The organism is Arthrobacter oryzae (assembly GCF_030718995.1).
In the GTDB taxonomy this organism is placed as follows: domain Bacteria; phylum Actinomycetota; class Actinomycetes; order Actinomycetales; family Micrococcaceae; genus Arthrobacter; species Arthrobacter oryzae_C.
Window position 1 is genome coordinate 3,291,911 of the sequence record NZ_CP132204.1, and the last position, 115,343, is coordinate 3,407,253.

A 115,343-nucleotide genomic window follows, 5' to 3' on the forward strand; every position below is an offset into this window, starting at 1 on the left:
ACGTGCTGGTGAAGCCCGATGACCTTGCGGCAGTCCTCGCCGCCATGAAGGGCCAGGAGGCCCCGGCAGCGCCGGATTCCCAGACCGCGGCGCTGAGCGACAACGCCAACGCAAACATCGCCCAGGGCGGTTACGCCGAGGACCTCGTGGCAGCGGACCTGGACAACCGGACCCAGAACGTCGAGTACTACGACGGCGCCGACGGCAACTCCGGCGACGACGAAGACGGCTCCGAGGACGCCTGGTCGCTCACTGGACGGTAGCCTAGGAGAGTGACTAGCACTGAAGCCAACAGCTCAGGCTCCGCCTCCGGGATCTGGAACCTTCCGAACATCCTGACGATGCTGCGGATTGTCCTGGTGCCGTTCTTCGTCTGGTTCCTGATCGCGGACGCGCCGGGGCTGGATGCCCGGAACGGTCTCTGGCGGTGGGCCGCGGCCCTCACGTTCGCGGTGGCCATCTACACGGACAAACTCGACGGCGACATCGCCCGCAGCAGGGGACTGATCACCGACTTCGGGAAGATCGCCGATCCGATCGCGGACAAACTGCTTACGGGCTCCGCGCTCGTGATGCTGTCCCTCCTGAACGAACTGCCGTGGTGGATCACTATCCTGATCCTGGCCCGCGAATGGGGTATTACGGCACTGCGGTTCTTCGTGATCCGATACGGAGTCATCCCTGCGTCCCGGGGCGGCAAGCTGAAGACTGTGGTTCAGACGGTCGCGATCCTGCTGTACGTGGTCCCGCTCGCCTCCCTGGCCCCGTGGCTGGGTGTGGTGTCCTTCCTGGTGATGCTGGCCGCCGTCGCAATCACCGTGTGGACCGGTGGACAATATGTCGTAGAAGCGCTGAAGCTGCGGGCCAATGGCAGGCGCGCAGCCAGCCGGCCCGTCCAGGGAGAGCTGCCATGAGCAATCTGCACCGCATCGCTGAACAGGCCGTCACCGTCGCCATCTCGCGGAGCCTGACGGTGGCCACCGCCGAATCGCTGACTGCCGGCATGGTGGCCGCGGTACTCGCAGACACCCCCGGCGCCTCGGGCATGCTCCAAGGCGGGGTGGTTTCCTACCAGAATTCCGTCAAGGCAGGCGTCCTGGGCGTCCCGCAGGAGCTGCTCGACGCCGTCGGATCCGTTGAGGGAGCCGTTGCGGAAGCGATGGCAGAGGGCGCCCGGCGGGTCTGCGGGGCGGACGTCGGGGTGTCCACCACCGGCGTTGCCGGTCCGGAACCGCACGGCGGGAAAGCCGTGGGAACGGTCTTCGTCGGTGTCGCCACCGCGGAGGGCACGACGTCGTTCGGTTATGTTTTCGAGGGGAATCGCGCCGACATCCGCGGCCAGGCATGCGCGGCTGCTTTGGAGCGGCTGCTTGAGGCCCTATCTTCCGGGGCTTACCCGGCGTAAAGTTGCCGGGAACAAAATTTGATTCCTAATAGTTGTTACATTGTGTCGCTTCCGAATGATGGTGGCGCCTAGGATGAATAAACAATTATGGTTCGCCGGATGAAGGCGGACCTTAACGTACGAGGGAGCAAGGCGATACAGATGGTAAAGCAGCCCGTATCCGTGAACGGCGTTGTCCGCTGGAAGGATGTGGGCCTCGCCGATCAGGCAAAGAGCGAACAGAAGGAGCGCAAGATGGTAGTACTTCGTCACGAAATCGGTGATGTTCTGCGCGACGTTCGCCAGCGTCAGGGCCGAACCCTCCGCGAAGTCTCACACAGTGCCCGGGTTTCCCTGGGGTATCTCAGTGAAGTGGAGCGCGGCCAGAAGGAAGCCTCTTCGGAGCTTCTGTCTTCGATCTGCTCGGCCCTGGACGTCCCGCTGTCCAGCATGCTCCGCGAAGTCAGCGACCGCGTTGCCGTCGCTGAAGGTGTTGCTGTTCCGGACACCGTTCCGCAGGAATTCTCGCAGCGTTACGGCCGCGACCTTGACCGCGAACTCAATACTGAACTGTCTGACGAACTGGCCAAGGGACTGCTCTCGGGCGCCCGCTGACCCGCATACTGCTCAGAACCTGGACCTTAGTCCCTGACACGAAGGCTGCCGGCTGTGCCGGCGGCCTTCGTTGTTTATATCCGCGGCGGCTATTTCGGCTCGTCCTTCGGGAAGCCGTCCCGTTCATAGGTTGCGTTGAGCTTGGCCATGTAAGCGGCGAGCGTCTGCAGTTCCTCCACCGGCCATTCCCCCAGCCGCTCGCGGAATACCTCGCGCCGGGCATCCTGCACCTGGTGCATCTTCTCTTCGCCCTTGGGCGTCAGTCGGATGGTCTGGGCGCGGCCGTCCAGGGGGTCAGCTTCCTTGGAAACCAGGCCGATGCTCTCCAGGAACGCGATCTGGCGGCTGACCGAGGGCTTGCCGACACCGATGCACGAAGCGAGTTCGGTGAGCCTGATGGGACCCTCGCGGCGGATAACAGTGAGAAGGCCGTAGGCCGCCGGCTCCATATCCGGGTGGACCTGCCGGGACAGCTGCTGGGAGATGGAGCGGCCCCGGCGCCAGAACAGGCTGATCTGGTGCTCCACGGTTCGCAGGGCATCATCGACGCTGTTTTCGGTGGACCCGGAAGCATCGGGTTCCACGGCTGGGTTGCTCATGGCAACCATTCTATTGGCCGCAGGCGTGAGAGACTTTATCCGTGCGAATCAGCGACTTCTGGCGGCTCATGGACGATGAGTTCGGGGCGGGATACTCCCGTGTCCTCAGCAGTTCCCTGGTACTGGCGGGTGTCGGAGGCCGGACTGCCGACCAGGCGCTGGCGGCCGGGATCCCCCCGCGCCAGGTCTGGCTGGCGATGTGCGACGTCCAGGACGTCCCGGCTGACCGCCGGCTCGGCAGGGACATCAAGCCGTCCCGGAACTGAGGTCACCGGCCTGACACGCCGCAGGATTGTTCGAATATCTGTTCGGGTCGGGCTATGCTTTTTTCAGACCGTTGTCCACATACGCAATGTCATCCGGCAATAATGTCGGTCGGTGCCGTTAGCGTCGGTGATGACAGATAAAGGGCCGCTCAGGCCACTCCACAGCGAGAAAACTAGAGGTGTGAACCATGGCGGCAGCCCCGGATCGTCAGAAGGCGCTCGACGCAGCGCTGGCCCAGATCGACAAGCAGTTCGGCAAAGGCTCCGTCATGCGGCTGGGCGATGAAGTACGAGCTCCCATCGAAGTGATCCCCACCGGCTCCATTGCCTTGGACGTTGCCCTTGGAATTGGCGGCCTGCCGCGCGGCCGTGTGGTGGAGATCTACGGCCCGGAATCGTCAGGTAAGACCACCGTCGCCCTGCATGCCGTGGCGAATGCCCAGCGCCAGGGCGGCATTGCCGCCTTCATCGACGCCGAGCACGCCCTCGATCCGGAATACGCCGCGAAGCTGGGTGTCGATACCGACGCGCTGCTGGTATCCCAGCCGGACACCGGTGAGCAGGCCCTGGAGATCATGGACATGCTGATCGGCTCGGGCTCCCTCGATGTCATCGTCATCGACTCCGTGGCAGCCCTGGTGCCCCGCGCGGAAATCGAAGGTGACATGGGCGACAGCCACGTCGGCCTGCAGGCACGCCTGATGAGCCAGGCGCTCCGTAAAATCACCGGACGCTTGAGCCAGACCAAGACCACCGCCATCTTCATCAACCAGCTGCGCGAGAAGATCGGTGTATTCTTCGGATCGCCCGAGACCACCACCGGCGGTAAGGCACTGAAGTTCTACGCCTCCATCCGCATCGACGTCCGCCGCATCCAGACGCTGAAGGAAGGCGCCGATTCGGTGGGCAACCGCACCAAGGCGAAAATCGTCAAGAACAAGATGGCTCCGCCTTTCAAAATCGCCGAGTTCGACATCATTTACGGCCAGGGCATCTCCCGCGAGGGCGGCATCATCGACATGGGCGTTGAGCACGGCCTGATCAAGAAGTCCGGTTCATGGTTCACCTACGACGGCGACCAGCTGGGCCAGGGCATGGAAAACTCCCGGCGCTTCCTCCGGGACAACCCGGAGCTTGCCGCGGAACTGGAGCGCCTCATCAAGGAGAAGCTGGGCGTTGGCGTCAAGCCGGCCGCGGCCGAAACTGAAGAGTCGCCGAAGCTCAAGGCCGTTGACGGTTTCTAGGGGAACCCGGCGGGGCGGTCCGGATCCGGAGGCTGAACAGGATGCCGAGCCGGATCCGGCCGCGGTGGCTCGGGCCATCGTGCTGCGGCAGCTGACCAGCTCGCCCAAGAGCAGGCTGCAACTGTCCCGCAAGCTTGCCGAACGCAACGTTCCGGAGGATGTGGCGGAGGCCGTCCTCGACCGTTTCGAGGACGTCCGGCTCGTTGATGACGCGGAGTTTGCGGATATGTGGGTCCGGAGCAGGTCCCAGACCCGGAAGCTCGCGAAGGGGGCGTTGCGGCGCGAGCTGGCTGACAAAGGTATTGACGCCGACATCGCGGCACGCGCCCTGGAGCAGCTCAGCGACGACGCCGAAGAGTCCGCTGCGCGGGAACTCGTCAAACGCAAACTGAAGGGCGGGGTTAACCTCGCGGACCGGGCTGAGCGGGACAAGGTGACGCGTCGGCTGGCGTCGATGCTGGCGCGGAAGGGATACCAGCCTTCACAGGCCTTCCGGATCGTAGGGGAGGTCCTCGAGTCCGCGGCGGCGGACCCGGACGGTGAGCGGGCGGCCACGGAATTCCTGTGAACCGGTACCCTTAACAGGTGAGTTTGACCATTCCCTCCCCAGCGTCCGGCACCAGCACGTCCGCCAGCATCGATGCAGCACCGGCGGCGGCCCCGCCGCGCACCTATCAGGTGCGCACCTTCGGCTGCCAGATGAACGTGCACGACTCAGAACGGATGGCCGGCATGCTGGAAGGCGCCGGTTATGTTCCCGCGTCCGGCGACCACGCGGATGTGGTGGTGTTCAACACGTGCGCGGTCCGGGAAAACGCTGATAACAAGCTCTACGGCAATCTCGGGATGCTGGCGCCGGTCAAGGCTGCGAACCCGGGCATGCAGATCGCGGTGGGCGGTTGCCTGGCCCAGAAGGACCGGGAAACGATCCTGAAGAAGGCCCCGTGGGTTGATGCTGTGTTTGGTACCCACAACGTCGGTGCCCTGCCCGCGCTGTTGGACCGCGCCCGGCACAACAATGAAGCCCAGCTCGAGATCCTTGAGTCACTGGACGTTTTCCCGTCCACGCTTCCCACAAAGCGGGACTCGGTCTACTCGGGCTGGGTGTCCATTTCCGTGGGGTGCAACAACACCTGCACGTTCTGCATCGTGCCTGCGCTGCGAGGCAAGGAAAAGGACCGCCGCCCGGGCGACATCCTCGCCGAGATCCAGGCGCTGGTGGATGACGGTGCGATCGAAGTCACGCTCCTGGGCCAGAACGTGAACTCCTACGGTGTGGAGTTCGGCGACCGCCAGGCCTTCTCCAAACTGCTCCGCGCCTGCGGCGAAATAGAAGGGCTCGAACGCGTCAGGTTCACCAGCCCGCACCCCGCTGCGTTCACTGACGACGTCATTGACGCCATGGCCGAAACCCCGAACGTCATGCCGCAGCTCCACATGCCGCTGCAGTCAGGCTCGGACAAAGTACTCAAGGACATGAAGCGGTCCTACCGTTCCACCAAGTTCCTCGGCATCCTGGACAAGGTCCGGGAACGGATTCCGCATGCAGCCATCTCCACCGACATCATTGTGGGCTTCCCCGGCGAAACCGAAGAGGACTTCCAGGCCACCCTGGACGTCGTCGAGAAATCCCGTTTTGCCACGGCCTTCACGTTCCAGTACTCCAAGCGTCCCGGCACTCCTGCAGCCGACCTGCCGGACCAGCTCCCGAAGGCCGTGGTGCAGGAGCGCTTTGAGCGGCTGACCGCCCTGCAGGACCGTATCGCGGCCGAGGAGAATGCCCGCCAGCTGGGCCGCCGCGTGGAAGTCATGGTCACCGCGCAGTCCGGCCGCAAGGCAGAAGAAACCCACCGGTTGTCCGGCCGGTCGCAGGACCAGCGGCTGGTGCACTTCTCGGTCCCTGAGGGCTCGGAGAAGCCCCGGCCCGGTGACCTCGTGACCGTCACCATCACTGAAGCCGCAGCCTTCCACCTGGTGGCCGATCCGGCGACGGCGGCAGACTACACGCTGCGCCGCTCCCGTGCCGGCGATGCCTGGGACAGGTCCCAGGCGGACTCCTGCGGTGCCCCGCTGCCCGGCAGCGGTTCCGGCACGAACGGCAGCAAGGGCGGGGTGTCCTTGGGCATGCCGGCTCTTCCCGTCCGACGCAGCTAGGCGATGGTCAACACGCCGCCTGCCGTCATCGCAGTGGTCGGCCCCACCGGGTCCGGGAAGTCGGACCTCGCAGTCGCATTGGCGCTGGAACTTGGCGGTGAAGTCATCAACGCAGACGCCATGCAGTTCTACCGCGGCATGGACATCGGGACCGCCAAGATCACTGCCGAGGAACGCAGGGGAGTCCCGCACCACCTGCTGGATACCCTCGACATCACCGAAGAAGCCAGCGTTTCGGACTTCCAGCGCGAGGCCAGGGCTGCCATCGCCGAGATCCACGGGCGCGGCAAGCGGGCCATCCTGGCCGGGGGCTCCGGCCTTTATGTCCGGGCCGCACTGGACGTGCTCGAGTTCCCGGGCACCGATCCGGCCGTCCGGCGCCGCCTGGAAGCCGAGCTCGACGACGCCGGCCTAGCCCCGCTGCGCGCCCGGCTCGAAGCGGTCGACCCTGTTTCCGCCGCCCGCCTGGGCGACGCCCGCAGGGTTGTCCGTGCCCTGGAGGTCTTCGAGCTGACGGGGCGTCCTTTCAGTTCCTTCATGCCGGTGCGGGAGTACTTCCAGCCAGCGGTACAGATCGGACTCGACGTCGACAGGGAAATCCTGAAGGACAGGCTGGCGCGCCGTGTCCACGGCATGGTGGCCAACGGACTGCAGGCTGAAGTGCAGCGGTTGGACGCTGCAGGGCTGCGGAACGGCAAAACCGCAGCGCGAGCACTGGGCTACTCCCAGTTCCTGAAGGTTCTCGACGGTGAGTGGGATGCAGGCCAGGCCACGGAAGACACGATTGTGGCCACGCGGAAATTTGCCCGCAGGCAGCTCACCTGGTTCAGGGCGGATCCCCGCATCGCCTGGCTCGACTGGCAGGACCCGGACCTGGCGGCCAAGGCGGCAGCCATCTGCCGCTGAGCCGCGCCCCGGTGTGCCTGCGGGTGTCCTGCCCGCCCCGCCGGGACGGTAACCTTGGAGCATGGACGAAACGCTTGCACCCGCCCCTGACCGCACACTCCAGGGGCTGAGCGGCCTGGCCTTCTCCAAGGGCCACGGCACCGGCAACGATTTCGTGCTGGTTGCAGACCCCGAGGGTACCTGGCCCATTGCGCCCGAGCAGGTTGCGGAACTCTGCGACCGCCACCGCGGCATCGGCGGCGACGGGCTGATCCGCGCGGTTCCGTCGCGGTACCTCCCGGAAGGACGTGAGCTGCAGGCCGTCCACCCTGATGCCGAGTGGTTCATGGACTACCGCAACGGGGACGGATCCCTGTCCGAAATGTGCGGAAACGGCGTGCGGGTGTTCGTCCACTTCCTCATCGCTGAAGGACTCGTCCGGCTTGACGCCGGCGACGCACTGACAATCGGCACGCGCGGAGGCGTCAAGACGGTAGTGCGGACCGACAACGGCTACGCCGTGGACATGGGCCCGTGGGAATTCATCTTCCCGGGTGAGGCCACCGCCCGGGCCATGGACTCGCTCGTGACCGCGGACGGCCTCGAGGTGCCCCGCCCGGCGCTGTCCGTCAGCATGGGCAATCCGCACACTGTGGTGGCCCTCGCGGAACTGAGCGAGCTCGAGGCAACGCAGCTTTTCAAGGCACCGCAGGTTGACCCGAAGCCGGCCCACGGGACCAATGTCGAGTTCGTCGTCCCGTCCGAGCCGCTCGTCCACGACGGCGTCGGGACCGTCACCATGCGTGTCCACGAACGCGGTGTGGGGGAGACGCAGTCCTGCGGCACCGGCGCGTGCGCGGCAGCGGTTGCCATCCGTCACTGGGCCGGGCAGGGCGCTCCGGACGCCTGGAACGTCAAGGTTCCCGGCGGCGTCGTCGGGGTGAAGTTCTTTGCGGGGCCGGAAGGCCACGAACATGTGGAGCTCAGCGGTCCGGCCGTGATCGTGGCTAGCGGGACGCTTTCCTGACCCTCAGGATCCGGAAGGACTTCGAGGTGCTCTCCCGGGTGACACTGAAACTGCTGTCCAATTCAGCGTCCAGCCAGCGCTGGAGGGAATCCGAACCAAGGTTCTTCTGGACCACCAGCCAGGCGGATCCGCCCGGGGCCAGCCGGGGCAGCCACTTCAACAGCAGCGAGTGAAGCTCGTCTTTTCCAATCCGGATGGGGGGATTGGACCAGATCGTGTCGAACCGGATTCCGGCATCGACGTCGTCGGGCAGGCTGGCGGTGACGTTGCCCAGACCCAGCAGGGCCGCATTTTCGTTGGTGAGTGCGATGCAGCGCTCATTCACGTCCACGGCGTAGACGTGTGCGTGCGGCGCGCGGAGGGCCATAGTGAGGGCGATGGGACCCCAGCCGCAGCCGATGTCCAGCAGGTTGCCCTGGGGGGACGGGGCCGGGACGTCGGCCAGCAGGACCGCCGTTCCCTTGTCGATGCCGTCGGGGCTGAAGATGCCGTTGGACGTCTGCAGCCTGCGGGTTTCACCGGCAAGTTCCACGGTGAGCGGTTTGCGGGTGAACGGCCCGGCCGGCTGGGCGCTGAAATAGTGTGCAGACTCCATAACTCGCCAGATTAGTTGCCACGCGCGCCGATGGGAAACGCGGACGGGAACGATGCAGGGAAACCGGTCTGCTAAGGTTTAATCCATGTTCTTGATCTTTGAGTAGCCGGCACGGGCCTTAGCCCGTCCCGCAGCGACGCAGGTATTCACCTTCCGCTCAGTGCGCCGTCCAGCCGTGACTATCCGGCCCGACGTCCCGCCCGTACTACTTGGAGTCCAGCAATGCTGATCATCTGAACCGTGGCGATCCGACTGCCACCGACACCCCGGCCCTTTCGCACAGCCGCCCGCCTCGCAGGACGCCTGTGTCACCACCCGCTTCACCACCAATTCCGCCGGCCGCCGCCCAGCGAGCCGCCGGCATTCCAGGAGCCCGAATGACCACTAGTCGTCAGCCCAGCGCGAATACCGCCCCGCAGACAACCAATCAGCATTATTCTGAAGGTGTCGAATCTTCAAAGGAGAACATGACCAACCAGCCCAACACCGGATCAGATTCAGCCTCCCAGGACATGAGTCCTGAGGAAATCCAGGCTGTCATCGACCGGATTCTGTCCAAGGATGTCCCGGCCCGTGCAGCCGGCTCCGCCCCGGAAAATCCGCGCGGAGTCCTGGGTTCGGCCCAGGCGATTTCCCGCCAGGACAGCGAACACAGCATTTTCGACGGCGACCAGCAGGACCTCGAGGAACGCCGGGCCTTGCGCCGCACGGCAGGCCTTTCCACGGAACTCGAAGATGTCACCGAAGTCGAATACCGGCAGTTGCGCCTCGAACGGGTCGTCCTGGCGGGCCTTTGGACCGAAGGCACGCTGGCCGACGCCGAGAACTCCCTCCGCGAGCTGGCCGCCCTGGCCGAAACCGCGGGCTCGGAGGTCCTCGACGGCATCGTCCAGCGCCGCGCCAAGCCCGACCCCGGTACCTTCCTCGGCTCCGGCAAGGCCCAGGAGCTCAAGGACATCGTGATGTCCACCGGTGCCGACACCGTGGTGGTGGATGCCGAACTGGCTCCGTCCCAGCGGCGCGGACTCGAAGACATCGTGAAGGTCAAGGTCATTGACCGCACGGCCCTGATCCTGGACATCTTCGCCCAGCACGCCAAAAGCCGTGAAGGCAAGGCACAAGTGGAGCTGGCGCAGCTCGAGTACCTGCTCCCGCGCCTGCGCGGCTGGGGCGAGTCCATGTCCCGCCAGGCCGGTGGCCAGGTGGGCGGCGCAGGTGCCGGCATGGGTTCCCGCGGCCCCGGTGAAACCAAGATCGAACTGGACCGCCGCCGGATTCGCACCAGGATGGCCAAGCTGCGGCGCGAAATCGCCGCCATGAAGCCGGCGCGGGAAACGAAGCGGGCCAACCGCCGTCGTAATTCCGTGCCGTCCGTCGCCATTGCGGGGTACACGAACGCGGGAAAGTCCTCGCTCCTGAACCGGCTCACCGACGCCGGCGTCCTGGTGGAGAACGCGCTGTTCGCGACGCTGGATCCGACGGTCCGCAAGGCGGAAACGGCTGACGGCCTGGGTTACACGCTGGCCGACACCGTGGGCTTTGTCCGTTCACTTCCCACGCAGCTGGTGGAAGCTTTCCGCTCCACACTGGAGGAAGTGGCCGATGCGGACCTCATCCTGCACGTCGTGGATGTTTCGCACCCCGATCCTGAGGGACAGATCGCCGCGGTCCGGGCAGTGTTCAGCGAAGTGGACGCGCGCAAGGTCCCGGAGATCATTGTGCTGAACAAGGCCGACGCCGCGGATCCGTTCGTGGTGGAACGCCTGAAGCAGCGCGAACCCCGCCATGTGGTGGTGTCCGCCCGCACGGGCCAGGGCATCGCCGAGCTCCTGAAGGCCATCAGCGATGCCATTCCGAGGCCGAGCGTCAAGATGGAACTGCTGATTCCCTACAACCGCGGGGACCTGATCAGCAAACTCCACGAAACGGACGCCGAAATCCTTCGCCTGGATCATGAAGAGGAGGGCACCCGCGCCCTCGTCATGGTGCGCGAGGGGCTCGCCGCTGAACTGGAATCCTTCATCAGCAATGTCTGATCCCGGGGCCGGAGAAACCAGCGGCTCCGCCGGCGAGGAGTTCGTCATCGAACTCCTCGACCGGGCAGTGTCCGGCATGGGCGGACAAAGCCGCAGCGGCCAGCACGAAATGGCCCGGCAGGTGGCGCGCGCTATCGACAGCGGCGACCACCTGCTGGTCCAGGCCGGAACGGGCACGGGCAAGTCCCTCGCGTACCTGATTCCGCTGATTGCCCATTCACAGGCCAGCGATAAACCCACGTTGGTGTCCACGGCCACCCTTGCCCTGCAGACACAGATCGTGGGCAGGGACCTGCCCCGGCTGCTCGAAACCATCAACCCCGCCCTGGAGCGCCCCGTCAAGGTCGCGCTGGTCAAGGGCAGGGCAAATTACGTGTGCCGGCACAAGCTCGACGGCGGATTCCCCTCCGAAGAACCGTCGGAGGGGCAGCTCTTCTCCCTGGGCGAGGACACCAGCGTTCCGCACTTTGCCGCCTCTTTGGGCGGCCCTGCATCCCAGCTGGGCAAGGAAGTGGTCCGGCTCCGCGAGTGGGCGGAGAAGACCGCCACAGGGGACCGTGACGAACTGATGCCCGGCGTGACGGACCGTGCCTGGCGGCAGGTGTCCGTCACCTCGATGGAATGCCTGGGCGCGCAGAAATGCCCCATGGCCGCCGAGTGCTTCAGTGAACTCGCCCGGCAGGACGCCGCCGAGGCCGACGTTGTGGTGACCAACCACGCGATGCTGGCCGTCAGCGCGTTCGAAGGCCTCGCGGTCCTGCCGGAGTACGACGTCGTGGTGGTTGACGAGGCGCACGAGCTGCAGGACCGTGTGACGGGAGCAGTCTCCGGCCAGCTGTCCGTGGCCATGGTCCATGCCGCCGCCTCAGGTGCCCGCAAAAACACGGGTATCACGGTTGATGCGCTCAACAACGCCGCCGCGAACCTCGAACTCGCCATCGCCGGGGTTCCCAGCGGTCTCCTGCCCAACGGGCTCAACGACGAACAGCTCGACTGCGTGGACCAGTTGCGGGAAGCCTGCCGCGCGGCCCTCTCCGACTCCAAAGGCGACAGCGCCAACACGGCCGACGGCGGGCGGCAGCTCGCGCGCTCTCGCCTCATGGTCATCCTTGAACTCTGTGAGCGCCTGATTGCCGCCCGGGAAAACCGGGAGGTGGTCTGGTTTTCGCGGAACAGCACCTTCGACCCGCACCAGGGCTACTCGCAGCCGGATGACGCCGCGCCGGCCCTGATCAACATTGCCCCGCTGAGCGTGGCCGGGAAGCTCCGCGACGGGCTCTTTGCCGGCCACACCGTTGTCCTTACGTCTGCCACCCTGGCGATTGGATCGGCCTTCGAACCGGCTGCGGGAGGGCTGGGGCTGGTGGGACCGGGCGCACCCAGCTGGACAGGCGTGGATGTCGGTTCCCCGTTCGACTACCCCAAACAGGGGATTCTGTACGTGGCCAGCCATCTGCCGAAGCCGGGACGCGGGACATCGCCCGAAGCGCTGGACGAGTTGGAGAAACTCATCCGGGCCTCGAACGGCGGTGCGCTGTGCCTCTTCTCGTCGCGGCGGGCAGCGGAGGAAGCGGCCGAGGCGATGAGGCCACGCCTGGATGTCAGCATCCTGTGCCAGGGGGAATCAACCATGACGGCGCTGGTGCGGCAGTTTGCGGACGAACCGGACACCTGTCTTTTCGGCACCATGTCGCTCTGGCAGGGAGTGGACGTTCCCGGCGGTTCGTGCCGGCTGGTGGTCATCGACCGTATCCCCTTCCCGCGGCCGGACGATCCGCTTATGACCGCACGTTCCCGGGCTGTGGCGCAGGCGGGGGGCAACGGTTTTATGTCGGTGTCGGCCACGCACGCCGCTATCCGGCTCGCCCAGGGCGCCGGCCGGCTCATCCGCTCCACGGGCGACAAAGGGGTTGTGGCTGTCCTTGACTCCAGGTTGTCCACTGAACGCTACGGGGGCTTCCTGCGGGCCGCCCTGCCGCCGTTCTGGCCCACCACTGATCCCGCGATCGCTGTTGCTGCACTGTCAAGGCTGGCAAAGGCTCCGGCGGAGGTTGCCGGCGCCTGACGAGGCCGCCGCCGCCCGCCGGTTCCGGCGGGGCGGCGGCTATAGCAGGCGGCTACAGCGAGCGGAGAACCGAAACGACCTTGCCCATGATGTTGGCGTGATCGCCGAGGATGGGCTCGTACTGCGTGTTCTGGGGCAACAGCCAGGTGTGGCCATCGCGCTGGCGGAAGGTCTTCACCGTCGCCTCGTCGTCGAGCAGGGCGGCAACGATGTCGCCGTTGACGGCGTCACTCTGCCGGCGGACCACAACCCAGTCGCCGTCGCAGATTGCCGCGTCGATCATGGAGTCGCCGGTCACCTTCAGCATAAAAAGCTCGCCATGGCCGACCAGCTGCCTTGGCAGCGGCATCACGTCCTCAACCATCTGGTCGGCCAGGATCGGCCCGCCCGCCGCAATCCGCCCCACCAGGGGGACCATGGCCGTGTCCGTTGCCGTGGCCAGTTCGGAAACAGCCAATCCGCCAACGGTGCGCAGCCGTGCAGGCTTCTCCACGCCGGAGATTTTGGCGGTGCCCTCGTCCAGGGTCAGCGGCATCAGGACTTCCATCGCGCGCGGGCGTTTCGGGTCACGCCGGAGGTAGCCCAGTTTTTCGAGCTGGGAGAGTTGGTGGGTGACGCTGGACAGGCTGGCCAGGCCAACGGTGTCACCAATTTCGCGCATCGACGGCGGATAGCCGTTGTCGTTGACGGACCGCTGGATCGTTTCCAGAATCTTCTTCTGCCGTACCGTGAGGCCCTTCGGCTTCGCTGGTGGCTGCTGGCTCCGCTGGGTAGCCCTGCCGCCGGTGGCTTGTGCTGCCATGTTCGCCAACGCCTTTCCGTTCCGCCCGGCATCCGTGGCTGCAGCTGCCGGGAACTTCCGGCCTGAAATGTCAGACCCTGCTGATCAACTGCAGAAGTGGTTGTTCTGTAGCTCAAACGTAGGCCAGCCTCATAGCTTTTTCAAACATTTGTTCTAGTGAGTCTCGACAATGTTCGTTGATAAGTGCTAGAACAGAACCAGCAAAGTTCGAATATGTGTTCTAGTCTGAAGTCCTGTTCGGTTTTATGTTCGATAGCCGGAAGCGGGCGGACGGCGGTTTGGGGAACACGGCGGGCGGCACAGTCAGGTCCAGGAGGGCTCAGTTCATGTCAGCAACAAGCGCTATTCAGGGTTCGAATAATGAAGGTTCACCCATCCGGGGAGCCCAAGCCGCAGGAATGCAGGCCTTCAACTGGGAGGAGCGTCCCGCAGCGAAAGCTGTTAAGACGGCCAAGGCCAGGGCCGTGCAGCCGCCGCTCCGACTGACGCGCAGGGGGCGCATCGTTCTTGTGGGCGTGCCGCTGATCCTGGTGTCCATAGTGCTGATCTCGCTGGCCGGGCTCCTGAATTCGCCGGCGAAAGCCGCGGATTCAGCGTCCGAGCTGTCGTTGACCCCCACCGTGTCCGTGACGGTCCAGCCGGGGCAGTCCCTCTGGGAGATCGCCGGGACCGTGTCCCCGGAACGGGACACCCGCGACGTCGTCGCCGATATCGTCCAGCTCAACAACCTGGACGGCGGCAGGGTCATGCCGGGCCAGCAGATTTTTGTTCCCTCAAACTAAGCCTCGGGCATGCCGCCTGGAGCCTCCGGCCATCGGGCCCCGGCGGCTCAGCGGCGTCACAGTTTCAATGGCCCGGCCACCCTCACTTAAACTGTTGAAGTGACTGACCAGCTAGAGCGACTGAACAGACTTCCCCTCCGGACCAACCTGCGGGGCCTCACTCCGTACGGTGCACCGCAGCTGGACGTTCCCATCCTGCTCAACGTCAACGAGAACACCCATGGCGTTCCGGCTGATGTCCTGGTGGCCATCTCGGAGGCCGTGACGGCTGCCGCCGCTGGATTGAACCGCTACCCGGACCGTGAGTTCACCGAACTCCGGGAGCGCCTGGCGGAGTACCTGGGCCACGGCCTGGGGGCCGAGAACATCTGGGCCGCCAACGGGTCCAACGAAGTGCTGCAACAGATCCTGCAGGCATTCGGCGGCCCGGGGCGTACAGCCCTCGGATTTCCGCCCACGTACTCCATGTACCCGCTGCTGGCCAGCGGGACCGATACCGGATACATCGCCGGCCAGCGTGCGGATGACTATGGCCTCAGTGCCGAATCGGCGGCGCGGCAGGTCCGGGAACTTCAACCAAACGTTGTCTTCCTGTGCTCACCCAACAACCCCACCGGCACCGGCCTGGGGCTCGACGTCGTGGAAGCCGTGTACGAAGCGGGCGAAGCGAGCCAGACTGTGGTGATCGTCGACGAGGCGTACCACGAATTTGCGCACGACGGCACGCCCAGCGCCCTGACTCTGCTTCCGGGCCGTGAGCGCCTGATCGTCTCCCGCACCATGAGCAAGGCTTTCGCTCTCGCCGGAGCTCGCCTCGGCTACATGGCGGCGGCACCTGAGGTTGCGGACGCCCTGAGGCTGGTGCGGCTGCCCTACCACCTGTCGGCCATCACCCAGGCCACCGCCCTGGCTGCCCTGACGCACCGCGAGGCCCTCATGGCCGACGTCGAAGACATCAAGCGGCAGCGCGACAGGATCGTCACCGAGCTGACGCGGATGGGACTCAAGCCTGCCGCGTCCGATTCCAACTACGTCTTCTTCGGCGGACTGGAGAACCCCCATGAGGTCTGGCAGGGGCTGCTCGACCGCGGCGTCCTGATTAGGGATGTGGGGATCCCCGGGCACTTGCGGGTTACAGCCGGCACTGAGACGGAAACCACAGCCTTCCTGGAGGCCCTGGAACTGATCCTGACCGGTCAGCCCAGCGTCCCGGCCTAAACTGGAGTCGGACCCCCGGGTTCCCGGGGGAACCACTTCCCGGGAACCAGCACCCAGACGGTATTTTCTCCTGACATCCAAAGGACACAACACATGAGCACCACCGGATCCACTGCTGTCGAGGCCCGGACCGCACGCATGGAGCGTTCCACGAGCGAATCGTCCGTGCTGGTCGAGATCAACCTTGACGGCTCGGGCATCTCGGACATCAGCACCTCGGTTCCGTTCTATGACCACATGCTGACTGCTCTGTGCAAGCACTCACTCATCGATATGACGGTCAAGGCGACGGGGGACATCCACATCGACGTCCACCATACGGTGGAGGATGTGGCCATCACGTTCGGCGAAGTGCTTCGGACCGCCCTCGGCAACAAGGCGGGGATCCGCCGTTTCGGGGAAGCCACGGTTCCCCTGGACGAAGCCCTGGCCCACGCCGTCGTTGATGTCTCCGGGCGGCCGTACCTGGTGCACGGCGGCGAGCCGGCCGGTCAGGAATACCACCTGATCGGCGGACACTTCACGGGTTCCCTGACCCGCCACGTCTTCGAAGCAATCACCCTGCACGCCGGCATCTGCCTGCACATGAACGTCATCGCCGGCCGGGACCCGCACCACATCGTGGAAGCACAGTTCAAGGCATTCGCTCGGGCGCTGCGCGCAGCCGTAGAGCCGGACCCCCGCGTGGAGGGCATCCCGTCCACCAAGGGCGCACTGTGACCGGCCCGATCCTCCGCGACGGGGCAATCCTGGACCCTGCCGCGAGTGCGAAACCGGCGTCCCCCGAGGGGAAACCCACGGTTACCGTCCTGGACTACGGCTCCGGGAACGTCCGCTCGGCCGTCCGGGCGCTGGAGCGGGCGGGTGCCGAAGTCATCCTCAGCGCCAAGCCGGAAGACGTCCTGAATGCCGACGGACTGCTGGTCCCCGGGGTCGGTGCCTTCGAAACGGTGATGCGCGAGCTCAAGGCAGTGGACGCGATCCGGATGATCGGCCGGCGGGTGGCCGGCGGCCGGCCCGTCCTGGGAATCTGCGTGGGCCTCCAAGTGCTGTTCGAGGCAGGCGTCGAGCACGGCACCGAGGCCGAGGGCATGGGGGAGTGGCCCGGAAAAGTGGAACTGCTGCCTGCAGAGGTTGTGCCCCACATGGGCTGGAACACCGTCAAGGTCCCGGAAGGGTCCAGGCTCTTCGAAGGCGTCGAAAACGAGCGCTTCTACTTCGTCCACTCCTACGGCGTGCAGCACTGGGACTTCGACGTCATCCAGCCGCGCATGGCTGCCCCGCTGGTCACCTGGTCGGAGCATGGCGCACCGTTCGTCGCCGCCGTGGAGAACGGCCCCCTGTGCGCCACCCAGTTCCACCCGGAAAAGTCCGGCGACGCCGGCGCCCGGCTTCTCCGCAACTGGGTCAACGGCCTGCGCCGCGGCAAAGGCGACGCCACAGCACCCACGGCCGCCGGTGCCGGACCGGCCGCCTAGATGTGGTCGATAGTCCTGATGGGCCTCGCCGGCCTGCTGGTTGGCGGGGCACTGTCCTTCAGGCAGCAGCACAAGCCGCTCTGGACCCAGGTCGTGTTCTACGTGCTGGCCGGTATGTCGCTGCTGGCCGCCTACCTGCTTACCCTGCCGGCAAACTGACCGCGCAACTCCAAGATCACCGCAGCTCCACTACAACCCCGAGGACTCCAACATGACCACCGAAACGCCGCTGCCCGTACTGGAACTGCTGCCCGCCGTCGACGTCGTGGACGGCCAGGCGGTCCGTCTGGTCCAGGGCGAAGCCGGCAGTGAGACGAGCTACGGCACCCCGCTGGAAGCTGCCCTCAACTGGCAGGAACAGGGCGCCGAGTGGGTGCACCTGGTGGACCTGGATGCCGCCTTCGGCCGTGGCTCCAACGCCGGGCTGCTCCGTGAAGTTGTGGGCCGGCTCGATATCAAGGTGGAGCTCTCCGGCGGCCTGCGCGATGACGAATCGCTGGAAAAAGCCCTGGACCTCGGCGTTGCCCGGGTGAACCTCGGCACGGCGGCCCTGGAAAACCCGGAGTGGACGGCACGGGCCATCGACCGCTTCGGTGACAAGATCGCCGTCGGCCTTGACGTGCGCGGAACCACCTTGGCGGGTCGCGGCTGGACCAAGGAAGGCGGCGACCTCTGGGACGTTCTGGCACGTCTCGAAGAAGCCGGCTGCGCCCGCTACGTGGTCACCGACGTCACCAAGGACGGCACCCTGCAGGGCCCCAACGTTGAGCTGCTCCGCCAGATGGTGGAGAAGACCGGCAAACCCGTGGTGGCCTCCGGCGGCATCTCCAGCCTCGAAGACCTCAAGGTCCTGCGCTCCCTCGTTCCCCTGGGCGTGGAAGGGGCCATCGTCGGGAAGGCGCTCTACGCCGGTGCGTTTACGCTGCCGGAAGCGCTGGACGTAGCAGGCCGCCGCTAGGCCAACAGCCACCATGGAACAGCAACCTCCCGCATCCCGCGAACTGCCGGGCCACATCGCGGCCGCGCTGGCAGGCTCCGGCGGCGCCACGGACTCTGCCGGGCAGCCTTGGGCCGGCCGCAGCCTCGCCGGCGAGGATGCAAAGATCCACAACTTCGAGCACGACGACGGCACGGCCGACGCCGGTTACCTCGCCGCGGTTGCCGCGCTCCGCTCTGCTGAGGGCGACGAAGCTGCCGTGGTGGCGTCTCTGGCCGCTGCCAGGGTTTTCGTTCCGATCGTTGCCCAGCTGGCCGAGGAAAGCGAACACACGCACGGGCCTCACGCAAGCGGGCACGGTGACGACGGGATGCAGGCTGACAAGCTGCACGGCGACAAGCAGGCGGACATGGCGCTCGTGACGCTGAAGGCGCCGGACGGCCGGACGGCCATGCCGGTCTTCACCTCGGCTGCGGCGCTGGAAGCATGGCATCCGGACGCCCGCCCGGTGGCAGTGTACGCGGCGCGGGCCGCCCTGTCCGCGGTGGCTGAAGGAGCCGAGCTCCTCGTCCTCGACCCCGGCTCCGAGTACACGTTCGTGGTCCGCCGGCCCGCCGTCTGGGCCCTTGCCCAGCAGCAGGACTGGCTTCCGTCCTATGCCGATCCGGAGCTTGCCCGGGCCATGGCCGACGCAACGGCCGGTTATGCGGCCGTTAAGCGGGTCGAGCTCCAGCCGGGCGGCGGCGTGGCCTCGGCAACAGCCGGGGGCGCTGTCGTCCGCGGCGGCGGTCCGGGGCCGGAACTCAGGGTGGTGCTGTACTTGGAAGATGGCCTCGATGCAGCAGGCGTCCAGGCGATCGTGGCAGGGCTAAACGCTGACTGGTCGCGGAATGCGGTCTTCGCCGAGCGCGTCGACTCGATCGAGGTAAAGTTGCAGCGCGCAACAGAATAGCTTGACGGCACGGGGACGCGTCCCGGTCTTGCCGCTGGCAGGATGAAGGACGTACCCGTGAATTTCGCTCTTTACAAGGAGCTCCTGGCAATCAGGCCCATCCGGCGACTGCTGACCGTCGGAATGATAGCCCGCATACCGCATTCCGCCGCCGGCGTGCTCCTGACGCTGCACATTGTCCTGACCCTGGGCGAGGGGTATGCCGCCGCAGGCACAGCCGCGGCGGTGATGACCATAGGCATCGCCCTGGGCGCGCCGTGGCGAGGGCGCCGGGTGGATACCGTGGGCCTGCGCAAGGCACTGATTCCTTCCGTTGTGTCCGAGACCGTGATCTGGTCCGTGGTGCCGCATGTTTCGTACGAGTGGGTGCTGGCGCTGGTCTTCGTCGGGGGACTCCTCACACTGCCGATCTTCAGCGTGGTGCGCCAGTCCCTGGGCGTGCTGGCCGGCGGTGAACAGCGGCGGACGGCGTTCGCTCTGGACGCCATCTCCACGGAACTTGTCTTCATGCTCGGCCCGGCGGCCGGGGCGATTGTGGCAACTGCCGGCCATTCGGTTGTCGGGCTGACCGTGGTGGGCGTGTGCACTTCTGTGGCCGGACTCTTCCTGATGTGGTTCAACCCGCCCACCCGCAGTGCTGTGCCGGATGACGACTACGAAACCGACCAGCAGGAAGGCGCGGAAGCTGCGGTCGTCGCTGCAGCTCCCGCGCACCTGCAGGAAGCTGCTGCGGAACTCGCTCCGGTAGCGGCCGGCGGCCTTCGCCGCACCCGGCTGCGGCCCGCCGGATTAAGGCGCAGCGTGGTACATAACTTCGCCTGGTTCACCGCCGCGGTGGCTGCGGTCTTCGCCGTGGCCTCCGGGGCAGGTATGGTGCTTAGCGGCACGGACGTGGGCATTGTTGCCGCGTTGGAGACCGGCGGCCGCCAGGCGGAGATCGGCCTTGTCTTTGTGTTCTGGTGCGCGGCGTCGGTTGTCGGAGGGCTCCTCTACGGCGCCATGCACCGGCCCGTTTCCCCGATGCTCCTGCTGCTCGGCATGGCCGCACTCACCATCCCGATGGGCTTCGCGCGCGACACACTGACGCTGTGCCTGCTGTCGCTGCTCCCCGGCCTGCTGTGCGCACCGGTCTTGTCCGCTGCGTCGGAAAAGGTTGCCGAACTCGTGGAGGAGGGCCGCCGCGGCGAGGCCATGGGCTGGTACGGGTCCGCTCTCACGGCCGGAGTGGCGCTGGGCGCTCCCTTGGCCGGCGTGTTCATCGACGGGGTCGGGCCGTCCGCCGGATTTGTCTCGGTGGGCACCGCCGGGGTTGTCCTCTGCCTCTTCGGCCTGGTGCTGCAGCGCCGGCGCCGCCAGCGCGCACTCACCTGACCGGCCGCCCAGAGTTTTTGTCCAGATAACGTGGCTTCCGGGGTCCGTAAGTCCCTGTATCTGGACAAAAACTCAGGGAATTACGACGGCGGCGGGCGGACCTGTGTGGTCCGCCCGCCGCCGTCGACGTGCTAGTGGATCGGCTAGTTAACCGGCCCGGTGTACTTTTCCCCCGGACCCTTGCCCGGGGCGTCCGGAATGGTGGACTCCTCGCGGAAGGCCAGCTGCAGGGATCGAAGTCCGTCGCGCAACGGTCCGGCGTGCTGGGAACCGATCTCCGGAGCAGCGGCGGTCACGAGTCCGGCCAGCGCGGTGATCAGCTTGCGGGCCTCGTCCAGGTCCTTGAGCTCCTCGGCATTCTCCTCGGCGGCGAGCCCGAGCTTGACGGCCGACGCGCTCATCAGGTGGACAGCGGCGGTGGTGATGACCTCGATGGCGGGGACCTCGGAGATATCGCGGATCTGTTGCGACACCTGCTCCTGGCCGTCCCGCTGATCGGCGGCGGGCTCGAAAACGTGTGAATTACTGTCTGAAGTGCTCATACTGGTAAGCTTGTCACAGACCGACTGAATGTCGTTATTTTGTTATGTGAATCTTGCTACTGCCAATGTGCAGTTTCCGGGGTTCTTTCTGTAGCATTGACTTTCAGTTTGCAAGCGGAGTTCTCTCCCACCCGCGTCAGCCGTTTTCCCGGAAGCAATGTCCAGGAAGCAAGGTTGCCGGGTACCTGGTCGGGCATTCCAGGACGGCGTCAGCCGGCCGGAACGCGTACAGCCTCCCCGGAGGCCCGGTACATCCGACCTTCGAGGCCTTCGATTGCTCCGGCAATTGGGGGCCTTCTCTGTTTGCCGGTGGAGTACTCATCTCAACCACAGGAGTTCTAACATTAGCGAGCCAAGAATCAATGAGCGTATCCGCGTCCCCGAGGTGCGGCTGGTCGGCCCTGCAGGCGAACAGGTAGGAATTGTCCGTATTGAGGACGCCCTGCGTTTGGCTGCCGAGTCCGACCTTGATCTCGTTGAAGTTGCACCGCAGGCAAAGCCTCCGGTGTGCAAGCTGATGGACTTCGGCAAGTACAAGTACGAAGCTGCTGTCAAGGCACGCGAGGCCCGTAAGAACCAGACCAACACGGTTCTGAAGGAAATCCGTTTCCGGCTGAAGATCGACACTCACGACTACGAGACCAAGCGCGGCCACGCCCTCCGCTTCCTCGGCGCCGGAGACAAGGTCAAGGCCATGATCCAGTTCCGCGGCCGTGAGCAGCAGCGTCCGGAAATGGGCATCCGCCTTCTCCAGCGTTTCGCCGACGACGTCGCCGAAGTTGGCGTTGTCGAGTCCAGCCCCCGCATCGATGGCCGCAACATGGTCATGGTGGTGGGCCCGCTGAAGAACAAGGCCGAGGCCAAGGCAGAAGCACGCCGTGCGACGCAGCGCGCTGAGGCAAAGGCCCAGAACGAAGCCAAGGCCAGCGGCCGGGTGGACGTCAGCCGCGACCAGCCCGCCATGACGCAGTCCCTGGCGGACCTGCTGCCTGAGGGCTTTGCAGTATCGACGGAAGAGGCAGCACCCGAGGCGAGCACCGAGGCCGCTGCGGCTTCAGCTGCCGTCGAGGCACCTGTCGAGGCCGCAGCTGCGCCGGAAACCGAGGTCCCGGCCGCGGAAGCTCCCAAGCAGGAAGCTCCCGTCCAGGAAGCTCCCGTCCAGGAAGCACCTAAGCAGGAAGCCCCGGTCAAGGAAGCTCCCAAGCAGGCAGCACCGAAGCGCGAAGCCCCCAAGGCTGCGGCGGCCCCGCGTCCTGCAGTCAGCAAGCCTGCTGCAGCCAGCAAGCCGCCTGTGGCCAAGGAGCCTGTTGCACCGAAGCCGGCAGAGGCCGCCCCCGTGGCGCCGAGGCCGGCCGGAATACCTTCGCCGCCCAAGCCGGTAGCACGGCCCGCAGCGCCGAAGCCTGCAGCACGGCCGGCTGCCCCCAAGCCGGGTAGCAAGAAGACCAACTAGTTCAAAGTTGCGCCAAGCATCGCCTGGCGCAGCAAGCAACCAGCACGCCGCCCGCAGGGGTGGCTGCACGAAAGACTGCAGACTTGTCTGCGGATACGTAAGGAGATCGGTTCCCATGCCGAAGATGAAGACCCACAGCGGTGCTAAGAAGCGCTTCAAGCTGACCGGTAGCGGCAAGCTGCGCCGCCAGCAGGCCAACCGCCGCCACTACCTCGAGCACAAGTCCTCCAGGCTGACCCGTCGCCTTGCCGGCGACAAGATCGTCTTCAAGGGCGACGCCAAGGTCATCCGGAAGATGCTCGGCATCTAAGTTCCAAGTTCTCTGACTGCTCGCCACCTGGCGGCGGTCAACTACCAAAAAGGCTTCTCAGGCCGGCCGGTTATCCGGCAGTAGACGCTTGGGATCAGAATTCTGAAGGAGTACGCACGTGGCACGTGTGAAGCGGGCGGTAAACGCCCACAAGAAGCGCCGGGTTATCCTCGAACGCGCAAAAGGCTACCGTGGACAGCGCTCACGCCTGTACCGCAAGGCAAAAGAGCAGCTGCTGCACTCGTTTGTGTACAGCTACGGCGACCGCAAGAAGAAGAAGGGCGACTTCCGCCGTCTTTGGATCCAGCGCATCAACGCTGCATCGCGCGCCAACGGCCTGACCTACAACCGCCTGATCCAGGGCCTGAAGGCCGCTGAGGTCGAGGTTGACCGCCGCATGCTGGCAGAGCTGGCCGTCTCAGACGCCAACGCCTTTGCTGCCCTGGTGCAGATTGCCAAGGACTCGCTGCCTGCTGACACTTCCGCGCCGGCCGCTGCGGCTGAAGCCCCGAAGGCAAAAGCTCCGAAGGCCAAGGCTGCGAAGAAGCCGGCTGCCGAAAAGGTTGCCAAGTAGCATTCCGCCGTTCAGGGACCGGTGGCAATAGCCACTAAAGTTCTTATATGAACGAAACCGGGCGCCCGCAAGACTTTCCACTCTCCAACCCCCGAGCTGATCGGGTAAAGGATGTGGCAAAGCTTGCAGGGCGCCCGGCCCGTTTAAAGCGCGGGCAGTTCCTGGCCGAGGGCCCGCAGGCCGTCCGCGAAGCACTGGTACTCCATCGGAAAAGGGTTGCAGCGGGGGAGCCCGGCGTGGTCCACGAAGTATTCGCCAGCGAAGCCTGCCTGGACCGGTATCCGGAGTTTGAAGAGCTCGCCGAGGGCGTCAATGCCAGGCTCGCCACCGACGAGGTACTCGCCGCCATGGCGGACACCGTTAATCCCCAGGGCATCATCGCCGTCTGCGCTTTTGTGGACGTGCAGCTTGAGGCAGTGCTCGACGCCCGGCCCCGCCTGATCGCCGTGCTGTGCCAGCTTCGGGACCCCGGCAATGCCGGCACTGTCCTGCGGGCGGCCGACGCTGCCGGAGCCGACGCCGTTGTCCTGACGGCCTCCAGTGTGGACATCTACAACCCCAAGGCAGTCCGCTCCACGGCCGGATCGCTGTTCCACCTGCCGGTTGTGCTGGGAACGGACCTGGCCGAACTGGCCGGGGCCTGCCGCGAACGCGGGATCGGCATCCTGGCCGCCGACGGTTACGGCCAGCTGGACCTGGACCAGCTCCAGGACGAAAGTGCTGCCCGGAGGCTGGGCACGTCGGATGCGGAATCGGCCTATGATCTTGAGCGGCCCACCGCCTGGTTGTTCGGGAATGAAGCCCAGGGCTTGTCGGACGCCGAGCTCGCCTTGGCGGACCACAGGGTGGCTGTCCCGGTCTACGGTGCCGCGGAAAGCCTTAACGTCGGCACGGCTGCCACGGTGTGCCTCTACGCCAGCGCGCGTTCGCAGAAGCGGGCCTGAACGCAAAAGGCGGGACCCGCCTTCCGGTGGGTCCCGCCGTCGTAATCTTCACCGTTGGGCACCTCGGTGCCCAGATCGGTTAGGGGTGTAGTTATGTGGTCCGGTTCCTGCCGGTGATGAAGCCGTAGATACCGGCTACAACTAGGCCGCCGACGATGGCCAGAAGCCAGGAGCCGAGGTTCCAGAATTCCATTCTGCCGCCGCCGAACAACAGGTCGCCGATCCAGCCGCCGACGATGGCGCCGACGACACCGAGCACCAGACTGGTGACCCAGCCGCCGCCGACTTTTCCAGGCATGATCGCCTTGACGATTGCTCCTACAATGAGTCCGAGAATGATCCAGCCAAGAAAGCCCATTTCTCCTCCTACATATTCGTCGGGGCTCACTACAAGCCCCGATTATGGCTTCAAGCTAACACAGGGTGTGTTTCCTTGTCAGCAGGCGAAGTTTCAATGTTTTTGGTGTCACCAGCAGTGACCCGTGGTGCATCCGGCAGCGGCAGGCGGGTACGGTATTCCTTGCGGGCATCAGCATTGTGCGGTGATTCGCACCCGCAAATTTTCCGGCAATCCCTGAAGAGGTGAAGCTCACTTGGCTGCAAATGGCGGTACCAAGGCGATCGTCGCGGCTCTGGCTGCAAACCTGACCATCGCTGTACTAAAGTTCGTCGCTTTCATCCTGACGCTGTCATCCTCAATGCTTGCTGAGGCCATCCACTCCGTTGCCGACTCGGGCAACCAGATCCTCCTGCTGGTGGGCGGCAAGCGCGCCAAGCGTGCCGCAAGCCCGGAACATCCCTTCGGTTACGGACGTGAGCGCTACATCTACGCCTTCATCGTGTCGATTGTGCTGTTCAGCGTGGGCGGCCTGTTCGCCTTGTATGAGGCCTGGGAAAAAATCCAGCACCCGCACGCCATCGAAGGCGACTTTTGGTGGGTTCCGCTGGCAGTGCTGATCGGAGCGATCATCGCCGAATCCTTCTCGTTCCGGACGGCGATCATCGAATCGAACCACGTGCGGGGCAAGCAGAGCTGGGTGCACTTCGTGCGCAACGCCAAGCAGCCCGAGCTTCCCGTCATCCTCCTCGAGGACCTCGGCGCCCTGCTGGGCCTGGTGTTCGCACTCTTCGGTGTGGGCATGACGCTGATCACCGGCAACGGCATTTGGGACGCCCTGGGAACCGCGATGATCGGCTTCCTGCTGGTGGCCATCGCCATCATCCTTGCCCTGGAGACCAAGTCCCTGCTGCTCGGTGAGTCCGCCACCAAGGCGGATGTCGCCAGGATCAGCGGGGCGCTTGAAGCCGACGGTACCAGGATCATCCACCTGAAGACCCTGCACCTTGGTCCCGAAGAACTCCTGGTCGCTGCCAAAATCAGCGTCGGCGCCGCCGCCACCGGCGCGGAGATTGCCACGGTAATCGATAGCGCCGAAAGCCGCATCCGCGAGGCTGTGCCTATGGCGCGGGTCATCTACCTTGAACCGGACGTGGAGCGCGCGCACGTCTGATTGCGCGTACACCGGATCACGGGACGCCGTGACGCGGGAGGCCGCTGGACCGAACCTGCCCGGGGCAGGCTAGGACACCAGCGGCCTTTTGCGTTCCAGCATGCCGCTGGCGACGGCCACGGCGAGGCCCAGGACTGCCAGCACCGCGCCGACCAGGGCGGGCGCGACATAACCCCAGCCCCAGGCGATCACGAGGCCGCCGAGGAAGGCGCCGAGGGCGTTGGCCACGTTCAGGGCGGCGTGGTTGAGCGAGGATGCCAGTGACGGAGCATCGGGGGAGGCGTCGAGCAGCCGCGTCTGCAGGGCGGGTACCAGCAGGGAGCCGGCACCGCCCACCACGAACACCATCACGAAAGCCGACCACGGCCAGTGGACGGCGATGGCGTAGACAACCAGCGCGATCGCAATGCCCGGCAGCACCAGGTAGATGGTTCCCATGACTGACTTGTCGGCGATGCGGCCGCCTACGATGTTTCCGGCCACCATGCCCAGGCCGTAGAGTGCCACCACCAGGGGGAGGAACGCCGACGGGATACCTGCCACGGACGTCATGGTGTGTGCAATGTACGTGTAGGTGGCAAAGAATCCGCCGAAGCCAACAATGCCGATGAGGATAGCCAGCCAGACCTGAAGCCGCTTCAGGGCACCAAGTTCCCTGCGGATGCTGGCATCCGGGTGCGCCGCCTGGAACGGGACGTACTTCCAGAGCATGGCAAGCGTGACCAGCCCGATGACGCCGACAAGCACAAACAGCAGGCGCCAGCCGAAGGCCTGGCCCAGCCAGGTGGCGAATGGAACACCGATAACGTTTGAGATGGTCAATCCGGCCATCACCATGGAGATCGCCCAGCCCCGTTTGGTAGGTGCGACCAGCGAAGCCGCAATCACAGCCGCCACGCCGAAGAACGCTCCGTGAGGCAGGCCGGCCGCAAACCGGGACACCAGCATGGTGCCGTAGTCCGGGGCTATGAACGACGTCAGGTTGGCCACGCTGAAGAACAGCATGAGGCCCAGGGCAAGATGTTTGCGGGGGAGTTTGGCGCCGACTGCTGCCAGCAGCGGTGCTCCGATGACGACGCCGAGTGCGTAGGCAGAGATGAGGTGGCCGGCTTCCGGTGTGCCGATGTTCAGGCCCTGCTCCACCTCCTTGAGCAGTCCCATCATGGTGAATTCAGTGACGCCGATGCCGAATCCGCCCATCGCAAGGGACACTATGGCCAAGGCGAGGTGCTGGGTCCCTGCCTTCGGTCGGGCGGGGCTGAGCGTGGACGTGGAGGTCATTGGCCTGCTTTTCGGAAGTTCTGGTTCATCGGACGTTAGAGTCAGCACGCGGCATAAAATCTGATTACTGCAACACGGGGGGAGGGGGCCGTATTCCTGCGCCGTCATTCCTGCGCCGACATTCCTGCACCGTCGCTTTTCGGCGCACGTTATCCCGGGCACTGGCGGAATCAGCTACAACCATTGTCCCCCATAGACTGATGCGGTGACTGGACTCATCAATGTTGTTGGCGGAGCTGTTGTGGATTCCCTGAGTTCCCCTGCCCGGCTGCTGGTGGCGCGGAGGACTGCGCCGCCCCAGTTTGCCGGAATGTGGGAATTCCCGGGCGGGAAGGTGGAACCCTCGGAATCAGCCGAAGACGCCCTTCACCGGGAACTCCGGGAGGAGCTGGGAGTCGGGGTCCGGCTCGGCGCTGAACTGCCGGCGGAAACTGCCGCCGGCTGGCCCCTCAATGCGAAGGCGTCCATGCGTGTGTGGTTCGCCGAAATTGCCGAGGGTGATCCCCGGCCGCTGGAAGACCACGACGAGCTGCGCTGGATCACCCTGGCAGGAAGTGACGAAGCGCTCACCCTTCCCTGGATACCCGCTGACTTTCCGATTGTCCGGGCCCTGCTGGCAACTCTTGCCGGCCCTGTGTCGATTTCGCGGGATTCGTAACGGAAGCGGAGCCCTTTAATGCCTCGGTTTATCGCGTCGGTCAGAACAGCGTGGGCTGCGCGGACTCCACGCCCCGGCCGCTTCCCGGGCCGGTTCGTGCAGCCGGGATGCTGCCGGCCGGGTACTGCGCTTCCTCGTCCCTCGGATCCCCGGCCAGGTCCCGGTGGCTGAACCCGTGCGAACCGGAAAAACCATGCCGTGACTTGAAGTAGCGGATCCGTCCCGCGAGCCACTGGCGATACTCCTTGGACGCGTACGACCCCGTGCCGTACAGCCGGCGATAGCGGCCGGCCAGCTCAGGGCGTCGGGCGGCAATCCACTGCATGAACCATTCGCGCGTGCCGGGCTTCAGGTACAGGGCCCCTGCCGTGACACCTGTTGCGCCGGCCGCAGCCAACGAGCCAAACAGGGAGTCCAGCGCTTCGTCGCTGTCGGAGAGCCACGGCAGGATGGGCATGGCCATCACGCCGCAGGGAAGGCCCGCATCGCGAAGCCTCGAGACGAGCTTGAGCCGCGCCCTGGGACCCGGCGTGCCCGGCTCGATTGCTTCAGATAGCTGTTCGTCGGTCATGGCCAGCGAAATTCCGATGCCCACGGGAATCTGCGTCGCCGCGTGCTTGAGCAGCGGAATATCCCTGGCCAGGAGCGTCCCCTTGGTGAGGATGGACAGCGGTGTTCCTGAATCGGCAAGCGCGCGGATGATGCCGGGCATCAGCTGGTAGCGGCCTTCTGCGCGCTGATACGGATCCGTGTTGGTGCCCAGCGCAACGTGGTGGTGGCCCCACGAAGGCTTCGCCAGCTCCTTCCTCAGGACTTCGGCGGCATTGATTTTGACGACGACCTGGCTGTCAAAGTCCAGGCCGGCATCAAAGTCCAGGTAGGTGTGGCTTTTGCGGGCGAAGCAGTAGACGCAGGCGTGGCTGCAACCGCGATACGGATTGACAGTCCATTCGAACGGCATGCGCGAACCGGCGGCCACTTTGTTGAGCACTGACTTGGCGGTGACCTCGTGGAAAGTGACCCCCGCAAATTCGGGGGTTGAAACGGAACGCACCAGCCCGGCCAGGGGCAGCAAGGCGTCAACAGCCGGGGCGGCGGTCCGCGCGTTGCCTGCGGCGTCCTCGGCGCTGTCCGGCTTCGGCCCCTGCGCCGGCCGTAGTGCTTGTGCATCCCATCTCATGGGTACCATTCGAAGATATATTCGAATCAATGTCAAGGTCCAGCAGCCGCAACCGTCGCAGCAGGGCGGTGTCGCAGCAGTGCCGGTTGCTAGGCTGGGGCCATGATCCTGCTCACCGGGTTTGAACCGTTCGGCGGCGAAACCATCAACCCGTCCTGGACTGCCGCGGAGGCGGCTTGCCGTGTCCTGCAGGCGGAGGGCCACGCCGTCGCCGCCGTGCAACTGCCATGCGTGTTCAAGCAGTCCATCACGGTGCTCGAGGATGCGCTGCGGGACCACCGTCCGGAGCTGGTGATCTGTGTGGGCCAGGCCGGAGGGCGGCCGCGGATCTCCCTGGAACGGGTCGCCATCAACTGCGACGACGCCCGCATCCCGGACAACGCCGGAAACTGTCCCGTGGACCAGGAAGTTGTCCCCGGCGGGCCGGCGGCCTACTTCAGCTCATTACCGGTGAAGGCAGCGCTCGCAGCGCTGCGCAGTGCCGGCATACCGGCCGAGGTCTCCCAAAGCGCCGGCACCTACGTCTGCAACCACGTTTTTTATGCGCTGATGCACGCACTGGATGCCAGTCCGGACGCCGGCTCTCCGCCCGTCCGCGGGGGCTTCGTCCATGTCCCCTACGAGACGCAGCAGGTGCCCCGGGGCAGCGGCACCCCGTCGCTGCCCGCCGCCGTGATGGCCGAGGCGCTCGCCGTCGTCGTCCGTACCGCACTGGTGACCGCCGCGGACCTCAAGCTTTCCGCCGGGGCCGTCCACTAGCGGCTCCTGCCGCGGGGCGGGTCAGCGAAGCTCCCAAACGACCTCCACCGTCGCCGACACGCTGGACTGGCCCGCCTCGATCCCCACGGAGTCCACGGCCATGGCCCGCTGCATTTTCGCCACCGGGATCGGCCCCGACGGCCCGGGCTGCTGTGTCACGGACACCACCGGGCCGAGTTCGGTGCCCGCCAGCGACGCGAACTGCGTGGCGGTGGCCAGGGCGTCCTGCCAGGCGGCTTCGCGTGCCTGCGCCGTAACGCCGGCCGGGTCTGCGAAGCCGAGGTCCAGCCCGTTCAGCCTGACGTCGTTGCCGCCCGCGGCCACCGCGCCTGCAATGACCTCCGAGGAGCCGGCAACATCCCGCAACCGGACGGACAGGATGCTTGAGGCAACGTACCCCGTCACGGTCTGGCCCTGCCCCTCCTTCCACACCACATCCGCGCGGACGTTGAGTCCGGACGTGCTGATGTCCTGGTCGCCCACGCCGTGCCCCCGCAGCACCACGGAAATTCCGGCCGAAGCCTGCCCGGCGGCCGCATAGGCCGCCCCCACATCCTCCCGGCGGCATTCCACGCCGATCGAGACGGTGAGTAAATCGGGTACTGCTTCGGCAGTCCCCGAGCCGGTTACGGTGACGGTCCTGGCGGTTTCGGTCATGTCATGCCTCAATTCCATCGCGGGCGTTCTTGCCGGCGGGGCGCCGGCGCTTGCGGCGGGGCCCCGGATCCATAGGGTGCCTGTCCACGTAGCCGCCGGCCTCCAGCCCTGCCAGGCGTTCAAAAACGTTGGCGGACCCCGGGTTTCCCGTCCGGAGCTGCGACCACCCCGCCGCGAGGAAGTACAGCGGCAGGAACGGCAGGCCAAGGCACCAGGCATACTGGCTGCTGTGCTGTTCCTCATGCCGCAGCAGCGCCGGATTGGCGAGTGCCTCCGCGGGCGCGGCACGGAAGAGCACGACATTCCCCACGGTGAACGCCTGGGCGAAGGGGAGGTGCCAGCGGTAGCCGGTGGCGATCATAAGGCCTCGCGGACCGGTGTGCACGGCGGTCCGGGCACACTTGGCCAGCAGCAGGCCCAGGAGCGTCGTTGCATTCAGCACATTGGCGATTTGCCGCACCCGCTGTCCGGAGGTCATGAGGCCATGGTAGTCACACGGGGCAGTTGTGGCGCGTCCGGCGGGGCGCCTTCAACTAGACTGGGGGAGAGTGCCCGCCGGACGAAATCCGGCGAGCCCTGCCCTTTGTCACTCCGCGCGGCCCGCAAACGGCTGCGTGGAAGACAAGCCAGTGACGGACACGCTGCCGGTGGACCCGGATGCAGCAGGACAGTTCGCTGGCGATAACCCGACTCGTAGCTAAGAACAGTAGATGACTGAAACTTTGCCGGGCGCTGACATCCCGAACCCTCTGGATGAAGCCGCCATCACTGCCGCCGTAGACCACGCCGTCGCCGCCATTGCCGCGGCCTCCACCCTTGATGAACTCAAGGCCGTGAGGCTGGCGCACACCGGCGAGAAATCGCCGCTGAGCCTTGCCAACCGCGGAATTGGCGGCCTGGCGAAGGACCAGAAGGCCGCCGCCGGAAAACTGATGGGTGCGTCCCGCGGACGCGTCAACAAGGCGCTCGCGGACCGCACTGCCGAGCTCGAAGCTGAAAACGATGCCAGGATCCTCGTCGAAGAGACCGTCGATGTGACCGCAGCTCCGCGCCGCCGCCGTGCCGGTGCCCGCCACCCGCTCTCCACGCTGCAGGACCGTGTGGCGGACATCTTCGTGGGCATGGGCTGGGAAATCGCCGAAGGGCCCGAGGTGGAATCCGAGTGGTTCAACTTCGACGCCTTGAACTTCAAGCCGGACCACCCTGCCCGCGAAATGCAGGACACGTTCTTCGTGGAGCCCCCGGAAGCCCACCTCCTGATGCGCACCCACACCTCGCCGGTCCAGGTCCGCTCCATGCTGGAACGCGAAGTGCCCATCTACGTGCTCTGCCCGGGCAAGGTGTTCCGCACCGACGAACTCGACGCCACGCACACTCCGGTATTCCACCAGTTCGAGGGCCTGGCCATCGACAAGAAGCTGAGCATGGCTGACCTCCGCGGAACGCTGGAGCACTTCGCCCGGCAGATGTTCGGCGATGAAGCCCAGATCCGGCTGCGTCCCAACTACTTCCCGTTCACCGAACCGTCCGCCGAGCTGGACATCTGGCATCCGGGCGCCAAGGGCGGTCCGCGTTGGATTGAATGGGGCGGCTGCGGCATGGTCAACCCCAACGTCCTCCGGGCAGCCGGCATCGATCCGGACGTCTATTCAGGTTTTGCCTTCGGCATGGGCATCGAGCGCACCCTTATGTTCCGCAACGAGGTGGGCGACATGCGCGACATGATCGAAGGCGATGTACGTTTCAGCGAGCACTTCGGGATGGAGATCTAACAGTGCGTATCCCACTTTCCTGGCTGCGTGAATTCGCGCAGGTACCGGCCGGAGCGACGGCCGAAGACGTCATGGCAGAACTGGTCAAGGTCGGTTTTGAAGAAGAAGCGGTCCACCGCCCCACGGACGCGCTCCGCGGTCCCGTGGTAGTGGGCCAGGTGCTGAGCCTGGTCAAGGAGCCGCAGACCAACGGCAAGACCATCAACTGGTGCCAGGTCCGCGTGGTCCCCGAGGGCCAGGAACAGACCCTCACCGGTGACGGCATCGACCCTTCCGGTGTCCAGGGAATCATCTGCGGAGCCCACAACTTCGTGGAGGGCGACAAGGTGGTTGTCACCCTTCCAGGCGCCGTGCTTCCCGGAAACTTCCACATCTCCGCGCGAAAGACCTACGGCCACCTGTCCGCGGGTATGATCGCCTCGGTCCGTGAACTGGGCATCGGCGAGGACCACGACGGCATCCTGGTGCTCTCACGGATCGGGCTGGATCCCGAAATCGGCACCGACGCTATGGAACTGCTCGGGCTCTACGACCAGGCCGCCGAAATCAACGTGACGCCGGACCGCGGCTACGCGTTCTCTATCCGCGGCGTAGCCCGCGAATACGCCCATGCCACCGGGACCACCTTCACGGATCCGGCGTCCAGGGTGCAGGCACCGGCCGAACTTTCCGGCGGCTACGGCGTCAAGCTCAACGACGACGCTCCCATCTACGGCAAGCCGGGGTGCGACCGTTTTGTGGCCCGCACCGTCCGCGGCGTCGACGCCACCAGGCCGACGCCCCCGTGGATGGTCTCGCGCCTCAGGCTGGCCGGCATCCGCTCCATCTCGCTGCCGGTGGACATCTCGAACTACGTCATGCTGGAACTCGGCCAGCCCACGCACTGCTACGACCTGGACAAGCTGTCCGGCGACATCGTGGTCCGGCGCGCGGTGGCAGGGGAGAAGATCACCACCCTTGACGACAAGGAGCGGAAGCTCGACGTCGAGGACCTCCTGATCACCGACAGCTCCGGCGCGATCGGCATCGCCGGCGTCATGGGCGGTGCCGCCACGGAGGTGAGCGATTCGACGTCGAACGTCCTGGTTGAAGCTGCCCACTTCGATGAGGTGTCGATCGCACGGTCCCGCCGGCGGCACAAGCTGCCGTCCGAAGCATCCAAGCGTTTTGAACGCGGCGTGGACTGGCAGGTCGCGGGCATAGCTGCGCAGCGTGTAGTGGACCTCCTGGTCGAGCTGGCCGGCGGCATTGCCGACGACGCCGGCACCGACGTCGGGACCGCACCGGACGCCGTCACCATCGAACTGCCCGCGGCCTTCGCCGCCGCCCGGATCGGCATCGATTTCACTGAAGAGCAGATCGTCACCTCGCTCGAGGACCTCGGTGCTGCCGTGGTGAAGAACGACGCCGGCTGGACGGTAACGGCCCCGAGCTGGCGGAACGACCTGGAAACCAAGGAAGACCTCTCCGAGGAGATCGCCCGGCTGGTGGGTTACGACCAGATTCCGGCGACTCTCCCCGTGGCGCCTCCCGGACGGGGGCTGACGCGCGTCCAGCAGCAGCGTCGCCGGCTGGTCCAGGCACTGGCCGATGCCGGGCTCACCGAGGTCCTGGCCTACCCGTTCGTCTCCAAGGCTGCCAACGACACCTTCGGCGTGGCGGAGCAGGGCGCTGAACGCAAGGCCGTGAAGCTGGCCAACCCGATCAGCGAGGAACAGGGCTTCCTGCGGACGTCCGTGCTTCCCGGCCTGATCGAGGTGGCCAAGCGGAACCACTCGCGCGGCTTCCGCGACCTGGCCGTCTTCGAAGCCGGATTGGTGTTCCTGCCGGGTGACACCGTGGGCACGCCGTCCATCCCGCCGCTCGGAGTCAAGCCCTCCGATGAGCTGCTGGATGCCCTGTACGACGGCGTTCCGGACCAGCCGCTGCACATCGCTGCAGTCCTGACGGGCCACGATTCCCCGGCGGCCGCGTCGCACACGCCCCGCGCCTGGGACTGGGCCGACGCCGTGGACGTCGCCCGCCTGGCCGGCGACGTCCTGGGAGTGGAGATCGTGGTCAGCCAGGGCCACCACCAGGCCTTCCACCCGGGACGCACCGCCCGGCTGGCACTGCGTTCCGGCGACGTGATCGGCTACGCCGGCGAGCTGCACCCCAAGCTGCTGGCATCGCACGACATGCCCGCACGCTCGGTGGCGGTTGAGCTCAACGCGGACACCCTCTTCGACGCCGCCGCGGACGTCATCGTGGCCAGGCACATTTCCGGCTTCCCGGTGGCCACCCAGGATGTGGCACTGGTGGTTCCGCAGGAAATCCCTGCCGACGACGTCCTGGCCGCCCTCCGCGAGGGCGCCGGCGAGCTGCTGGAAGACGTGGCGTTGTTTGACGTGTACGCCGGCAAGGGCATCGAGGAGGGCAAGAAGTCGCTGGCTTTCGGCCTCCGCTTCCGTGCCGCCGACAGGACGCTCACGGCCGACGAGGCGTCTGCCGCACGCGAAAGCGCCGTCGCCTGTGCCGCCGAGCGCTTCGGAGCCGTCCAGCGGTGACCTAGAACAGCGGTGGCGGAGTTCACCGCTGGCTCACGGAGCACCAGCACGCGGAAGGGCGGGCCATGGCATCACAACTTGTTGTGCGTGCGTGCCCGCCCTTCCGCGTACGCGGACAGGATTCAACCGAGGCAGTGGCCGGCCTGGAACGGAGTGCCCGCCGGCTCCTGGACGGGGCCGAACTGGAGCGCGCCCGTGGCATGGTGCAGCCAGCGCGTTCGGATTTCCTGGCCGGCCGGATTGCCCAGCGACTCTTCGCGGCGGAGCTGCTCGGGGTGCGCGCGGAGGACCTGGCCGCCAGCTACACCTGTCCGCAGTGCGGCAGCGGGGCGGCGATCTCCCATGGCACGCCGGGCTACACCCGGGCAGGGGCGCCGGTGCCCCTTCTGCTGAGCCTGTCCCGGGCCGCCGGCTGGACCCTGCTGGCGGCCGTGCTTCAACCGGCACCGAAGCAGCGGCTGGGTGTTGATGCCGAGGACCCGCAGCTGATGGAATTTGACGGCTTCGACGCGGTGGCGCTGACACCGGCGGAGCGGCAGGCCCTGGCCCCGCTGACCGGGAGCGCCCTGCTGCGAGAGCGAGCCCGGCTGTGGGCGCGGAAGGAAGCCTTCCTGAAGATGACCGGGGAGGGGCTGAGGCGTGCGCCGCAGACCTTGGACGTGCTTGACCGGCACGGCGTCAGGGACCTCGGACCCGCCGAGTCAGGGCTGCCGGGCCATCTGGCCGCCGCCGTCGCATTCGGCTGACGACGGCGCCCGTGCCGACGCGCTACCGGACGGGCAGTTCGCTACCGGACGGGCAGGGCCGGCAGCGCCTCTTCGAACAGCCAGGGATGGAGCAGCGCTTCTGAATCGATGCCCGCCACGCGGTCGGCGGTCTGGATAAAAGCGGCAGTGGACACGGATCCATGGTGGTTGCTGGCGGCCCAGTCGTGCAGCAGCGCAAAAAAAGCGAGGTCGCCGCACCGGATCCGGAGTGCGTGCAGCGCCAGGGCCCCGCGCTTGTACACACGGTCATCGAACATCAGCTCGGGTCCGGGGTCCCCGACGACAATGTCCTTGCCCAGGGCCGCAAGCTTCCGCCAGGCGGCCGCTGCCCGGTCCGCAACGCTCATGACGCCCGCCGACTCGGACCAGATCCACTCCGCATAGCACGCGAATCCCTCATGAAGCCAGATGTCGCTCCAGGCAGCAACGGTCAAGGAATTGCCGAACCACTGGTGCGACAGCTCGTGTGCGATCAGCCGCTGCGATTCCCAGCCTGTATCCAGGTGGTTGGGCCCGAAGATGGACAGGGTCTGGGCTTCGAGCGGAATTTCGAGCTCGTCCTCCGCCACCACCACGGTGTACTCCTGGAAGGGATAGGGGCCGAAGCTCTTGACAAAGGTCTGCATCATTTCCGGCTGGCGGGCCAGGCCCCGGCGTGCCTCGTCGGCCAGGTTTGCCGGCACTGCGACGTGCTGGGGGACGCTGCCGGGAATCCCGGTGGTATCCAGGGTCAGGACGTCGTACCGGCCGATTTGGACGGTGGCGAGATACGTCGCCATCGGCTCGGCCTGCTCGTACGTCCAGGTTTCCCGGCTGGAGCCGGTTTTACGGGAGATCAGCAGGCCGTTGCAGACCGCCCGGTAGTTGGTGTCCGTGGTGACGGCGATGCGGTAGCTGGCCTTGTGCTGCGGATGGTCGTTGCAGGGAAACCACGAGGCGGCACCGTTGGGCTGGCCCGCCACCAGGACGCCGTCGGTCAGCTCCTCCCAGCCCACCTCGCCCCAGAGGCCACGCCGGGGAGAAGGGTTCCCCTCATACCGGATGTCCAGCACGAAACGGTCGCCCGGCAGCAGCGCCGCATCCGGGACGACCACCAGCTGCTCGGCCCGCTGGCTGAATCTCCGCACCCTTCTGCCGTTCAGGGAGATTTTGACGGCACGCAGTCCCGTGAGGTCCAGGACAACGGCCGACGCCGGACGTTCCACCTCGGCGTGCAGGACGGCCCTGCCGTTGAGCTTGTTGCTGGCGAGTTTGTAGTCCAGGTCCAGCTCGTACCGTGTCACGCGGTAGGCATTCGTGCCGTGCCCGGGCACGTAGGGATCCGGTGGGTCCGATGGTTCGCCCGGCCGGCGCGTATCACCGGGGCTGGCTGGTGCTGCGAAACTCATAAACGGGGCTTTCATGGTGAGCTGGTGGGACGGAGGTACTGCCGTGCGGGTGTTACTTTAGCCGCGGAGCCCGCACTGCCGGGCCTGCCCAGGGGCTGACCGGGTTGCCCATCCAGTATGTCCCGGCAGGGACAGTTTCCCCGCGCATGACCAAGGACGCCGGGCCCACCGTTCCGCCCCTCGCGATGCGTGCCCGCGGAAGGATGACCCCGTGTGGTCCCATGGTGGCTCCGTCTTCGAGGGTAACAGTGTCGATGCTCATGATCCGGTCGTGGAACAGGTGGGTCTGGACCACGCAGCCCCTGTTGACCGTAGAGCTCTCGCCCAGGGTGACCAGGTCTGCTTCGGGCAGCCAGTAGCTCTCGCACCACGTGCCGCGGCCAATCTTTGCGCCCAGGCCCCGCAGCCACCAGACCAGCGCCGGCGTGCCCGAGGCGGATCGGGCAAACCATGGCGCGCTCACCATTTCGATGAATGTATCCACCACCTCGTTGCGCCAGATGAAGGAACTCCACAAGGCATGTTCACCCGGCCTGATCCTGCCCACCAGCAGCCACTTGGCCACCACAGCGCTGGCGGCGGCCACAGCTCCGGCCACAAGGACCACGATGCCGCCCAGGAGTGCGGCGATCCCGTAACCCCACGCCGAGGCGATCCGGTCGAACGCGAGCATCACGCCGGCGGCGAGGCCAACCGTGAGCACCACCGGGATGAACCGGCACAGCTCCCAGATGGCGCGGGCCAGCTTCAGCCGCCGGGCCGGCTGGAAAGTCAGGGTGTTGTCTGTGGCGATTGCCGTGCGCCGCAGGCGGACCGGAGGGCTGCCCAGCCAGGACGTGCCGGATTTTGCCTTGGCCGGGGTGGCGGAGAGGACGGCCACCAGCGAGTTCTTGGGCACGCTTCGTCCGGCTCCCGTCATTCCTGAATTGCCCAGGAAGGAACGTTTGCCGATCTTCGCGGGGGCAATCCGCATCCACCCGCCCCCCAGTTCATAGGAGGCCACCATCGTGTCGTCCGCGAGGAAGGCGCCTTCGCCGACGGTTGTCATCTTGGGAAGGAGGAGGACGGTGGAAGCTTCCACGTTCTTGCCCACCTTGGCTCCCAGCAGCCGCAGCCAGACCGGCGTGAACAGGCTGGCGTAGATCGGGAAGAGTACATCCCGGGCCAGGTCCAGCACCCGTTCGGTTGCCCAGACCTGCCAGCCGATCCGGCTCCGCACCCTGAAGTAGCCTTCCTTGAGTCCGGTGCCCAGCAACCGGGTGGTGGCAAGGATCAGCAGGAGGTTGGTCAGGAACCACGTCAGGGCCGCCAGCGGCAGCGAGGCAAGAACCTGGGGGAGGGCGGCCGAAAGCGATTCGCTGCCGCGGATGAACAGGAAAATGACGAATGCCCCGGCGGCAGCGGAGAGGTACGGAAGGGTGGCCAGTACAGCGGACGCTGCGGCAAAGGCAGCGAACCAGAGCCGCCCGATCAGCGCATGCGCCGGCGGCGTATCCGGCCATGCCTGCCGTGCCTTGCCGATCCGCTCGGCGGGGGAACCGGACACCAGTTGCCCGGCCTTCACCTTGCCGAGGACCGCTGACCCCGGTTCCACCTGCGCTCCGGCACCAATACTGGCCCCTGGCATGAGCGTACTGCGGGCCCCGACCGTCGCGCCGGCGCCCACATGCACTTGGCCGATGTGGACAGTGTCCCCGTCTATCCACCAGCCGGAGAGGTCCACTTCGGGTTCGATGTTGCTGCCGCGGCCCAGCGAAAGCATTCCGGTGACCGGCGGCAGCGAGTGCAGCTGGACGTCGTTTCCGATCTTCGCCCCGAGCGCTTTCGCATAGTACGGAACCCACGGGGCGCTTGCCAGGCTGATGGCACCCGACAAATCCTGGATCTGTTCAGCCAGCCACAGCCGAAGGTGGACCTTTCCGGACCTGGGGTAGGTCCCGGGGACCACCCGCCGGAGCAGTGTCCTGGCGGCAAGGACGGACAGGGCCATCCGGCCGGCCGGGCTCACGAAAACAAGCCATGAGGCAGCCACCCACCACCAGGAAACGACAGGAGCCGCCGAGAACCCGGCAAAGGCGGCCAGGAGATTGTTGGCCGCCATTACGTAGGTGAGCCAGCGCATCCCCACCAGGATGTGCAGGGGGACCCCCATCAGGGTCTGGAAGACCTGCGATTTCAGGGCTGTGGGGCGCACCTCCCGTTCCGGTGCCGGCCCGGCTACGCCTTCGGGCAGGGATTGCCGGGCGGCATCGATGAGCGCCCCCACTCTGGGCGTGGCATAGATGTCGGCCACCGTAATGGTGGGGTAGCGCACACGCAGTGCCGACACGAGCTGCGCGGCTGCCAGGGACCCGCCGCCATGGGCAAAGAAGTCCGCGTCAAGGCTCGACGCCGGTGTCCCCAGCACGCTGCCCCACTGCTCCACGATCCAGCGTGCGTCATCCGGCAGGTTCAACGGGGCGTTGTCCGCATCTGCAGCCCCCGCACCGGCCAGCGGCCAGGGCAGGGAGTGCCGGTCCACCTTTCCGCTCGTCTTGGTGGGCAATGATTCCACAACGGTCAGGAGCGGGATGAGGGCCGCCGGGAGGCTGGCGCCCAGCAGCTCCCTGGCAGCGGTGAGATCGATGTCCGCTGTGCCCGCGGCGGCAAGGTAACCGACAAGGATCTGGTTCCCGGCCGCCGTCGTACGGACGGCCGCCGCCGCTCCCGCAACGTCAGGCAACGCCTGCAGGGCGGCGTCGATCTCTCCGAGTTCGATCCGCCGGCCACCGAGCTTCACCTGTTCATCGGCCCGGCCCATGAAGACGAGCCCGGCTGCCTCGTAACGGACCAGGTCACCGGAACGGTAGGCCCGGGGCCAGCCGAGGGACGGCATGGGCGCATACTTTTCAGCGTCCTTGGCGGGGTCGAGGTACCGGGCCAGCCCCACGCCGCCGATGATGAGCTCGCCCACCTGGCCCTCGTCCACGGGAACGCCGGCGGGGTCAACCACTGCCAGGTCCCAGCCGTCCAGCGGCAGGCCGATCCGGACGGGGCCGGGCGCGCCCAGCGGCGCCGCGCAGGCCACCACGGTTGCTTCCGTGGGCCCGTAGGTGTTCCAGACTTCCCTGCCGTCGACCGCGAGGCGTTCCGCGAGCTCCGGAGGGCAGGCCTCGCCGCCGAAAATCAGCAGCCTCACGTTTTCCAGCGCTTCCGCCGGCCACAGGGCCGCGAGGGTGGGCACGGTGGAAACCACGGTGATCCCGTGGCTGATCAGCCACGGGCCGAGATCCATGCCGGTCCGGACCAGCGACCGCGGAGCGGGAACCAGGCAGGCTCCGTAGCGCCAGGCCAGCCACATCTCCTCGCAGGATGCGTCGAAAGCCACCGAGAGCCCCGCGAGCACGCGGTCCTGGGTGCCGATGGGTTCGTCCTGCAGGAAGAGCCGGGCTTCGGCATCAACGAATGCGGCAGAGGAGCGGTGCTGGACGGCGACGCCCTTGGGCGTGCCCGTGGAGCCGGACGTGAAGATGACCCAGGAGTCGTCGTCGGCCTGCGGCTTGCGCGGGGCCGGGAACGGCCGGGGCCGCTTGCTGTCCGTGACGATCTCGCCGGCGCCCTTGAGGATGGCGCCGACGCGGGCTTCGCTGAACACCAGCTTGGCGCGTTCGTCGGGGTCGTCGGCGTCCACCGGAACGTACGCCGCCCCGATCAGCAGGACGGCCAGGATCGACACGTAGAGCCGGTTGGTGCCGGAGGGTATGCGTACGCCGATCTTGTCCCCGGCGCCGAGGCCCGCCAGATGCAGCTCGCGCGCGGTGGCCCTGACCTCGGCCATCAGCTGCGTGTAGCTCAGGCGCCGGTGGCCGTCGTCCAGGGCCGAGGCTTCGGGGTACTTCCGGGCCGTCTCCTCCAGGATGTCGATCAGCGTACGCTCCGGCGGTGCCGCGGCGGCGCCGGCCAGCTGCGGCGCATGGATGTCCCGGATGCCGGGAAGTACAGGACGTCCTTCCAAGGGGATGTTTTCCGCTTCGGGCACGGATCCGGGATCTTGCGGTTGGTCAGTCACGGGGGTGATTCTCTCGGAGCAAGATGAACAAAAGGTGTCGCAGTTCGCCGGACGTTCACTGCAGGTTTGCGTTCTGTTTACCGGGTCACGGTACGAGGACGATCTTGCCGGTGGTGCGGCGCTGTTCCAGGTCGTCGTGCGCCCGGGCTGCGTGCGCAAGGTCATAGCGGCCGCCGATCCGGACCTTGAGGCTGCCGTTGGCCGCTGCTGCGAAGATTTCATCCGAGCGCCAGCGGCGTTCCTGGGCGTTGCGCAGGAAGTGGTTTATGGTCGGCCGGGTCAGGTACAGCGAGCCGCCGGCATTAAGCCGTTGCGGATCGAACGGCGGAACCGGTCCGGAGGCGGCGCCGAAGAGAACCAGCGTGCCGCGCACACGGAGGGCGGCGAGGGAACCGTCGAAGGTGTCCTTCCCCACGCCGTCGAACACTGCATCCGCGCCGGTCCCGTCGGTCAGTTCCCGGACTTTGGCGGAGAACCCGTCGTAGCGGATGACATGGTCGGCTCCGGCTTCGCGGGCCAGCTTCGCCTTGTCGTCGGTGGAGACGGTGGTGATGACCCTGACGCCCTTCGCCTTGAGCAGCTGGATCGCCAGCAGGCCCACGCCGCCGGCGCCGGCGTGGAGCAGGACTGTGTGGCCCGGTTCCACCCGGAACGAGGAGTTGATCAGGTAATGCGCGGTAATCCCTTGAAGGGGAAGGGCCGCTGCCGTGAAATCGTCCACGCCGCGGGGGACCGGAAGGGCCTTGTCCTCGTCTACCAGGATGTAGCCGGCGTAGCAGTTGGTCCCTTCAGCGGTGGCCACCCGGTCGCCGGGGGAGTAGACCGACACGCCCTCGCCGACCTCCTCGACCGTACCTGCGGCTTCGGAGCCCGGGGTGAAGGGGTACTGGACTTTGTACGTACCGCTGCGCTTGTACGTGTCGATGAAGTTCACGCCTGTGGCGGACACCTTGACCAGGAGCTGGCCTCGGCCAGGTACCGGACGCTGAACTTCGGCGAGCTCCAGGACGTCCGGCCCGCCGGCCTGGCGGGCGACGATTGCGTGCATCATGTGTCTCCTTCCCTGGGCTGGGATTTCCAGGCCCGGATACAGGAACCATCCTAGGGACACGGCCGTCAACGACGAAGTGACGGCCGGTAACCGGCCGTCACTTCGGGGTAAATGGGGATGTGGGTGCTAGCCAGGGACGTGCCTGGTAAGGGAGTGGCGCCTAGTAGCGGCGGGTAACCGTGGCCATGGGGCACTCGAAGTGCCGCCCGGCGGAGAGGCCCACGTCGTTGAGGTAGCGGACGATGATGCCATAGGACTGCAGCAGGGTGGTTTCCGTGTAGGGGACCTGGTGCTTGGCGCAAAACTCCCGGACGATCACGGCGGCCTTGTCCAGCTGCGGGCGGGCCATGTCCGGGAAGAGGTGGTGTTCGGCCTGGCGGTTCAGGCCGCCCATCAGGATGTCCATGAAACGGCCGCCGGAGATGTTCCGGGAGGTCAGGACCTGGCGGCTGAAGAAGTCCACGCGGCTGTCGGCGGGCAGGACCGGCATGCCCTTGTGGTTCGGGGCGAAGGAAGCGCCCATGTAGAAGCCGAAGACGGCGAGCTGGACGCCGATGAACGCCAGTGCCATGCCCCATGGCAGGAACGTGAAGGTGAGGACCGGCAACAGGCTCAGGCGGGCCAGGAGGATCGGGAGTTCAACCCAGCGGTGCGTGACCTTTGCGCGGCGGAAGACGAACTTGACCGAATCGATCTGCAGGCCGAGCCCCACCAGGAACAGCAGCGGGAAGAAAAACCAGCCCTGCTTCCGGGTCAGGAAGGCGAACCGGCCCTGCCGGTCGGCAACCGCCTCGGTGTGGAACGCGATGGGCCCGGGAGCGATGTCAGGATCCTTGGAAATGACGTTCGGGTGGTTGTGGTGGGCGCCGTGCTTCTGCTCCCACCAGGAGTAGCTCATGCCGGCGACGGACGTGGCCAGCAGCCGGGCGGCCCAGTCGTTGGCGCGCCGGGAGGCGAAGATCTGCCGGTGTCCGGCTTCGTGGGCCAGGAAGCTCAACTGGGTGCAGATGACGCCCAGCGCAGCGGCGATGAGAAGCTGGAACCAGCTGTCACCGATGAGCGCGAAGCCGAACCAGGTTGCGGTCATCAGGAGCACCAGGACGGAGAAGACCGTGACGTAGAAACCGACCCGGCGTTCGAGCAGGCCCGCAGCCTTCACGGTCTTGAGGAGCTCGGAATAGCTCAGGACGACGGCGTTGGGTTGCCGGACACGCGACTGGGGGCGCTCCGCAGTAGTGGTGGGGGTCATGGACTTGGAGCCTCGTAACTGTTACGGGCAACGCTGCAGCCGACATTCGGACCGCACGGTCAGGATCACCCTTCTCCAAGCATACGCCGACGCTCGCAATGCGGCCGGGCAACGGGCACGCATAAGTCTATGCATAAATATCGGGTTCTATGCATAGTCTTGCTGTATAGTCGTTTCCATGACTATTTCTGTTGCCGTTTCCGGTGCCAGCGGTTACGCCGGCGGTGAGGTGCTTCGCCTTCTGGCCGGGCACCCCGACGTCACTATCGGCGCCATCACAGCACACAGCAACGCCGGTTCCAGACTAGGCGAATTGCAGCCGCATCTCCATGGTTTGGCCAGCCGCATCCTTGAAGACACCACGGTGGAAAACCTTTCCGGCCACGACGTGGTGTTCCTGGCGCTCCCGCATGGAGCGTCCGCGGAGATCGCGGCGCAGTTGCCCGACGGCACGGTCGTGATCGACGCCGGTGCCGACCACCGCCTCGAAGACCCCGCCGCCTGGGAAAAGTTCTACGGGTCCGCACACGCCGGAACCTGGCCCTACGGGCTCCCTGAACTGCCGGGACAGCGGGAAAAGCTGAAGGGCGCCAAGCGGATCGCAGTACCGGGCTGCTACCCGACGTCGTCCCTGCTGGCCCTGACGCCCGGGTTCGCCGGAAATCTCCTCCAGCCCGACGACGTCGTGATTGTCTCTGCCTCAGGCACCTCGGGTGCCGGGAAAGCCGCAAAGGTGAACCTCATCGGCTCCGAAGTCATGGGGTCGATGAGCCCCTACGGCGTCGGCGGCGGCCATCGGCACACCCCCGAGATCGAGCAGGGGCTGGGGAACGCGGCGGGGGAGGCCGTGACGGTCTCCTTCACACCCACGCTCGCGCCGATGAGCCGCGGCATCCTCACCACGGCCACCGCGCGGGTGAAGCCCGGCGTCACGGCGGCAGAGCTGCGCACTGCCTGGGAAGAGGCCTACGACGACGAGCCGTTCGTCCACCTGCTCCCCGAGGGCCAGTGGCCGGCCACCAAGTCCGTGCAGGGTTCCAACCATGCCGTGATGCAGCTGGCCTTCGATGCGCACACCGGCCGCGTTATCGTCACCTGCGCCATCGACAACCTGACCAAGGGGACGGCCGGCGGCGCCGTGCAGTCCATGAACATTGCCCTTGGCCTGACGGAAACCGCCGGCCTCAACCTGCAGGGAGTTGCCCCGTGACCGTTACTGCCCCCAAGGGCTTCCGCGCCGCCGGCGTCAAAGCCGGCCTGAAGGCGTCCGGGAACCCCGACCTTGCCCTGGTAGTCAACGACGGCCCGTCCAAAGCCGCAGCCGCGGTGTTCACGTCGAACCGGGTGGCAGCGGCCCCCGTGCACTGGTCCCGCGAGGTGGTGAAGGACGGCCGGGTGGACGCAGTGATCCTCAACTCCGGCGGCGCCAACGCCTGCACCGGCCCGCAAGGCTTCCAGAACACGCACACCACCGCCGAAAAGACCGCCGAAGCGCTGGGCGTCTCAGCCACTGACATCTTCGTCTGCTCCACCGGCCTGATCGGCGAGCAGCTGCCCATGGACAAAATCATCCCGGGCATCGGCGCTGCCAAAGCCGCCCTCAGCGCAGACGGCGGGCCCGTGGCCGCCACGGCCATCATGACCACCGATTCCGTGTCCAAGGAAGCAGTGTTCACCGGGAAGGACGCCGAAGGCCACGAGTACACCATCGGCGGCATGGCCAAGGGCGCCGGCATGCTGGCCCCCGGGCTGGCCACCATGCTGGTGGTTCTCACCACCGACGCGGACGTCCAGCCGGAAATGCTCGACGTCGTGCTCCGCGACGCCACCCGGGTCACCTTTGACCGGACGGACTCGGATGGCTGCATGTCCACCAATGACACCGTGGTGCTGCTGGCCTCGGGCGCGTCGGGTGTTGTGCCGTCGGCAACGGACTTCGGTGCCGGGGTGACCCAGGTCTGCGCCGAACTGGCCCGCAAGCTGATCGGCGACGCCGAGGGCGCCAGCCACGACATCGCCATCCGCACGTTCAACGCGGCCAGCGAGAAGGACGCGGAGATCGTGAGCAGGGCCGTGGCCCGCTCCAACCTGTTCAAGGCCGCCATCTTCGGCAAGGACCCCAACTGGGGCCGGGTGCTTTCCGCCGTGGGCACCACTGATGCCGCGTTCGAGCCGGACCAGCTGAACGTTTCCATGAACGGCGTGCAGATCTGCCGTAACGGCAGCATCGGCGAGGACCGCAGCCTGGTGGACCTTGAGCCCCGCGAGGTCCTCGTCGAGATCGATCTGCAGGCCGGAGAGACCGAAGCCACGATCTGGACCAACGACCTCACGCACGACTACGTCCACGAAAACAGCGCCTACTCAAGCTAGGTGAAGCACCCACCTTCCGGGGAGACAGCAGCATGAACACCCAGACACGCGAGACCACTACCATGAGTGCCGCCCGGGACAAGGCCGGCACCCTGATCGAGGCCCTGCCCTGGATCCAGCGCTTTGCCGGCACCACCATGGTGATCAAGTACGGCGGCAACGCCATGGTCAACGATGAACTCCGCCGGGCGTTCGCCGAGGACGTGGTGTTCCTGCACCACGTGGGCATCCACCCCGTGGTGGTGCACGGCGGTGGCCCGCAGATCAACTCCATGCTCAGCCGGCTCGGCATCGAGTCCGAGTTCAAGGGCGGGCTGCGCGTCACCACCCCCGAGGCCATGGACGTGGTCCGGATGGTCCTGACCGGCCAGGTGGGCCGCGAACTCGTGGGCCTGATCAACTCCCATGGACCCTACGCAGTCGGCATGTCCGGTGAAGACGGCGGCCTGCTGCGCGCCGTCCGTACCGGGACCGTCGTGGACGGCCAGGAAGTGGACCTGGGCCTGGTCGGGGAAGTGGTGGGCGTCAACCCGGAAGGCATCGTTGACATCCTCGCAGCCGGCCGGATCCCGGTGATCTCAACCGTTGCCCCGGAAATAGCCGACGACGGCTCCACCACCGGGCAGGTGCTCAACGTCAACGCGGACACCGCGGCGGCCGCCGTCGCCTCCGCCCTGGGCGCCTCGAAACTCGTCATCCTCACCGACGTCGAGGGCCTCTACGCGAACTGGCCGGACAAGTCATCGCTCATCTCGTCCCTGACGGCGTCGGAGCTCCGGGAGATGCTGCCGCGGCTTGAATCGGGCATGATCCCCAAGATGGCCGCCTGCCTTAAGGCGGTCGATGACGGAGTGGAGCGCGCGCACATCGTGGACGGCCGACTGCCGCATTCCATGCTGCTGGAAACATTCACCACCGCGGGCATCGGCACGCAGGTGGTCCCGGACGAGGAAACGAACGCATGAGCCAGATCGAAAAGTCCCCGGTGGTTGAACTGGTGGAGACCCGCGGCCACACCACGGGAGCAGAGTGGCTGAGCCGCTACTCATCGTCCCTCATGGGTGTCTTCGGCACGCCGCAGCGGGTCCTGGTCCGCGGGGCCGGGTGCCTGGTCTGGGACGCCGACGGCAAGGAGTACCTCGACCTGCTCGGCGGCATCGCCGTAAACGCCATGGGCCACGCCCACCCGTTCGTGACGTCGGTGATCTCCAGCCAGCTGGCCACGCTGGGCCACGTCTCCAACTTCTTCACCAGCCCCACGCAGATCGCGCTGGCCGAGAAGCTGCTTGAGCTCACCAAGGCGCCGGCAGGTTCCAAAGTGTTCTTTGCGAACTCCGGCACCGAGGCGGTGGAGGCCGCATTCAAGCTGGCGCGCCGCAACTCCGGAGCCGAGGCGTCGGCAGGACCCGGCAGCGATGTGAAGCGGCGGACCAAGATCATCGCCCTTGAAGGCGCCTTCCACGGCCGCACGATGGGAGCCTTGGCGCTGACCGCCAAGGCTGCCTACCGGGCGCCGTTCGAACCGCTTCCCGGCGGGGTGGTCCACATCCCGTTCGGCGACGTCGACGCCCTGCTGGATGCCATCGACGAAACCACTGCCGCCGTATTCCTGGAGCCGATCCAGGGCGAAGCAGGCGTCCGGCCGCTGCCTGCCGGCTACCTGAAAGCAGCACGCGAGGCCACAACAAAGGCCGGCGCGCTGCTGATCCTCGACGAAGTCCAGACCGGCATCGGCCGCACCGGCAAGTGGCTGGCCAGCGAAGACGCCGGGATCGTCCCGGACGCCGTGACCCTCGCCAAGGGCCTGGGCGGCGGCTTCCCGATCGGGGCGCTGGTCACCTTCGGCCCTGAAAGCTCCTCGCTCCTGACCGCGGGCCAGCACGGCACCACCTTCGGCGGGAACCCGGTGGCCACGGCCGCCGCCCTGGCAACACTGCACGCGATTGAAAGCCAGCGCGTCCTGGAGAACGTCCGCACCGTGGGTGACCGCCTGCGCTCGAAGCTGGCCGCTGTCGACGGCGTGACGGAAGTACGCGGCGAAGGCCTCCTGATCGGCTTTGACCTGGACGCGGACATCGCGCCCGCCGTCGTGACCGCCGGACTGGACGCAGGGTTCATCGTCAACAGCCCCGGTCCGCGCACCATCCGCCTCGCCCCGCCGCTGATCCTCACCGCCGAACAAGCCGACAGCTTCATCCAGGCCCTGCCCACGCTCCTCCAGACCGCAAAGGACGCCGCCCAGTGACCAGCTCCGCGACCACCCGCCACTTCCTCAAGGACACCGACCTCACCCCGGCAGAGCAGGCCGAGGTCCTGGACCTCGCCATCCGGATGAAGGCTGCGCCGTACAGCGTCCAGCCGTTCGCCGCCGAGGGCAGCGGTCGTAAAACAGTGGCGGTCATCTTCGACAAGACCTCCACCAGGACCCGGGTCTCGTTCGCCACCGGAGTGGCTGACATGGGCGGAAACGCCCTCATCATCAACCCGGGTGAGGCACAGATCGGCCACAAGGAATCGGTGGAGGACACCGCCAAGGTCCTGGAGCGCATGGTCTCCACCATCGTCTGGCGCACCGGTGCCCACTCCGGACTGGTGGCCATGGCGGAAAACTCCAAAGTCCCGGTCATCAACGCCCTGTGCGACGACTACCACCCCTGCCAGCTCCTGGCCGACCTGCTGGCCGTCAAGGAACACAAGGGCGACCTCAAGGGCCTCACCATGAGCTACCTTGGCGACTCCGCCAACAACATGGCGAACTCCTACCTGCTCGCCGGCGTGACCGCCGGGATGCACGTGCGCATCGCGGGTCCGGACGGTTACCTGCCGGCCGCGGACATCGTCGCCGCCGCGGAGGAGCGGGCCGCCGAGACCGGCGGTTCGGTGCTGATCACCACCGACGCCGCGGAAGCCCTCAAGGGGGCCGACGTCGTCGCCACCGACACCTGGGTGTCCATGGGCCAGGAGGCCGAAAAGGAAGCCCGGCTCCAGCTGTTCCGCGACTATTCCGTGGACGAAGCGGCGATGCAGCTCGCGGCGCCGGACGCCGTCGTGCTTCACTGCCTGCCGGCGTACCGGGGCTATGAGATCTCCGCGGGCGTCATCGACGGCCCGCAGTCGATCGTCTGGGACGAGGCTGAAAACCGCCTGCACGCGCAGAAGGCGCTGATGGCGTGGCTCATGCACCGGTCCGGACTGGCCTTCGTGGACGGTCTTTCTCCCGTTGAGGGCACCGGGGAGAGCACGTTCTAGTGTCCACCAACCCGTCGGTGCCGGGCGCGAGCCCGGCCACCAAAACGGCCAGGCTGGCGCGGATCACCGCGATCCTGACCGGCGAATCCGTCCGTTCGCAGGCGGAGCTCGCCGCGCTGCTGGCGGACGACGGCGTCCAGGTCACCCAGGCCACACTGTCCCGCGACCTCGTGGAACTCGGCGCGGTCCGGGTCCGCGGCAAGGACGGCGTGCTTGTCTACGCCGTTCCGGGGGAGGGCGGGGAGCGTGCAGCCAAGGCCGGCGTGACGCAGGAGATCCTGGACGCCCGGCTTGCCCGCCTGTGCGGGGAACTGCTCGTGACCGCGGAAGCGTCGGCGAACATCGTGGTGCTCAGGACTCCTCCCGGCGCGGCGAACTTCCTGGCCCTGGCGATCGACCACTCGGTGATGCCGTCCATCCTGGGGACCATCGCCGGTGACGACACCGTGCTGCTGGTCACCCGGGACCCGCTGGGCGGAGCGGACGTGGCCGCCCGCTTCCTGCACTTTGCCGAAGAAGCCGGCCAATAAGCTTTATGACAACCAAGAACCAAACAACTAAGGAGCATTTGAAGTGACTGAGCGTATTGTGCTGGCCTACTCCGGTGGCCTGGATACTTCCGTAGCGATCGGCTGGATCGGTGAAGCCACCGGTGCCGAGGTGATCGCCGTTGCGGTCGACGTCGGGCAGGGCGGCGAGTCGCTGGAGACCATCCGCCAGCGTGCCCTGGGCTGCGGTGCCGTCGAAGCCTACGTGGCTGATGCCTCCGACGAATTCGCCAATGAGTACTGCATGCCCACGCTGAAGGCCAACGCCCTCTACCAGGGCCACTACCCGCTGGTTTCCGCGATCTCCCGCCCGGTGATCGTCAAGCACCTGGTCAAGGCCGCCCGCGAATTCGGCGCCACCACCGTGGCCCACGGCTGCACGGGCAAGGGCAACGACCAGGTCCGCTTCGAAGTGGGCATCCAGACCCTCGGTCCGGACCTGAAGTGCATCGCCCCGGTCCGCGACCTCGCCCTGACCCGCGACAAGGCCATCGCCTTCGCCGAGGAAAAGGGACTGCCGATCGAGACCACCAAGAAGAACCCGTACTCGATCGACCAGAACGTCTGGGGACGCGCCGTCGAAACCGGCTACCTCGAAGACATCTGGAACGCCCCCACCAAGGACATCTACGACTACACGGCCACCCCGGAGTTCCCGCCGGCGCCCGATGAAGTCACCATCTCCTTCGAAGCCGGCGTTCCGGTCGCGATCGACGGCGTCAAGGTCACCCCGCTGCAGGCCATCAAGGAACTCAACCGCCGCGCCGGCGCCCAGGGCGTCGGCCGGATCGACGTCGTCGAGGACCGCCTCGTCGGCATCAAGTCCCGCGAAATCTACGAAGCTCCCGGTGCCATGGCACTGATCACCGCGCACAAGCACCTCGAGGACATCACCATCGAGCGCGAGCAGGCCCGCTTCAAGGCAACGGTCGGCCAGCGCTGGTCCGAGCTGGTGTACGACGGCCAGTGGTTCTCCCCGCTCAAGCGCTCCCTGGACGCCTTCATCGAGGACACCCAGAAGTACGTCTCCGGCGACATCCGCATGGTGCTGCACGGCGGCCAGGCGATCGTCAACGGGCGCCGCTCCGAGACCTCCCTGTACGACTTCGACCTCGCGACCTACGACACCGGCGACACCTTCGACCAGTCGATGGCCCGCGGCTTCATTGAGCTGTGGGGCATGTCCGCCAAGGTTGCGTCCGGCCGCGACATCCGCGTCGCAGGAAAGTAGCCCCTGTGGCTGAGCAAAAGTCCGAAGCCACCAACACGGGTGCGCTGTGGGGCGGCCGGTTCGCCGGCGGCCCCGCCGACGCCCTCGCAGCCCTGAGCAAGTCCACGCACTTTGACTGGCGGCTGGCCCGCTACGACATTGCCGGGTCCAAGGCGCACGCGCGCGTTCTGCACAAGTCCGGGCTGCTGGACGATGCTGAACTTGAAGGCATGCTTGTTGCGCTGTCCCGCCTGGACGAAGACGTCGCCTCCGGCGCGTACCTGCCCGCGGAGTCCGATGAGGACGTCCACGGCTCGCTGGAACGCGGCCTGATCGAGCGTGCCGGCGCCCAGCTGGGCGGGAAGCTCCGCGCCGGCCGGTCCCGCAACGACCAGGTGGCCACGCTGGGGCGGATGTTCCTGCGCGACCATGCGCGGATCATCGCCCGCGGCGTGCTGGCAACCATTGAGGCACTGGTGGACCAGGCCAAGGCACACCAGGGCGTGGCCATGCCGGGCCGCACCCACCTCCAGCATGCGCAGCCGGTCCTGCTCAGCCACCACCTGCTGGCCCACGCCTGGGCGCTGCTGCGCGATGTGCAGCGGCTGCAGGACTGGGACAAGCGCGCAGGCGTTTCGCCCTACGGTTCCGGTGCCCTCGCAGGCTCCTCGCTGGGCCTGGACCCGGAAGCCGTGGCAGCCGACCTGGGCTTCTTCTCGGCAACACACAACTCGATCGACGGCACCGCCTCGCGCGATGTCTTCGCCGAGTTCGCGTGGGTCTGCGCCATGATCGGCGTGGACCTGTCCCGGGTCTCGGAGGAAGTCATCCTGTGGGCCACGAAGGAGTTCTCCTTTGTCACCCTGCACGATTCCTACTCCACCGGCTCCTCGATCATGCCGCAGAAGAAGAACCCGGATGTCGCCGAGCTGGCCCGCGGCAAGGCGGGACGCCTGATCGGCAACCTGACCGGGCTGCTGGCTACCTTGAAGGGCCTGCCGCTCGCGTACAACCGCGACCTGCAGGAGGACAAGGAACCGGTCTTTGACGCCGCCGACACCCTGGAGCTGCTGCTCCCGGCTGTCTCGGGCATGATCGCGACGCTGAAGTTCAACACTGAACGGATGGAGTCGCTGGCACCGCAGGGCTTCGCACTGGCCACGGACATAGCCGAATGGCTGGTCCGCCAAGGTGTGCCGTTCCGCGAAGCCCACGAGCTTTCCGGTGCGGCAGTCAAGCAGGCTGAAAGCCGCGACGTCGAACTCTGGGACCTGACCGACGAGGAATACGCGGCGATCTCGGAGCACCTGACGCCGGAAGTGCGTACGGTCCTGTCCACTGAGGGTTCGCTCAACAGCCGCAACTCCCAGGGCGGCACGGCCCCGGCCGCCGTCGAGCGCCAACTGCTCGCGCTGGAAGCCGAGCTTGCGGGCGTGCGGGAGTACGCGGGCTAGCAGGCCACATGCTCTCTCACTTGTTGCAGCTTTCGGGCCGCACGCTCTCTCACTTGTTGCAGCTTTCGGGCCGACGCTCTCTCACTTTCCGCAAGAAAGTGAGAGAGCGTTCGCCGATTTTCTTGCAACAACTGAGAGAGCGTTCTGCGTTTAGGGTGGGTGAATGAGCGAATCCTTCCGCCGGTACCTCCGTGCCCTGCCGGACTTCCCCGACGACCTGCCGGATTTTGACCCGGCGGCTGCGCCGGCGGACCCGGCTGAGCTGTTCCGGCAATGGCTGGCGGAGGCGCTGGCCGCGGGGGAGCCCCAGCCGCACGCCTGCAGCCTGGCCACCGTGGGGGCCAATGCCCAGCCGTCGTCCCGGATGCTGATCCTGAAGGACATCGACGACGACGGCGGCTGGCAGATCGCAACGTCCCGCACCTCGCGCAAGGGGCAGGAGCTGGCTGCCAACCCGAGGGCGGCCCTCAATTTCTACTGGCCCCTGCTGGGCCGGCAAGTGCGTGTGGCCGGGGGAGTCCTTGAATTGTCCGCCGAAGCTTCGGCCGCGGACTGGGACGCCCGGCCCGGAGCCGACGGCGGCACCAACCCGGACTGGCAGCTGTACGCCGTCCGGCCGGTGGAGATCGAGTTCTGGCAGGCGCGCCACGACCGCCGCCACATCCGGCACCGTTACGGTGGCGGTCCGGCGGGTGACGTTCGGGACAGTCGCGGTCCCGGCATCGGCTCTGGCAGCGGCCTGCGTTAAGGACCATTAACCGTCCGCTACGATGGCGGGTATGACCGCAATCACACCGGACGCGCTGCTCGCCGAACTCCATAAAGCTGCCGACGTCGTTGCCTCCCAAGCCGGCAAACTCGCCGAAGATGATGTCAAGGCACAGTCATTACTGCCGGGCTGGACGCGGGGGCACGTCCTCGCGCACCTGGCCGGCATTTCGAACGCCATGGCCCGGCAACTTGAATTCGCAGGCCGCGGCGAGACCGTGGAACTGTATGACGGCGGTCAGGAGGGCCGCACCAAGGCCATCGACATGGCCGCCGGCCACACCTTGGCGCAGCACCGGGCGGACCTGGACGCCGCGCTGGCACGCGCCCTGCGGGCTTTCGATAGCCTGGACGCCGGCTCCTGGCAGGTGCCTATTTCCTACCGCGGCGGAGTGGTGCTGGACGGCGGGTTTGCGCTGTGGCGGGAACTCCTGATCCATGCCACCGACCTCGGCACCGGCCGCGGTCCGGAAACCTGGAGCAGGCCCTTCTGTGAGCACCTGTTCGATTTCCTGGCTGCCCGCGTGCCGGAGGGTCAGCGGTTTGTGCTGCAGCCCCTCGGACTTCCGCCGGTGACCATCGGCGCCGGCAACCGGTCCACTGTCATCAACGGCATGCTGACGGACATCGCGGCCTGGCTCGCGGGGCGCGAACCCTCGCTGGGCAGCCTGCGTGCGTCCGCTGCTGCGGACGGTGTGGATCTCCCCGAGCTCCTGCCCTGGCCCTCGGGCGTACCGATCACCAAATAGGGCTGCCGGCCCGCCGTCATCAGCCCTTCCCTGGTCAACGCTGTTCGCGGCCCAGCAGGCTTTCCTTGATGGCGAGGCCCCACCTGAATCCGCCGAGCGTGCCGTCCGTCCGCACCACGCGGTGGCACGGCACGAACAGTGCCGCGGCATTGAAGGCGCAGGCACTCGCCGCGGCGCGGACGGCCTTCGGGTTCCCGGAGAGCTCCGCGTACTCGGTGTAGGTGACCGGCCGGCCGGGGTTCACCGTCCGGAGGACATCCCAGGCATGGCTGCGGAAAGGCCCCGATTTCTGCAGGACCCGCACACGCATGGCGGGCTCCGGATCGCCCGCGTAGAACGCAACGACGGCGTCGGAGATTTCGCCCAGTTCCTGGACCGGGATGTATTCATCAGGCAGCAGTTCGGGATGGATCTGCCCGGTGAGCTCTGCAGCCTGCGCAGTCCAGCCGGATGCCAGCACGGCACCGTCGCGGGCAATGATGGTGAACGGACCGTCCGGGGTGGGCATGGTCAGCAGTTGGGCTTTCATGGCTTTCGCTTCCTGGTTAAGTCGCCTGAGTTAAAACTGTTGGGTTAAATCGCCGGATCATGCGGCAGGGAAGGTGCCTGCCGGTTCGCCTTGGGCCTGGGGTTCATGGCGGCCGCACGCCAGAGGTGCATCGTGGCATAGGAACGCCAGGGGCTCACTTCGGAGAAGTCCGGTGTGCGCCGGCCGGGAAGCCAGCCGTCCGTCCCTGCGTCAGCACTGCCGGCGGCGAGGGCGAGGATGCCGTTGCGCACCGCGGCGTCGTTGGCCAGGAACACGTCCGGCGCCCCGATCACGCGCATGGCCACGTACCCCGCGGTCCAGGGTCCCACCCCGGGCAGCGGCAGCAGTTTGGCGTGCAGGCCGGCGAAGTCGTCGCCGTAGCCGAAATCGAGGTCCCCGGCGGCCATCATGCCGGCGGCGGCGCGGACGGAGTCGATCCGCCGCTGCGGACCACGCAGCAGGCCGTACCCCTCGTCGGCGATCCGGGCGGCAGTGGGGAAGAGCCGATGGAGGCCGTCCCCCGGTACCAGGCTCTCGCTGCCGCAGGCCGACAACTGGGTGAGGGCGGTCCGGGCGGGCGCGACGGTTATCTGCTGGCCTATCAAGGCACGGACCAGCAACTCCTGCGGATCCAGGGCCCCCGGCATCCGGATGCCCGGGACGGCGCGGACCGCCGGTGCCAGCCGCGGATCGGCTTCCAACGCACTGTCCATGGCCACCGGGTCGGCGTCGAGGTCCAGCAGCCGCCGGACCCTGCTCAGCAGTGACGGCAGGTCCCGGAGGTCCACGGCACCGATGGTGAGGACAAGTGGCCGCTCCGGCGCGCCGGCGTCGTACTCAACGCTAAAGCGGGCATCCGCGTGGGGGAGCCGCAAGGTCCTCGCATAAGAGGTTGCTGTGCCGGCCTCGATCCCGGGAATGGACCGCACGGCCAGGAAATCGAAGATGCCAGGATCGAACGGCTCACGATAAGGAAGGTTCAGCGTCAGCGCCGTAGTCGCGGCCGGCGTCGGGTGGTGGCGGGCGGTGCCGCGGAGCGCCGTCGGAGTCATGTCGAAGACTTCGCCGATGGTTTCGTTGAACTGGCGGACGCTGCTGAACCCGGCGGCGAATGCCACGTCTGCAAGCTTCATCTGTGTGGACACCAGCAGCGTCCGGGCAGTCTGTGCCCTGCTGGCCCGTGCCAGTGACAGCGGACCGGCGCCCAGTTCGTGGCTGAGGATCCGGTTGAGCTGCCGCGAGGAGTAGCCTAGCCGCGAGGCGAGTCCCTCCACTCCGTCGCGGTTGATCACCCCGTCATTAATGAGCCGCATGGCCCGGCCCGCGATGTCGGACCGGAGGTTCCAGGCCGGCGTCCCCGGGACGGCCTCCGGCAGGCAGCGCTTGCAGGCGCGGTATCCGGCGTCGTGGGCCGCAGCAGAGGTTTCATAGAACGTGACGTTCTCCGCTTTAGGCGTCCGGGCAGGACATGAAGGCCGGCAATAAATCCCCGTGGTCCGGACAGCGGTGTAGAACTGCCCGTCGAAACGGGTGTCGCGGGCATCGATCGCCCGGTAGCGCTGCCAGAAGTCCATGGCTCCATCCTGTCAGCTCGGCGCACCCGGGGGCTAGCGGAAATCGGACATGGGCGTAGGGCATCATTTGGCAGCGGCTGTTTGTTAAAGTCGATGCATGAGCTCCAGCCCGCCGCGCACCGGACGTGAACACGCCGTGCGGCAGGTGCTGTCCGGGGACGCCCGGCACGTGGCGCCCCTGATGCTTGGGGCTGTGCTCACCTATGACAGCCCGGAGGGGGTGGTTTCGGTGCGCATCACCGAAGTGGAGGCCTACCTTGGCCCGCACGACTCCCAGCACCCGGACCCCGGTTCGCACACCTTCCGCGGACAGACGGGACGCAACAAGCCCATGTTCGGACCCGCCGGGCACTTGTACGTCTACTTCACCTACGGGATGCACTACTGCGCCAACATTGTGTGCGGACCGCCCGGGACAGCCTCTGCCCTGCTCCTGCGCGGCGGGGAAATCGTGGGTGGCGAGGAACTGGCGCGCACCAGGCGCCCGACGTCGAAATCCGCAAAGGACCTGGCCAGCGGGCCTGCCCGGCTCGCCATGGCGCTGGGATTGACGACGGCGGACAGCGGGCGGGACGCCCTGGACGACCCGTTCAGGCTGGAACTGCCGGTGGCACGCGCACGCGAGATCAGCACCGGTCCGCGCGTGGGGGTCTCGGGGGCGGGCGGCAGCCATGCTTATCCATGGCGGTACTGGCTCACCGGCGATCCCACGGTGTCGCGCTATAAGGCCGCGAAGGCCCGCCCGGATCGTGAAGAATAGCCGCCACCGGCATAGGGTAGATGCGTGAATCAAAGCGAGCCCGGCCAAGCCAGAAGAAGCGTTCCAGTGGACCAGCTGATCAACAGCCTCTGCGCCACGGTGCCGGACTACCCCAAGCCCGGAATCATCTTCAAGGACCTGACGCCCGTCTTTGCCAACGGCGCAGCGCTCCGCGCTGTTGTGGACGCACTTGTGGAGCCGTTCAAAGGGCAGTTCGACGCCGTAGCCGGGGTGGAGGCCCGAGGCTTCCTGCTGGCCGCCGCTGCCGCCTACGCCACGAACACGGGTGTGATCACCGTGCGCAAAGCCGGAAAACTCCCCCGGAAGGTGGTCGCGGAGGATTATGCGCTGGAGTACGGCACTGCGACACTCGAGCTGCACACCACGGACCTGCCGGCCGGAAGCCGGGTGCTGATTCTCGACGACGTCCTTGCCACGGGCGGCACGCTCGGCGCCGCCGCACGCCTGTTTGAGCGCTGCGGAGTGCATGTTTCGGGAGTGGGCGTGGTCATGGAACTGGGCGAGCTGCGCGGCCGATCCGCCCTGAGCGGCCATCGCGTGCGCTCGCTCATCCGGACCTAGCGTGCGTTCATCAAAATGGTTGTAGAATGGACGGTCTGTCTTTTGCGATAGGGGAAAGTCTCGATGCTCGACGCTGATTTGGCCCATGAACGGGACTATGTTGCCGGACTGTATGCCCGCCTTGATGAGCTGCGCGAGGAAAAGCGCACTCAACTTGCCCAGGTCCGCCGTGCCGGTGCCGTGGGAACCATGCAAAATGTTTCCGAACGGGATGCCTTCGCGGCCCTCTATGAGGACCGCCTTGCCCAGCTGGACGCTGTGGATGACCGGCTGGTCTTTGGCCGCCTCGACCTGGATTCCGGGGAGGCCCAGTACATCGGCCGCATCGGCCTGACCACCGATGACCTCCAACGGCTCATGGTCGACTGGCGCGCGCCCGAAGCCGGGCACTTCTACCAGGCCACGGCCTTCGACCGCCAGGGCGTACGCCGCCGCCGCCACCTGATCCTGCAGGGCCGCGAGGTCAAGGCCATTGAAGACGACGTCCTCGACGCCGGCATGCTGGCCGACAATGAATCGCTGCAGGGGGAGGGCGCGCTGCTGGCCGCCCTAAACTCCAAGCGCACCGGACGCATGTCGGACATCGTCGGCACCATCCAGTCGGAGCAGGACAGGATCATCCGCTCCTCCATCTCCGGAGCCGTCGTCGTCCAGGGCGGGCCCGGAACGGGCAAAACGGCCGTTGCGCTGCACCGCGCCGCGTACCTCCTCTATACGCACCGCGACCGGCTCAAGACCGCCGGCGTGCTCTTGGTGGGGCCCTCGTCCTCATTCATGAAGTACATCGAGCGCGTCCTGCCGTCACTCGGCGAAACGGGCGTGGTCATGGCGAGCGTGGGCCGGCTGATGCCCGGAATCAACGCCGTTCCCGAACAGGAAGCGGACGTCGCCGCCATCAAGGGCAGGCTGGATATGGCCGAGGTGGTTGCCAATGCCGTTTCCAACCGGCAGCGAATTCCGGCCGAGAACCGGATCCTCGAAGTGGACGGCCGCAAGCTGGTCCTGACACCCCGCCAGGTTCGCCGGGCCCGGGAAAAGGCCCGCGCCACCCACAAGCCGCACAACGAGGCACGCCTGACGTTTGTGAAAATCCTGCTCCGCGAACTGACCGAGCAGATGACCGAGCTCGTCGAGGCCGGCAGCATCGGCAACAACGCGGACCGTTCGTATCTGGCCGAGGACGTCCGCACAGCACGCGATGTCCGGATCGCACTGAATCTCTGCTGGATGCCGATGACCCCGGAAAAGCTCATCTCCGAGCTGTTCGGCAAGCCTGCCATCCTGGAAGCGTGCACCCCCCACCTGACCGAGGCTGAACGCGCGCTGCTGGCCCGCCCCATAGACAGTCCCTGGACCGAGGCCGACGTGCCGCTGCTGGACGAGGCTGCCGAGCTGCTGGGTGAGCTTGACCCCGCGGCCGGCCGCGGACTGGCCCAGCAGGAGCACGACCGCGCCCGGGACATCGCCAACGCCAAGCAGACCCTGGTGAACATGGAAACCGCCGGGGTGGACGTGCTGATGACCGCCGAGGAACTCGTCGACCAGAACCAGGAACGCGAAGCGCGGCTCACCGCGGCGGAACGGGCCACCAGCGACCGCACCTGGGCGTTCGGGCACATTGTTGTCGACGAGGCCCAGGAACTGTCGCCGATGCAGTGGCGCCTGCTGGTCCGGCGCTGCCCGCTGAAGTCGTTCACGATTGTCGGCGACATCGCCCAGACGAGTTCCGTGGCCGGGGCCAAGTCTTGGCAGAGCGCGCTGGAGCCGATGTTCGGCGACCGCTGGCAGCTTGAGGAACTCACCGTCAACTACCGCACGCCGTCGCAGATCGCGGAGGCGGCGGCCCGGATGGCCACTGCCGCCGGACTGGTGATTTCGGCCCCCAAGGCCGTCCGCGAAGGACGCTGGTCGCCGATCATTGACCGCGTGGAGGACGGGGCAGTCGTCAGCCGGCTCGTCGAGGTCCTTCCGGATGAGCTGGACGCGCTCGACGGCGGCCTGCTTGCGGTGATTGCCGACGGCGAGCTCCTGCCGCAAGCCTCCACGGCCCTGCGCGCCGCCTACGGCCGACGCGTCGGCAGCGGCGCAGGCAGCTACGAGCAGGACATCGTCGTTATCAGCCCCCGGGAAGCCAAGGGCCTCGAGTTCGACGGCGTTGTGGTGCTGGAGCCTTCCATGATGCTCAACCAGGAGCATGGGCGGGTGGGCGACCTGTACGTTGCCATGACCCGGCCTACCCAGCGGCTGCGGCTCATCGCTGCCGCCCCGGTGCCCGCAGGCATCGAACGCTGATCCCCGGCTGCAGGAGGACCGGATCATCCCGGCCTCCTGCCGGCCGGCGGCGCTGTCACGCAGCGCTGGCGACCGGCCAATCCTGCTAACTTAGATCACGTGTCCCAACTAAATGATCTCGAGTCCCAGCAGAACGATCCGACCTTCGCCAACATCTGGCAGGAGCTCAACTGGCGCGGCCTGGTCCACGTGTCCACCGATGAAGTGGAACTGGAAAAGCTGCTCGCCGGGGACCCGATCACCTATTACTGCGGCTTCGACCCCACTGCGCCCAGCCTGCACCTGGGCAATCTCGTGCAGTTGCTCCTCATGCGCCGGCTCCAACTGGCCGGGCACAAGCCACTGGGCCTGGTTGGTGGGTCGACCGGCCTGATCGGTGATCCGAGGCCGACGGCGGAACGCACCTTGAACACCAAGGACACCGTTTCCGAATGGGTCGGATACCTCCAGGCACAGGTCCGCCGCTTCCTGAGCTTTGACGGCGAAAACGCCGCAAGGATGGTCAACAACCTGGACTGGACCGCTCCCTTGAGCGCCATCGATTTCCTGCGCGAGATCGGAAAGCATTTCCGCGTTGGTACCATGCTCCGCAAGGACGCCGTCGCCTCCCGCCTCAGCTCGGATGAAGGCATCAGCTACACCGAGTTCAGCTACCAGATCCTGCAGGGCATGGATTACCTCCAGCTCTTCCGTGACTACGGTTGCGTGCTGGAAACCGGCGGCTCCGACCAGTGGGGCAACCTCACCAGCGGCACCGAACTCATCCGCAAGGTTGAGGGCAAGCACGTGCACGCGCTGGGCACGCCGCTCATCACCAATTCGGACGGCACCAAATTCGGTAAGAGCGAAGGCAACGCCATCTGGCTGGATCCGGAGATGTGCAGCCCGTACGCGTTCTACCAGTTCTGGCTGAACACGGCCGACGCCGATGTTGCGGCGAGGCTCAAGGTGTTCACGTTCCTCACCCGCGCCGAAATCGAAGCCTTGGAAGTTTCGATCGCGGAACGTCCCTTTGCCCGCGAAGGCCAGCGCCGGCTTGCGTTCGAAGTGACCTCCCTGGTCCATGGCGTGGAAGCAACGGAAAAGGTCATCGCGGCATCCGCTGCTCTGTTCGGCGGCGGGGACCTTGCGGCGCTGGACGAACGGACCCTGACGGCTGCCACCGCCGAGCTGCCCTCGGCCCGTGTTGCCGCTGATGGTCTTGGCATCGTGGATCTGCTCGTGGCCTCCGGGCTCTCGGACAGCAAATCGGCTGCCCGCCGGACCGTGGGCGAAGGCGGTGCCTATGTCAACAACACCAAGGTGACCGATCCTGAGGCGGTCATTCCGGGCAGTGAACTTCTGCACGGGCGCTACCTGCTCCTGCGCCGCGGGAAGAAGAACCTGGCAACCGTGGAAGTGTCGGCGTCCTAGGAACACGGTTTTCTGGCAACCATATGCACGCTCCTTTCCGGCCGATTTGCACGGCCGGGGAGGAGCGTGTAATGTTTTCTGAGTCGCCGCCGCTGAGTGGTGACAAACCCCCTATAAGTGAGAAGCAATTCTTCATGCGCAAGGCGCAGAAATGAAAAATTGCTTCGCGTTTTGCTGGGCGGATTCGCTCTACCAAGTGAATTTCGGAAGAATATCCGGATTTGCAAAGTGGAAATGAATGAAATAAGCTAGAAACATCGCAGCGAAGAAATAATAACAAAGAATTCACTGGAATTCAAATATTGTTTGAAAAGTATTCGAATGTGTCTGTTGTTTGAGAACTCAATAGTGTGCCAAGTTTGTTGATACCAATTTATTGTATTGAATTGGTTGAATTTGCCGGATTGTCCACCCCGTGGATGGTTTGGTGTTTTTAGCTGGTTTCAAATTTTGTGCAGCCTGGTTCCGCGTTTTCCCGTGGTGCCTGGTTGTGTCTGTTTTTGTTTTACTTCAACGGAGAGTTTGATCCTGGCTCAGGATGAACGCTGGCGGCGTGCTTAACACATGCAAGTCGAACGATGATCCCAGCTTGCTGGGGGATTAGTGGCGAACGGGTGAGTAACACGTGAGTAACCTGCCCTTAACTCTGGGATAAGCCTGGGAAACTGGGTCTAATACCGGATATGACTCCTCATCGCATGGTGGGGGGTGGAAAGCTTTTTGTGGTTTTGGATGGACTCGCGGCCTATCAGCTTGTTGGTGAGGTAATGGCTCACCAAGGCGACGACGGGTAGCCGGCCTGAGAGGGTGACCGGCCACACTGGGACTGAGACACGGCCCAGACTCCTACGGGAGGCAGCAGTGGGGAATATTGCACAATGGGCGAAAGCCTGATGCAGCGACGCCGCGTGAGGGATGACGGCCTTCGGGTTGTAAACCTCTTTCAGTAGGGAAGAAGCGAAAGTGACGGTACCTGCAGAAGAAGCGCCGGCTAACTACGTGCCAGCAGCCGCGGTAATACGTAGGGCGCAAGCGTTATCCGGAATTATTGGGCGTAAAGAGCTCGTAGGCGGTTTGTCGCGTCTGCCGTGAAAGTCCGGGGCTCAACTCCGGATCTGCGGTGGGTACGGGCAGACTAGAGTGATGTAGGGGAGACTGGAATTCCTGGTGTAGCGGTGAAATGCGCAGATATCAGGAGGAACACCGATGGCGAAGGCAGGTCTCTGGGCATTAACTGACGCTGAGGAGCGAAAGCATGGGGAGCGAACAGGATTAGATACCCTGGTAGTCCATGCCGTAAACGTTGGGCACTAGGTGTGGGGGACATTCCACGTTTTCCGCGCCGTAGCTAACGCATTAAGTGCCCCGCCTGGGGAGTACGGCCGCAAGGCTAAAACTCAAAGGAATTGACGGGGGCCCGCACAAGCGGCGGAGCATGCGGATTAATTCGATGCAACGCGAAGAACCTTACCAAGGCTTGACATGGGCCGGACCGGGCTGGAAACAGTCCTTCCCCTTTGGGGCCGGTTCACAGGTGGTGCATGGTTGTCGTCAGCTCGTGTCGTGAGATGTTGGGTTAAGTCCCGCAACGAGCGCAACCCTCGTTCCATGTTGCCAGCGCGTAATGGCGGGGACTCATGGGAGACTGCCGGGGTCAACTCGGAGGAAGGTGGGGACGACGTCAAATCATCATGCCCCTTATGTCTTGGGCTTCACGCATGCTACAATGGCCGGTACAAAGGGTTGCGATACTGTGAGGTGGAGCTAATCCCAAAAAGCCGGTCTCAGTTCGGATTGGGGTCTGCAACTCGACCCCATGAAGTCGGAGTCGCTAGTAATCGCAGATCAGCAACGCTGCGGTGAATACGTTCCCGGGCCTTGTACACACCGCCCGTCAAGTCACGAAAGTTGGTAACACCCGAAGCCGGTGGCCTAACCCCTTGTGGGAGGGAGCTGTCGAAGGTGGGACTGGCGATTGGGACTAAGTCGTAACAAGGTAGCCGTACCGGAAGGTGCGGCTGGATCACCTCCTTTCTAAGGAGCACCTACAGCAACCTCACCCCGTGTATGCGGGTGTGGTGGTGTTGTCAGGAAGTTGCCCGTTGCGCAGACGCAAGTTCTGCGGCGGGTGCTCACGGGTGGAATATCAACAAATAGCGGCCGCTGGTTCTTTCCCTTTGTCTAGTACGGATGTCCTTGCTGTGAGTAATTGCAGTGAGTGTGTCCTGGAACGGTGCGGGGAGGGTAACGGGCGGTTTAGTGTTTGGCACACTGTTGGGTCCTGAGGCAACAGGGCCATGGTTTTCCCTTTGCGGGGTTGATCGTGGTACTTGTTTGTTTCTGGTTTCCTGGCTGCACCGATCACACGGTTTGTTCTTCCTTCGGGAGGGGTGGTGTGTGGGGTGTGTGGTACGGGGTTGTTGTTTGAGAACTACATAGTGGACGCGAGCATCTTTTATAAGAAGCAATTTCCAAGAATATGAACCTGGATCTGTTGTGCTGTCTTTCGGGATGGTGCAGTGGTTTTCGTGGTTCTCTCGAAAATTAGCGTTTTTGATCTTTTGTGGTCAAGTTTTTAAGAGCACACGGTGGATGCCTTGGCATTAGGAGCCGAAGAAGGACGTAGGAATCTGCGATAAGCCTGGGGGAGTCGATAACCGGACTGTGATCCCAGGGTGTCCGAATGGGGAAACCCCGCCAGGGGCGCGAGTTGCCTGGTGACCCGCATCTGAACACATAGGGTGCGTGGAGGGAACGCGGGGAAGTGAAACATCTCAGTACCCGCAGGAAGAGAAAACAATAGTGATTCCGTTAGTAGTGGCGAGCGAACGCGGATCAGGCTAAACCGTTCCATGTGTGATAGCCGGCGGGCGTTGCATGGTCGGGGTTGTGGGACTTTCCGTATCAGTTCTGCCGGACTGGTGAGGTGTGATGTGCAGGCATAGGTGAACGGTCTTGAAAGGCCGGCCAGAGAGGGTGTGAGCCCCGTAACCGTAATGTTGTGTACCGCCTGGAGAGTATCCCAAGTAGCACGGGGCCCGAGAAATCCCGTGCGAATCTGTCAGGACCACCTGATAAGCCTAAATACTCCCTAATGACCGATAGCGGACCAGTACCGTGAGGGAAAGGTGAAAAGTACCCCGGGAGGGGAGTGAAACAGTACCTGAAACCGTGTGCTTACAATCCGTCGGAGCCAGTCTGATTCTGGTGACGGCGTGCCTTTTGAAGAATGAGCCTGCGAGTTAGTGTTACGTCGCGAGGTTAACCCGTGTGGGGCAGCCGTAGCGAAAGCGAGTCTGAATAGGGCGTTGCAGTGGCGTGATCTAGACCCGAAGCGAAGTGATCTACCCATGGCCAGGTTGAAGCGACGGTAAGACGTCGTGGAGGACCGAACCCACTTCAGTTGAAAATGGAGGGGATGAGCTGTGGGTAGGGGTGAAAGGCCAATCAAACTTCGTGATAGCTGGTTCTCCCCGAAATGCATTTAGGTGCAGCGTTGCGTGTTTCTTACCGGAGGTAGAGCTACTGGATGGCTAATGGGCCCTACAAGGTTACTGACGTCAGCCAAACTCCGAATGCCGGTAAGTGAGAGCGCAGCAGTGAGACTGTGGGGGATAAGCTTCATAGTCGAGAGGGAAACAGCCCAGACCACCAACTAAGGCCCCTAAGCGTGTGCTAAGTGGGAAAGGATGTGGAGTTGCGAAGACAACCAGGAGGTTGGCTTAGAAGCAGCCATCCTTAAAAGAGTGCGTAATAGCTCACTGGTCAAGTGATTCCGCGCCGACAATGTAGCGGGGCTCAAGTACACCGCCGAAGTTGTGGCATTCACATTTTATCCAAGCCTTTGTGGTTCAGGAGTGTGGATGGGTAGGGGAGCGTCGTGTGGGCAGTGAAGTCGCGGTGTAAACCAGCGGTGGAGCCTACACGAGTGAGAATGCAGGCATGAGTAGCGAAAGACGGGTGAGAAACCCGTCCGCCGAATGATCAAGGGTTCCAGGGTCAAGCTAATCTGCCCTGGGTAAGTCGGGACCTAAGGCGAGGCCGACAGGCGTAGTCGATGGACAACGGGTTGATATTCCCGTACCGGCGAAAAACCGCCCATGCTGAACAGGGGATACTAACTGCCCGAGACCTGCCCGATCACCCTTGTGGTGTGAGGGTTTTGGTGGAGCGCGGGACCTGATCCTGGGAGGTAAGCGTATTAACAGGTGTGACGCAGGAAGGTAGCCGAGCCGGGCGATGGTTGTCCCGGTCCAAGGATGTAGGGCGAACGGTAGGCAAATCCGCTGTTCATGATGCCTGAGACCTGACGGGACCCCCGTAGGGGGGGATTCGGTGATCCTATGCTGCCTAGAAAAGCATCGACGCGAGGTTTTAGCCGCCCGTACCCCAAACCGACACAGGTGATCAGGTAGAGAATACTAAGGCGATCGAGAGAATTATGGTTAAGGAACTCGGCAAAATGCCCCCGTAACTTCGGGAGAAGGGGGGCCCCAACCTTGAACACCACACGCTGGTGGGAGGGGATCGGGGCCGCAGAGACCAGGGGGAAGCGACTGTTTACTAAAAACACAGGTCCGTGCGAAGTCGCAAGACGATGTATACGGACTGACTCCTGCCCGGTGCTGGAAGGTTAAGAGGACCGGTTAGCCGCAAGGCGAAGCTGAGAATTTAAGCCCCAGTAAACGGCGGTGGTAACTATAACCATCCTAAGGTAGCGAAATTCCTTGTCGGGTAAGTTCCGACCTGCACGAATGGAGTAACGACTTCCCCGCTGTCTCAACCATAAACTCGGCGAAATTGCAGTACGAGTAAAGATGCTCGTTACGCGCAGCAGGACGGAAAGACCCCGAGACCTTTACTATAGTTTGGTATTGGTGTTCGGAGTGGCTTGTGTAGGATAGGTGGGAGACGTTGAAGCCCGGACGCCAGTTCGGGTGGAGTCATCGTTGAAATACCACTCTGGTCACTTTGGACATCTAACTTCGGCCCGTAATCCGGGTCAGGGACAGTGCCTGATGGGTAGTTTAACTGGGGCGGTTGCCTCCTAAAAAGTAACGGAGGCGCCCAAAGGTTCCCTCAGCCTGGTTGGCAATCAGGTGTCGAGTGTAAGTGCACAAGGGAGCTTGACTGTGAGAGAGACATCTCGAGCAGGGACGAAAGTCGGGACTAGTGATCCGGCGGTACATTGTGGAATGGCCGTCGCTCAACGGATAAAAGGTACCTCGGGGATAACAGGCTGATCTTGCCCAAGAGTCCATATCGACGGCATGGTTTGGCACCTCGATGTCGGCTCGTCGCATCCTGGGGCTGGAGTAGGTCCCAAGGGTTGGGCTGTTCGCCCATTAAAGCGGTACGCGAGCTGGGTTTAGAACGTCGTGAGACAGTTCGGTCCCTATCCGCTGCGCGCGCAGGAAATTTGAGAAGGGCTGTCCTTAGTACGAGAGGACCGGGACGGACGAACCTCTGGTGTGTCAGTTGTACTGCCAAGTGCACCGCTGATTAGCTACGTTCGGATGGGATAACCGCTGAAAGCATCTAAGCGGGAAGCTCGCTTCGAGATGAGATTTCCATACACCTTGTGTGTGAGAGGCCCCCAGCCAGACCACTGGGTTGATAGGCCGGATGTGGAAGCGAGGACTAACGACTCGTGAAGCTGACCGGTACTAATAGGCCGATAACTTACACCACACACCACCCCCGCAAACCGTTCAAAAGAGGTTTGCACCCAGGGGTGGTAAAAAGAAAACAAGACTGCTTGCGTCCACTATGTGGTTCCCAAACAACAAACCCGTTGCTTTGGCGAACCGACAACTAAATAACAACACCACAATGTTGTAACCACATTTTTCCCACCCCCCAGGGCACACAACCGACGGGGGAACGGGTAACAGGGTTACGGCGGTCATAGCGTGGGGGAAACGCCCGGTCCCATTCCGAACCCGGAAGCTAAGACCCACAGCGCCGATGGTACTGCACCCGGGAGGGTGTGGGAGAGTAGGTCACCGCCGGAACATCATTCAGGTCGAGAGCCTCCAAACACCCGTTTGGAGGCTCTCCCGCTTTAACCACCCAAAACCCCCACCCCACCCTCACACCCTCTCTCACATCCGGCACCCCTTTTGCCGGATCCTCTCTCAGTACCCGCACCCAATGCCGGATCCTCTCTCAGTACCCGCACCTTTTCGACGGACCCTCTCGCACCCGGCCCGGGACCCGGCACACCCCACCCGGCACACCCCCCGTCGAACACCCACCCCCGGGAACTGAGATAGCGCCCGGGGAAACCCGGCAGCAACTGCGAGAGCGCCCGGGGAGGCACTCAAGCTGTGCCGGCTGGCCCTGGACCTTCGGACGACCATAGCTTCAGGTTGCCCGATACCGGGTTGGATTCTGTGGTCCTGTGAGGCTTGCCACGAGAGCGGCCGGTAGGGCTAGGGTAGTTAGTTCGTGGGCGGGGACTCGCCTAGAATTACATGAGATGTACGGACTTGGAAGCGCTTTATTTCGGGTTGCGTAGGATAACGAAACACGGATAAGAGCGGCTGCGATTGCGCCAGTGGTCGGCTCACAACAGGAGGAATCCAACATGGCTGAGCACAACGGCGGAAATCGAAGCGGCAAGGACCGCGGTAGCTACGGAGGCGGCCGGCCTTCGGGCGGAGGACCTTTCCGGGCCTCAAATAATTCGGGCGGGGACCCCCGCGGGTTCCGCTCCAAGGACGACCAGGGTGATCGTCCGTCGCGTGAGGGCGGCGGGGAACGCCGCAGTTTCGGTGCCGGTGGTGACCGTGACCGTAAGCCGTTTGGTGATCGTCCGCGCCGTGAGGGCGACGGCGAGCGTCGGAGCTTTGGTGCCGGTGCCGGTGACCGTGACCGTAAGCCGTTTGGTGATCGTCCGCGCCGTGAGGGCGACGGCGAGCGTCGGAGCTTTGGTGCCGGTGCCGGTGACCGTGACCGTAAGCCGTTTGGTGATCGTCCGCGCCGTGAGGGCGACGGCGAGCGTCGGAGCTTTGGTGCCGGTGCCGGTGACCGTGATCGTAAGCCGTTTGGCGCCGGTGGTGAGCGTGACCGTAAGCCGTTTGGTGATCGTCCGCGCCGTGAGGGCGACGGCGAGCGTCGGAGCTTTGGTGCCGGTGACCGTGATCGTAAGCCGTTCGGTGCCGGCGATCGTGACCGTAAGCCGTTTGGTGACCGTCCGCGCCGTGAGGGCGACGGCGAACGTCGCAGCTTTGGTGCCGGTGCCGGCGACCGTGATCGTAAGCCGTTCGGTGCCGGCGATCGTGATCGCAAGCCGTTTGGTGACCGTCCGCGCCGTGAGGGCGACGGCGAACGTCGCAGCTTTGGCGGCGGAGACAACCGCAAGCCTTTCGGTGACCGCCAGGAGCGAGCGCCCCGGAGCTATGACCGAGGCGAATCAGGCCCGCGCGACTTCGGACGCGACCGACCCGAGGACCGTCCCGCCCGCGTACCCAACGCCCGCGACCTGCGCAGCGCCAACCGACCGGACCGTGAGCGTTCTCCCCAGATCGACGACGATGTCACGGGCCAGGAGCTGGACCGCGCCACCAAGCACGAGATCAAGACCCTCGAACCAAAGAGCGCGGAGTGGGTGGCACGCCACCTGGTGATGGCAGGCCGCCTCATCGACGAAGAGCCGGAACTCGCCTTCCAGCACGCACTGGCAGCCAGCCGCCGCGGCGGACGCCTGTCTGCAGTCCGCGAGGCAGTGGGCCTGACCGCCTACGCCGCGGGACACTACGGCGAAGCCCTGCGCGAGTTCCGCACCTACCGCCGGATCAGTGGTTCCAACGTGCACCTGCCCGTCATGGCCGACTGCGAACGCGGGCTGGGACGCCCGGACCGTGCCCTGGATGTGGCACGCTCCGAGGAAGCCAACGACCTGGACGCCCCGGGCAAGGTTGAACTGGCCATCGTGGCTGCCGGTGCCCGCACGGACCTCGGCCAGTTGGATGCGGCTGTTGCCGAACTTGAAATCGCCCAACTGGACATCAACCGCGCTTTCTCCTACAGCCCGCGGCTCTTCCGCGCCTACGCGGACGCTCTCGCGGCTGTGGGCCGTACTGAGGAATCCGCCAAGTGGCAGCGCCAGGCGGTTGTCGCGGAAAACGCACTCGGTCTCGGTGCAGACGAGGAGCCGGACATCATCGACCTCGGATGGGACGAGGAAGAAGAAGCCCGCGAGGAGGAAGCACGCCGCCGCCTGCTTGCGCAGCAGAAGGCCGACAGCACACCCGCCCCGGCGCCCGGGGTCCGCGACGACAGCGAGTCGGCCGTCGTCGAGGCTGCAGCATCGGACGCGGCCGCATCAGAAGCAGCTGCCTTGGACGAAGGCTCCGATGACGCCGAGGGCGACTACTTTGAGTCCGACGACGCTGAATCCGACCAAGACTCCGTGGAGACGGACGAACTCGAGGAAGATGAACTCGTAGAGGGCTCCTTCGGAGACGAAACCCACGATGTCGGCGATGCGGACGACGCACAGCCTGGCCGCGAAAGGGAATAACTGCGCATGAGCGGTGCTTCATTGATTTCGAGGTTCGACGCCCTGCTGTCAGACCTTGACGGAGTTGTTTACGCCGGACCCCACGCCATCCCCGGCGCGGTAGAGGCTTTGCGGCAGCTCGCCGGAATCGACGTCGGGCTTGGCTACGTCACCAACAACGCGTCCCGGACGCCCGCGCAGGTGGCTGCCCACTTGCGTGAGCTTGGAGCGCCGGCAGACGACGAGCAGGTGGTCAGTTCCTCGCAGGCTGCCGGCGAGCTGCTGGCGGGCCTCCTTCCGGCCGGCGCGCGGGTCCTGGTGACAGGGAGCCCGGCGCTGGCGCATGAGGTGGAACTGGTGGGACTGACACCCGTCCGCAGCGCCCAGGACAATCCGGTGGCGGTGGTCCAGGGGTTCAACCCCGAGATCGGCTGGAAAGACCTCGCCGAAGCCTCGTACGTCATAGCCGGCGGGGCCCTCTGGGTTGCCACCAACACGGACATGTCCATCCCGCAGGCCCGCGGCATCGCTCCGGGGAACGGGACCCTGGTGGCGGCCGTTGCGGCGGCCACCGGGCAGAGGCCGCTGGTGGCCGGAAAGCCCGAGGCGCCGCTGTTCCGCACCGCCGCCAGGCGGCTCACGTCCGACCGGCCCCTCGTAGTGGGCGACAGGCTGGACACCGACATCCTCGGCGGGAACAATGCCGGGTTCGCCACCGTGGCAGTGCTCACCGGCGTCGACACCCGGGAGTCGATCCTCGCGGCCCGGACGGCGGAACGGCCGGACTACCTGATCAATGACCTCAGCGATCTGTACCGCCCGTACCCGGCCGTGGAAGAGCACGACGGCGGCGCGTTCCGTTGCGGTGCGTCCTCCGCCGTCGTGCGGGGTGAAGCCGTCCGCGTCACCGGGGTTCCGGAGGACCTGGACTCGTGGCGTGCGGCCTGCTCGGCGTGGTGGACGGCCAATCCGGACGCAGACGCTGCCCTGGCCCCAACGGTCGAGTGGCTGACGCGCTGAGCCGACTCATTAGACTGGGAACATGACTGAGCTGAACAACTTACCGGAAGCCGGCAACGGCGAGGGCCCGGTCGGGGACGCTTCAGTTGACGCTGTGCTGGCACGCCTGGACAACCTCCAGGCGCTGTCCGTCGAACAGCACGCGGAGGCATACGCGACCCTTCACGATGCACTGCTGGACGCATTGAACGAGGACAATCCGTCGGCTGCGGGTGACGCCTGAGGATGGCAAGGCTTGACCAAATGCTCGTCACCCGGGGACTGGCGCGATCCCGCACGCACGCGGCGCGCCTGATTGCCGAAGGCAAAGTCAGCTCAGACGGCGCAGTGCTGGCCAAAGCATCCCATCAGGTGGACGAGCTCACGCCCCTTGATATCGCCGACGACGGCCAGGACAGCTACGTGAGCCGGGCCGGCCACAAACTCGCCGGAGCACTCGACGCCTTCCCGGACGTCACTGCGGATGGAAAGCGCTGCCTGGACGCCGGCGCCTCCACCGGGGGTTTCACAGAGGTCCTGCTCAGGCGTGGAGCTGACCACGTGGTGGCGGTCGACGTCGGACACGGCCAACTGGTTCCCCAGCTCAGGAACGACCCCCGCGTCTCGGTGCACGAAGGCCTGAACGTGCGCTACATGACTCCGGACTCGATCGGCGGCCCCGCAGCGCTGACGGTCGCTGACCTGTCGTTCATCTCGCTGACCCTGGTCATGGTTCCGCTGGCGGCATGCACGCATCCCGGCGGCGACCTGGTCCTGATGGTCAAGCCCCAGTTCGAGATCGGCAAGGACCGGCTGGGCCGCACCGGCGTGGTGAATTCCGAGCGTGAACGCCGGATGGCGGTGGAAAAAGTCGCCAATGCGGCACTGGACGCAGGGCTGGAATTGCACGGTCTCGCGGCGAGCCCTTTGCCAGGCCAGGACGGAAACGTCGAATACTTCCTGTGGATAAGGCGAAGGATGACCCCGGACTTGCCTAAGATCGAAGAGCGGGACGCAGCCGTTGCTGCGTTGCTCGGAACAATCTGGCCGAACCACTAGAAAGCGGAACCCGATGAGCAGGCGTGTACTGGTCCTTGCCCACACCGGCCGCGAGGAATCACTGAAGGCTGCCTGGGAGGCGTGCATCCAACTGCACGCCTCAGGCATTGTTCCAGTGATGCAAAAATCAGAACTTGAAGACATGGAGGGGTTTTTCGGCCGGCTCGAGGACCCCGTGGAAATCCTCCACGACCACATCCAGCTCCCCGACGTGGAGCTGGTCATGGTCCTCGGCGGCGACGGCACCATCCTCCGCGCCGCCGAGCTGGTCAGGGAAGTGAACGTCCCGCTGCTCGGCGTCAATCTGGGCCATGTGGGGTTCCTTGCCGAGAGCGAGCGGGCCGACCTGGCACAGACCGTTGAATGGATCGCCAGCCGCGACTACACGGTGGAAGAACGGATGACCATCGACGTCCAGGTCTGGGTCCGCGGACAAAAGATCTGGCACACGTGGGCCCTGAACGAGGCCGCCATCGAAAAAGGCAACCGGGAACGGATGCTGGAGGTGGTCACCGAGGTGGATGAGCGGCCGCTGACATCGTTCGGCTGCGACGGCGTGGTCCTGGCCACGCCCACCGGGTCGACCGCCTATGCCTTCTCCGCAGGCGGCCCGGTGGTTTGGCCGGAAGTGGAAGCCCTGGTGATAGTCCCCATCAGCGCCCACGCGCTGTTCGCCAAGCCGCTGGTGGTCTCCCCGCGGTCCAGGCTGGCCGTAGAGGTCCTGAACCGGACGGACGCCCAGGGAGTCTTGTGGTGTGACGGGCGCCGTTCCGTGGACCTGCCGCCGGGCGCCCGCGTGGAGGTGACCCGCTCTGCCACCCCGGTGCGGCTTGCACGGACGCACCAGACCCCGTTTTCGGCGAGGCTGGTCCGCAAGTTCCAGCTGCCCATCCATGGCTGGCGAGGCCCCATGCCGCAATCCGAGTCCGTCCATACCGGGCCCGTACCCATCATCCGTACCCCCAGGCCGATGGCGCCGCCTGCGGGTCCCCGGCACGCCGGGACGTCCGAGACTGATCCGACGACTGCGAAGTGAATCATGCTTGAAGAACTGAGAATCCGCGACCTCGGCGTCATCACCGACGCAACCCTCCCGCTGGGCCCGGGCCTCAGCGTGGTGACCGGCGAAACCGGCGCCGGCAAGACCATGGTGGTCACCGCCGTCGGACTCCTCCTGGGTGCCCGCTCCGACGCGGGCGCCGTGCGCAGCGGGGCGAAGAGCGCGTCGGCGGAAGCCGTCCTCAAGCTCGACGCCGGCCACGTGGCCGTGGCGCGTGCGCTGGAGGCCGGTGCCGAGGTGGAGGAGTTCGACGGCGGCGCTGAACTGATCCTTGCCCGCCGCCTGGGTGCGGATGGACGCAGCCGTGCCTACCTCGGCGGCCGCGCCGCCCCGGTGGGGGTCCTCGCGGAGATTGGCGAAACTCTGGTGGTGGTCCACGGCCAGTCGGACCAGATCAGGCTGAAGGGGGCGCTTGCGCAGCGCGGTGCCCTGGACAAGTTTGCCGGCGACGCCCTGGCCGATCCGCTGGGCACGTACCAGGCTCTTTACAGCCACTGGAAGTCCATCCAGACGGAGCTGGACACCCTGCGCAGCGCTGCCCGGGACAGGCTGCGGGAGGCGGAATCACTGGAGATCGCCCTCGCTGAGATCGACGACGTGGACCCGCAGCCGGGCGAGGACGAGTCGCTCAAGGCCGAGGCCGTGAAACTGGCCAACGTGGAAGAACTCAGGATTGCGGCAAATACCGCGCACCAGGCGCTCATCGCCGAGGACTACGGTGACGAGGGTGACGCCACCACCCTGGTGGACGCGGCAAAACGGACCCTGGAACATGTGGCCGAGCATGACGCCGAACTCGGCTCGGCGGCCGCACGCCTCGCCGAGGTGGGCTTCCTGCTGAACGACATCGCAACGGAACTGGCGAGCTACCAGGCCGGCCTGGACTCGGAAGGCCCGGAGCGGCTGGCGGAAATCGAGGACCGGCGGGCCTCTTTGGCCAAACTGGTCCGCAAGTATGCCCCCAGCATCGATGAGGTCCTGGTGTGGGCGGAGAATGCGCGTGTCCGGTTCGACGAACTGCAGGACGACTCCACCAGGATCGAGGCGCTGGATGCGGAAGTCGTCCGGACCGAGACTGAGCTCAAGAAGCAGGCCGCGGCCATCAGCAAAATCCGGGGCAAGGCCGCGAAGGACCTCTCGGCACGGGTCAGCGCCGAACTGAAGGCCCTGGCGATGGCTGACGCGACCCTGGTGATCACCATCGAGCCGGCCGCCCAGCTGATGCCATACGGCGGGGATGAGATCTCGTTCCTGCTCCAGCCTCACTCCGGTGCGCCGGCCCGGCCGCTGGGCAAGGGCGCTTCCGGGGGCGAGCTTTCCCGGGTGATGCTGGCCATCGAAGTGGTGCTCGCCGCAGTGGACCCGGTGCCCACCTTTGTGTTCGACGAGGTCGACGCCGGCGTGGGCGGGCGGGCCGCCGTCGAGATCGGCCGCCGGCTGGCCATGCTGGCACAACATGTGCAGGTCCTTGTGGTCACGCACCTGCCGCAGGTCGCCGCGTTCGCGGACCAGCACATCACCGTCACCAAGACCTCGGTCAGGGGCGCCGACGGCGGCACGGCCACCGGTTTCACGTCCAGTGATGTGCGGCTGCTCGACGGCCCCGAGAGGGTCAAGGAGCTCGCCCGGATGCTGGCCGGCCAGGAAGACTCCGAAACCGCGCAGGCCCACGCCCAGGAGCTGCTGGACGACGCCAAGCTGCTGCCGCAGCGGGCCTGAGTGATACTGCGAGAACCGTCACACCGTCCGGTCCGACGTCGGGCGGTCCAGGCCGAACTCCCCGCTAAACCCCGCGCCAAGCCTTGATCTGGACGGGGCGGCGGGGGAGACTGAGGCATTTGGGAATCCGATTTGCGACCCGTGGAAGGCTCAAATGATGATAGGCTCGAATTCCGTGGTGCAGCGATCAAATTCCCGTGTAAATTCCCGGTTCCCGGGCTCGTCCAAGACGACCAAACACATCTTCGTCACCGGCGGTGTGGCGTCCTCGCTAGGCAAGGGACTGACGGCTTCGAGCCTCGGCCACCTGCTGCGGGCACGCGGTTTGTCTGTAACTATGCAGAAGCTCGATCCCTACCTGAACGTGGATCCGGGCACGATGAACCCCTTCCAGCACGGCGAAGTCTTCGTGACTGACGACGGTGCTGAGACCGACCTGGACGTGGGCCACTACGAGCGCTTCCTCGATGAAAACCTCGAGGGTTCGGCGAACGTCACCACCGGCCAGGTCTACTCCACGGTGATCGCCAAGGAGCGCCGCGGCGAATACCTCGGCGACACCGTCCAGGTCATCCCGCACATCACCGATGAGATCAAGCGCCGGATGCGGCTTCCTGCCGAAGGCAAGAACGCGCCGGACGTCATCATCACGGAGATCGGCGGAACCGTCGGCGACATCGAGTCGCAGCCCTTCCTCGAGTCCGCACGCCAGGTCCGCCAGGACATCGGCCGCGGCAACGTCTTCTTCCTGCACGTGTCCCTGGTCCCGTACATCGGACCGTCCCAGGAACTGAAGACCAAGCCCACGCAGCACTCCGTTGCCGCACTGCGCTCTATCGGCATTCAGCCCGAGGCGATCGTGATCCGTTCGGACCGCGAAGTCCCCCAGGCCATGCGCGACAAGATCGGCCGCATGTGCGACGTCGACATCGACGCCGTGATCGGCTGCCCGGACGCCCCGAGCATCTACGACATCCCCAAGACCCTGCACTCCCAGGGCCTGGACTCCTACATCGTCCGTGCGCTGGACCTGCCGTTCAAGGATGTTGACTGGACCAGCTGGGACAAGCTGCTCGAAGCGGTCCACAACCCCAAGCACGAGGTGGAAATCGCCCTGGTGGGCAAGTACATCGACCTGCCGGACGCCTACCTCTCCGTCACCGAAGCCCTGCGCGCCGGCGGTTTCGCCAACGACACCAAGGTGAAGATCCGCTGGGTCCCCTCGGACGAATGCGAAACACACGAAGGCGCCGTCAACTCCCTGGACGGCGTGGACGCCATCTGCGTGCCCGGCGGCTTCGGAATCCGCGGCCTCGAAGGCAAGCTGGGTGCCCTCAAGTTCGCCCGCGAAACCAAGCTGCCGGTCCTGGGCCTGTGCCTGGGCCTCCAGTGCATGGTCATCGAGTACGCCCGGAACGTAGTGGGCCTTGAAGGCGCATCGTCCAGCGAGTTCGAACCCGACTCCAAGTACCCGGTGATTGCCACCATGGAGGAGCAGCTGGACATCGTTGACGGTAAGGGCGACCTCGGCGGCACCATGCGCCTTGGCCTTTACGAAGCCAAGCTCGACGCAGGCTCTGTTATCGCGGAGACCTACGGCACCACCAAAGTGAGCGAACGGCACCGCCACCGCTACGAAGTCAACAACAAGTACCGCGACCAGATTGCGTCGAAGGGGCTCGTGTTCTCCGGAACGTCCCCCGACGGCAAGCTGGTGGAGTACGTGGAGCTTCCCCGCGAAGTCCACCCGTACTACGTGGCCACCCAGGCGCACCCCGAGCTGAGCTCCCGCCCCACCCGGCCGCATCCGCTGTTTGCCGGTCTGGTCAAGGCCGCGCTGGACCACCAGAAGGGCGGGGACAACCTTCCTGCCGCCACGGGTGTGGAAACAAACGGCGCGGCAGCACCCGCCGAGGCCGGCGGTTCCGCCCGCAAGGTCTCCGCCAAGTAGTCACCAACTAAATCAAAGGACGGCGCGATGCCCGGTATGCCTGAAACCCCCAATGCTGCACGGCAGGTTTCGGATGCGCCGAGCCCGCGCCGTCTTTTGTCCTCCCGGAAGGTATACGAAGGCCGCATCTGGGACGTTGTCAGCGACAGCTTCCAGCTCAGCGAACACGGCGACGAACTGGTGCGTGACTACATCGACCACCCGGGGGCCGTGGCAGTCCTGCCGATGAACGCAGCCGGTGAGGTGCTGCTGATGAAGCAGTACCGGCATCCCGTCGGCATGGACTTGTGGGAGATCCCTGCCGGGCTGCTGGACATTGAGGGCGAAGACTTCGTTGTGGGCGCCGCCCGGGAGCTCGCCGAGGAAGCGGACCTGGCAGCCGGAACCTGGAACGTGCTGGTGGATTTCTTCAACTCACCGGGGTCCTCGAGCGAAGCGATCCGCATCTACCTCGCCCGGGACCTGCGCGAGGTGCCTGATCACGAACTCCACGTCCGCACGGACGAGGAAGCGGAGATCGAACTGCACTGGACGCCGCTGGAGGAAGCCGTGTCGGCCGTCCTGGAGGGCAGGTTGCACAACCCGTCCGCCGTCGTCGGCGTCCTCGCGGCTGCGGCCGCCCGCGCGGACGGCTTCGAGCACCTGCGTCCGGCCAATGCACCTTGGCCCGCCCATCCCAGCCAGCGTTGATGAGCAGCACCGTCACTCCCGCACCGGACCGTGCCGGTGCCGAAGAGACACGCGCCGGGTCCGGGGCGGAACGTCCTGTACGGCCCCGCAACGACATAGACCGCGCCGTGGGGGACTACCTCCAGCACATGGGCGTGGAGCGGGGACTCGCAGCAAACACGCTGTCCGCTTACCGCCGGGACCTGTCCCGCTATGCAAACTACCTCGCCGCGTGCGGTCCTGCCCGCCCGGCCGACGTCACGCGGCGGCACGTCACCGGTTTTGTCCAGGCATTGTCCGACGGCTCCGACGGCGGAACAGCCCTCGGGGTCAGGTCCGCTGCGCGAACAGTCGTGGCGGTCCGCGGCCTGCACAAGTTCTGGGCGCTGGAAGGGATTACGACGGCGGATCCCGCCAGCGATGTCCACCCGCCGATGCCCGGCAAGCGGCTGCCCAAGGCCATCAGCGTCGATGAAGTCACCAGGATCCTCGAAGCGGCCGGCACCGACACGGCAACAGGCCTGAGGGACCGGGCCCTGCTGGAGTTCCTCTATTCCACCGGCGCCCGCATCAGTGAGGCAGTCGGCCTGGATGTCGACGACATCTCGCTGCAATCAGAGCAGGACGGCCCGGCCATCGTCCGGCTGTTCGGCAAGGGCTCCAAGGAGCGCCTGGTGCCGCTGGGTTCCTACGGCGCACGTGCCCTCGACGCCTACCTGGTGCGCGGCAGGCCACTGCTCGCAGCCAAGGGCAAAGGGACGCCGGCGCTGTTCCTGAACGCCCGCGGCGGCCGGATCAGCAGGCAGAGCGCCTGGACCATCCTCAAGGCTGCGGCGGATAAAGCCAACATCACCAAGGACGTGTCCCCCCACACCCTCCGCCACTCCTTCGCCACGCACCTGCTCGAAGGCGGGGCGGACGTCAGGGTGGTCCAGGAACTCCTGGGCCACGCCTCAGTCACCACCACGCAGGTTTACACGCTGGTGACGGCCGATACGTTGCGGGAGATCTACGCCGCGGCCCACCCCCGTGCACTCGGCTGACCTCTCAGGTCAACACAGCTAGGCTGTTCCACATGACGTCAACCCCCGTGACCCTGTGCTTCCTGCTCCGGGATCGACCTGGCGGCGGAACTGAGGTGCTGCTCGGCCTGAAGAAGACCGGCTTCGGCAGAGGCAAGATCGTGGGGCTGGGCGGCCATGTGGAGCCGGGGGAGAGCCACGCCCAGGCCGCCTGCCGGGAAGTGCAGGAAGAGTCCGGTGTCGTGGTGCTCGAGCAGGACCTGCGCCCCGCCGGTGTGGTGGAGTTCGTTTTCCCCCACCGCCCGGAATGGAACATGCACACCACCATGTTCACCACGCGCCGGTGGCACGGCGATCCGGCAGAAAGTCCGGAGATCGCGCCCGAATGGTTTGACGCGCTGTCGCTGCCCGTGGACCGCATGTGGCAGGACGCGGACCACTGGCTGCCGCCTGTATTGGAAGGCGGGATCGTGAACATCGTGGTCACGCTCAACGCCGACAACGAGACGGTGTCTTCTTCCGTGAGCATCCTGCGGAACCTGTAGGAGGGAAGTACGACGGCGGCCCGGTCACCTGTGAATCCAAAGGTGACCGGGCCGCCGTCGTACGCACGGTCAAACTACGAAAGGTGCCGCTCCTCCACGCCGTTGTACTCGCTCAACGGACGGATCAGGGAATTTGATTCCAGCTGCTCCATGATGTGCGCAGTCCAGCCGGTGATGCGGCTGGCGACGAACAGGGGAGTGAAGGTATCGGTGTCGAAGCCCATGAGGTGGTACGTGGGGCCGGTGGGATAGTCGAGGTTCGGCTTGATGCCCTTGGCCTCGTCCATTGCGGTCTCCAGCCCGTTATAAAGGCCCAGGAGTTCGGGACGGCCGTAGTGGGCAATCATCTTGTCCAGCGCGGCCTTCATGGTGGGCACCCGCGAATCGCCGTGCTTGTAGACGCGGTGGCCGAAGCCCATGACCTTCTTCTTCTGGGCCAGGGCGTCCTCCATCCAGGCCTTTGCCCGGACGGCGGCGTCCTCCAGGGATTCCTCCGGCCGGATGCCGATCTCGTCGAAGGTGTGCATCACTGCTTCGTTGGCACCGCCGTGGAGCGCGCCCTTGAGGGCACCGATGGCGCCGGTCACGGCCGAGTGTAGATCCGACAGCGTGGACGTGATCACGCGGGCCGTGAACGTGGAGGCGTTGAAAGAGTGCTCGGCGTACAAAATCATTGAGACATTGAATGCGTCGACTACTTCGGGGACGGCCTCCTCGCCAAACGTCATCCAGAGGAAGTTTGCGTCGTAGCCCAGGTCATCGCGGGGCTCCACCAAGTCCTGGCCATGCCGGCGGCGCTGGTCGTAGGCCACGACGGCCGGCATCGCGGCGAACAGGTCGATGGCCTTCTTCATGTTGGCTTCGCGCGACGCATCCTCCGCGAGCGGATGCCGGGCGCCCATGACCGACGCCGCCGTCCGGCAGACATCCATCGGGTGGGAGGTGGTGGGGAGCGCGTCGATGACCTGCTTGACCACCGGATCCAGACGCCGCCCGGCCCGTTCCATTGCCGTGAACTCGGCCAGCTGTTCCGGCGTGGGCAGCTCGCCGTTCCAGAGCAGGTAGGCCACTTCCTCGAAGCTGCACCTGGCAGCGAGTTCCTGAACCGGATAGCCGCGGTACAGCAGCGAGTTGGTGTCCGGGTTGACCTTGGAAACCGCGGTGTAGTCCACCACGACGCCGGCGAGGCCCTTTTTGATCTCATTTTCAGCCATGCTGAAACTCCTTCGTTCCTAATGCTGTGGTGCCGGCCGAAACCGGAAGTCCGGGATGGGGGTCAGTGGGTACCGGGGATCTGGAAATTAAAGACCCCGGTGTCGAAGCGGTTGTAAGCCTCATAGTCCACGAGGTCGTACAGCCGCGCACGGGTCAGCATGCTCTCTACCTGTGCCTCCTGGGTGCCGTCGGACCTGATCGATTCCAGAGTACGCTCAGCGGCGCCCATGGCACTACGGAGCAGGGTGACGGGATAGATGACCATGTTCACTCCGACGCCCTGGAGTTCCTTCACGGTGAAGAGTTCACTTTGGCCGAATTCGGTCATGTTGGCGAGGATGGGCACGTCCACGGCGTCGCGGATGGCCTGGAACTCGCTGAGGTCTTTCATGGCTTCGGGGAAGATCGCGTCGGCGCCGGCCTCGACCAGGGCCTTGGAGCGGTCCTGCGCCGCTGCCAGCCCGTCGGTGGCGCGGATGTCGGTCCGGGCCATGATGAGGAAGTTGGGGTCCCGGCGGGCATCAGCGGCGGCACGGATGCGTTTGGTGGCGGTGTCCAGGTCCACCACGTTCTTGCCGTCCAGGTGGCCGCAGCGTTTGGGGTTGAACTGGTCCTCGATGTGGCAGCCGGCCAGGCCGGCGTTTTCGAGTTCCTGGACGCTGCGGGCCACGTTCATGGGTTCGCCGAAGCCGGTGTCGGCGTCCACGATGGAGGGCAGGTCGGTCATGCGGGCGATCTGTCCGGCCCGGGTTGCGACCTCGGTGAGCGTGGTCAGGCCGATGTCCGGCAGGCCGAGGTCGTTGGCCAGGACGGCGCCGGAGATGTAGACACCGGCGAAGCCCTTTTCCTCGATCAGCCGCGCCGAGAGCGGGTTGAACGCGCCGGGGAACTGCTGGATTGTCCCGGAGGCCAGGAGCTCGCGGAACCGGATCCGCTTCTGTTCTGGCGTGACCTTCGAGTACAGCATTTAGAACAGTCCCTTGGGGGCGGCGGCGAGGTCGATCACGCCGTCGGCTGCCTTGATGTTGAGCTGGTCCAGCTCACCGGCGGCAAGCTCCGGAAGGCGTTCGACGGCGGCCAGGAACCGTTCGATTTCCTCGTCGGCCACGATGCCGGCGGCGAGGGTGCGGAATTTGTTGATGTACTGTTCCCGTGCGAAGGGCCGGGCGCCGAGCGGGTGGGCGTCGGCCACGGCGATCTGATCGGTGATGACGGTGCCGTCGTTGAGGGTGATTTCCACGGAGCCGCCGAAGGCCTTTTCCGCGATGTCGAGGGAGTGGTAGCGGCGGGTCCATTCCGGGTCCTCGACGGTGGTGACCTTGTGCCACAGTTCCACGGTGTCGGCGCGGGCGGCGCGTTCGGGGGCGTAGGAGTCCACGTGGTGCCAGGCGCCGTCCTGCAGGGCGACGGTGAAGATGTACGGGATGGAGTGGTCCAGGGTTTCACGGGAGGCGGTGGGGGAGTATTTCTGGGGGTCGTTGGCGCCGGAGCCGATCACGTAGTGGGTGTGGTGGCTGGTCTTGATCAGCACCGACTTCACGTTGGCGGGGTCCGTGATTTCCGGGTGCTCCTTGTGGAGCTTGCGGGCGAGGTCGATCCAGGCCTGGGCCTGGTACTCGGCGGAGTGTTCCTTGGTGTAGGTGTCCAGGATGGCGCGCTTGGCTTCGCCGGGCGTCGGCAGCGGAACCATGTAGGAGGCGTCCGGGCCGTCGAGCATCCAGGCGATGACGCCGTCTTCGCCTTCGTAGATCGGGACGGGGGACGTCTGGCCACGCATGGAGCGGTCCGCGGCCTCGACGGCCATCTTTCCGGCGAAGGCCGGGGCGTGCGCCTTCCAGGTGGAGATCTCGCCCTTGCGCGACTGGCGGGTGGCGGTCGTGGTGTGCAGTGCCTGGCCTACGGACTGGAAGATGGTCTCGACGTCGAGTCCCAGCAGGGTGCCGATGCCGGCCGCGGCGGACGGGCCGAGGTGGGCCACGTGGTCGATCTTGTGCTTGTGCAGGCAGATGGCCTTGACCAGGTTCACCTGGATCTCGTAGCCGGTGGCGATGCCGCGGATGAGGTCGTGTCCGCTGGAGCCCACGTGCTGGGCGACGGCCAGGATCGGCGGAATGTTGTCGCCCGGGTGGGAGTAGTCCGCTGCCAGGAACGTGTCGTGATAATCCAGCTCACGGACGGCGACACCGTTGGCCCAGGCCGCCCATTCCGGGGAGACCCGCTCGTCGATGCCGAAGACCTTGGATCCCTTGCCACCGGTGGTGGGTCCGTGGGTCAGTGCCTGGGCGCGGGCCGCAACGATGGGGGCGCGGTTCAGGGAAGCGATCGCAACCGAGGCGTTGTCGATCACGCGGTTGATCACCATGTCGGTGACGTCCTCGGTGACGGCGACGGGATCGGTGGCAACCTGGGCGATCTTGTACGCGAGCTGGTCCTCGCGGGGCAGGTTTTCCTCGCTCTTGTAAACGCGGACGTGGTGTTCCTTAACCATGATGCTCCTTATGACTGGGGTGTATGCGTGACTTTGACGTGGGAAAGGCTGCGGTGCAGATGAAGCGTGGTGGCCGCCTCGGCAAGCCGCGGGTTGCCTGCGGCGATCGCCTCGGCAATGGCCGCGTGCTCTGCGGCGGCCGCAGTGAGTCGCTGTGCGTCGTCGGCGGCCAGCCGGCGCACACGGACCAGGTGCACGCGCAAACTGCGCATGGCCTGTACCAGATACGAGTTGGATATGGCCGCATCGATGGCCGCGTCGAGGCGGCCCGCGAGCTCATAGTAGGCATGGCGGCCGGGGTCGCTGCCGTTGATCAGCTCCGGTGCCTGTAGGAGCTCGAGCCGGAGCTGTTCGAAGGTTGCACGGTCCCCGCGCTCGGCGGCCAGCGCGGCCGCCTTGCCTTCGAGGGTTTCGCGTAGTTCGAACAGCTCATCGATGTCGTCGAGCGAAATATCGGTGACGACGACGCCGCGGCCGCCCGCCGTCGTCAGGCCCTCAGCGGTAAGCCGGCTGAGGGCCTCCCGGAGGGGAGTGCGGGACACGCCCAACCGCTCGGACTGCTCCACTTCCGCGAGCACCGTCCCGGGCAGGAGGCGCCATTCGATGATGTCGTCGCGCAATGCCGCGTAGGCCCTGTCGCTGGCGCGCATCCCTGACTCCTTCATTGGCTGACGTGTCCTCAGTGTATACACAGAACAACTCTTTGCCCAGTGGTTTGCCCCAGAAAATGCGGCGCTCTATCAAGTTTGTATACAAGGAGCCTTGTGCGGTCTGACCGGTCCGGACTAGCATGGCCCTCATCACAACGTCGTGGACGGGATGCATTTCATGGTTACCAAGCGCTATCAGGACAGCTATGCACAGAGCCTGGAGAAGCCCGAAGAGTTCTGGCTGGATGCTGCCGGAAAGATTTCCTGGTCGGCGCCGCCGACGCAGGCGCTGGATTCCAGCCGCGCGCCACTGTACAGCTGGTTTCCGGACGGCGTCCTGAATACGTCCTATAACGCCTTGGACCGCCACGTAAAGGCCGGTCGGGGCGGGCAGGATGCGCTGATTTACGATTCGGCCATGCTGGGGACCCGGCGGCACTTCAGCTACGCGGAATTGACGGAGCTGGTGGCCCGCTTTGCCGGAGTTCTCCGGCGGCGCGGAGTCAGCCAGGGGGACCGGGTTGTGATCTACATGCCGATGATCCCTGAAGCCGCCATCGCGATGCTGGCCACGGCGCGGCTTGGGGCGGTCCATTCGGTGGTCTTCGGCGGGTTTGCCCCCAAGGAGCTCGCGGCCCGCATCCGGGACGCCGCGCCCGCCGTGGTGGTCACGGCGTCAGGCGGGATTGAGCCGTCGCGCCGGATCGAATACCTTCCCGCTGTGGAGGAAGCCCTCCGCCTGGCCGGAGCACCGGAGCTCCCCGTGATTGTCACGGCACGTGACGGCTTCGCCTCCGCAGCATCGGACTACGCGGGCTGGCTGGACTGGGAATCGGAGATGGCCTCTGCGGAACCGGCGGCGCCGGTGGACGTCAAAGCCACCGACCCTCTCTACATCCTCTACACCTCGGGAACCACGGGCAGCCCCAAGGGAGTGGTTCGGGACAACGGCGGCCACGCCGTGGCGCTCAGCTGGACCCTGGAGAACATCTATGACATCAACCCCGGTGACGTCATGTGGACCGCCTCGGACGTCGGCTGGGTGGTGGGGCACTCCTACATCGTTTACGGCCCCCTGCTGGCCGGCGCCACCACCGTCCTCTATGAGGGCAAACCGGTGGGAACTCCGGACGCGGGTGCCTTTTGGCGCGTGATCCAGGACCACCAGGTCAATGTCCTGTTCACCGCCCCCACAGCGCTGCGCGCCATCCGGAAGGCGGACCCGGAGGCGAAGCTCCTGCAGGAGTACGACATCTCCAGCCTGCGGACACTTTTCGCGGCGGGGGAACGGCTTGATACCGATACTTTCTACTGGGCCACGCAGGCCCTGGGCGTTCCGGTGGTGGACCACTGGTGGCAGACCGAGACAGGCTGGGCCATCTGTGCCAACCCCAGGGGACTGGAGAAGCTCCCGATCAAGGCAGGGTCGCCGAGTGTTCCGATGCCGGGGTTCAAGCTCAACATCGTGGACGGCCTGGGGGAGGACGTGGGGGCCAATACGGAGGGCAACATCGTGCTCGGCCTGCCGCTGCCGCCCGGAACGCTGACCACCCTCTGGGGCGACGACGAACGCTACCTATCCTCCTACCTCCAGGCCTTCGAGGGCTCCTATGCCACCGGCGACTCCGGGTACCGGGACGAGGACGGCTATGTGTTCGTCATGGGCCGTACCGACGACATCATCAACGTGGCCGGGCACCGGCTGTCCACTGGTGCCATGGAGCAGGTGATCGGCCAGCACCCGGCGGTGGCCGAATGCGCAGTGATCGGCCTCGCGGATCCGTTGAAGGGCCAGCGGCCCAGCGGGTACGTAGTCCTGAAATCGGGAGTGGAGGTGCCGGAGGACATCCTGGTCAAGGACCTGATCGCGCTGGTCCGCCGGGATATCGGAGCCGTTGCGGACTTCAAGCACGTGGCAGTGGTGGATGCCCTGCCCAAGACCCGGTCGGGGAAGATCCTCCGCAAGACCATGCGGCAGATTGCGGACGGCGAGGAATACGTCGTGCCGTCCACGATTGAAGACGCCGGGGTGATCGACCAGCTGATCAGCACCCTGCGTCCTGCCGGACCCGCCGGTCCCCGGCCATGACTAGCTGAGCTGCCGGCAGGCACCGGTGGATGGTGCCCTGCAGTCAGCTCCGGGTCCAGCGGTACTCGTTCTCGGGCCTGCCGGGGGCGCCGTAGCGGGCGGTCCGGGAAACGGTTCCGGCGTCGGCAAGGTACTCCAGGTACCGCCGGGCCGTCACGCGGGACATCCCCAGGGCATCCATGACCTCCGTGGCCGAGACGGCGTCCGCCTGCTGCTTCATGAACTCCTGGACGGCGTCCAGGGTCGACGTCGACAGGCCCTTGGGAAGCGGAAGCTCGCTCGGCGCCCGCAGGCTGGCGAAGGCCTGGTCGACGTCGCTCTGTGATGCCCCGGATTTCGTCCCGCCCAGGCTTGCGGCCAGCTGCTCGCGGAACTGCCGATAGCTGGTCAGCTTGTCCGCAAAGGTCGCATAGGTGAACGGTTTGATGAGGTACTGGACCACTCCGATGGACACGGCACTGCGCACGATGTTGAGCTCACGCACGGCGGTGATGGCGATGATGTCCGGAAGTAGCCCCGAGGCCCGCATCCGCCGCGCAATATCCAGGCCGTGGAGGTCGGGGAGGTTCATGTCCAGGAGGACGAGTTCCACGGGGTTGCCGGCGGCGGCAAATTCCGCCAGGAGGCGGAGCGCCGATTGGCCGTCGGGGGCCGTGCCGGCCAGCGAGAAACCCGGGAGCCTGCCCAGGTAGGCGCCGTGGGCTGCCGCGGCCACCGGTTCGTCCTCGACGACGAGGACTCGGATATCACTCATGAAATCTCCTTGGTGGTGCCGGCTGCTGGAAGGAAGATGTGAAAATGCGCCCCCCGGGGATTCGTGATGGCCATGGTGCCGCCCAGCCGGTGGACGGCCTGCCTGACCAGTGCCAGGCCCAGGCCCCGGCCGTACTTGCCGGCGGGCTTCGTGCTGAACCCATACCGGAACACGTCCTCCACGGCATCGGGGTCGATGCCGTGTCCGGAGTCCTCCACGGTGATCTCTATGCCCCGGACGCCGGACTCCACTGACAGTTCCACCCATTTGGGCGCCGGAGCGTCGGCCGCCGCGTCGATGGCGTTGTCCAGCAGGTTGCCAAGAATGGTCACCAGGTCCTGGACGGCGACGCCGGCAGTCCCTGCGGTGCTGTTCGCCTGAAGGCCAAGTTCCACGCCGCGCTCGTGCGCCTCAGCTGCCTTTCCCATGAGGAGGGCACCGAGTACGGGTTCTTCAATGGCACCCACCATCTCATCGGTGAGCTGCTGGCTGAGCTCCAGGTCCTTGGTGGCAAAATCCAGGGCCTCGTCCGCCAGCCCCAGTTCCATCAGCGACACGATGGTGTGGAGGCGGTTGGCGTGCTCGTGGGTCTGGGCCCGGAGCGCGTCGGACAGCGTGCGCATGGTTTCCAGTTCGCTGCCGAGGGACTCGATCTCCGTGCGGTCGCGGATGGTTGCCACGGTACCGAAAACAGCCGGACGCTGGCGGCCGGCCGAGGATGACGGACCCACCGCGGGCCCCTGGTTGATCACCAAAACGCGCGGTCCGGCCAGATGGATTTCGTCCTTCGCGGTCCGTCCGGATTCGAACAGGTCCTTCAGGCTGGGTGCCAGCGGGAGGTCGCTGAGCGGGGCCGCATCGGCGGGGTCGCTCCCGGACGGCCGTGGCGCGAGCCCAAGGAGCTCGGCGGCCTGGTCGTTGTACATCACCACCCGCCCCTTGGAGTCGATCAGGATGACACCTTCACGGACGGAATGAAGGACGGACTCGTAGTACGCGAACAGCTGGGCGAGTTGCTCGGGCCCCCAGCCCCGCGTGACGTTGCGCAGGTACCGGCCCAGGACCCAGGACGCCACTGAACCGCCCACCAGGAGAGCGAAGGCGATGGCCAGCAGGGCCGGAAGGCGGCCCGAGACGGCGACATCAACGGTCCGGACCGTTACCCCGGCAGCCACCAGGGCCTTCACGTTTCCCGACTGGTCCTTCACGGGTGCAATGGTGCGCACCGACGGCCCCAGCGTCCCGGCCGTGATTTCGGTAAACACCTGTCCGTTCAGGGCGGCATCAATCGATCCTATGTACGGCCTCCCCAGTTCCTCGCTGCGCGGGTGGGTCCACCTGGTCCGGTCCGGAGCCATGATGGTGATGAAATCCACGTCGGCGTCGGCCATCACGTCCAGGGCATAGGGCTGCAGCACCGCGGACGGGTCCGGCTGCCCGGCAGCCTGCAGCACTAGGGGATTGTCGGCAACGGACGTGGCGATCCCGGACATCCGGCGGCCGGCCTCGTCGTAGGCATGGTCCCGGGCATCGATGAAGGTGGCCGTTCCCACCGTGGCGGTCAGGGCGAGCATAAACAGCAAATGCGCCACGAACAGCCGGCGCGCAATGCTCCATTTGTGCCTCATGCCAACCTTCCACGACCAATATGAACGCAACGGTGAGCCAGGTCACGCCATGCCCAATGATGGATATCACACCGGACGGACGTGTGGAGCCCAGAGACTGTGCCGCAACGTCTTCCAGATTATCCATAAGGAGACACATCATGGCTTCTCAAAGAGGAGAGTCAGCTTCGCCTGTCAAGGCTAAGCGCAAAGGACTCGACAAGTCGCACTACCTCTACATCGCCGTCATCGCCGCCGTGATCCTCGGCGCAGTGGTCGGACTCATGTTCCCGGAGGTCGGGAAATCCCTTAAGCCGCTGGGCGACGGGTTCATCAAGCTGATCAAGATGATGATTGCGCCCATCATCTTCTGCACCATCGTCCTGGGCATCGGCTCCATCGCGAAGGCGGCCACGGTGGGCAAGGTCGGTGGCCTGGCGCTGGGATACTTCGTTCTCATGTCCACCTTCGCGCTCGCCATCGGCCTGGTGGTTGGCAACCTGATCCACCCGGGCGAGGGCCTGAAGCTGGCGCCGTACGATCCTTCCAAGAAGGCAGAAGTCGACAGCACCGTCGCCTTCCTCCTCGGGATCATCCCGGGAGACATTCCGGTCCTTCCGACGCTCTTTGCCGCACTCCTCGTAGGCTTCGCCCTGCAGAAGATGGGCCCGCAGGGTGCGCCGGTACTCAAGGCCATCGGCCACGGCCAGGCTGTCGTGTTCCGCATCCTCATCATGATCATGTGGCTTGCCCCGGTGGGCGCCTTCGGTGCAATCGCCGCCGTCGTGGGAGCCACCGGCGTCCAAGCCATCGTCAGCATGTTCACCCTGATGGCCGCCTTCTACATCACCTGCGCACTGTTCATCGTGATCATCCTTGGCGGGTTGCTGCAGGTCGTGGCAGGCGTCAACATCTTCCGCCTCATGAAGTACCTGGCCCGCGAATACCTGCTGATCTTCTCCACGTCCTCCTCCGAGGCCGCCCTGCCCCGCCTCATCGCCAAGATGGAGCACCTGGGTGTCTCCAAGCCGGTTGTCGGCGTCACGGTTCCCACCGGATACTCCTTCAACCTTGACGGCACGGCCATCTACCTGACCATGGCGTCCCTGTTCGTGGCCAACGCCATGGGCACCCCGCTGGACCTGGGCGCCCAGGTTTCGCTGCTGGTCTTCATGATCATCGCCTCCAAGGGCGCAGCAGGCGTCACCGGTGCCGGCCTGGCCACCCTGGCCGCAGGCCTGCAGGCCCACAAGCCGGAACTGCTCGGCGGCGTCGGCATGATCGTCGGCATCGACCGCTTTATGTCCGAGGCCCGCGCCCTGACCAACTTCACCGGCAACGCGGTCGCCACGGTCCTGATCGGCACCTGGGTCAAGGAGATCGACGGCGGCCAGGTGGAACGTGTCCTGTCCGGCGCGGAGCCCTTCGACGAGCAGACCATGATCCCCGGCCACCACGTGGAGCAGGAAGCTCCGGCTGCACCGGTTCCCGCCAACGCCTGAACCGGAACATCCGGAACATCCGGAACATCCGGAACATACTGCAGGAAAATAGAACTAACGCAGTAGCAGAAAAAGCAAAGACCGCCCGTACAGGATCCTCCTGTACGGGCGGTTTTTTGCACGGACGACCCAAACCTTCGACCTTTACCAGAAGGTAAAGGCTCAATCAAGGGCGCGTGTCAAGTTCCGTTGAATCACTGATGCGGCGCTGTAACCTTGGTGGGAAGGAACCATCGGCGCTGGAGATTCAGCGGCAGGACATCAACGTCATCGAAAGTGTGGATAGATACGTGAGCAGCGAACAGGGTTCAGCAACTCTGGAAGGCACCGAACTCGATCTGGAAGACGCCGTCATGGGTCCTACCGGGCGCCCCTACCGCGAATTCCCCGAGCCTGCGCCACTGTCGTCCCATGGCCCCGCCCGCGTGATCGCCATGGTGAACCAGAAAGGCGGCGTCGGCAAAACGACCTCCACGATTAACCTGGCTGCTGCGCTCGCCGAATACGGCCGCCGGGTCCTGCTGGTGGACTTTGATCCCCAGGGGGCACTGTCCGCAGGCCTTGGGACGAACCCGCATGAACTGGACCTGACGGTCTACAACGTCCTGATGGACCGCAAAGTGGACATCCGTGACGCCATCCAGCACACCGGCGTCGAAAACGTCGACCTGCTTCCGGCGAACATCGACCTCTCGGCCGCGGAAGTGCAGCTGGTCAACGAAGTTGCGCGCGAGCAGGTGCTGGACCGTGCCCTGAAAAAAGTGGAGGACGATTACGACGTCGTCCTGATCGACTGCCAGCCGTCGCTCGGCCTGCTGACGGTCAACGCCCTCACCGCCGCCCACGGAGTCATCATTCCGCTGATCTGCGAGTTCTTCGCGCTGCGGGCAGTGGCGCTTCTGGTGGAAACCATCGACAAGGTCCAGGACCGGCTGAACCCGAGGCTCCAGGTGGACGGGGTCCTGGCCACGATGTATGACGCCCGCACCCTGCACAGCCGCGAAGTCATCAGCCGGCTGGTGGAAGCCTTCGGAGATAAAGTCTTCGAGACCGTCATCAAGCGCTCCATCAAGTTTGCCGACGCCACGGTGGCCGCGGAGCCAATCACCAGCTACGCCGCCAACCACATCGGTGCCGACGCCTACCGCCGCCTGGCCAAGGAGCTGATTTCGCGCGGCGGCGCGCCCTAGCCAAGGCCGTGGCACTGGCAGGCACGCCGCTCGCGGAGCCGGCGAAAAAATCCGGCTTCGAAGTGCGGCTCGCCAACTTCACCGGACCCTTCGACCTGCTGCTCGGCCTCATCAGCAAGCATCAGCTGGACATCACCGAGGTTGCCCTGGCCACGGTGACCGATGAATTCATCAAGTACATCCGCAACCTCCAGCAGCTGGGGGAGGAATGGGCGCTGGATGAAGCCAGCGAATTCCTGGTCATTGCCGCCACGCTTTTGGACCTCAAGGCCGCCCGGCTCCTGCCGGCAGGTGAAGTGGAGGACGACGAAGACGTCGCCCTGCTCGAAGCTCGTGACCTCCTCTTTGCCCGGCTGCTCCAATACAAGGCCTTCAAGCAGGTGGCCGGCCTGATCAACTCCACCCTTGAACTCGAGGCCCGCAGCTACCCCCGCCAGGTCGCACTGGAACCCGGGTTCGCGGCATTGCTTCCGGAACTCGTGTGGCGCCACACACCAGCGCAGTTCGCTGCCCTCGCGGAGGCGGCGCTGAAACCCAGGGAAGCGGCGCCGACCGAGGTTGGCCTGGCGCACCTGCACGGGAGCGCCGTGAGCGTCAAGGAACAGGCTGAAATCCTTGGGCTGAAGCTTCAGGCGGGAAAGCCGCTGTCCTTCCGGGCACTGATCGCCGATGCTGAATCAACGATGGTTGTGGTGGCCCGCTTCCTGGCGCTCCTGGAAATGTTCAGGGACACGGTGGTTGCGTTCGACCAGCTGCTCCCTCTGGGCGACCTGACAGTGCACTGGACGGCGGGACACGATCATTGGAGCAGTGACAATCTCAGCGAAGAATACGAGGAGCAGCCTTGAGCGCCACCACACCGGATCCGGCAAGCAGCGCGGAGGCGGACAGCGGACTGAACGTTGCTGAACTCCCCGGCGGCGCGCATGCCGCCCTCGAAGCTGTGCTGATGGTCATTGACCAGCCGGCCACCGCCGTCGAACTGGCCACAGGGCTCAACCTTACCGTCGACGCCGTCGAGCAGCTCCTGGCGGAACTTCAGCGTGAGTATAACGGCTATACTGTTAATGCCCCGGACTCGGACGTGGCCAGCGCAGATGGTATCAATACTGGTATCAACACTGTTGGCCACACATCCAGACCCCGGGGTTTTGAATTGCGGAATATCGCCGGAGGCTGGCGCATCTATTCCCGCGCGGATTTCGCCGACGTCGTCGGAGGGTTCGTGCTGGAGGGACAGACAGCCAGGCTGACGCAGGCGGCACTGGAAACGCTCGCCGTCATCGCTTACCGCCAGCCCGTATCAAGGGCCAGGGTGTCTGCAATTCGAGGAGTTAATGTTGACTCTGTCGTGCGGACGCTCATGCAGCGGGGACTCATCGAAGACTCGGGTACCGATCCCGAATCAGGGGCCGTCCTTTACCGCACGACGTCGTACTTCCTGGAACGCATGGGAATCGGCTCGGTGGCTGAGTTGCCGCAGCTTTCACCCCATCTTCCAGGGCTTGAAGGCATCGAAGAGTTCTACGACGCCGGAAGAATGTAGGCAGTATCCATGCCTGCGCACGAGAATCCACCAGGGCGGACTTAATCCGCCCGGCTGGCTAGTGTTGTCGGGAGACAACCAACGCCGGCCACCATAACGAAGGACGGGTCATGACACAGGCGGGACGCCAGGGTTCACCACGTAACAGTTCGGGACGCAATAGCGCCGGACAAAACAAGGCCGGACGCAATCCGGTACAGGGCGGCGGCAGCCGCGGAGGCGGGGCCGGCGGCGCCGGCTACAAAGGCGGCGGCGACCGCCCCTTCAAGCGCCCCAAGCCTCGCGAAGAGGCCTTCATCGATCCGGACCTGCAGGGTCCGGCGGGCGCACCGGCAGACCGCCCGGCAGCCGGTGACTGGAAGCAGGGCAAACCTGCAGCCCGGAAGCCCGGCGCACGCAAGCCCGGCGCCGGCAAGGAGCCCGGCACCCCGGGCGCCCTCAAGCCCAAGCCGCGGTCCGCTTCGGCGAAGACCTTCGGCACGCGCGCTTTCGGCGGCGAACGGTTCGGCCAGAACCTCGGCCCCGTCCGCAAGCCGTCGCGGAAGCGCGGACCCCGCGGCGACGTGCCGCAGTCCGAAATGCACGATGCCGACGGCATCCGCCTGCAGAAGGTCATGGCCTCCGCCGGCGTCGCTTCCCGGCGCGTGTGCGAGGAAATGATCTCGGAAGGCCGCGTGGAAGTGGACGGCAAGGTTGTCACCGAGCTCGGCGTCCGCGTCGACCCGAAGACCGCCGTGATCCACGTCGACGGCCTGCGCATCCAGCTGGACGAGAACATGGTCTACATGGTGTTCAACAAGCCCAAGGGTGTTGTGTCCACCATGGAGGACCCTGACGGCCGTCCGTGCATCAGCGACTTCGTCCGCAACACGCACGGCGAACGCCTCTTCCACGTGGGACGCCTCGACGTCGCCACCGAGGGCCTGCTGCTGCTGACGAACGACGGCGAACTCGCCAACCGTTTGACGCACCCGTCCTACGAGGTGCCAAAGACGTACCTGGTCCAGGTCCGCGGCCCGTTCCCGCAGGGAATCGGCGCGCAGCTCAAGGCCGGTGTTGAACTGGAGGACGGCTTCGCCTCGGTGGACTCGTTCAAGCTGGTGGACTCCACCCCGGGCCACGTGCTGATCGAGGTTGTGCTGCACTCCGGCAAGAACCGCATCGTCCGCCGCCTGTTCGACGCCGTCGGGTTCCCGGTACTCCGCCTGGTGCGGGTCAAGGTGGGCCCCATCGGCCTGGGCGACCAGCGCCAGGGGAGCATCCGCAACCTCGGCAAGCAGGAAGTCGGCCACCTGCTGGCATCCGTAGGGCTGTAGTCCATGTCTGCCTTTCGTACCCACGGACGCGGCCACCTGCGCGGCCCGGTGGTGGTTATCGGAACGGGACTGCTGGGGACCAGCATCGGCCTCGGACTCCGGGGCCGCGGCGTCTCGGTGTTCCTGTCCGACCCGTCACCCACCAACCAGGCGGTCGCCGTCGATATCGGGGCAGGCCTTCCGTTGTCGCGCCTTGGCGACGAGCAGCCCGAACTCGTTGTCGTGGCCGCTCCGCCGGACGTTACAGCGGACGTGGTGGAGCGCGCACTGACTGAGTACCCGGCCGCAACCGTGGTGGACATCGCCAGCGTCAAGGCCGGCATCCTGGCCGACCTTCGGGGGCGCGGCGTGGACCTTGCCCGCTACGTGGGCACACATCCGATGGCCGGCCGGGAAAAGTCAGGGCCCGTGGCGGCCCGCGGTGAGCTGTTCACCTCCATGCCCTGGGTAGTTTGCCCTTCCGGGGAAACGTCGCCCGGTGCCCTGCTGGCCGCCCGTGCCCTGGCCACGGACCTCGGTGCCGTGGTCACGCAGTTCGGCGCAGAGGAACATGACCACGCTGTAGCGCTCGTGTCGCACCTTCCCCAGGTGATGTCATCGCTGGTGGCCAGCCGGCTGCAGGGTACGCCCCTGCACGCCCTGTCCCTGGCCGGAAACGGCTTGCGCGACGTCACCCGCATCGCGGCCAGCGATCCGACGCTGTGGGTCCAGATCCTGGGCGCCAATGCGGGCCCGGTGGTCGAGATCCTGCACGGAGTGCGGGAGGACCTCAACCGCCTGATCGGCACGCTTGAAGATCCTGCCGCCCCCGGTGCCCGCCTGGACCTGGCCCAGCTAATCAGTGAGGGAAACGCCGGGCAGTCCAGGATTCCCGGCAAGCATGGCGGACCGCCGCAGGCGTATTCCTGGTTGACCGTCCTGGTGGACGACCGGCCGGGGCAGATCGCCCGCCTCCTGACGGAGATCGGCGAAATCGGGGTCAACCTCGAAGACCTGCGGCTGGACCATTCGTCCGGGCAGAATGTAGGAATGGTGGAACTGTCGGTTTTGCCCAACAAACATGATCTGCTCATCGAAGCACTCAACGACCGTGGATGGCGGGTACTGCAGTAATGACACAGGAACTCATTGACACCGTGCCCATGCTTCGCCAGGGCAGGCCGCTGGTGGTTGCCATCGACGGCCCTTCCGGGTCCGGAAAGTCCAGCGTCAGCAGGGAAGTGGCACGACGCCTCCGACTGGCCTACCTGGACACGGGCGCCATGTACCGTGCCCTGACCTGGTACTGCCTGGACCGGGGCATCGACCTGGGCGACGCAGGGGCCATCGAGCAGGCCTCCGAGGACCTGCCGCTGGACGTCAGCACCAGCCCGAACGAGGACTACGTCCGGGTCGGCGGCACCGACGTCACGCAGGCGATCCGGGAACCGGCAATCTCCTCAGCCGTCAGTGCCATCGCCACCACTCTCGGTGCGCGGAAGGAACTGGTGCGCCGGCAACGTGAACTGATCGAGGTCCACCACCGCCGCATCGTGGTCGAAGGACGCGACATCACCACCGTCGTCGCTCCCGGCGCCGAAGTCCGCATGCTGCTGACTGCCAGCGAGGAGGCCAGGCTGCGCCGCCGGGGCGTCCAGCTGGGCGGTACGCAGAGCGCCGAGCAGCTGGCGGCCCAGGTCACCCAGCGCGACGCCAAGGACTCGACCGTCGTCAACTTCACCACGGCTGCGGACGGTGTCGTCACCCTGGATTCGTCGGATCTGGACTTCGACGGCACCGTTGACGCGGCCCTGGGTATCGTCAACAAGGTCCTCAACCGTGACTGACGCAGGGGGCACCCGTCCCGTCCGGGCGCAGGCAGGCGGCGGCGGCGTACTCCCGGGCGGATGGACAATGGCCTGGAGCCGGCCGGTCGGATGGATCCTGGACCATGTGGTCTACCGGACCACAGTCCACGGACGGGAGAACGTTCCCGTTGAAGGTCCCGTGATCTTCGCCGGCAACCACATCAGCTTCCTGGACGGGCCGGTGATGTTCGGCGCGTCACCGCGCCCCATGCACATACTCGTTAAGAAGGAAATGTTCAAAGGCTTCCTCGGGGGCGTCCTCAAGGCTTCGGGCCAGCTTCCGGTGGACCGTTCAGGCGACCGTGCCGCGCTGCAGCTCAGCAAAAGCGCGCTCGACGCCGGCCGGTGCGTCGGTATCCTCCCCGAAGGAACGAGGGGGAGCGGTGAGGCCACCACCATTAACAACGGGGTTGCCTGGCTTGCGCTGAACTCCGGCGCGACCGTGGTTCCCGTGGCCATCCTGGGCACCAGGATCGCCGGCGAACACCTCGACGCCGTTCCGCGGCCGGGCCGGCGGCTGCACGTCAGTTTCGGCAAGGCGCTGGCTGTGGGTCGCAGGCCCGGCGAGACAGGGCGTGTTTCAATGGACAGGGCGGGAAATGAGATCCGCGCTGCGTTGGCACGGCATGTCCAGCAAACGATTCAACTCAGCGGGCAGCCCTTGCCCGGCGCGGATTCCCCGCAAAAACGTCATGAAGAAGTAGCCGGGACGCCGGCAGATCACCACTAAGGAAAGTGCAATGAGCGATACGACTCAAGCCTCCGGCAAATTTGGCGCCGGCGAAGACGAATACACGCCCACCGGCACGGACCAGGTGGCGGAGCATCTTGCTGCCCTGGACGATGACGAGGCAGAGCTTCGAGCCGCCTCCCTCCGGGCCGGCCTGGACGACTACGAACTGGATGAGGAAGACGCCGCCCTCCTGAGCGGCCACTATGACGACCAGGACTTCGACGGCCCGGTCAAGCTCGATCCGGTGCTGGCCATCATCGGCCGACCCAACGTGGGCAAGTCCACCCTGGTGAACCGTATCCTCGGCCGCCGCGAAGCCGTGGTGGAGGATACCCCCGGCGTCACGCGCGACCGGGTGATGTACTCGGCCACGTGGAACGGCCGGAACTTCACGGTCGTTGACACCGGCGGCTGGGAGCACGATGCCCGGGGCATCCACGCCCGGGTCGCAGAGCAGGCCGAGATGGCCGTGGAACTCGCCGACGCCGTGCTGTTCGTCGTCGACTCCGCCGTCGGCGCCACCGCCACGGACGAAGCGGTCGTCAAAATGCTCCGCAAGTCCAAGAAGCCGGTCATCATGGTGGCCAACAAGGTGGACGACTTTGCGCAGGAAGCCGACTCGGCAACGCTCTGGGGCCTCGGCTTCGGCGAGCCGTACCCGGTTTCGGCACTGCACGGCCGGGGCGTCGCCGACCTCCTCGACCACGTAATGGACACCCTGCCTGAGTACTCAACGATCGAAGGGCTGGAGCGCTCCGGCGGCCCGCGCCGTATCGCACTGATCGGCCGTCCGAACGTGGGCAAGTCCTCCCTGCTGAACAAGCTGGCGGGCTCTGAGCGCGTTGTCGTGGACAACACCGCCGGCACCACGCGCGACCCCGTCGATGAATTCATCGAACTCGGCGGCCGCACCTGGCGCTTCGTCGACACCGCCGGCATCCGCCGCCGCCAGCACATGGCGCAGGGCGCGGACTTCTACGCCTCGCTGCGTACGCAGAGCGCCCTCGAAAAGGCCGAGGTCGCCGTCGTGCTCCTCGCCGTGGACGAAGTGCTCAGCGAACAGGATGTCCGCATCCTGCAGCTGGCCATTGAATCCGGCCGCGCACTGGTTCTCGCGTTCAACAAGTGGGACCTGCTGGATGACGAACGCCGCACCTACCTGGAACGTGAAATCGAGCAGGACCTGGCCCACGTGGCCTGGGCGCCGCGCGTGAACATTTCGGCGCTGACCGGCTGGCACAAGGACCGCCTGGTTCCTGCGTTGGACACGGCACTGGAAAGCTGGGACAAGCGCATCCCCACCGGGCGCCTGAACGCCTTCCTCGGCGAGCTCGTGGCTGCGCACCCGCACCCGGTCCGCGGCGGCAAGCAGCCCCGCATCCTCTTCGGCACCCAGGCTTCCAGCCGCCCGCCGAAATTTGTCCTGTTCACCACCGGATTCCTGGACCCGGGATACCGCCGCTTCATCACCCGGCGCCTCCGCGAAACCTTCGGTTTCGAGGGAACGCCCATTGAGGTCAACATGCGCGTCCGTGAAAAGCGCGGCAAGAAGCGTTAATCACGGCACACGTTGCATGTGTCACACAGAAAGTGTCACTTGCACCCTCTGACATCGTGTAAGCTTTTCAAGGTGGTTCGGCCGGACTGCTTAGGTGAAAATCGCAGGGAAACCTGGGACGCCACCGAAGCGGAGAACGGCGGGACTAACGGGCTGTAGCGCAGCTTGGTAGCGCACTTGACTGGGGGTCAAGGGGTCGCAGGTTCAAATCCTGTCAGCCCGACCAGCAGGAAAAACCGCTCCGTTTCCGGGAATCATCCCGGGACGGGGCGGTTTTTCTTTGTGCCGGTATGGCGCCCTACTTCAGGAAACGGGACGTCCTCCGGTCCGCCAGGATCTTGCCGCCTGTCTGGCAGGTCGCGCAGTACTGCAACGCCCTGTCGGCAAAAGACACTTCACGGATGGTGTCCCCGCAGACGGGGCACTCCTCACCGGTCCGGCCGTGGACGCGCATGGTGTTCCGCTTCGCGTCCTTCAATTCGTTGGGCGCCTTTCCCACAGCCTCCGCCACCGCCTGGCCCAGGATGCTGTGGACGGAGTCGTAGAGGACGCGGACGGACGCCGGGTCCAGGGACTTCGCGATGGCGAAGGGGGAGATCCGCGCCGCGTGCAGGATTTCGTCGCTGTAGGCGTTTCCGATGCCGGCGATCACTCCCTGGTTCCGTAACAGTCCCTTAATCTGCTGGGTGCTCGCGGCGAGAATGTCAGCAAAAGCATCAAGGCCGAACGAGTCGCTCAACGGATCGGGGCCCAGGGTGGCGACCGCCGGGATCTGTTCCGGGTCCCGGACCACGTAGAGTGCGAGGCTCTTCTTGGTGCCTGCCTCGGTGAGGTCGATCCCTATCTGTACAGTGCCGCCATCGGCGTCCGGCCGGTTCCTGGTGAACTCCAGCCGCGCAGCGATGTACCCCTTGCCCCGTGCCAGCACGGCATGCGAGGGCGATTCCGTGTACCTGAGCCAGCCGGCCTTGGCCAGGTGGAACGCGAGATAGATTCCATCAGTGTCCAGGATGATGAATTTTCCCCGGCGCTGGACACCGGAGATGGTGCGGCCTTCCAACGCCGTATATGGCGGGTCTGCCGTCTTGAGTACCGCGAAGGACACGATCTGGATTTTCGTCAGTACAGCTCCACGAAGCCGGGCGCCCAGGAAAGCGCTCAGCCCGGCCACTTCGGGAAGTTCTGGCATGTCACTACTGTGCCACAAGGGTCCCGACAACGGCTCCCTGCCGCGGCTATCGATGTGCATATACTTTCAGCGGCGGCTTGTTCTGCAGACCTCCGTTGACATTGCTGATTGACCAATATTCGTGGTTGACCCGATGAAAGGCCCCTGATGAGCAACATTCCCGAAGACCTGTCCTACACTGCCGAACACGAGTGGGTTTCGGCCCCCAACGCCGAGGGCGTAGTGCGCGTAGGCATCACCGATTTCGCCCAGGACGCCCTGGGTGACGTCGTGTATGCGCAGATGCCCGAAGTCGGCACCAAGGTCGCCGCGAACGAGGTCGTGGGCGAGGTTGAGTCCACGAAGAGCGTGAGCGACATCTATGCTCCCGTGAGCGGCGAAATCGTCGCCAGGAACGAGGCACTGGACACCGATTCGGCACTGATCAACAGCGATCCTTACGGCGAAGGCTGGCTCATCGAGGTCAAGCTCGCGGAGGCCGACGCGGTGGAGTCCCTGCTCAGTGCATCGGAGTACGAACAACAGGTAGGCTAAAGATAACCGGCATGTCGGGCCGGCTGCTGAGCGATCAGCAGCCGGACGGTACGCCGGTAGTACCGGATCTGCCAGGCTTTTCCGGAGGGCACGCGTTGTTTGCAGGGGGACATCTGCAACGGAAGAGGAGGAATCCATGGTTGGTCACGAGAATAGCCACAACGTTGGTGATTACGGCACGGGCGGAGTGAAGGCTTCGGAGACCACCTCGATTCATCTCACGCCGATCCGTGATGAGCCGACCATTGCGCCCAAGCTGTCTCCGGAGGAGCGGGTAGCCGTTGAGGCCCTTCCGTTCGGTTCGGCGCTGCTGGTGGCCCACAGCGGACCCAACACCGGTGCGCGGTTCCTGCTGGACTCCGACGTCACCACTGCCGGGCGGCACCCGGACGCGGACATCTTCCTTGACGACGTCACGGTCTCCCGCCGCCACGTGGAATTCCGTCGGACGGCGCGCAGCTTCGAGGTCGTTGACACCGGCAGCCTTAATGGAACCTACGTCAACCACGACCGCGTGGACAGCGTGGAGCTCAAGTCCGGCAATGAAGTCCAGATCGGCAAGTTCCGGCTCACTTTCTACCTCAGCCCTGCCCGCGCTGCAGGCAACGTCTGATCCCGGGGTAGTTGCCTGTGGCTCTGGCACAACCGGAACGGCGCGGACCCCAGGTCCTGAACATCGGGGAAGTACTCGCGCAACTGAGTGACGACTTCCCCGGCATGACTGCGTCCAAAATCAGGTTCCTTGAAGAAAAAGGCCTGATCAATCCGCAACGCACGCCGGCCGGCTACCGGCAGTATGCGGACACGGATGTGGAGCGGCTGCGCTTCGTGCTGGCTCTCCAGCGCGACCAATACCTGCCGCTGAAGGTGATCAAGGACTACCTTGACGCAATCGACCGCGGCGAACGCCCGGAGAACCTGCCGCCGGGCGTCACTGTGTCCCCGCGGATCGTGTCGGACGAACTCGCCACCGAACTGCAGAACAAGGTGCGCAGGCTCAGCGAGGACCAGCTGCGGGCCGAGTCCGGCGCCAGCGTGCCGCTGCTGCGGTCGTTGCTGGAATTCGGGCTGATCGGCCACGTCAACGGGAAGTTCGATGAGCACGCCCTGCAGGTGGCCCGTGCGTGCGTCCAGCTGGAAAGCCACGGCCTCGAACCTCGCCACCTGCGGCCGTTCCAGGCCGCCGCAGAGCGGGAGTTCGGCCTGGTGGAACGTGCCGTGGCGCCGCTGACCTCCCGCAAGGACGCCGCATCCCATGCCCGGGCCGCCGAGGCAGCCCGGGAGATCAGTGATCTCTGCCTGACGCTGCACCGGGCCTTGGTGCAGGACCGTATATCGCGAATGGATATCTGATGATTGAAGTCGAGATCGTAGGCGTGAGGATCGAACTGCCGTCGAACCAGCCGCTGGTGCTGCTTCGCGAAATCCACGGCGAACGGCACGTGCCCATCTGGATCGGAACCCCTGAAGCGAGTGCCATCGCGTTGGCCCAGCAGGGTGTGGTGCCGCCGCGGCCCATGACGCACGACCTCCTGATCGACGTCGTCGAATCGTTGGGCCACTCCATCGTCAGCGTCAATATCGTCGCCGTCGAAGACAACATCTTCTACGGACAGCTCCAGTTCGAAGACGGCACCACCGTGAGCTCCAGGGCCTCGGACGCTCTTGCCTTGGCCTTGCGGGCCAAGTGCCGCATCTGGTGCGCGGACTCGGTGATGGATGAGGCCGGTGTCCGGATTACCGAGCACGATGAAGGTGAAGACACCGAGCCTGGCCCAACCGTGGATGAGGAGCGTGAACTGCGACGCTTCCGTGAGTTCCTCGACGACGTGGAGCCGGAAGACTTCGACGGCTAGGGTCACTTTAAGGTTAAAGTTGAGGCTGAAAGTTTCGACACACCCCTCAAAGAGGGCCAACGTCTTTGACCTTGGGCCCTGGCAGGCCTAACGTCGAACATATCAAGTTCCCATTGCATACAACAGCCGCGCAAGTCACACTGGAATGTGCAGCTCCGGCTGAAATTACACAGATGAATTTCGGATCTGTGATCGCTGTTGCTGCAACTTCCTTAGGGGAGCATACGACGAGGAGGGTCCACGTGAGTCCGAAAGGCGAAGCAGGCGAGCTAAAGCAGGCTTCAACGGCAGGCGTAGCCCTGCCTGCGAGCGGTGCTCAGGGCCTCCTCTTCACGGAAGACCTTCCTGTCCTGGACGAGGACGCCGGCTACCGCGGACCGACAGCCTGCAAGGCCGCAGGCATCACCTACCGCCAGCTCGACTACTGGGCACGGACAGGCCTGGTAGAGCCCGCAGTTCGCGGCGCCGCCGGTTCCGGCTCGCAGCGGCTCTACGGCTTCCGCGACATCCTGGTGCTGAAAGTTGTCAAGCGGCTGCTGGATACGGGCGTTTCACTGCAGCAGATCCGTTCCGCCGTCGAACACCTGCGCGAACGCGGCGTTGAAGACCTCGCCCAGATCACCCTCATGAGCGACGGCGCGAGCGTCTATGAGTGCACGTCCGCGGATGAGGTCATTGATCTGGTCCAGGGCGGCCAGGGCGTGTTCGGAATCGCCGTCGGTCGGGTGTGGCGCGAAGTGGAAGGCAGCCTCGCAGCGCTTCCCAGCGAGCACGCCGTCGAACAGTCCTTTCCGGACGATGAACTCAGCAAGCGTCGCGCTGCCCGCAAGACAGGCACCACAGGCTAGCACCCCCACCCTCAGCAGAAAGGCCGCCTTCCGGAAGGAAGGCGGCCTTTCTGCGTTCAGTGCGCGTGAAGGCTACGGGGAAGGCATTCCACCTACCGGAGGCTCCGTTCCCGGAGTGCCCCGGCGGGATCAGAACCGTTGGAGGCCAGGAGGTTGTCAAGAAGAGTGTTGAACATGCTGGCCGCATTTTTCGCCGAATCGCCGGGCCAGTGGTGTACGGAATGCGCCGCACCCTGGATCTGCTGCCAGTTTGCCTGCTCCGGGATGTGGGGTGTCAGCAGCAGTTCTCCGAACATCGACTGCATTTCCGCGAGGCGGAACGCGTGTTCGGACGAACCCGATCGGACACGGTTCGCAATGATGCCGGCGGGGGAGAGGTTGGGGGCGAACTCCTGGCGGAACAGCTGGATGGCCCGCATGGTGCGCTCCGTGCCCGCCACGGAAAACAGCCCCGGTTCTGCAACCAGGGCCACCTTGTCGCTGGCGGACCACGCCATCCGGGTGAGCCCGTTCAGCGAGGGCGGGCAGTCCACCAGGATCAGCTGGTACTTGTCCGTGCCGGCCAGGACCGCTGACAACCTGCGCAGGTCCCTGCGGCCAAGGTCAGGCCGATCGTAAATGCCCGTATATGCGGAACCCACAGCGACGTCCAGGACGGCGGGCTTGGCTCCGTTGTAGTTTTCCCGGGCCACCCAGCTGCTGGTGACGACGTTCTCGGCAAGCTTCGCACGTCGGGGGCTCTTCAGCATCCGGCCGATGTCCAGTTGGTCATCCGGCTGGACGCCCAGTGCCGTACTGGCGTCCGCATGCGGATCAAGGTCCACCACGAGGGTTGGGATGCCGGCGGCCAGGGCCGCAGATGCCAATCCGGTGGTGACGGAAGTTTTGCCGACCCCGCCTTTGAGGCTGCTGATGCTGACTACTTGCACTTGAAAAACCAATACCTAACGCCGGTTGCCGTGTTGGGGTAGTGCCGGCTCCGGCTCCCCGGAGCGGAGGGCGCGCGTAAGCACCCCCAACTCATCATATGTTGCCGCGGTGATGAATCCCGCTTCATCCGGCGTGTGCGCGGCACATCCCGAGCCATTCCATGCGGACGACGGAGGCCGGAATCGGCGGGGCCTGCCTAATCCTGCCTCCATGACGGATAATTCTGTGATGGTCGACACAATGATTTGTGTTTCCACACACCCGTCTTACACACTGTGACCACTTACCGATACACCCGCGATGATGCAGGAGAAGTATGTTTTCCAAGATTCTGGTGGCTAACCGCGGCGAAATCGCGATCCGCGCCTTCCGTGCCGGCTACGAGCTGGGCGCCAAGACGGTTGCCGTGTTCCCCAACGAGGACCGTAACTCCATCCACCGCCAGAAGGCTGATGAAGCGTACCTGATCGGCGAGGAGGGCCATCCCGTCCGCGCCTACCTCGACGTGGATGAGGTGGTCCGGGTCGCCAAGGAATCCGGCGCCGACGCCATCTACCCCGGCTACGGATTCCTCTCGGAGAATCCCCGCCTGGCCCGGGCCGCTAAAGAAGCCGGCATCACCTTCGTCGGCCCTCCGGCCGAAGTCCTTGAGCTGGCAGGAAACAAGGTTGCCGCCTTGGAGGCGGCACGTGCCGCGGGTGTTCCCGTCCTCAAGTCGAGCCAGCCCTCCAAGGACCTGGACGAACTGATCGCGGCCGCGGACGAGATCGGCTTCCCCATCTTTGCCAAGGCCGTGGCCGGCGGAGGCGGGCGCGGCATGCGCCGGGTGGACACCCGGGACGCGCTGCCCGAAGCACTCCAGGCTGCCATGCGCGAAGCCGACGCCGCGTTCGGCGACCCCACCATGTTCCTGGAACAGGCCGTGCTTCGCCCCCGCCACATCGAGGTCCAGATCCTGGCCGATGCCGAGGGCAACATCATGCACCTCTTCGAACGCGACTGCTCCATCCAGCGCCGCCACCAGAAGGTCGTGGAAATCGCGCCGGCCCCCAACCTGGACGAAGGCATCCGGCAGGCGCTTTACCGCGATGCCGTGAAGTTCGCCAAGGCCCTCAACTACGTCAACGCCGGAACTGTGGAGTTCCTCGTGGACACCGTCGGCGAACGTGCCGGCCAGCACGTCTTTATCGAAATGAACCCGCGCATCCAGGTGGAGCACACAGTCACCGAAGAAGTCACGGACGTGGACCTGGTCCAGGCGCAGCTGCGCATCGCCTCCGGCGAGACGCTGGCCGACCTGGGTCTCTCCCAGGAGACGGTCCAGCTCAAGGGTGCGGCCCTCCAGTGCCGCATCACCACGGAGGACCCGGCCAACGGCTTCCGGCCCGACGTCGGAAAGATCACCGGCTACCGTTCCGCCGGCGGCGCCGGTGTACGGCTCGACGGCGGCACCGTGTACTCGGGTGCCGAGATCAGCCCGCACTTCGACTCCATGCTGGTCAAGCTGACCTGCCGCGGCCGTGACTACCCCGCGGCAGTGGCCCGCGCCCGTCGCGCCCTGGCGGAATTCCGCATCCGCGGCGTCTCCACCAACATTTCCTTCCTGCAGGCCGTCCTGGATGACAAGGACTTCATCGCCGGCGATGTGGCCACCAACTTCATCGACCAGCGCCCCGAGCTGCTCAAGGCCCGTGTCTCCGCGGACCGCGGCACCAAGCTGCTGACCTGGCTGGCTGAGGTGACCGTCAACAAGCCCAACGGGGAACTCACGGTGCACTCGAACCCTGCGGCCAAGCTGCCCGCAGTGGGGGAGACCCCTGCGCCGGAGGGCTCACGCCAGCGGCTGCTCGAGCTGGGTCCTGAAGGCTTTGCCAAGGCCCTGCGCGCGCAGAACGCCGTCGCCGTGACGGACACCACGTTCCGTGATGCACACCAGTCCCTGCTGGCCACCCGGGTCCGCACCCGCGACCTGGTGGCGGCAGGCCCCGCCGTGTCCGCTCTGCTTCCCGAGCTGCTGTCCGTGGAAGCCTGGGGCGGTGCCACATATGACGTCGCCCTGCGGTTCCTCGGCGAGGACCCCTGGGACCGGCTTGCCGCGCTGCGCAAGGCACTGCCCAACATCTGCCTCCAGATGCTGCTCCGCGGTCGCAACACCGTGGGCTACACGCCGTACCCCGAGGAAGTCACCGTTGCCTTCGTCAACGAGGCCGCCGCTACCGGCATCGATATCTTCCGGATCTTCGATGCCCTCAACGACGTGAACCAGATGGCTCCCGCCATCCGCGCTGTCCGGGCCACCGGCACCGCCGTCGCTGAAGTGGCCCTTTGCTACACGGGTGACATGCTGGATCCCGACGAAAACCTGTACACGCTGGATTACTACCTGGGGCTGGCGCAGAAGATCGTTGACGCCGGTGCCCACATCCTCGCCATCAAGGACATGGCAGGGCTGCTGCGTCCGGCGGCCGCTGCCAAGCTTGTGGCGGCCCTGCGGGAACGCTTCGAACTCCCGGTCCACCTGCACACCCACGACACCGCAGGCGGCCAGCTGGCCACACTCCTGGCGGCAGTGGACGCAGGGGTGGACGCCGTGGACGTCGCGTCGGCTTCCCTGGCCGGCACCACCAGCCAGCCCTCGGCGTCGGCGCTGGTCGCCGCCCTGGCAAACACGCCGCGCGACACGGGCCTGGACCTGGGCAAGGTCAGCTCGCTGGAACCCTACTGGGAGGCCGTGCGGCGCGTCTACGCACCATTCGAGTCGGGGCTACCGGGCCCCACGGGCCGCGTCTACCAGCACGAGATCCCCGGCGGCCAGCTCTCCAACCTGCGGCAGCAGGCGATGGCCCTCGGGCTGGGTGAACGCTTCGAGGCCATCGAGGACATGTACACTGCAGCGGACCGCATCCTGGGCCGCCTCGTGAAAGTCACTCCGTCCTCCAAGGTGGTTGGCGATCTCGCCCTGCACCTCGTCGGCCTCAACGCTGATCCCGCGGACTTCAACGAAAACCCGCAGAGCTATGACATCCCGGATTCCGTCATCGGCTTCCTGTCCGGCGAACTGGGCGATCCTCCCGGAGGCTGGCCGGAGCCGTTCCGCACCAAGGCCCTCCAGGGCCGGAGCATCAAGGTGCGCGACGCCGAATTGAAGGCCGAGGACAGCGAAGCGCTGAAAGGTGACTCCAAGACCCGGCAGCAGACCCTCAACCGGCTGCTCTTCGAAGGTCCCACCAAGGACTACCAGAAGAGCGTGGAGACCTACGGCAACCTGTCCGTCCTGGACACCCGCGATTACCTCTTCGGCCTCCAGCGCGGCGCGGAGCACGAGATCGAGCTTGAGAAGGGCGTGCGCCTGATCGCCTCCCTCGAAGCCGTATCGGAGCCCGATGAGAAGGGCATGCGCACCGTCATGTGCACGCTCAACGGCCAGTCCAGGCCGGTGGTGGTCCGCGACCGGTCCGTGGTCAGCAACGTCAAGGCAGCAGAGAAAGCGGATGCCAGCCAGCCGGGCCACGTCGCCGCACCGTTCGCCGGAGCCGTGACACTTACCGTCAAGGTGGGGGACGCCGTCAACGCCGGCGATACAGTTGCCACCATTGAGGCCATGAAGATGGAGGCGTCCATCACGACGCCGGTGGCCGGAACGGTTGGACGCCTCGCTGTCGGTGCCGTGGAACAGGTCCAGGGCGGGGACCTGCTGCTCGTCGTCGAGTAAGGCAGCAAGCCGGGCAAGACAATAAAAGGGGAGGTCCTCCCGGTTCAGTGTGAACCGGGAGGACCTCCCTTTTGTTGTACCGGCAGACCCTTTAGTGCTGTCCGGACGGCTCCGTTCGGGCCGGGCGGGGAGAAGCGTACATCTCCCCGATGACCGCTTCGAAGTCCTTCATCACCTGGGCCCGCTTGACCTTCATGGACGGGGTCAGGTGGCCGGAAGCCTCCGTGAAGTCGGACGGCACAATCCGGAACGACTTGATGGCTTCAGCCTGGGACACGGACTGGTTGGCGCGGGTGATGAGGTCCTGGACGGCGGCCTTGACCACAGGGTGGTCCGCGGCTTCCGCGAGGGTGGTGGAGGCCGGCAGGCCGTGCCGCTGCAGCCACCCTGGCAGGGCTTCCTCGTCGAGGGTCACCAACGCGCCGATGAACGGCATGTTGTCGCCGACAACGAGCACTTGCGAAACCAGGGCGTCGGCACGGATCTGGTCTTCGAGCAGGGCAGGCACCACGTTCTTGCCGCTGGCCGTCACGATGATTTCCTTCTTGCGGCCCGTGATGGTCAGGAAGCCGTTATCGTCCATTTGTCCGATGTCGCCGGTGCGGAACCATCCGTCCACGAACGTGTCGGCCGCCAGGTCATCGCGCTTGTAGTAGCCGCGCATCACGCAGACGCCCTTGGCGAGGATTTCGCCGTCGTCGGCTATTTTCACCGCATTCCCCGGCAGGGGAGCCCCGACCGTGCCGATCCTGATGAGGTCAGGCGTGTTCACGGTGATCGGAGCCGTGGTCTCGGTCAGGCCGTAGCCTTCGAGGATCTGCATGCCGATGCCCTGGAAGAAGTGCCCCAGGCGTTCGCCCAGCGGGCCGCCGCCGGAAACGGCGTGGGCCACCTGGCCGCCCATGGCTGCGCGCAGCTTGCTGTAGACGAGCTTGTCAAACAGCGCGTGGCGGAGCTTGAGGCCAAAACCGATCGACCCGGCCTGGCGGGCGCGGGAGTAGGCGATGGCGGTGTCGGCTGCCTTGTGGAAAATGGCGCCCTTGCCACCGTCCTCCGCCTTCGTCATGGCCGAGTTGTAGACCTTTTCGAACACGCGCGGCACCGCCAGGATGAACGTGGGCTTGTAGCTCTGCAGATCCGGCAAAAGGTGCTTGATGTCCGGAGTGTGCGCCACCGTAACGCCGGCCGCCACGGCAAGGACCGAGATGAACCGGGCGAACACGTGGGCCAGCGGCAGGAACATGATGGTCCGCGCTTGTTCGTGGACAATGCCGGACAGCGAAGTGGCCAGCGCGTTCTCCGAAAGCTCCACGAAGTTTCCGTGGGTCAGTTCGCAACCCTTGGGCCTGCCGGTGGTGCCGGAGGTGTAGATGATCGTCGCCACGTCGGTAAGCGAAGCCTGGCTCCTGCGGGCTTCCAGGTCGTCGTCACTGACTGCGGTTCCGGCGGCGCGGAGTTCGTCCAGCCCCGCGCCCTCCAACTGCCAGACGTGGGCCAGGGAGGACAGCCCCTCGGACGTGGCGGCCTGCCGGATGACGTCCTCGTGGTGCGCCGACTCGCCGAACGCGGCAACGGCCCCTGAATCGCCCAGGTTCCAGGCAACCTGGCTGGGCGAGGATGTTTCGTAGATGGGCACGGAGACGCCGCCGGCGAACCAGATGGCAAAATCCACCAGCGCCCATTCATACCGTGTGCGGGACATGATGCCCACGCGGTCGCCGGCCGCGACGCCGCTGGCCATAAGGCCCTTGGCAAGCACGCGGACGTCGGCGAGGAAATCGGTGGCGGAAATGTCCTGCCACTGTCCGGCGGCATCGAGCCGCGAATACAGGGAAGGGTTCGAGGCCTTGGCGGCCTGCCGCAGCACCAGGTCGGTGATGTTGGTTTCCGGGGGTACATTCACCAAGGGCGGAACACTGAATTCGCGCACGATAGCTCCTTTGTTATCCATAGACCCGCAGGGGGTACTGCTAACACTAGTACGCCAGCTGCGGAGGTGTGTTCTGTTTCACCTACTGGCGAGTAACTTTACGGTTAAGGGCCCGGCAGCCGCCACCCCCGGCCCTACGGCAGGCGTGTCCCGCGGGCGGGCCGCGCCGGAATATAAGGGGCGGGCAATAGAATGGGGAACCATGCATACTCCTTCGCCCGGCGCCGCGCCCAGACCCTTTCGACGGACGGCCGCCTGGCGGCGCAGGAAGCCTGCGGGGCAGGAAGTGCTGGCAGCAAGCCAGACCTTCCGTGAGCACCTCCGGCTGGGGCGCAAGGGCCTGGCCATCGGCGTCGATATCGGGGGCACCAAGGTTGCCGCCGGCGTAGTGGATGCCGACGGCAGGATCCTGAGCCAGGCAAGGCGCTCCACTCCGGGGAACGACCCCCGGGCAGTGGAACAGGTGATTGTGGAACTCGTGGAGGAGCTGAGCCGCGGCCACCGCATCTGGTCAGTGGGAATCGGCGCGGCCGGCTGGATGGACCTCGACGGCGGGACGGTGCTGTTCAGCCCGCACCTCGCCTGGCGCAATGAGCCCCTGCGGGACAACCTCCAGCGCCTGCTGCGCCGGCCGGTCCTCCTGACGAACGACGCCGACGCCGCCGCATGGGCGGAGTGGCGCTTTGGTGCCGGGCAGGGACAGAACCGGCTCGTGTGCATCACGCTCGGCACCGGCATCGGCGGTGCCATGGTGATGGACGGCCGGGTGGAGCGCGGACGTTTTGGCGTCGCGGGCGAATTCGGCCACCAGATCATCATGCCCGGCGGCCACCGCTGCGAATGCGGCAACCGCGGCTGCTGGGAACAATACGCATCCGGAAACGCCCTCGGCCGCGAAGCCCGCGAGCTGGCTGCCGCCAATTCGCCGGTTGCACAGGAACTCCTGAAGGCCGTGGACGGGCAGGTGGACCGGATTACCGGAGTCATCGTGACGGAACTGGCCAAGGCGGGGGACCCCACCTCCCGGGAACTGCTGGAGGACGTCGGAGAGTGGCTGGGGCTGGGGCTCGCCAACCTGGCGGCCGCATTGGATCCGGGCAAGTTCGTGATCGGCGGAGGCCTGTGCGACGCCGGCGAACTGCTGGTGGCGCCGGCCCGGAAGGCTTTTGCCCGGAACCTGACCGGCCGCGGATTCCGTCCGGCAGCCGAAATTGCCTTGGCAGCGCTGGGGCCCAACGCCGGGCTGATCGGCGCCGCAGACCTGTCCCGGGTCAGCAGCCGGATGCACGGCTAACCGGGAAGTCAGCAGCCCTCAGCCGGACAGTTAAACCCGGGCGCCGTCGTCGTGCTCGTCCTTTTCCTGCGGCAGCTGCATGATCAGGTAGATCACCGACAGCACGAAGGCAGCGACAATTCCCAAAATTGCCATCAGTGGCGCCGAGCGCCAGAACATGGCGGCGAGGACCAGGGCGACGGGTCCGCCCACTGCCCCCAGCCAGGCCAGCATGGTGAGGGGATCGGTGCCGGCCAGGCTCGGCGGTTCTTCCGGAATGAACGGCTCGTCGTCCTCGGCCTCATAGTCGCGCGGTCCGTTGACTGCGCGTGCGCTGTCCGTTGCTGCGTTGTCCCTTCCGGTGTCATCCGCGCCCGGGAGCGGCGCCCGCGCAGCAGCCTGCCGTTCGGATGCCGAGGGCTCGGCCGGAGCGGTGCCGGAGAGGCCCAGCGGATCGAAGTCGCGGAAGGGCCGTCTCCGGGGTCCGCCATCATCCCCGGCCGGAGCGGGCGTGTCGGTGGCCGGGGCGTCCGAGCCCTCGAGCCGGGCAACCAGGTCGAGCCATACGGCATCGTCCTGGTTGGCGCTTTGGTCCGAGGAGTTGGAGTCGGATCTGGTCATCGGCTGTGTCCTTCAGGGCTGGCAGGGGAAGCGTCGATGTTTCCGGCAACACCGTGTCCGGACACGACCGCGCGGATGAAGTCCGCGGTCCCGCTGAAGATCCGGTCGGCATCATGGTCCAGGGTGGCCACGTGGTAGCTGTTTTCCAAGGCAGTCACCTGCAACGGGGCGTTGGTGAGGCCCCGGCGCAGAGCCAGGATGCTCGAGTCGGACACCACATGGTCCACTGTGGAGCGGAACACGCGCACGGGTGCGGTGATCCGCGGAAGCAGCCGCCGGGTGTCCTTGAACATCTTGTTGAGCTCGTGGGCCGCCGCCACCGGTGTCCGCGGGTAGGCGCCCTCGTCCGTGTCCGGTTTGAGGATGTCGTTCGCGATGGCCGGCGTGCTTTTCATGACCAGCTTCAGGATTCCGGCAAGCGGCGCCCGGGGATCGTCAATGACCAGGCCCGGGTTGACCACAATCGTGCCCGCCACCGGGCGCAGCGCCGCCACCCTCAGGGCCAGGGCCCCTCCCATGGACAGGCCGGCCGAAAACACATGGTCGCATTCCGCTTCGAGCTCCAGGTAGGCGGCGTCGTAGGCGGCATACCAGTCCTGCCAGCGGGTCCTGGCAAGTTCCTGCCAGCTGGTGCCGTGCCCCGGCAGGAGGGGCATCCGCACGGCAAAGCCGGCCTCGGCCAGCGATTGGGCCCAGGCCCGCACGCCGTGCGGGCTTCCGGTAAAGCCGTGGGAAACCGCAACGCCGATCGATGGCCCGTCGCCGGTGAAAGGGGTACTCAAAGTGCTGTGGTCGGCGATGCTCATGATGTCTCCGAAGGTACGTGATGCGGCGCGTGCTTGTGGAAGAAGATGGTCGAATCCTTGAAGATCGCAGGGGCGTCGTTGTCCAGCGTGGCCACATGTCCGCTGTGGGGCAGTGGCACCACCTGAAGCTCGGCCGAGCCCAGCCGGCGCCGGATCATTTCAAGGGAGGTCGGCGGCACGACGTCGTCCGTGTCCGACTTGAACACCAGGACCGGGGCGGTGACACGGGGCAATCCACGGCGGGTGGCAGCGAAAAGCTTCTTCAGCTGGTGGACAGCGGCCAGCGGAGTCTGCGAATAGTCGCCGTCGTCAGTGACGGCCGCGGTGGGGTTGGCCTCCACGATCGGCAGGGTGGTCCGCTGGAAGTACTTCAGGATGCCGATGACCCGAACCCTGCGGTCGTAGAAGCTGAGCCCGGGATTGACCACGACCACGCCGGCCACAGGGTGGCGGGACGCGGTGCGCAGGGCGACGGCGCCGCCCATGGAGAGCCCGGCTACGTAGCAGGTGTCGGTCCGGTCCGCGAGTTCGAGATAGGCGGCCTCAAACGCTCCGGACCAGTCACGCCAGCCCGAACGGGCCAGCTCGCGCCAGTCAGTCCCGTGCCCGGGCAGGAGGGGGACGGAGACGGCGAACCCCTGCTCCGCGAGGTGCAGGGCCCATGGCATGACGCTGAGTGGACTCCCGGTGAAACCGTGGCAAATGGCAACGCCGATCCGGGAGTTGGGTCCATGGCCGGGGTAGCTGAAAGCGGCAGGCACCGTCGGTTTGCTGCTTTCTCTCATATGCCCATCGTGTCATCATTCGGCACAAATCTCACTAGAGTAGGGTTGCATTGAAGTCCTGGCCGGACCCGACGGAGGGCCGGCCAGACGCCTTCCGGAGAGGTACACCACGTGTTTTATTGGTTCATGAAGACGTTCGTCCTGGGGCCGGTGCTCAAGCTCCTGTTCCGGCCCTGGGTCAAGGGGCTGGACAACGTTCCGGCCGACGGCGCCGCCATCCTGGCTTCCAACCACCTGTCGTTCTCCGACTCCATCTTCATGCCCCTGATGGTCCCTCGTCCCGTGATCTTCCTGGCCAAGTCGGAGTACTTCACCGGCACCGGGCTCAAGGGCCGGCTGACGGCACTCTTCTTCCGCCTGACAAACCAGCTCCCCATGGACCGGTCCGGGGGAGCGGCCTCCGCGGCTTCGCTCAACGCCGGCATGGACGTCCTCTCGCACGGGTCGCTGCTGGGCATTTATCCGGAAGGAACCCGCAGCCCCGATTCGAGGCTTTACCGCGGCAAGGTCGGTGTCGCCAAGCTCGCCCTGCAGGCTAGGGTTCCGGTGATCCCCGTTGCGATGATCGGGACGGACAAGGTCCAGCCGATCGGCAAACGGATGCCGAACATCAGGCGCATCGGCATGATCTTCGGCGAACCGCTGGATTTCAGCCGCTACTACGGGATGGAAGATGACCGCCTGATCCAGCGGTCCGTCACCGACGAAATCATGTATGAACTCATGCGCCTGTCCGGGCAGGAGTATGTGGACGAATACGCGGCGGTGGTCAAACTGCGGCTGGCGGGCAAACCCACCAGTGACGGCACCGGTTCAGGCGACGGCGCCGGCGCCGGCGGCACCGGGCCCGCGGAGCCCGGAAAAGCGTGACGGGGTTCTGTGACGGAACTTCTGGCCGAATGACGGGTGCGGTGCGGAAACCCGGATGCGGGAACTAGTCTTGTAGTGTGACTGAGCTATCTGCAAAACCTGCCTCCCTGCTGACCAGTACTGCCCAGAGCGGTGCCGCCAACTATCCGGGACTGGACCACTGGCGGGAACTGCCGGTTTCCCAGCAGCCCAGCTGGCAAAACAAAGAGGTTTTTGACGCCTCCGTGAAGGAACTCTCCGTCCTTCCGCCGCTTGTCTTCGCCGGCGAGGTGGACATCCTTCGCGAAAGGCTCGCGGCTGCTGCGCAGGGCAAGGCGTTCCTGCTCCAGGGCGGGGATTGCGCCGAAACGTTCGAGGCAGCAACGGCGGACAAGATCAGCGCGAGGGTGAAGACCATCCTGCAGATGGCCGTCGTCCTGACATACGGCGCTGCGATGCCGGTCATCAAAATGGGCCGCATGGCGGGACAGTTCGCCAAGCCGCGCTCCTCCAACGACGAAACGCGCGACGGGGTGACCCTCCCGGCCTACCGGGGCGACATCGTCAACGGCTACGATTTCACGCCGGAATCCCGTGCCCACGACGCCGGCCGGATGCTGAAGGCCTATCACACGTCGGCTTCCACGCTGAACCTCATCCGGGCCTTCACGCAGGGCGGCTTCGCTGACCTGCGCCTGGTGCACCACTGGAACAAGGGCTTCACCGAGAACCCGGCCCACGCCCGCTACGAGTCACTGGCACGCGACATTGACCGGGCCATCAAGTTCATGGCTTCCTGCGGCGCCGACTTCGAGGCCTTGAAGCGCGTCGAGTTCTTCGCGAGCCACGAGGCGCTGCTGCTTGACTACGAGCGCGCCCTGACCCGCATTGATTCCCGCACGGGACTCCCGTACGACACCTCGGCGCATTTCCTCTGGATCGGCGAACGCACCCGCGAACTGGACCACGCCCACGTCGACTTCCTGTCCCGCGTCCGCAACCCGATCGGCGTCAAGCTGGGCCCCAAGACCTCCGGGGACGACGCCCTAAGGCTCATCGACAAACTGGACCCGGACCGCGAACCCGGCCGGCTGACCTTCATCACCCGGATGGGCGCGGGCAACATCCGTGAGAAGCTCCCCGCCATCGTTGAGAAGGTCACGGCCTCCGGCGCGCAGGTTCTGTGGGTCACCGACCCCATGCACGGCAATACCGTCACATCGCCCAACGGCTACAAGACCCGCAACTTCGACGACGTCATCGACGAAGTGCGCGGCTTCTTTGAGGTCCATCACTCGCTGGGAACCGTTCCGGGCGGCCTGCATGTCGAGATGACCGGGGACGACGTGGCGGAGTGCCTCGGCGGCGCCGACCCCATCGACCAGGAAGCCTTCCTGGACCGCTACGAATCAGTCTGCGATCCGCGGCTGAACCACATGCAGTCCTTGGAGATGGCCTTCCTTGTCGCAGGGGCGCTGTCCAAGCGCTGAGCCGCTGGCTGCCAGCGTGAAGAACAGCTGAGGGACGCAAAAGCTCCGCCCGGTACCAGCCGGGCGGAGCTTTTTCGTAGTAGGGGTTTGAGTCGTCCGTCAGGCCGGAGCCTTCCGTCAGACGACGGTGAGCGTGATGACGGAACCCTCGGGCACCTGTTCGTTTACCGGGTCCTGGTCCCGCACTGTTCCGAAAAATCCGCCCAGGATGTTGTTCACCCGGACTTCGAATCCGAGTTTCTCCAAAGCCTTGCGGGCATCACCGGCCTGTTTGCCGATGTAGCTGGGAACCTCCACGAGCTTGGGGCCCTTGGACACAGTGAGGGTGACAGGCTTGCCCCGGGTGAGCGTACCGGACGACGGGTCCTGCGCCACGACGGCCCCCTTGGGTACCTTCTTGTCGTTGACCGTTTCGGGCGAAATGACGGCCGTCAGTCCCGCGGCCTCAAGGGCCTTGACCGCCGCACCCTGCTCCTGGCCGCGCACGTCCGGGACGGCAATGGGTTCGGGTCCCTTGGAGACGGTCAGGCTGACGGGCGTGCCACGCCGGGCGGGGGTGGCAGCCGCCGGGTCCTGGGCGAGGACGGTACCTGCCGGCTCAGTTTCGTTGTAGGTCTCCGTGACGGTGCCCAAGGCCATCTCGGCCCTGTTGAGATCGTTCTTTGCCTCGTCCAGGGACTTTCCCGCCATTCCTGGCAGGGGAAAGAGCTGGGGCCCCTTGGAAACGAACAGCGACACCACCTGGAACTTGCGGATTTCCCGCCCCGCTTCAGGCTCAGTGCCCACGACGAGACCGGACCGGATGTCGTCGTCGAATACGTCCTTGGTGGTGGACTGGAACCCCGCGGTGCCCAGCAGTTGCTGGGCCTCGGCCACGGTTTTGTTGGCAACCCGGGGAATGGTCCCGGGCGAGCCGGGGCCCATGCCGAAGAACCAGCCGGCGCCCGTTGCCAGCAGGGCGGCGATCACCAGGATGATGATCCAGAGGATGCCGCGACGACGGGGGTTCCCTTCGCGGAGGGACCGCACCGGGGTTGATGCCGCCTTCGACTGCGCCCGTGCGGCGTCGCGGTCCTGTTTGCGGAGCGCCCGTTTGCTCAGGGGGACGGCGGTGTCCGGCCCGTCATCGTCTGCGTCCCCGAAAGCGGGTTCCGGGTCCGAGGGGGCAGCCAGTGCGCCGAACTGGCCCGGCCGCCGTCCCGACGCCGAAAGCACCGTCGTGGGATTGCTTTGGCGGGTGATGATTTCGGTGGGATGTTGCCCGGCGGACAGGATTTCCGTTTGGTCCTGGCGGCCGGGGGACTGCGGCCCGGACTGCTCTTTGCCGGACGGAGGGGTGGCGGGAGGGGGTCCAGGCGGGCGGAGGCCCGCCGGAGCATGGGCGACGGCGGCGATGGCCGCAGGGGGCTGGAGATCAAGTTCCGCGTCGGTCAGGTTGGTACGGATGTGCCTGAGCTCCGCGAGGAGCGCGTTGCCGTCCACCGGGCGCTGTTCGGGGTCCCTTGCCGTGCACCACTGCACCAGTTCGTCCACTTCGGCAGCCAGCCCCGGAACCACCGCCGAGGGGGCCTCCACCGAGGAATTCACGTGCTGATAGGCCACCTGGATGGGGACCTCGCCGTCGAACGGCTGCTTGCCGGTGAGCATTTCGTACAGCATGATGCCCACCGAGTAGATATCGCTGCGGGCGTCCGCCTGCCTGCCGAGCACAAGCTCCGGTGACAGGTAGGCCACAGTGCCGATCAGAGCGCCGGTGCTCGTTGAGGTGGTGACCGCGCGGGCCAGGCCGAAGTCACCGACCTTGATCCGGCCGTCGTCGGCGATCAGCACGTTTTCAGGTTTGATGTCCCGGTGGATCAGTCCCGCCGCGTGGGCGGCTCCGAGTCCTTCCACC

100 protein-coding genes, 1 tRNA gene, 3 rRNA genes and 1 pseudogene (2 of these 105 running past the window's edge) are annotated in these 115,343 nt (G+C 65.7%); 77 read left to right on the forward strand and 28 right to left on the reverse strand.

Annotated elements, in window-relative coordinates:
- The 4 genes from Q8Z05_RS15035 to Q8Z05_RS15050 form a co-directional block, all read left to right on the forward strand.
- Window positions 1-263, forward strand: the end of a protein-coding gene (locus Q8Z05_RS15035; protein WP_305940408.1) for an FtsK/SpoIIIE family DNA translocase. Its footprint begins 2,680 nt before the window's first position; only the last 263 of its 2,943 coding nucleotides appear in the window; its start codon lies beyond the left edge, outside the window; its stop codon occupies window positions 261-263.
- Between the two features lie 9 nt (window positions 264-272).
- Complete coding sequence (gene pgsA / locus Q8Z05_RS15040; protein ID WP_305940409.1) at window positions 273-914, forward strand: CDP-diacylglycerol--glycerol-3-phosphate 3-phosphatidyltransferase; 642 nt, start codon at window positions 273-275, stop codon at window positions 912-914.
- On the forward strand, window positions 911-1,405 hold the full coding sequence (locus Q8Z05_RS15045) for a CinA family protein (RefSeq protein WP_305940410.1): 495 nt from the start codon (window positions 911-913) through the stop codon (window positions 1,403-1,405). The genes pgsA and Q8Z05_RS15045 overlap by 4 nt, the downstream gene beginning before the upstream one ends.
- Window positions 1,406-1,546: 141 nt before the next feature.
- Window positions 1,547-1,999, forward strand: a complete 453-nt coding sequence (locus Q8Z05_RS15050) for a helix-turn-helix domain-containing protein (RefSeq protein WP_078026444.1) — start codon at window positions 1,547-1,549, stop codon at window positions 1,997-1,999.
- Between the two features lie 89 nt (window positions 2,000-2,088).
- Here Q8Z05_RS15050 and Q8Z05_RS15055 read toward each other — a convergent pair whose 3' ends face one another.
- On the reverse strand, window positions 2,089-2,598 hold the full coding sequence (locus Q8Z05_RS15055) for a MarR family winged helix-turn-helix transcriptional regulator (protein ID WP_305940411.1): 510 nt from the start codon (window positions 2,596-2,598) through the stop codon (window positions 2,089-2,091).
- A 41-nt stretch (window positions 2,599-2,639) separates the two neighbouring features.
- Here Q8Z05_RS15055 and Q8Z05_RS15060 point away from each other — a divergent pair, with 41 nt between their 5' ends.
- From Q8Z05_RS15060 to dapF, 6 genes are all read left to right on the forward strand, one after another.
- Window positions 2,640-2,864, forward strand: a complete 225-nt coding sequence (locus tag Q8Z05_RS15060) for a DUF3046 domain-containing protein (protein ID WP_305940412.1) — start codon at window positions 2,640-2,642, stop codon at window positions 2,862-2,864.
- 188 nt (window positions 2,865-3,052) lie between these two features.
- Window positions 3,053-4,108, forward strand: a complete 1,056-nt coding sequence (gene recA, locus Q8Z05_RS15065; protein ID WP_043480159.1) for a recombinase RecA — start codon at window positions 3,053-3,055, stop codon at window positions 4,106-4,108.
- 64 nt (window positions 4,109-4,172) lie between these two features.
- Window positions 4,173-4,676, forward strand: coding sequence for a regulatory protein RecX (locus Q8Z05_RS15070; protein ID WP_305943584.1), 504 nt, complete (start codon window positions 4,173-4,175; stop codon window positions 4,674-4,676).
- A 17-nt stretch (window positions 4,677-4,693) separates the two neighbouring features.
- Entirely contained in the window at window positions 4,694-6,262 is a 1,569-nt protein-coding gene (gene miaB, locus Q8Z05_RS15075) for a tRNA (N6-isopentenyl adenosine(37)-C2)-methylthiotransferase MiaB (RefSeq protein ID WP_305940413.1), read from the forward strand.
- Between the two features lie 3 nt (window positions 6,263-6,265).
- Entirely contained in the window at window positions 6,266-7,168 is a 903-nt protein-coding gene (miaA, locus tag Q8Z05_RS15080) for a tRNA (adenosine(37)-N6)-dimethylallyltransferase MiaA (RefSeq protein WP_305940414.1), read from the forward strand.
- Window positions 7,169-7,229: 61 nt separating this feature from the next.
- The gene (gene dapF / locus Q8Z05_RS15085) at window positions 7,230-8,174 is read left to right on the forward strand and encodes a diaminopimelate epimerase (RefSeq protein WP_305940415.1); all 945 of its coding nucleotides are present in this window, start codon (window positions 7,230-7,232) and stop codon (window positions 8,172-8,174) included.
- Here dapF and Q8Z05_RS15090 read toward each other — a convergent pair.
- Window positions 8,155-8,769 (reverse strand): class I SAM-dependent methyltransferase, encoded by a 615-nt coding sequence (locus Q8Z05_RS15090; RefSeq protein WP_305940416.1) that lies wholly within the window; start codon window positions 8,767-8,769, stop codon window positions 8,155-8,157. The genes dapF and Q8Z05_RS15090 overlap by 20 nt on opposite strands.
- Window positions 8,770-9,236: 467 nt before the next feature.
- Here Q8Z05_RS15090 and hflX point away from each other — a divergent pair, with 467 nt between their 5' ends.
- Together hflX and Q8Z05_RS15100 are read left to right on the forward strand one after the other, a co-directional pair.
- Complete coding sequence (gene hflX, locus Q8Z05_RS15095; RefSeq protein ID WP_305940417.1) at window positions 9,237-10,805, forward strand: GTPase HflX; 1,569 nt, start codon at window positions 9,237-9,239, stop codon at window positions 10,803-10,805.
- Window positions 10,798-12,870, forward strand: a complete 2,073-nt coding sequence (locus Q8Z05_RS15100; protein ID WP_305940418.1) for an ATP-dependent DNA helicase — start codon at window positions 10,798-10,800, stop codon at window positions 12,868-12,870. Before hflX ends, Q8Z05_RS15100 begins: the two co-directional genes overlap by 8 nt.
- 52 nt (window positions 12,871-12,922) lie before the next feature.
- Here the strand turns inward: Q8Z05_RS15100 and lexA are convergent, their stop codons facing one another.
- Complete coding sequence (gene lexA, locus Q8Z05_RS15105) at window positions 12,923-13,672, reverse strand: transcriptional repressor LexA (RefSeq protein ID WP_305940419.1); 750 nt, start codon at window positions 13,670-13,672, stop codon at window positions 12,923-12,925.
- A gap of 326 nt (window positions 13,673-13,998) precedes the next feature.
- On the opposite strand from lexA, the gene Q8Z05_RS15110 reads away from it, so the two are divergent.
- From Q8Z05_RS15110 to Q8Z05_RS15145, 8 genes are all read left to right on the forward strand, one after another.
- Window positions 13,999-14,454, forward strand: a complete 456-nt coding sequence (locus Q8Z05_RS15110; protein ID WP_305940420.1) for a LysM peptidoglycan-binding domain-containing protein — start codon at window positions 13,999-14,001, stop codon at window positions 14,452-14,454.
- 99 nt (window positions 14,455-14,553) lie between these two features.
- The gene (locus Q8Z05_RS15115) at window positions 14,554-15,672 is read left to right on the forward strand and encodes a histidinol-phosphate transaminase (RefSeq protein WP_305940421.1); all 1,119 of its coding nucleotides are present in this window, start codon (window positions 14,554-14,556) and stop codon (window positions 15,670-15,672) included.
- Between the two features lie 93 nt (window positions 15,673-15,765).
- On the forward strand, window positions 15,766-16,392 hold the full coding sequence (gene hisB, locus Q8Z05_RS15120; RefSeq protein WP_305940422.1) for an imidazoleglycerol-phosphate dehydratase HisB: 627 nt from the start codon (window positions 15,766-15,768) through the stop codon (window positions 16,390-16,392).
- A complete protein-coding gene (hisH, locus tag Q8Z05_RS15125; protein WP_305940423.1) occupies window positions 16,389-17,150 on the forward strand; it encodes an imidazole glycerol phosphate synthase subunit HisH in 762 nt (253 codons plus the stop codon). Before hisB ends, hisH begins: the two co-directional genes overlap by 4 nt.
- Complete coding sequence (locus Q8Z05_RS15130) at window positions 17,151-17,309, forward strand: hypothetical protein (protein WP_197024972.1); 159 nt, start codon at window positions 17,151-17,153, stop codon at window positions 17,307-17,309.
- A 52-nt stretch (window positions 17,310-17,361) separates the two neighbouring features.
- Window positions 17,362-18,108 (forward strand): bifunctional 1-(5-phosphoribosyl)-5-((5-phosphoribosylamino)methylideneamino)imidazole-4-carboxamide isomerase/phosphoribosylanthranilate isomerase PriA, encoded by a 747-nt coding sequence (gene priA, locus Q8Z05_RS15135; RefSeq protein WP_305940424.1) that lies wholly within the window; start codon window positions 17,362-17,364, stop codon window positions 18,106-18,108.
- 13 nt (window positions 18,109-18,121) lie between these two features.
- A complete protein-coding gene (locus tag Q8Z05_RS15140) occupies window positions 18,122-19,039 on the forward strand; it encodes an SseB family protein (protein WP_305940425.1) in 918 nt (305 codons plus the stop codon).
- A gap of 57 nt (window positions 19,040-19,096) precedes the next feature.
- Complete coding sequence (locus tag Q8Z05_RS15145; protein ID WP_305940426.1) at window positions 19,097-20,410, forward strand: MFS transporter; 1,314 nt, start codon at window positions 19,097-19,099, stop codon at window positions 20,408-20,410.
- A gap of 143 nt (window positions 20,411-20,553) precedes the next feature.
- Here the strand turns inward: Q8Z05_RS15145 and Q8Z05_RS15150 are convergent, their stop codons facing one another.
- Window positions 20,554-20,952: a DUF1844 domain-containing protein gene (locus Q8Z05_RS15150; protein ID WP_305940427.1), complete on the reverse strand. Its 399-nt coding sequence runs from the start codon at window positions 20,950-20,952 to the stop codon at window positions 20,554-20,556.
- A gap of 385 nt (window positions 20,953-21,337) precedes the next feature.
- Here Q8Z05_RS15150 and infC point away from each other — a divergent pair, with 385 nt between their 5' ends.
- The 4 genes from infC (at window position 21,338) to Q8Z05_RS15170 (ending at window position 24,233) form a co-directional block, all read left to right on the forward strand.
- Entirely contained in the window at window positions 21,338-22,405 is a 1,068-nt protein-coding gene (gene infC / locus Q8Z05_RS15155; RefSeq protein ID WP_305940428.1) for a translation initiation factor IF-3, read from the forward strand.
- Window positions 22,406-22,520: 115 nt separating this feature from the next.
- Window positions 22,521-22,715, forward strand: coding sequence for a 50S ribosomal protein L35 (rpmI, locus tag Q8Z05_RS15160; RefSeq protein ID WP_009358635.1), 195 nt, complete (start codon window positions 22,521-22,523; stop codon window positions 22,713-22,715).
- Between the two features lie 118 nt (window positions 22,716-22,833).
- Complete coding sequence (gene rplT / locus Q8Z05_RS15165) at window positions 22,834-23,289, forward strand: 50S ribosomal protein L20 (RefSeq protein WP_305940429.1); 456 nt, start codon at window positions 22,834-22,836, stop codon at window positions 23,287-23,289.
- 47 nt (window positions 23,290-23,336) lie between these two features.
- The gene (locus Q8Z05_RS15170) at window positions 23,337-24,233 is read left to right on the forward strand and encodes a TrmH family RNA methyltransferase (protein WP_305940430.1); all 897 of its coding nucleotides are present in this window, start codon (window positions 23,337-23,339) and stop codon (window positions 24,231-24,233) included.
- A gap of 91 nt (window positions 24,234-24,324) precedes the next feature.
- Here the strand turns inward: Q8Z05_RS15170 and Q8Z05_RS15175 are convergent, their stop codons facing one another.
- Window positions 24,325-24,591 carry a GlsB/YeaQ/YmgE family stress response membrane protein gene (locus tag Q8Z05_RS15175; protein ID WP_305940431.1) on the reverse strand — a complete coding sequence of 89 codons (267 nt, stop codon included), beginning with the start codon at window positions 24,589-24,591 and terminating at the stop codon, window positions 24,325-24,327.
- 235 nt (window positions 24,592-24,826) lie between these two features.
- Here Q8Z05_RS15175 and Q8Z05_RS15180 point away from each other — a divergent pair, with 235 nt between their 5' ends.
- On the forward strand, window positions 24,827-25,744 hold the full coding sequence (locus tag Q8Z05_RS15180) for a cation diffusion facilitator family transporter (protein ID WP_305940432.1): 918 nt from the start codon (window positions 24,827-24,829) through the stop codon (window positions 25,742-25,744).
- A gap of 69 nt (window positions 25,745-25,813) precedes the next feature.
- Here the strand turns inward: Q8Z05_RS15180 and Q8Z05_RS15185 are convergent, their stop codons facing one another.
- Window positions 25,814-27,025: an MFS transporter gene (locus Q8Z05_RS15185; protein WP_305940433.1), complete on the reverse strand. Its 1,212-nt coding sequence runs from the start codon at window positions 27,023-27,025 to the stop codon at window positions 25,814-25,816.
- A 205-nt stretch (window positions 27,026-27,230) separates the two neighbouring features.
- Here Q8Z05_RS15185 and Q8Z05_RS15190 point away from each other — a divergent pair, with 205 nt between their 5' ends.
- Window positions 27,231-27,683 carry a (deoxy)nucleoside triphosphate pyrophosphohydrolase gene (locus Q8Z05_RS15190; RefSeq protein WP_305940434.1) on the forward strand — a complete coding sequence of 151 codons (453 nt, stop codon included), beginning with the start codon at window positions 27,231-27,233 and terminating at the stop codon, window positions 27,681-27,683.
- 40 nt (window positions 27,684-27,723) lie between these two features.
- Here Q8Z05_RS15190 and Q8Z05_RS15195 read toward each other — a convergent pair whose 3' ends face one another.
- Window positions 27,724-28,863, reverse strand: coding sequence for an Rv2578c family radical SAM protein (locus tag Q8Z05_RS15195; RefSeq protein WP_305940435.1), 1,140 nt, complete (start codon window positions 28,861-28,863; stop codon window positions 27,724-27,726).
- A 102-nt stretch (window positions 28,864-28,965) separates the two neighbouring features.
- On the opposite strand from Q8Z05_RS15195, the gene pcp reads away from it, so the two are divergent.
- The gene (gene pcp, locus Q8Z05_RS15200; RefSeq protein WP_305940436.1) at window positions 28,966-29,622 is read left to right on the forward strand and encodes a pyroglutamyl-peptidase I; all 657 of its coding nucleotides are present in this window, start codon (window positions 28,966-28,968) and stop codon (window positions 29,620-29,622) included.
- A 21-nt stretch (window positions 29,623-29,643) separates the two neighbouring features.
- On the opposite strand, the gene Q8Z05_RS15205 is transcribed toward pcp, so the two are convergent.
- Entirely contained in the window at window positions 29,644-30,279 is a 636-nt protein-coding gene (locus tag Q8Z05_RS15205; protein WP_305940437.1) for an SIMPL domain-containing protein, read from the reverse strand.
- A gap of 1 nt (window position 30,280) precedes the next feature.
- Window positions 30,281-30,757, reverse strand: a complete 477-nt coding sequence (locus Q8Z05_RS15210) for a DUF4157 domain-containing protein (protein WP_305940438.1) — start codon at window positions 30,755-30,757, stop codon at window positions 30,281-30,283.
- Between the two features lie 232 nt (window positions 30,758-30,989).
- Here Q8Z05_RS15210 and pheS point away from each other — a divergent pair, with 232 nt between their 5' ends.
- The 3 genes from pheS to Q8Z05_RS15225 all read left to right on the forward strand — a co-directional run bounded on the left by pheS (window position 30,990) and on the right by Q8Z05_RS15225 (window position 35,343).
- Window positions 30,990-32,051: a phenylalanine--tRNA ligase subunit alpha gene (gene pheS, locus Q8Z05_RS15215; protein ID WP_305940439.1), complete on the forward strand. Its 1,062-nt coding sequence runs from the start codon at window positions 30,990-30,992 to the stop codon at window positions 32,049-32,051.
- Between the two features lie 2 nt (window positions 32,052-32,053).
- A complete protein-coding gene (gene pheT, locus Q8Z05_RS15220; protein WP_305940440.1) occupies window positions 32,054-34,597 on the forward strand; it encodes a phenylalanine--tRNA ligase subunit beta in 2,544 nt (847 codons plus the stop codon).
- Between the two features lie 65 nt (window positions 34,598-34,662).
- Complete coding sequence (locus Q8Z05_RS15225; protein WP_305940441.1) at window positions 34,663-35,343, forward strand: 4'-phosphopantetheinyl transferase family protein; 681 nt, start codon at window positions 34,663-34,665, stop codon at window positions 35,341-35,343.
- Window positions 35,344-35,384: 41 nt separating this feature from the next.
- Here the strand turns inward: Q8Z05_RS15225 and Q8Z05_RS15230 are convergent, their stop codons facing one another.
- The 4 genes from Q8Z05_RS15230 to Q8Z05_RS15245 all read right to left on the reverse strand — a co-directional run bounded on the left by Q8Z05_RS15230 (window position 35,385) and on the right by Q8Z05_RS15245 (window position 43,100).
- The gene (locus tag Q8Z05_RS15230) at window positions 35,385-36,752 is read right to left on the reverse strand and encodes a M1 family metallopeptidase (RefSeq protein WP_305940442.1); all 1,368 of its coding nucleotides are present in this window, start codon (window positions 36,750-36,752) and stop codon (window positions 35,385-35,387) included.
- A 52-nt stretch (window positions 36,753-36,804) separates the two neighbouring features.
- Window positions 36,805-40,752 (reverse strand): Pls/PosA family non-ribosomal peptide synthetase, encoded by a 3,948-nt coding sequence (locus Q8Z05_RS15235; RefSeq protein ID WP_305943585.1) that lies wholly within the window; start codon window positions 40,750-40,752, stop codon window positions 36,805-36,807.
- 133 nt (window positions 40,753-40,885) lie between these two features.
- Entirely contained in the window at window positions 40,886-41,851 is a 966-nt protein-coding gene (locus Q8Z05_RS15240; RefSeq protein ID WP_305940443.1) for a quinone oxidoreductase family protein, read from the reverse strand.
- Between the two features lie 160 nt (window positions 41,852-42,011).
- A complete protein-coding gene (locus tag Q8Z05_RS15245; RefSeq protein ID WP_305940444.1) occupies window positions 42,012-43,100 on the reverse strand; it encodes a fatty acid desaturase family protein in 1,089 nt (362 codons plus the stop codon).
- 178 nt (window positions 43,101-43,278) lie between these two features.
- Between Q8Z05_RS15245 and argC the strand changes: the two genes are divergently transcribed.
- From argC to Q8Z05_RS15295, 10 genes are all read left to right on the forward strand, one after another.
- Window positions 43,279-44,310, forward strand: coding sequence for an N-acetyl-gamma-glutamyl-phosphate reductase (gene argC / locus Q8Z05_RS15250; protein WP_305940445.1), 1,032 nt, complete (start codon window positions 43,279-43,281; stop codon window positions 44,308-44,310).
- Window positions 44,307-45,473, forward strand: a complete 1,167-nt coding sequence (gene argJ, locus Q8Z05_RS15255; protein ID WP_305940446.1) for a bifunctional glutamate N-acetyltransferase/amino-acid acetyltransferase ArgJ — start codon at window positions 44,307-44,309, stop codon at window positions 45,471-45,473. Before argC ends, argJ begins: the two co-directional genes overlap by 4 nt.
- Window positions 45,474-45,505: 32 nt before the next feature.
- Window positions 45,506-46,438, forward strand: coding sequence for an acetylglutamate kinase (gene argB / locus Q8Z05_RS15260; protein WP_305940447.1), 933 nt, complete (start codon window positions 45,506-45,508; stop codon window positions 46,436-46,438).
- On the forward strand, window positions 46,435-47,718 hold the full coding sequence (locus tag Q8Z05_RS15265; protein WP_305940448.1) for an acetylornithine transaminase: 1,284 nt from the start codon (window positions 46,435-46,437) through the stop codon (window positions 47,716-47,718). The genes argB and Q8Z05_RS15265 overlap by 4 nt, the downstream gene beginning before the upstream one ends.
- Window positions 47,715-48,722 carry an ornithine carbamoyltransferase gene (argF, locus tag Q8Z05_RS15270; RefSeq protein WP_305940449.1) on the forward strand — a complete coding sequence of 336 codons (1,008 nt, stop codon included), beginning with the start codon at window positions 47,715-47,717 and terminating at the stop codon, window positions 48,720-48,722. The genes Q8Z05_RS15265 and argF overlap by 4 nt, the downstream gene beginning before the upstream one ends.
- Window positions 48,722-49,252 (forward strand): arginine repressor, encoded by a 531-nt coding sequence (locus Q8Z05_RS15275; RefSeq protein WP_305940450.1) that lies wholly within the window; start codon window positions 48,722-48,724, stop codon window positions 49,250-49,252. The genes argF and Q8Z05_RS15275 overlap by 1 nt, the downstream gene beginning before the upstream one ends.
- A gap of 43 nt (window positions 49,253-49,295) precedes the next feature.
- Window positions 49,296-50,501 (forward strand): argininosuccinate synthase, encoded by a 1,206-nt coding sequence (locus tag Q8Z05_RS15280; RefSeq protein ID WP_305940451.1) that lies wholly within the window; start codon window positions 49,296-49,298, stop codon window positions 50,499-50,501.
- A gap of 5 nt (window positions 50,502-50,506) precedes the next feature.
- Entirely contained in the window at window positions 50,507-51,934 is a 1,428-nt protein-coding gene (gene argH, locus Q8Z05_RS15285; RefSeq protein WP_305940452.1) for an argininosuccinate lyase, read from the forward strand.
- 163 nt (window positions 51,935-52,097) lie between these two features.
- Window positions 52,098-52,682, forward strand: a complete 585-nt coding sequence (locus Q8Z05_RS15290; protein WP_305940453.1) for a pyridoxine/pyridoxamine 5'-phosphate oxidase — start codon at window positions 52,098-52,100, stop codon at window positions 52,680-52,682.
- A gap of 31 nt (window positions 52,683-52,713) precedes the next feature.
- Window positions 52,714-53,451: a maleylpyruvate isomerase family mycothiol-dependent enzyme gene (locus Q8Z05_RS15295; RefSeq protein WP_305940454.1), complete on the forward strand. Its 738-nt coding sequence runs from the start codon at window positions 52,714-52,716 to the stop codon at window positions 53,449-53,451.
- 34 nt (window positions 53,452-53,485) lie between these two features.
- Here the strand turns inward: Q8Z05_RS15295 and Q8Z05_RS15300 are convergent, their stop codons facing one another.
- Window positions 53,486-53,980: a methylated-DNA--[protein]-cysteine S-methyltransferase gene (locus Q8Z05_RS15300; protein ID WP_305940455.1), complete on the reverse strand. Its 495-nt coding sequence runs from the start codon at window positions 53,978-53,980 to the stop codon at window positions 53,486-53,488.
- Window positions 53,981-54,024: 44 nt separating this feature from the next.
- The gene (locus tag Q8Z05_RS15305) at window positions 54,025-55,554 is read right to left on the reverse strand and encodes a DNA-3-methyladenine glycosylase 2 family protein (RefSeq protein ID WP_305940456.1); all 1,530 of its coding nucleotides are present in this window, start codon (window positions 55,552-55,554) and stop codon (window positions 54,025-54,027) included.
- Between the two features lie 97 nt (window positions 55,555-55,651).
- Here Q8Z05_RS15305 and Q8Z05_RS15310 point away from each other — a divergent pair, with 97 nt between their 5' ends.
- The 17 genes from Q8Z05_RS15310 to Q8Z05_RS15390 all read left to right on the forward strand — a co-directional run bounded on the left by Q8Z05_RS15310 (window position 55,652) and on the right by Q8Z05_RS15390 (window position 78,131).
- Complete coding sequence (locus Q8Z05_RS15310; protein ID WP_305940457.1) at window positions 55,652-56,314, forward strand: DNA-3-methyladenine glycosylase; 663 nt, start codon at window positions 55,652-55,654, stop codon at window positions 56,312-56,314.
- 24 nt (window positions 56,315-56,338) lie between these two features.
- The gene (locus tag Q8Z05_RS15315; protein ID WP_305940458.1) at window positions 56,339-56,896 is read left to right on the forward strand and encodes an adenine phosphoribosyltransferase; all 558 of its coding nucleotides are present in this window, start codon (window positions 56,339-56,341) and stop codon (window positions 56,894-56,896) included.
- A 63-nt stretch (window positions 56,897-56,959) separates the two neighbouring features.
- Complete coding sequence (locus Q8Z05_RS15320; protein WP_305940459.1) at window positions 56,960-59,188, forward strand: HelD family protein; 2,229 nt, start codon at window positions 56,960-56,962, stop codon at window positions 59,186-59,188.
- A gap of 99 nt (window positions 59,189-59,287) precedes the next feature.
- The gene (gene tyrS / locus Q8Z05_RS15325; RefSeq protein ID WP_305940460.1) at window positions 59,288-60,601 is read left to right on the forward strand and encodes a tyrosine--tRNA ligase; all 1,314 of its coding nucleotides are present in this window, start codon (window positions 59,288-59,290) and stop codon (window positions 60,599-60,601) included.
- A gap of 510 nt (window positions 60,602-61,111) precedes the next feature.
- A 16S ribosomal RNA gene (locus Q8Z05_RS15330) occupies window positions 61,112-62,635 on the forward strand.
- A 531-nt stretch (window positions 62,636-63,166) separates the two neighbouring features.
- Window positions 63,167-66,292: ribosomal RNA gene (locus Q8Z05_RS15335) — 23S ribosomal RNA — on the forward strand.
- Window positions 66,293-66,498: 206 nt separating this feature from the next.
- Window positions 66,499-66,615, forward strand: a 5S ribosomal RNA gene (rrf, locus tag Q8Z05_RS15340).
- Together the 16S, 23S and 5S rRNA genes form the textbook arrangement of a ribosomal RNA operon.
- Window positions 66,616-67,190: 575 nt before the next feature.
- Window positions 67,191-69,128, forward strand: coding sequence for a hypothetical protein (locus Q8Z05_RS15345; RefSeq protein WP_305940461.1), 1,938 nt, complete (start codon window positions 67,191-67,193; stop codon window positions 69,126-69,128).
- A 6-nt stretch (window positions 69,129-69,134) separates the two neighbouring features.
- Entirely contained in the window at window positions 69,135-70,127 is a 993-nt protein-coding gene (locus Q8Z05_RS15350; protein ID WP_305940462.1) for an HAD-IIA family hydrolase, read from the forward strand.
- A 22-nt stretch (window positions 70,128-70,149) separates the two neighbouring features.
- Window positions 70,150-70,350 carry a hypothetical protein gene (locus tag Q8Z05_RS15355; RefSeq protein ID WP_305940463.1) on the forward strand — a complete coding sequence of 67 codons (201 nt, stop codon included), beginning with the start codon at window positions 70,150-70,152 and terminating at the stop codon, window positions 70,348-70,350.
- 2 nt (window positions 70,351-70,352) lie between these two features.
- Complete coding sequence (locus Q8Z05_RS15360) at window positions 70,353-71,165, forward strand: TlyA family RNA methyltransferase (protein ID WP_305940464.1); 813 nt, start codon at window positions 70,353-70,355, stop codon at window positions 71,163-71,165.
- A 13-nt stretch (window positions 71,166-71,178) separates the two neighbouring features.
- Window positions 71,179-72,201, forward strand: coding sequence for an NAD kinase (locus Q8Z05_RS15365; RefSeq protein ID WP_305940465.1), 1,023 nt, complete (start codon window positions 71,179-71,181; stop codon window positions 72,199-72,201).
- A 3-nt stretch (window positions 72,202-72,204) separates the two neighbouring features.
- Window positions 72,205-73,944: a DNA repair protein RecN gene (recN, locus tag Q8Z05_RS15370; RefSeq protein WP_305940466.1), complete on the forward strand. Its 1,740-nt coding sequence runs from the start codon at window positions 72,205-72,207 to the stop codon at window positions 73,942-73,944.
- 157 nt (window positions 73,945-74,101) lie between these two features.
- Window positions 74,102-75,895 (forward strand): CTP synthase, encoded by a 1,794-nt coding sequence (locus Q8Z05_RS15375; RefSeq protein WP_305943586.1) that lies wholly within the window; start codon window positions 74,102-74,104, stop codon window positions 75,893-75,895.
- 27 nt (window positions 75,896-75,922) lie between these two features.
- Entirely contained in the window at window positions 75,923-76,585 is a 663-nt protein-coding gene (locus tag Q8Z05_RS15380; protein WP_305940467.1) for an NUDIX domain-containing protein, read from the forward strand.
- Window positions 76,585-77,607, forward strand: a complete 1,023-nt coding sequence (gene xerD, locus Q8Z05_RS15385) for a site-specific tyrosine recombinase XerD (RefSeq protein WP_371745864.1) — start codon at window positions 76,585-76,587, stop codon at window positions 77,605-77,607. Before Q8Z05_RS15380 ends, xerD begins: the two co-directional genes overlap by 1 nt.
- Before the next feature lie 32 nt (window positions 77,608-77,639).
- Window positions 77,640-78,131, forward strand: a complete 492-nt coding sequence (locus Q8Z05_RS15390) for an 8-oxo-dGTP diphosphatase (RefSeq protein ID WP_305940468.1) — start codon at window positions 77,640-77,642, stop codon at window positions 78,129-78,131.
- Window positions 78,132-78,205: 74 nt separating this feature from the next.
- Here the strand turns inward: Q8Z05_RS15390 and Q8Z05_RS15395 are convergent, their stop codons facing one another.
- The 4 genes and pseudogenes from Q8Z05_RS15395 to Q8Z05_RS15410 all read right to left on the reverse strand — a co-directional run bounded on the left by Q8Z05_RS15395 (window position 78,206) and on the right by Q8Z05_RS15410 (window position 82,484).
- A complete protein-coding gene (locus Q8Z05_RS15395; RefSeq protein ID WP_305940469.1) occupies window positions 78,206-79,345 on the reverse strand; it encodes a bifunctional 2-methylcitrate synthase/citrate synthase in 1,140 nt (379 codons plus the stop codon).
- Window positions 79,346-79,407: 62 nt separating this feature from the next.
- Entirely contained in the window at window positions 79,408-80,313 is a 906-nt protein-coding gene (prpB, locus tag Q8Z05_RS15400) for a methylisocitrate lyase (RefSeq protein WP_305940470.1), read from the reverse strand.
- Window positions 80,314-81,834, reverse strand: a complete 1,521-nt coding sequence (locus Q8Z05_RS15405; RefSeq protein WP_305940471.1) for an MmgE/PrpD family protein — start codon at window positions 81,832-81,834, stop codon at window positions 80,314-80,316.
- Window positions 81,827-82,484, reverse strand: a pseudogene (locus Q8Z05_RS15410) (GntR family transcriptional regulator). The gene Q8Z05_RS15405 and the pseudogene Q8Z05_RS15410 overlap by 8 nt, the downstream one beginning before the upstream one ends.
- Before the next feature lie 178 nt (window positions 82,485-82,662).
- Here Q8Z05_RS15410 and Q8Z05_RS15415 point away from each other — a divergent pair.
- The gene (locus tag Q8Z05_RS15415; protein ID WP_305940472.1) at window positions 82,663-84,573 is read left to right on the forward strand and encodes a propionyl-CoA synthetase; all 1,911 of its coding nucleotides are present in this window, start codon (window positions 82,663-82,665) and stop codon (window positions 84,571-84,573) included.
- Window positions 84,574-84,616: 43 nt separating this feature from the next.
- On the opposite strand, the gene Q8Z05_RS15420 is transcribed toward Q8Z05_RS15415, so the two are convergent.
- Together Q8Z05_RS15420 and Q8Z05_RS15425 are read right to left on the reverse strand one after the other, a co-directional pair.
- Window positions 84,617-85,327, reverse strand: a complete 711-nt coding sequence (locus tag Q8Z05_RS15420) for a response regulator (RefSeq protein ID WP_305940473.1) — start codon at window positions 85,325-85,327, stop codon at window positions 84,617-84,619.
- Window positions 85,324-86,955, reverse strand: a complete 1,632-nt coding sequence (locus Q8Z05_RS15425; protein ID WP_305940474.1) for a sensor histidine kinase — start codon at window positions 86,953-86,955, stop codon at window positions 85,324-85,326. The genes Q8Z05_RS15420 and Q8Z05_RS15425 overlap by 4 nt, the downstream gene beginning before the upstream one ends.
- Before the next feature lie 140 nt (window positions 86,956-87,095).
- Here Q8Z05_RS15425 and Q8Z05_RS15430 point away from each other — a divergent pair, with 140 nt between their 5' ends.
- The 10 genes from Q8Z05_RS15430 to Q8Z05_RS15475 all read left to right on the forward strand — a co-directional run bounded on the left by Q8Z05_RS15430 (window position 87,096) and on the right by Q8Z05_RS15475 (window position 96,852).
- Complete coding sequence (locus tag Q8Z05_RS15430) at window positions 87,096-88,436, forward strand: cation:dicarboxylate symporter family transporter (protein ID WP_305940475.1); 1,341 nt, start codon at window positions 87,096-87,098, stop codon at window positions 88,434-88,436.
- A gap of 290 nt (window positions 88,437-88,726) precedes the next feature.
- Window positions 88,727-89,626 carry a ParA family protein gene (locus tag Q8Z05_RS15435; protein WP_028271698.1) on the forward strand — a complete coding sequence of 300 codons (900 nt, stop codon included), beginning with the start codon at window positions 88,727-88,729 and terminating at the stop codon, window positions 89,624-89,626.
- A gap of 8 nt (window positions 89,627-89,634) precedes the next feature.
- Window positions 89,635-90,474 (forward strand): segregation and condensation protein A, encoded by an 840-nt coding sequence (locus Q8Z05_RS15440; protein ID WP_305940476.1) that lies wholly within the window; start codon window positions 89,635-89,637, stop codon window positions 90,472-90,474.
- Window positions 90,475-90,575: 101 nt separating this feature from the next.
- The gene (gene scpB, locus Q8Z05_RS15445; RefSeq protein ID WP_305943588.1) at window positions 90,576-91,172 is read left to right on the forward strand and encodes an SMC-Scp complex subunit ScpB; all 597 of its coding nucleotides are present in this window, start codon (window positions 90,576-90,578) and stop codon (window positions 91,170-91,172) included.
- 110 nt (window positions 91,173-91,282) lie between these two features.
- Complete coding sequence (locus Q8Z05_RS15450) at window positions 91,283-92,488, forward strand: pseudouridine synthase (RefSeq protein WP_305940477.1); 1,206 nt, start codon at window positions 91,283-91,285, stop codon at window positions 92,486-92,488.
- 3 nt (window positions 92,489-92,491) lie between these two features.
- Entirely contained in the window at window positions 92,492-93,601 is a 1,110-nt protein-coding gene (locus tag Q8Z05_RS15455; RefSeq protein ID WP_305940478.1) for a prephenate dehydrogenase, read from the forward strand.
- Entirely contained in the window at window positions 93,601-94,314 is a 714-nt protein-coding gene (gene cmk / locus Q8Z05_RS15460) for a (d)CMP kinase (RefSeq protein WP_305940479.1), read from the forward strand. The genes Q8Z05_RS15455 and cmk overlap by 1 nt, the downstream gene beginning before the upstream one ends.
- Before the next feature lie 67 nt (window positions 94,315-94,381).
- On the forward strand, window positions 94,382-95,065 hold the full coding sequence (locus Q8Z05_RS15465; RefSeq protein ID WP_305943589.1) for a lysophospholipid acyltransferase family protein: 684 nt from the start codon (window positions 94,382-94,384) through the stop codon (window positions 95,063-95,065).
- Window positions 95,066-95,075: 10 nt separating this feature from the next.
- Complete coding sequence (gene der / locus Q8Z05_RS15470; RefSeq protein ID WP_305940480.1) at window positions 95,076-96,626, forward strand: ribosome biogenesis GTPase Der; 1,551 nt, start codon at window positions 95,076-95,078, stop codon at window positions 96,624-96,626.
- A gap of 149 nt (window positions 96,627-96,775) precedes the next feature.
- Window positions 96,776-96,852 (forward strand) — tRNA-Pro (locus Q8Z05_RS15475).
- 72 nt (window positions 96,853-96,924) lie between these two features.
- Here the strand turns inward: Q8Z05_RS15475 and Q8Z05_RS15480 are convergent.
- Entirely contained in the window at window positions 96,925-97,815 is an 891-nt protein-coding gene (locus Q8Z05_RS15480; protein WP_305940481.1) for an Fpg/Nei family DNA glycosylase, read from the reverse strand.
- 147 nt (window positions 97,816-97,962) lie between these two features.
- On the opposite strand from Q8Z05_RS15480, the gene gcvH reads away from it, so the two are divergent.
- From gcvH to Q8Z05_RS15505, 5 genes are all read left to right on the forward strand, one after another.
- Window positions 97,963-98,349 carry a glycine cleavage system protein GcvH gene (gcvH, locus tag Q8Z05_RS15485; RefSeq protein ID WP_305940482.1) on the forward strand — a complete coding sequence of 129 codons (387 nt, stop codon included), beginning with the start codon at window positions 97,963-97,965 and terminating at the stop codon, window positions 98,347-98,349.
- A gap of 136 nt (window positions 98,350-98,485) precedes the next feature.
- Entirely contained in the window at window positions 98,486-98,962 is a 477-nt protein-coding gene (locus tag Q8Z05_RS15490; protein WP_305940483.1) for an FHA domain-containing protein, read from the forward strand.
- A 23-nt stretch (window positions 98,963-98,985) separates the two neighbouring features.
- Complete coding sequence (gene ftsR, locus Q8Z05_RS15495) at window positions 98,986-99,702, forward strand: transcriptional regulator FtsR (RefSeq protein WP_043430536.1); 717 nt, start codon at window positions 98,986-98,988, stop codon at window positions 99,700-99,702.
- The gene (locus tag Q8Z05_RS15500) at window positions 99,702-100,205 is read left to right on the forward strand and encodes a bifunctional nuclease family protein (protein WP_011691403.1); all 504 of its coding nucleotides are present in this window, start codon (window positions 99,702-99,704) and stop codon (window positions 100,203-100,205) included. Before ftsR ends, Q8Z05_RS15500 begins: the two co-directional genes overlap by 1 nt.
- Before the next feature lie 242 nt (window positions 100,206-100,447).
- The gene (locus Q8Z05_RS15505; protein WP_305940484.1) at window positions 100,448-101,053 is read left to right on the forward strand and encodes a MerR family transcriptional regulator; all 606 of its coding nucleotides are present in this window, start codon (window positions 100,448-100,450) and stop codon (window positions 101,051-101,053) included.
- Between the two features lie 92 nt (window positions 101,054-101,145).
- On the opposite strand, the gene Q8Z05_RS15510 is transcribed toward Q8Z05_RS15505, so the two are convergent.
- Window positions 101,146-101,982, reverse strand: coding sequence for a ParA family protein (locus Q8Z05_RS15510; protein ID WP_305940485.1), 837 nt, complete (start codon window positions 101,980-101,982; stop codon window positions 101,146-101,148).
- A gap of 317 nt (window positions 101,983-102,299) precedes the next feature.
- Here Q8Z05_RS15510 and Q8Z05_RS15515 point away from each other — a divergent pair, with 317 nt between their 5' ends.
- Window positions 102,300-105,695 (forward strand): pyruvate carboxylase, encoded by a 3,396-nt coding sequence (locus Q8Z05_RS15515; protein ID WP_305940486.1) that lies wholly within the window; start codon window positions 102,300-102,302, stop codon window positions 105,693-105,695.
- A 91-nt stretch (window positions 105,696-105,786) separates the two neighbouring features.
- Here Q8Z05_RS15515 and Q8Z05_RS15520 read toward each other — a convergent pair whose 3' ends face one another.
- On the reverse strand, window positions 105,787-107,625 hold the full coding sequence (locus Q8Z05_RS15520; RefSeq protein WP_305940487.1) for an AMP-dependent synthetase/ligase: 1,839 nt from the start codon (window positions 107,623-107,625) through the stop codon (window positions 105,787-105,789).
- Window positions 107,626-107,827: 202 nt separating this feature from the next.
- On the opposite strand from Q8Z05_RS15520, the gene Q8Z05_RS15525 reads away from it, so the two are divergent.
- A complete protein-coding gene (locus Q8Z05_RS15525; protein ID WP_305940488.1) occupies window positions 107,828-108,919 on the forward strand; it encodes an ROK family glucokinase in 1,092 nt (363 codons plus the stop codon).
- 30 nt (window positions 108,920-108,949) lie between these two features.
- Here the strand turns inward: Q8Z05_RS15525 and Q8Z05_RS15530 are convergent, their stop codons facing one another.
- From Q8Z05_RS15530 to Q8Z05_RS15540, 3 genes are read right to left on the reverse strand one after another with little or no spacing between them, the layout of a single operon-like run.
- Window positions 108,950-109,519, reverse strand: coding sequence for a hypothetical protein (locus Q8Z05_RS15530; RefSeq protein WP_305940489.1), 570 nt, complete (start codon window positions 109,517-109,519; stop codon window positions 108,950-108,952).
- Window positions 109,516-110,325: an alpha/beta hydrolase gene (locus tag Q8Z05_RS15535; RefSeq protein ID WP_371745865.1), complete on the reverse strand. Its 810-nt coding sequence runs from the start codon at window positions 110,323-110,325 to the stop codon at window positions 109,516-109,518. The genes Q8Z05_RS15530 and Q8Z05_RS15535 overlap by 4 nt, the downstream gene beginning before the upstream one ends.
- Entirely contained in the window at window positions 110,322-111,110 is a 789-nt protein-coding gene (locus Q8Z05_RS15540) for an alpha/beta hydrolase (RefSeq protein ID WP_305940490.1), read from the reverse strand. The genes Q8Z05_RS15535 and Q8Z05_RS15540 overlap by 4 nt, the downstream gene beginning before the upstream one ends.
- A gap of 111 nt (window positions 111,111-111,221) precedes the next feature.
- Here Q8Z05_RS15540 and Q8Z05_RS15545 point away from each other — a divergent pair, with 111 nt between their 5' ends.
- Together Q8Z05_RS15545 and Q8Z05_RS15550 are read left to right on the forward strand one after the other, a co-directional pair.
- The gene (locus tag Q8Z05_RS15545; RefSeq protein ID WP_305940491.1) at window positions 111,222-111,980 is read left to right on the forward strand and encodes a lysophospholipid acyltransferase family protein; all 759 of its coding nucleotides are present in this window, start codon (window positions 111,222-111,224) and stop codon (window positions 111,978-111,980) included.
- Window positions 111,981-112,057: 77 nt separating this feature from the next.
- Window positions 112,058-113,449 (forward strand): class II 3-deoxy-7-phosphoheptulonate synthase, encoded by a 1,392-nt coding sequence (locus tag Q8Z05_RS15550; protein WP_305940492.1) that lies wholly within the window; start codon window positions 112,058-112,060, stop codon window positions 113,447-113,449.
- Between the two features lie 117 nt (window positions 113,450-113,566).
- Here the strand turns inward: Q8Z05_RS15550 and Q8Z05_RS15555 are convergent, their stop codons facing one another.
- Window positions 113,567-115,343, reverse strand: partial view of a Stk1 family PASTA domain-containing Ser/Thr kinase gene (locus Q8Z05_RS15555; RefSeq protein WP_305940493.1) — the 3' portion only. Its footprint extends 374 nt past the window's final position; 1,777 of the gene's 2,151 nt are visible here — the last part of the coding sequence; the start codon falls outside the window, past its right edge; its stop codon occupies window positions 113,567-113,569.

Bases quoted from the DNA above. Each gene is read 5' to 3' on its own strand.
- Q8Z05_RS15295 (WP_305940454.1), top strand. From the start codon at position 52,714: ATGACCGCAATCACACCGGACGCGCTGCTCGCCGAACTCCATAAAGCT.
- Q8Z05_RS15265 (WP_305940448.1), top strand. From the start codon at position 46,435: ATGAGCCAGATCGAAAAGTCCCCGGTGGTTGAACTGGTGGAGACCCGC.
- Q8Z05_RS15465 (WP_305943589.1), top strand. From the start codon at position 94,382: ATGGCCTGGAGCCGGCCGGTCGGATGGATCCTGGACCATGTGGTCTAC.
- Q8Z05_RS15055 (WP_305940411.1), bottom strand. From the start codon at position 2,598: ATGAGCAACCCAGCCGTGGAACCCGATGCTTCCGGGTCCACCGAAAAC.
- miaA (WP_305940414.1), top strand. From the start codon at position 6,266: ATGGTCAACACGCCGCCTGCCGTCATCGCAGTGGTCGGCCCCACCGGG.
- rpmI (WP_009358635.1), top strand. From the start codon at position 22,521: ATGCCGAAGATGAAGACCCACAGCGGTGCTAAGAAGCGCTTCAAGCTG.
- Q8Z05_RS15320 (WP_305940459.1), top strand. From the start codon at position 56,960: ATGCTCGACGCTGATTTGGCCCATGAACGGGACTATGTTGCCGGACTG.
- Q8Z05_RS15500 (WP_011691403.1), top strand. From the start codon at position 99,702: ATGATTGAAGTCGAGATCGTAGGCGTGAGGATCGAACTGCCGTCGAAC.
- Q8Z05_RS15130 (WP_197024972.1), top strand. From the start codon at position 17,151: ATGTGGTCGATAGTCCTGATGGGCCTCGCCGGCCTGCTGGTTGGCGGG.
- Q8Z05_RS15420 (WP_305940473.1), bottom strand. From the start codon at position 85,327: ATGAGTGATATCCGAGTCCTCGTCGTCGAGGACGAACCGGTGGCCGCG.
- Q8Z05_RS15395 (WP_305940469.1), bottom strand. From the start codon at position 79,345: ATGGCTGAAAATGAGATCAAAAAGGGCCTCGCCGGCGTCGTGGTGGAC.
- Q8Z05_RS15375 (WP_305943586.1), top strand. From the start codon at position 74,102: ATGATAGGCTCGAATTCCGTGGTGCAGCGATCAAATTCCCGTGTAAAT.
- prpB (WP_305940470.1), bottom strand. From the start codon at position 80,313: ATGCTGTACTCGAAGGTCACGCCAGAACAGAAGCGGATCCGGTTCCGC.
- cmk (WP_305940479.1), top strand. From the start codon at position 93,601: ATGACACAGGAACTCATTGACACCGTGCCCATGCTTCGCCAGGGCAGG.
- Q8Z05_RS15195 (WP_305940435.1), bottom strand. From the start codon at position 28,863: ATGAGATGGGATGCACAAGCACTACGGCCGGCGCAGGGGCCGAAGCCG.
- recA (WP_043480159.1), top strand. From the start codon at position 3,053: ATGGCGGCAGCCCCGGATCGTCAGAAGGCGCTCGACGCAGCGCTGGCC.
- Q8Z05_RS15050 (WP_078026444.1), top strand. From the start codon at position 1,547: ATGGTAAAGCAGCCCGTATCCGTGAACGGCGTTGTCCGCTGGAAGGAT.
- Q8Z05_RS15345 (WP_305940461.1), top strand. From the start codon at position 67,191: ATGGCTGAGCACAACGGCGGAAATCGAAGCGGCAAGGACCGCGGTAGC.
- recN (WP_305940466.1), top strand. From the start codon at position 72,205: ATGCTTGAAGAACTGAGAATCCGCGACCTCGGCGTCATCACCGACGCA.
- Q8Z05_RS15310 (WP_305940457.1), top strand. From the start codon at position 55,652: ATGAGCTCCAGCCCGCCGCGCACCGGACGTGAACACGCCGTGCGGCAG.
- Q8Z05_RS15525 (WP_305940488.1), top strand. From the start codon at position 107,828: ATGCATACTCCTTCGCCCGGCGCCGCGCCCAGACCCTTTCGACGGACG.
- Q8Z05_RS15185 (WP_305940433.1), bottom strand. From the start codon at position 27,025: ATGACCTCCACGTCCACGCTCAGCCCCGCCCGACCGAAGGCAGGGACC.
- Q8Z05_RS15140 (WP_305940425.1), top strand. From the start codon at position 18,122: ATGGAACAGCAACCTCCCGCATCCCGCGAACTGCCGGGCCACATCGCG.
- Q8Z05_RS15535 (WP_371745865.1), bottom strand. From the start codon at position 110,325: ATGAGCATCGCCGACCACAGCACTTTGAGTACCCCTTTCACCGGCGAC.
- hflX (WP_305940417.1), top strand. From the start codon at position 9,237: ATGACCAACCAGCCCAACACCGGATCAGATTCAGCCTCCCAGGACATG.
- gcvH (WP_305940482.1), top strand. From the start codon at position 97,963: ATGAGCAACATTCCCGAAGACCTGTCCTACACTGCCGAACACGAGTGG.
- Q8Z05_RS15540 (WP_305940490.1), bottom strand. From the start codon at position 111,110: ATGAGAGAAAGCAGCAAACCGACGGTGCCTGCCGCTTTCAGCTACCCC.
- Q8Z05_RS15450 (WP_305940477.1), top strand. From the start codon at position 91,283: ATGACACAGGCGGGACGCCAGGGTTCACCACGTAACAGTTCGGGACGC.
- Q8Z05_RS15415 (WP_305940472.1), top strand. From the start codon at position 82,663: ATGGTTACCAAGCGCTATCAGGACAGCTATGCACAGAGCCTGGAGAAG.
- priA (WP_305940424.1), top strand. From the start codon at position 17,362: ATGACCACCGAAACGCCGCTGCCCGTACTGGAACTGCTGCCCGCCGTC.
- Q8Z05_RS15515 (WP_305940486.1), top strand. From the start codon at position 102,300: ATGTTTTCCAAGATTCTGGTGGCTAACCGCGGCGAAATCGCGATCCGC.
- dapF (WP_305940415.1), top strand. From the start codon at position 7,230: ATGGACGAAACGCTTGCACCCGCCCCTGACCGCACACTCCAGGGGCTG.
- Q8Z05_RS15245 (WP_305940444.1), bottom strand. From the start codon at position 43,100: ATGACCCCCACCACTACTGCGGAGCGCCCCCAGTCGCGTGTCCGGCAA.
- hisB (WP_305940422.1), top strand. From the start codon at position 15,766: ATGAGCACCACCGGATCCACTGCTGTCGAGGCCCGGACCGCACGCATG.
- Q8Z05_RS15490 (WP_305940483.1), top strand. From the start codon at position 98,486: ATGGTTGGTCACGAGAATAGCCACAACGTTGGTGATTACGGCACGGGC.
- Q8Z05_RS15425 (WP_305940474.1), bottom strand. From the start codon at position 86,955: ATGAGGCACAAATGGAGCATTGCGCGCCGGCTGTTCGTGGCGCATTTG.
- Q8Z05_RS15170 (WP_305940430.1), top strand. From the start codon at position 23,337: ATGAACGAAACCGGGCGCCCGCAAGACTTTCCACTCTCCAACCCCCGA.
- Q8Z05_RS15045 (WP_305940410.1), top strand. From the start codon at position 911: ATGAGCAATCTGCACCGCATCGCTGAACAGGCCGTCACCGTCGCCATC.
- Q8Z05_RS15480 (WP_305940481.1), bottom strand. From the start codon at position 97,815: ATGCCAGAACTTCCCGAAGTGGCCGGGCTGAGCGCTTTCCTGGGCGCC.
- lexA (WP_305940419.1), bottom strand. From the start codon at position 13,672: ATGGCAGCACAAGCCACCGGCGGCAGGGCTACCCAGCGGAGCCAGCAG.
- Q8Z05_RS15430 (WP_305940475.1), top strand. From the start codon at position 87,096: ATGGCTTCTCAAAGAGGAGAGTCAGCTTCGCCTGTCAAGGCTAAGCGC.
- Q8Z05_RS15110 (WP_305940420.1), top strand. From the start codon at position 13,999: ATGTCAGCAACAAGCGCTATTCAGGGTTCGAATAATGAAGGTTCACCC.
- Q8Z05_RS15350 (WP_305940462.1), top strand. From the start codon at position 69,135: ATGAGCGGTGCTTCATTGATTTCGAGGTTCGACGCCCTGCTGTCAGAC.
- Q8Z05_RS15175 (WP_305940431.1), bottom strand. From the start codon at position 24,591: ATGGGCTTTCTTGGCTGGATCATTCTCGGACTCATTGTAGGAGCAATC.
- argC (WP_305940445.1), top strand. From the start codon at position 43,279: ATGACTATTTCTGTTGCCGTTTCCGGTGCCAGCGGTTACGCCGGCGGT.
- Q8Z05_RS15100 (WP_305940418.1), top strand. From the start codon at position 10,798: ATGTCTGATCCCGGGGCCGGAGAAACCAGCGGCTCCGCCGGCGAGGAG.
- Q8Z05_RS15380 (WP_305940467.1), top strand. From the start codon at position 75,923: ATGCCCGGTATGCCTGAAACCCCCAATGCTGCACGGCAGGTTTCGGAT.
- pcp (WP_305940436.1), top strand. From the start codon at position 28,966: ATGATCCTGCTCACCGGGTTTGAACCGTTCGGCGGCGAAACCATCAAC.
- Q8Z05_RS15365 (WP_305940465.1), top strand. From the start codon at position 71,179: ATGAGCAGGCGTGTACTGGTCCTTGCCCACACCGGCCGCGAGGAATCA.
- argB (WP_305940447.1), top strand. From the start codon at position 45,506: ATGAACACCCAGACACGCGAGACCACTACCATGAGTGCCGCCCGGGAC.
- xerD (WP_371745864.1), top strand. From the start codon at position 76,585: ATGAGCAGCACCGTCACTCCCGCACCGGACCGTGCCGGTGCCGAAGAG.
- Q8Z05_RS15205 (WP_305940437.1), bottom strand. From the start codon at position 30,279: ATGACCGAAACCGCCAGGACCGTCACCGTAACCGGCTCGGGGACTGCC.
- Q8Z05_RS15455 (WP_305940478.1), top strand. From the start codon at position 92,492: ATGTCTGCCTTTCGTACCCACGGACGCGGCCACCTGCGCGGCCCGGTG.
- Q8Z05_RS15225 (WP_305940441.1), top strand. From the start codon at position 34,663: ATGGCATCACAACTTGTTGTGCGTGCGTGCCCGCCCTTCCGCGTACGC.
- Q8Z05_RS15210 (WP_305940438.1), bottom strand. From the start codon at position 30,757: ATGACCTCCGGACAGCGGGTGCGGCAAATCGCCAATGTGCTGAATGCA.
- der (WP_305940480.1), top strand. From the start codon at position 95,076: ATGAGCGATACGACTCAAGCCTCCGGCAAATTTGGCGCCGGCGAAGAC.
- Q8Z05_RS15290 (WP_305940453.1), top strand. From the start codon at position 52,098: ATGAGCGAATCCTTCCGCCGGTACCTCCGTGCCCTGCCGGACTTCCCC.
- Q8Z05_RS15405 (WP_305940471.1), bottom strand. From the start codon at position 81,834: ATGGTTAAGGAACACCACGTCCGCGTTTACAAGAGCGAGGAAAACCTG.
- Q8Z05_RS15305 (WP_305940456.1), bottom strand. From the start codon at position 55,554: ATGGACTTCTGGCAGCGCTACCGGGCGATCGATGCCCGCGACACCCGT.
- Q8Z05_RS15240 (WP_305940443.1), bottom strand. From the start codon at position 41,851: ATGATGCACGCAATCGTCGCCCGCCAGGCCGGCGGGCCGGACGTCCTG.
- Q8Z05_RS15150 (WP_305940427.1), bottom strand. From the start codon at position 20,952: ATGAGCACTTCAGACAGTAATTCACACGTTTTCGAGCCCGCCGCCGAT.
- Q8Z05_RS15230 (WP_305940442.1), bottom strand. From the start codon at position 36,752: ATGAGTTTCGCAGCACCAGCCAGCCCCGGTGATACGCGCCGGCCGGGC.
- Q8Z05_RS15090 (WP_305940416.1), bottom strand. From the start codon at position 8,769: ATGGAGTCTGCACACTATTTCAGCGCCCAGCCGGCCGGGCCGTTCACC.
- Q8Z05_RS15390 (WP_305940468.1), top strand. From the start codon at position 77,640: ATGACGTCAACCCCCGTGACCCTGTGCTTCCTGCTCCGGGATCGACCT.
- Q8Z05_RS15300 (WP_305940455.1), bottom strand. From the start codon at position 53,980: ATGAAAGCCCAACTGCTGACCATGCCCACCCCGGACGGTCCGTTCACC.
- Q8Z05_RS15360 (WP_305940464.1), top strand. From the start codon at position 70,353: ATGGCAAGGCTTGACCAAATGCTCGTCACCCGGGGACTGGCGCGATCC.
- Q8Z05_RS15530 (WP_305940489.1), bottom strand. From the start codon at position 109,519: ATGACCAGATCCGACTCCAACTCCTCGGACCAAAGCGCCAACCAGGAC.
- Q8Z05_RS15355 (WP_305940463.1), top strand. From the start codon at position 70,150: ATGACTGAGCTGAACAACTTACCGGAAGCCGGCAACGGCGAGGGCCCG.
- scpB (WP_305943588.1), top strand. From the start codon at position 90,576: ATGGTCATTGACCAGCCGGCCACCGCCGTCGAACTGGCCACAGGGCTC.
- pheS (WP_305940439.1), top strand. From the start codon at position 30,990: ATGACTGAAACTTTGCCGGGCGCTGACATCCCGAACCCTCTGGATGAA.